The following is a 100658-nucleotide window of genomic DNA, read 5'->3' as shown; positions in this document are numbered from 1 at the left end:
TGGATAGAGCAACCGCCTCCTAAGCGGTAGGTCGCCGGTCCGACTCCGGCCGAGGACACTAAATTTAATTAAAAATTACAGTCTTAATTAAAAATTACAGTGCGCTTTCCAACGATAAAAATGCGATCTTCGGCGTAAAGTTTTACAGCTTTAGCTAGAACTCGTCTTTCAATATCTCTACCAAGTGCAATCAATTCTTCAGGTGTGGATGCATGTGTTACATGAGCTACATCCTGTTCAATTATTGGACCTTCATCCAAATCGGAGGTCACAAAGTGCGCTGTTGCGCCAATAATCTTTACGCCACGCTCATGGGCCTGGTGATAGGGCTTTGCACCTTTAAATCCTGGCAAAAATGAATGATGAATATTGATGATTTTGTTCTCGTAAAGTGAAATCAATTTAGGAGTTATGATTTGCATATAACGCGCCAAAACGATAAAAGTTATTTCATATTTCTGGAGTAATTCAATTTGTCGTTTCTCACCTTCTTCTTTATTGTCCCTTGTAAATGGAACATAGAAAAATGGAATACCAAAACGTTCCGCAATAGGCTTCAAATCCTCGTGATTGCTAATAATTAAAGGAATTTCCACATTCAATTCTCCAGCACTGTAGCGCCCCAAAATATCAAATAGACAGTGGTCATATTTCGATACAAATAATGCCATTTTTGGTTTTTGCTCTTTGGCATAAATCTCCCAAGACATATTAAAACTAGTTGCTATAGCTATTTGAAAGACATTTTTTATAGCAACCAAATTGCTGTTTTTATTAGTAAGTTCACATTCTAACCGCATAAAAAAAACATTTTGTTCTCTATCTACATGCTGATCAATATAAATAATATTACCTTCAATCTTAAGTATAAAATCAGTTACGGCGGCAATAATTCCCTTTTGATCTGCACAGTGAATAAGGATGGTAATTTGTTGCATACTATTTTTTTTGGACCTCTTTACTTCGTCTGTTCGCTTTGCTCGTGTCCTGCTGTACACTGTATCTACGCTAAAAAGCGTGTGATGCCGCTTCCATCAGGGCGATAATTTCCGAACTTACGGAAACGTTTGTCACTATTTTTTCTCAAAATTAATCTTATTTTTCAATAAAAAAGGAGGCGTATGAAATTTTTAGATTTACGCCAGTTTTTTTAAATTATTTTTTAAATATTCCGTAAATTGCACTCATAAATTATCATATTCATAAAATGGAAGTAGTAAAAACTTATGTTCCTATTAATAAAGTTCGAATTGTAACCGCCGCCTCCCTTTTTGACGGTCACGATGCCGCTATAAATATCATGCGAAGAATTATACAATCCACAGGTGTTGAAGTAATTCATCTTGGTCACGATAGAAGCGTCGAAGAGGTTGTAAATACAGCCATTCAAGAAGATGCCAATGCCATTGCACTTACCTCCTATCAAGGAGGACACAATGAATATTTTAAATATATGTATGATTTGCTCAAACAAAAAGGAGCAGAGCATATCAAAATTTTTGGTGGAGGTGGAGGTGTAATTTTGCCTTCTGAAATTGCCGAATTACAAGATTACGGAATCACGCGAATCTATTCTCCTGATGATGGACGAAAAATGGGTTTGCAAGGAATGATTAATGATTTGGTTCAAAAATCGGATTATGCAATCGGAAATATATTAGATGACGAGATCAATCATTTGGAAGAAAAAAATCCAAAAGCTATTGCGAGAATAATTTCATCAGCAGAGAATTTTCCGGAAATAGCCAAGCCAATATTAGAGAAAATCCAACAAAAAAATAAAACGTCTAACACTCCCGTTCTTGGAATTACAGGAACAGGTGGTTCTGGAAAATCATCTTTGGTTGACGAATTGGTTCGCCGCTTCTTAATCGATTTTCCTAAAAAAACCATCGGGTTAATATCTGTAGATCCATCAAAAAGAAAAACTGGGGGCGCATTATTAGGCGATAGAATCCGAATGAATGCCATCAATAATCCACGAGTTTATATGCGTTCATTGGCAACACGCCAATCCAATTTGGCACTTTCAAAATATGTTTCCGATGCTATTCAAGTATTAAAAGCAGCAAATTACGACATCATTATTTTAGAAACTTCTGGTATTGGTCAATCGGACACCGAAATTATGGATCATTCCGATGTTTCTTTATATGTAATGACACCTGAATTTGGAGCTGCAACTCAATTAGAAAAAATTGACATGCTTGATTTTGCAGATTTAGTAGCACTCAATAAATTTGATAAACGTGGTGCACTTGATGCCGTTCGTGATGTAAAAAAACAATACCAACGCAATCATAATCTTTGGGATTTAAATCCTGACGATATGCCTGTGTTTGGGACCATTGCTTCTCAATTCAATGATCCAGGAATGAATACGCTCTACAAAGCGATAATGGATAAAATCGTTGAAAAAACGGACAGTGATTTGAAATCAACGTTTAAAATAACTCGTGAAATGAGCGAGAAAATATTTGTTATTCCGCCTCATAGAACCCGTTATTTGTCTGAAATTGCAGAAAATAATCGTAAATATGACGCCATTTCATTGACACAACAAAAAGTAGCACAAAAATTATATGGTATTTTCAAAACCATTGAAAGTGTTTCTGGAAATGAGCCAATTCTGAATAAATCAGGTATTAAAATTTTGAATGCTGCTAATGAAAAACCAGAAGACAAAGTTTTTATTTCTCTTTTATTAAATCAATTTGAGGAAGTAAAAATGGATTTAGATCCTTATAATTGGGAAATAATCTTGACTTGGAATGAAAAAGCAGCTAAATATAAAAATCCATTTTATATTTTTAAGGTAAGAGGTAAAGAAATCAAAATTGCCACCCATTCCGAAAGTTTATCGCATACAAAAATTCCTAAAATTGCAATGCCAAAGTATGAAGCTTGGGGCGATATTTTACGTTGGAACTTACAAGAAAATGTACCTGGAGAATTTCCATTTACCGCTGGTTTATACCCATTTAAAAGAGAAGGTGAAGATCCATCCCGAATGTTTGCAGGCGAAGGTGGTCCAGAACGAACCAATAAAAGGTTTCATTATGTGAGCGCAGAATTACCAGCAAAACGACTTTCTACTGCTTTTGATAGCGTAACATTATATGGAAACGACCCACATATCCGACCAGATATTTACGGAAAAATCGGAAATGCTGGTGTTTCTATTTGCTGTTTAGATGATGCCAAAAAATTGTATTCTGGTTTTGATTTAGTGCACGCCCTAACATCGGTGAGTATGACCATAAACGGGCCTGCGCCAATGTTGCTGGGCTTTTTCATGAATACTGCCATCGACCAACAATGTGAATATTACATCAAAGAAAACGGATTAGAAAAGGAAGTTGAGACTAAAATTGCTGCAATTTACAAACAAAAAGGAACAGTAAAACCAAAATATCAAGGCGAATTACCTGAAGGAAATAATGGCTTGGGATTACTACTTTTAGGAGTAACCGGCGATTTAGTTTTACCATTATCGGTTTATAATGAAATAAAAATAAGAACCCTTTCGCAAGTTCGTGGAACTGTTCAAGCTGATATTTTAAAAGAAGATCAAGCACAAAACACCTGTATTTTTTCTACAGAATTTGCCCTTCGTTTGATGGGAGATGTGCAGGAATATTTTATAAAAAATAACATAAGAAACTTTTATTCGGTTTCCATTTCGGGTTATCACATTGCAGAAGCAGGGGCAAACCCCATTTCACAATTGGCATTTACACTTTCTAATGGTTTCACTTATGTGGAATATTATCTAAGTCGTGGAATGGATATTAACGATTTTGGACCTAATTTATCTTTCTTTTTCTCTAATGGAATTGATCCTGAATATGCGGTTATCGGTCGTGTGGCACGTAAAATTTGGGCGAAAGCTATGAAAAATAAATACGGTGCCAATGAAAGAGCGCAAATGTTGAAATACCACATTCAAACATCTGGACGTTCTTTGCACGCTCAAGAAATAGATTTCAATGATATTCGTACTACGTTGCAAGCTTTATATGCAATTTACGACAACTGTAACTCATTGCATACCAATGCTTACGATGAAGCAATTACAACGCCAACGGAAGAATCGGTTCGTCGTGCAATGGCAATTCAATTGATTATAAATAAAGAATTGGGGTTGACTAAAAACGAAAATCCCATTCAAGGTGCTTTTATTATAGAGGAATTAACCGATTTAGTGGAAGCTGCAGTTTTGCTTGAATTTGATCGAATCACCGAGCGTGGGGGAGTTCTAGGTGCCATGGAAACGATGTACCAAAGAAGTAAAATTCAAGAAGAAAGCTTGTATTATGAAACCTTAAAACATACGGGTGAATTCCCTATTATTGGGGTAAATACGTTTTTGAGCTCCAAGGGTTCACCAACAATAATTCCTGCCGAAGTTATTCGTGCTACAGAACAAGAAAAACAATATCAAATTACGATGTTGAGTCATCTTCATAAATCTAATTATGATCTTGTAAAAGAACATTTGGATACTTTACAAGAAGCAGCTATAAAAAACGAAAACTTGTTTGAACATTTAATGGAAGCTACAAAAGTATGTTCCTTAGGGCAAATCACAACTGCTCTTTTTGAAGTTGGCGGTCAGTATAGACGGAATATGTAAGCAGAGAAATGCTTTTGCAACGCAAAGCGTGTGAATCGCTTATTCCGCTTTTTAGCAGGATTTAATAGTATAATTCACTATCTTTAGTGTAGTCAAACTTCTATTTTTTAAAATGAAATTAAAATTATCCATAATTATTGTTTTTTTATCAATAACAACTTTTGGGCAACTTACAGGTAAAGTTAAGGGTTTGAATATTAGTAATCCAGCAGCTATTACCGACACAGCTATAAAAGTAGTTTATAATTATAAAAAAGTTTCAAAAAATCATCCAGCTGTTTTTTTTAATGGAAAATTAGTAAGCTACACCTTGTTATCAACATTAAATTCAGAAAGTATTGCTTCAATAAATGTTATTAAAAAAGATACAATTATTGATTCTGTAAAATATTATGGGCAACTTATAATTCAAGGTAAAACAACAGATAACCATAATTATATAAGTCTAAATGAATTTAAGTTAAAATATATAAGTCCAAGTGAAAATGTTACAGTTTTTCAAATTGATGGAAATATTATAGACGAAGAATATGATAGCTACTGGATTGATGAAATGTATATTCTTAAAGTTATAGTGTCTTCGATTGATAATTCAAAACAAAAAATTAAGCTTGACCTCGTCAATTTATTGACTAAGTCAGTAAAGAACATTGAAAATAGTAACCAGATTATACTTCGGTAAATTGCTACTTCATCCTATTTTTTCCAATTTCAAGTACCCAATACGCAATTCATCTTCAAAAGCATTATTAGTTTCAGAAATTTTCAAAGCGAATTTTTCTTTTAATTTAGGTGCAAGAACATCTGCAACGTTAAAAATATCATCCACGTCTATACCGTATTTGTCATCAATATGTGAAGTGGCTCCTTTAAATCCATAATGTTTATAGAAACTTGTAGCTTTTGCTTTTTTTGTGGCTTCCGCCAATGAAGTTCCAGTTGCCAAAATTTTGTAGTGGTACTCTTCAAATTCATTTTCTTTGTAACCACCAAGATTTATAAAAAAAAGTTGAGAAGCATTTGCAACAGCATCAACTTTGGAAATAATTTCTATTTTATGATTATCAACTACTGTAACCTCTCGCCAAGCATCAATATGGATTTTACCTTTTGCTTCAGGCCAAAAAGCTTTCATTTGTGGAACCAATTCTGATAAAGAATTTCCAATTCCAAAAAATATATCGTGTTGTTCTGTAAGTCTGCCTTCTGGTGTGCAGCCCAGCATGACCATATAAAGTTTTACTTTGTTTTTCATTTTTCAAAGCTACAAATTTTTCTTAAAATAACTTTGGCACAGTTCGTGAATAGAGTCTAAAGTATAAATCATTAAATTTAAAATCATGAAAAAAATAATTACCATTTTAGCCGTTGTAGGGATATTTAGTTTCCAAAGTTGTACCGTAACCGAGGATAGACCTATTGTTGATAATGATACGATAAGTGAAGTGTTTGAAGTTACTACTTCATTTAATTCGACTAATAATTACGCCAAATTAGTGTCTTTTAATCCTTCAATATATACCTCTGATGTAGTTTTGGTTTATCGATTATCGGGAGTAATTCAAGGTCAGGATTTATGGAAATTATTGCCGGAAACTCATTATTTTAGTAATGGAACGCTTGATTTTGGATATGATTTTGATTTTACCAAAAACGATGTGAATATTTATATGATTGGAAATGACTTGCAAACTGTTTCAACTGATTTTAGGGTAAACCAAGTTTTAAGAATTGTTATTGTTCCGGCAAGTTTTGCAAATTCATTTGACACTAACAATTATGCAGCGGTAATTTCGGCATTAAACATTAATGAGAGCCAAATTCAGAAGATTAATTTCTAAAAAAAAACATTCATAAGGTTAAAATTAAAGGAAATCGAAAGGTTTCCTTTTTTTATTTGTTTTTTTCTAGGACCTCATCCCAATACTCTTCTTTGTTCAATTTTAAAGATACTATAACTCCAATAAGTAATGAAAGTGCAATGAAAGCCAGCGAAATCCATTCGGGTATTTCATAATAATCATGAAGTAACATTTTAACACCTACGAAACTCAATATGGCGATTAAACTATATTGCAGATGGCTAAATCTCTCCAGCATATTAGCTAAAAAGAAATACATGGAACGCAATCCCAGGATGGCAAAAATATTGGAACTAAAAACTAAAAAAGGATCCGAAGTAATGGCCAAAATAGCAGGTACACTGTCCATCGCAAAAACGACATCCATCACTTCAATGACAATTAAAGCTACAAGCAAAGGTGTTGCCGCGGTGATATGTCTTCTTTTTACGAAGAAATGTTCTCCATCAATGTGACTGGTAACGGGAATTATTTTTCGTAATGCTTTGTATACAAAAGATTTTTTGGGTTCAAATTTTTCATCTTCTTTTGTAAACAACATTTTTACTGCTGTAAAAATCAAGAAAGCCCCAAAAACATACGTTGTCCAACTAAATTTATGGATGAGTAGTACTCCAAAATAAATCATTAAACCTCTGAAGACAATAGCTCCCATAATTCCCCAAAACAGAACGCGATGTTGGTATTTTTGAGGGATTCGAAAAGCCGAAAAAATAATGGCGATTACAAATATATTATCGACACTCAACGACAATTCGATCAAATATCCAATAATGTATTTTATAGATGCTGCAGCGGGCTTTAATCCATCAGGGTTTGAAATATAATTATTGCCATACAGCCAATAAATTACTCCCGAAAACAGAAAGGACATTGTCACCCAAATGGTAGTCCATTTTCCTGCTTCCTTGGTACTAATGATGTGTGGTGTTTTGTTAAAAATACCCAAGTCAAGTGCAAGAAATAATAGTATAGCTGCTAAAAAGAAAATCCAGACAATCATGTTTATTTAAGAATTTCAAATTATGTAATAAAAAGTAATGAGTTGCAAAGATACTTCGTTGGTCTTGATATAAAAGTTTAAAGCATAAAAAAAGTGCCTTCATTTCTGAAAACACTTTTTTGTCTTTAATGGCAAAGGTTTATAATACTGATTTTACAGTTTTGATAATTCTTGCCGCAATTTTATACGGGTCACCGTTAGAAGCTGGTCTTCTGTCTTCTAAATATCCTTTCCAACCATGTTGAACTGTATATAAAGGGATTCTGATTGAAGCACCTCTGTCAGAAATTCCATAAGAGAAATCGTGAATAGAAGCAGTTTCATGTTTACCAGTTAATCGTTGCTCGTTATAAGCACCGTAAACAGCAATATGTTCTTCAACAACTGGACGGAAAGCTTCACAAATTTTGTCGTAAGTTGCTTTATCTCCACATGTTCTTAAAACTTCATTCGAGAAGTTAGCGTGCATACCTGAACCATTCCAGTCAGTATCTCCTAAAGGTTTTGGGTGGTATTCGATATAGTAACCATATTTTTCAGTCAAGCGATCTAATAAATATCTAGCAACCCAGATTTCGTCACCTGCTTTTTTAGCTCCTTTGGCAAACAATTGAAATTCCCATTGTCCGCAAGCAACTTCTTGATTAATTCCTTCAAAATTAAGTCCAGCTGCAATACATAAATCGGCATGCTCTTCTACTAATTTTCTTCCATGTGTGTTTTTACCACCTACTGAACAGTAATACATACCTTGTGGAGCTGGATAACCACCTACAGGAAATCCTAAAGGTAATTGAGTTTTCGTGTCCATAATGAAATATTCTTGTTCGAAACCAAACCAGAAATCACCATCATCATCAATAGTAGATCTCCCATTTGAAGGGTGTGCCTTTCCATCGGCAAACATAACCTCTGTCATTACTAAGTATCCGTTTATACGCGTTGGATCAGGATAAATTGCTACGGGAACTAATAAACAATCAGACGAACCACCTTCTGCCTGTTTTGTTGAAGATCCATCAAAAGACCAATTTCCAATTTCGGACAAGGTTCCTTTGAAATCGTCATGCTCTTCTACTTTAGTCTTACTTCTAAGGTTTTGAGTTGGTTCGTATCCATCTAACCAAATGTACTCTAATTTTATTTTAGCCATAATAATTTAAATTTATTTAATATTGCAAATGTAATTTAAATGTTAGTATGTATAAAATAATGGGGGTTAAAATACATTCTTATATGTTGTTTTTGCGAATACCCCATTTTTACATGGGTAAAATTTTAAATACTATATATTTTGTATGCTAAAAATAATAATTATCTTTGATGAAAATTTATTTATTATGTCAACATTACGTTTTCAAGCTTTAAAAGAAGCTTCAACTAGAAAGCCTGTTCATTTTGAAGAAACAGACAGAAAATCAACTATTTTTGGTTCAAATGTGTTCAATGAAAAAGCAATGAAGCAATATTTAACTTCAGATGCTTTAAAAGGAGTACAAGGTGCAGTTCAACATGGAACTAAAATCGATAGAAAATTAGCCGATTATATCGCAATGGGTATGAAAGAGTGGGCTTTGTCTAAAGGAGTAACTCATTATACACACTGGTTTCAGCCACTCACGGGGAGCACTGCCGAAAAGCACGATGCTTTCTTTGAAACTTCGTATGATGGAAGCGATCCAGTAGAAAAATTTGGTGGAGGACAATTAGTGCAACAAGAACCAGACGCTTCTAGTTTTCCAAATGGAGGAATTAGAAATACTTTCGAAGCAAGAGGTTATACGGCTTGGGATCCTACATCGCCAGCCTTTATTTATGGAACGACTTTATGCATCCCGACGGTTTTTATTTCGTATACCGGAGAAGCTTTGGATAATAAAATTCCACTTTTAAGAGCTTTATCTGCCATGGATGATGCAGCTACAGAAGTGTGTAAATATTTCGATAAAAATGTAAAAAAAGTTACTGCAACCCTCGGTTGGGAACAAGAATATTTCTTGGTCGACAGTGCATTAGCAAACTCTCGTCCTGATCTTGTGATGACGGGCAGAACTTTGCTAGGTCATACTTCGGCAAAAGGACAGCAGCTAGATGATCATTATTTTGGTTCGATTCCAAGTCGTGCCCTAACTTATATGAGGGATTTAGAACAAGAATGTATGTTGCTCGGAATTCCCGTGAAAACGCGCCATAACGAAGTGGCACCCAATCAATTTGAGTTGGCACCAATTTTCGAAGAAACAAACTTAGCGGTTGACCATAACTGCTTGTTGATGGATGTGATGCAAAAAGTGGGAGAACGCCACGATTTAAAAGTGTTGTTACACGAAAAACCATTTAAAGGCGTAAACGGTTCCGGGAAACACAACAACTGGTCATTGGCGACTGACACAGGTGTAAACTTGTTGAGTCCTAGCAAAACGCCAATGAGTAATTTACAGTTTCTGACTTTCTTCATCAATACTATTAAAGCCGTAAATGATTATGAATCTTTATTGAGAGGGGCGATAGCAACTGCCGGTAACGACCATAGATTGGGAGCCAATGAAGCACCACCAGCAATTATTTCGGTATTTATTGGAGAACAATTGACGAAGGTTTTGGCTGAATTAGAAGGGGTTACAAAAGGTAAATTATCCCCCGAAGAAAAAACCGATTTAAAATTAAACGTGGTAGGTAAAATTCCAGATGTCCTTTTGGATAATACCGACAGAAATAGAACTTCACCATTTGCCTTCACGGGAAATAAATTTGAGTTCAGGGCCGTAGGTTCTTCTGCGAATTGTTCGAATGCCATGACAACTTTGAACACCATCGTTGCTAAACAATTGAAAGATTTTAAAATTGAGGTTGATGCTTTAATTGACACGAAAGATTTGAAAAAAGACGAAGCCATTTTCAATGTTTTGAGAGAGTACATCAAACTTTCCAAAAAAATCCTTTTCGAAGGCGACGGTTACAGTGAAGCTTGGGAAATTGAAGCCGCCAAAAGAGGGTTGAGCAATTTCAAAACAACTCCCGAAGCTTTGAAAGCTAGAGCTTCAAGACTAGCGTTGAATTTATTTTCAGAAATGGGAATTATGAACCACATAGAAGTGGAAGCACGTTATGAAATTGAATTAGAAGAATACACCAAAAAAATTCAGATAGAAGGTAGGGTTCTAGGCGATCTTTCTCAAAATCACGTTATTCCAACAGCGATTCGGTACCAAAACACTTTGATTGAAAACGTGAAAGGCTTGAAAGAAATTTTCGGAGAAGAATATAAAGTTCTTGCCAAAGAACAAATTCTCTTAATCCGAGAAATTTCTGGACATATCGAAGGAATTAATTCTAAAGTAGAGGCGATGACTAACGAAAGAAAGAAAGCAAACCATTTAACAGACGCTCAAGCTATGGCCGAAGCGTATTGCAACAACGTGAAACCGTATTTTGAAGAAATCAGGAATCACTGTGACAAATTAGAGTTATTAGTTGATGACGAAACTTGGACATTAGCTAAATACAGAGAATTGTTGCTTACCAAATAATTTTTAAGCAGGAGTTTATTGAAAATGCCTATCCGGTTTTGGATAGGCATTTTTAGTCTGATAATTTTTCAAAACACTTATCAAAACGGAATAGGCATACCCGAAAAAAATATTTATATTTGCGGCATCCTCCTTTGATGGACAACCAACAACACTACACAAAATAAAATGAGTTCAGATTCCAGCAAACGGTATGCACTTCGCGGTGTTTCGGCATCCAAAGAAGATGTGCATAACGCCATAAAAAACATAGACAAAGGATTGTTCCCCCAAGCTTTTTGCAAAATTATCCCTGATTACTTAACCAATGATGCCGATTATTGCCTCATTATGCACGCTGATGGTGCAGGAACAAAATCGTCTTTGGCGTATATGTATTGGAAAGAAACGGGTGACATTTCGGTTTGGAAAGGCATTGCGCAAGACGCTTTAATCATGAATATCGACGATTTATTGTGTGTGGGTGCTACCGATAATATTCTACTTTCCTCCACTATTGGAAGAAACAAAAACTTAATAACTGCCGACGTGATTTCGGCCATCATCAACGGAACCGAAGAATTGATCAAAGAATTAGATTCCTTTGGCGTAACTATTCATTCCACCGGTGGCGAAACTGCCGATGTGGGCGATATTGTTCGCACCATCATCGTAGATTCGACTGTTACAGCCCGAATGAAGCGTTCTAAAGTAATTGACAATGCCAATATTAAAGCGGGCGACGTAATTGTTGGATTGGCTTCTTTTGGTCAAGCCAGCTACGAAAAAAGCTATAATGGCGGAATGGGAAGCAACGGATTGACATCTGCGCGACACGATGTTTTTGGGAAGTATTTGGCAACCAAATACCCAGAAAGTTTCGATGCTGCTGTTCCATCAGCTTTGATTTATTCGGGTCAGGTAAAATTGACCGATGCTGTCGACAATTCACCAATCGATGCCGGACAATTAGTGCTTTCGCCAACGCGAACGTATGCGCCTATTATCAAGAAAATTTTAGACCAATATTCGTCTAGCGAAATCCACGGAATGGTGCATTGTAGCGGTGGAGCGCAAACTAAAATCTTGCATTTTATACAAAACCTGCATATAATAAAAGACAATTTATTTCCAGTTCCACCTTTGTTTCAATTAATTCAAGAGCAATCAAAAACGGATTGGAAGGAAATGTACCAAGTTTTTAATTGCGGTCACCGCATGGAAATTTATGTTCCCGAAGCCATTGCTCAGGAAATTATTGCTATTTCAAAATCATTCGATGTCGATGCACAAATTGTGGGTAGAGTGGAAGCAGCCGATGTTAAAAAATTGACTATTAGCAGCGAATACGGAACTTTCGAATATTAAAAATGGTTTAATTGTTTAAAAGTTTAATCGTTGATTGGTTATTTTTTTTAAACCTTAAACCCTTAAACCTTAAATTTTTATCCATGTACGAACTACTTTTTTGGCAATATCAAGACGGAATTTATTTAAATCATCATTTGGTATATGAAGCTTTGGCTGAACAACAAGAGGTCGAAGGTCTCGAAACGCTTCCGGTTCCAGTCATCCTGAATCGTATTTCTTCCGTTTTTTCGAACTGGGAAAAAGTAGATGAAAATAGTTGGAAAAACCCAAAAGGAAAAGGCGCTTTTCATGTAAAAACCACTGCACAAAGTATCAAAATTGATTGCTACGGAACCGAAGGAAAAACGATGAATTTGCTCGCAGATACTTTAGAAGAATTCAAATGTCCGTTGTATGACCCGCAAATTCCCGAACGTTACGACGAAATGAACGAATAGGGTTTTTATATCAGAGACTAAAAATACACCAAAACAATATTATTCTTGCCATAAGTAGGCTATTTTAATTGCACATTCACTATTTTATGGGAGCATTTGTTATCAGTAAACGATTTGAAGATCGCTACAAATTTGTATTCACGTCCAGAAAAGGAAAAACTATTTTTACAAGCACGACTTTTGAACTAAAGATGGATTGCGCAACCGTCATCGAAGAGATGAAATCTACCATAGACAATTATACTTACGTAAAATCAAGGGCTGCTAACGGGAAATATTTTTTTAAAATGATGATTGATGACACTCTTGTGGCTACAAGCCGAAAATACACCACGTCCTTGTTGCTTCAAAAAGGTATCGACGAAATCATTCGTACCGCTACGAAATCAGACGTTTTGGATTTTTCCGAAAATGAATTTGTTTTCCCAGATTAGACTCTGTAAAAATCATACTTAAAAAAAAGCACACAAAAACGGGAATATTAATTAATATTTTTACCCATATTTTTGTATAAAAAAGTAGTGGCTCAAAAGCATTATACTTTCAAGCCTTGTCATTGGCGTCTTACTCCAATCCATTCCGTTGTCTACTACCATTGGTGTGTTTGTTATACCTGGAGATAAAACACATACATCTACTCTCTTTGGTTTTAATTCACCATAAAGAGAAGCGAAAAATTTAGTACGTTTGCCTTTGATCCTGCATAATTTGAAAAATATACATTATACTTATTTCTGAATAAAACTTAAAACGGGGGTCAAACTTTCTTTTGGGCTTTCCTCCATAGGTACATGCCCGGAATTTTTTATAATTACTAAGGTGTCATTCGGTAAATCACGATGGAAATGATAAGCGCTTGCAATTGTAATTAGTGAATCTTTTTCTCCCCATAACAACAATGTTGGTTGTTGTATTTGGTTTATTTGGTCCAGGTAGTTTGAGCCATATTCCACCTTCATTCTATCTACCAATGCCTGCCGATTTCCTGAACGCAATGCTAAATCAAAGTATCGGTCAACAAGCTCTTCGGTTATTTTAGCATCTTCTGCATACACATTTTTAACGCTGGCTTTCGCTACGAATCGGGGGGTAATAAATGTTAGTATTTTATTCAATACGGGAATTTTAGCAATAGTAAAGGCAATGGGTTCACTTGTAGATTCTTTAGGATAACCTGCTGCGTCAATCAAAATTAATTTAGCAACTATTTCCGGTCTTTTGAGTGTAAGCCTCCATGCAATTTGTCCTCCTAAAGAATTTCCGCCAAGTATGCAACGATTAATTCCTTGCGAAGCTAAAAAATCTTCTATAAAACTTACATAATGATCTATGGAATAATTTTTGTCTGGGAATGGACCTGTTAATCCGAACGCAGGCAAATCCATACGGACTATCCGTCTATTTTTTTTTAAAATAACTGTCCATTCATCAAATGTGTGCAAGCTCGATCCTGTGCCGTGGAGCAACACAATAGGCAAGGAATCAAGTGTATTCCCTTCGTCACGGAAATGAACATTCATACCGTCTATTTTAACAAATTCGGAAGGAGCTTGTGCGTACTTTGATTTTAAACCAGCTACAGATTTGTCACTATATCCAAACAAAAGGCATACAAGTAGCACTAATCCTAGGAAACTGTATAATGAGATTCTTATTATTTTTTTCATCGAATTAATATTAAAAATTATTTTTCATATTCAAGACATTTCTGTTTTTTCTACGTTCGGCGAAGGCGGGGATTTTCAGCACTAAACTTCATTAGATGCACAAAGCTTGAATTTAGCACTTCACTTTCATAGAAGCACGAAACCCCTGCTTTTGCAAAACGGCTGTTAGCAACAGTTATTTTTAGTTCGTCCAAGTTTCTTTGTCTTTAGCATTCATAATTATTTTTCCATCATAAATACTTAATCCTTGCCAGCTTCCAAACCAAACTTGTCCTTTGTTATCTTCGAAAAGACTTTGTGTAACATTGGAGGTCAAGCCATCTTCAGTTGTGAATTGTTTGAAATTATTGCCATCATATCGGTAAACACCGTAACCTTCAGCCGTAAACCAAATATTCCCTAGGCTGTCTTCATAAAAATTATAAGTTTCTACACCTGCAATAATTCCATCCTTTGTGAAGTTGGTGTATGTTTTACCATCAAATTTGCTCACACCGCCATTAAAAGTTCCAATCCAAATATTTCCTTGTTTGTCTTCTAAAATATCTGCAACGTTATTATCGGTAAGTTCACTTTTTGCTGTTAAATGAATAAATTCTCCATTTTTATATTTAAAAATCCCATTCCCATCAGTAGCAAACCACATATTTCCATTCTTGTCTTCTATGATTTTAAAAACCAATTTGTCAGATAGCATTGGTTTTGCATTTTCGACTTTTGAAGCTGGCAAAGAAAAAGGTATAAACGTCTCACCATTAAATTGACTAACTCCTCCTGTCGCCCCAATCCAAATAAGTCCGTTATTGTCAATTGTTAAACCCCAAATTTCCGCATTCACACCTGGCAGTCCTTCTTTGAATGAAAATGTTTTAAATTTTACACCATCGTATTTTATGAGTCCTTCGGATGTTCCAAACCAAATATTACCTACTTTATCTTCTACAATCTCTAAAACCCTAAAATGTGGACTGATTCCAGCAATGGTGATTCTTTCAAGTATTTGTCCATTATAGCGTATAATTCCATCTCCATTTGTTCCAAACCAATAGTTCCTTTTTTTGTCTTGATACATTGTCCTTACAAACGCTCTTACCATACCATTTAAGTTGGTGTGAATTTGCGGAAAGGTCGTGCTTTGATTTAAAATGAGTGGTTGGGTGTTGACTTCATTTTCTATTGTATCATTAACAGATTTTTCTTTCACTTGTCCCGTGCAAGATGAGAATTGAAGTGTCAGAAGAACCAAAATTAGATTTCTTGCTATGAATACTTTCTTACTTTCAATGGTTGTCATATTGTTGGTTTTATAATTGTTGCTGACGGTCGGCGTTGGGCGTTTGGCCGCTTGGCGAGGTTGCGAACTTCGTAACCTTATATTTTCTGCTAAGGATAAAATTTATTGCGAAATGTAAACGTGAATTTACTACAAAAGTCGGAATCTTGCCAAACAGCTGTTATCCTCATTTTGTTACTGCCAGTTCCATTTTGCACTTAAAGTATTGTATTCATTGACTTTATAAAATTGTACTATATCTAAAATAAATATTTAATATAATTGGCACGATTTAAAGACAACTATTAAAACATCCAACAGAAAAACTTTTCAATGCTATTTTTTGTCGCAAATTTTTACTATTTTTGCGACAAATACTAAACAATATAACCATGCAAAGCACTGATGATAAAGTAATTGCTAAAATAAAAAAAGCCAAGAGGGGTTCGCTATTCTTCACGGAGGATTTTTTGGCTTTTGGCACTTCTAAAACAATAGCTGCTGTTATGGGCTGGTTAATTATCAATTTCAATATAATTTAGATATGCTTTATTATCATATAGGGTTCGTGTTACTTGTAATCTTTTATTTACAATTAATTCAAATGAGGTATTTTTTGGTAAAAAAAGTGGGAGATTTATATTTGCTACTCCATTGGAAGAATAAACAAGTAATCCAACTAGATTCTTTGAAATGTCACAATAATCAGTATTTTAATGTACTAAAGTAGCAAATTGTTTTTAAATTAAAAACTTTACCCACTTTGCGAAAAACTTTGCGAACTTTGCGGGAAACAAAACACTTATGAAAATAAACTTAAAAAACGGGATCGAAAAACTCCTTTTTGGAATGAAACAGAACGATGTTGCCGCTATTTATGGTAAACCAGACCGGAATTACAAGGACGAAGACGACAACATTATTTTTGCCTACAATGCTCTAAAAATGCGTTTGACGTTCTATCAGGAAGAAGAGTTTAAACTGGGTTACATCGTAGCTTCGAGTCCAGATTTAGAATTATTTGGTCATAAGGTCATTGGCAAAAAAATCAATGATGTCAAAAACGAATTGGTTACAAAAGGAATTACTAAGTTTACTCGGGAAGATTTTGATACTTTCGAAAACTATTTCAACGAGGACAATTGGTTCATCCTTCAAACGGAATATGATGAGGTTGTTAAATTCGAAATTGGCGCGATCATAAATGCTAAGGATGAATTTGACTGGAAATTTGGAAATAAATAGTATAAAAAAAGGGATTTACTTTGTTTGTAAATCCCTTTTTTTAGCTTGGTATGTTTTATTTTTCCTGCGTGGTTGTAGGTGGTATTTCAATCATCTCTAGTTCGAAAACCAAGTTTGTGTTTGGCGGAATCACTCCACCGGCACCACTTTCGCCATAAGCTAGATTAGAAGGGATGAAAATTACGGCTTTGTCTCCAAACGATAATAAGCTTAATCCTTCAAGAAAACCTGGAATCATTCCGTCTTTTTTTCCAGCTTGAAAAGGAAAAGCACGGTATCCGTTTTGGGCAGCTCTATTAGCATCGTGTTTCCCGTAAGTTTTACAAACGCCTTCATAACTGCTATCAAATAAGTTTCCATCTTCAAAATAACCGGCATAGTTAAAATTGAAAGTTGTGCCGTCAGCAGGTTTTATACCTGTTCCTTTTTCAGTGATTTTGTAGGCTAATCCAGATGGAGTTATAGTGGCTTCCGATTTTGCAGTGGCTAAATAAGCGGCCTTTTCAGCGATAACACTGGCATATTTTTCTTGATATACTCTTTTTGCTTCCGCGGCAATTTCATCTTGTTTTTTCTGGTTTTCTTCAGCAATTAATTTTTGTTTTATGGCGTCATCTGCTTTGTTTACAAAGTAATCTGAGAATACTTTTGGAGCATCAAAGGCTTTAGCCAAAGTCCCTTTTCGGGTAATGGTAACTTTTAATATGAGATCATCTTGTGCAATTAAGTTTACGATATCCATTCCTTGAGTTACGTGACCAAAAACGGTGTGTTTGTCGTTTAACCAAGCGGTTTCTTTATGGGTGATAAAAAATTGACTTCCATTCGTAGCAGGGCCAGAATTTGCCATTGCCAAAATTCCGGCTTTGTCACATTTTAAATCTGTAAATTCATCTTTAAAAGCATAACCTGGTCCGCCAGAACCGTTTCCTGATGGATCACCACCCTGTATCATGAAATCAGCAATTACTCTATGAAATTTGAGTCCATCGTAGAATGGTTTTCCTTTTAATTTTTCATTAGTTACATAAGTGTTTTTTCCTTCTGCTAATGCGATAAAGTTAGCAACAGTTATTGGCGTTTTCTGATATTCTAATTGAACAACGATAGTCCCTTTGTTAGTTAAAATAGTTGCAAAAATTCCTTCGACAACAGCTGGAGCTTTAGAAGTAGCTTTTGATGTCGTTACAGGTTTCTTTGTTGTTGCAACTGGTTTTTTGATTGTTTGAGCCTGAATGTTCAACATTCCCAAGAATAATAATAATAGGATTTTAGATTTCATTTTGAGTAATTTTAAGGTATGACTTTTTTTAATCTCTTTATGTTTAATTCCTCGAAGTTTTGCTTCGATTTTTTTGCCACAGATTCACAGATTAAAAAAGATTCTTTAAAATCTGTGAATCTGTGGCTGTTATTTTGTTAATGCCTCTTGGGCTCTGACCCGAGGTAGTTTACTGTTTAATAAATTATTGAGGCATTTTTTCCAATAATTCAATTTCAAAAATAATGTCGGCATTAGGCGGAATTACATTTCCAGCACCCGCTTCGCCGTAGCCAAGATTCGAAGGGATGAAGATAATGGCTTTGTCGCCAAAACATAATTTCTCGATTCCCTCGATAAAACCAGGAATCAATCCCACTTTTTGACCTCCTTTAAAAGAAATGGGTTGGTATCCTTTTTGTGCCGCCCTGTTAGGGTCGAATTTTCCAAAAGTCTTTGAAACTTCTTCAATACTTGAATCAAATAGGGTTCCGTTTTCTAGAAAACCGGCATAATGAATATAGATGTTAGCTCTGTTAGCGGGTTTTTTACCACCACTTTTTTTGGTTATCACGTACTGTAATCCAGTTGGGGTTTTTATTGCTTTTGATTTTAAAGAAGTTAAATAGTCCGCATTTTGATTGCATATATCTTTGTATTTTAAATTTAAAAGGGCTTCTTCCTCCAGTTTTTTCTTTTGATTATCCGATTCTACAATAAAATAATCATGAAATACTTTTACAGCATTAAACCTTTTTGCAGCCTTTCCGTTCCTGATAATAGTTACTTTAAGCATAGAATCGCCTTGCTCAATAATGTTGACTACTTCCATCCCTTTTTCAACGACATTGCCAAAAATGGTGTGTTTGCCTTCGAGCCATTGTGTTTGAACGTGAGTTATAAAAAACTGGCTGCTATTGGTTCCAGGACCGTTATTGGCCATAGCCAAAACGCCACCTTTGTCAAATTTTAAATTTGTAAACTCATCCTTAAATTTACAACCGGTATCACCTGAACCTGTTCCTAGTGGGTCGCCAGTTTGTATCATGAAATCTTTGATTACTCTGTGAAATTTCAATCCATCGTAAAAAGGTTTGTTTTTAAGGTTTTTATTGGTGATAAATTCATTTTTTCCTTCGGCCAAAGTGACAAAGTTTGCCACAGTAATAGGTGCTTTTTCATAATCCAATTGTACGATTATGTTTCCTTTGTTAGTTTCAATTTGAGCATATAATCCGTCAGGTAGATTGTTTTTTTCCTCTTTACAAGAATATAGTGAGGCGAAAAGGAGGAATGCAAATAAGATGCTTTTTTTCATTTCTAATTTTTTTTTATTGTTTTGTAGAATCGATTGATTTGATTTCTAGATTTGATTGTTGTTTTTGGGATGTTCCAGTTTTGAGTTGTATTTCTTTTTTAAATGCTTCTTCGGATATGAAATTATGAAGTCTAACTGTACAGATTAAGGGTTGATTGGTTCCTATTTTTTTTTCATCTCCATGATAGCCATAGGCAATATGCGACGGAAAAAGGAAAATTACTTTCTCATTTTTATGCATCAGTTTTATACCTTCTCGCAACCCTGTCATGATGTTTTGTTTCTCGACTAAATAGGTTTGTGGCCTTAATTCGAATTCGGAATAGATTACATTTCCTTTAATGTCTTTTATTTCATAGTCAAAAAAGGCAACGTCTCCTTTTTTTGGAGTCAGGCTGTCTAATGTATTTTGAATTATATAAGTGTACCAATATCCTTTTGTCGATGCAATATATTTTACTTTAGGATTGCTTTTTATAACCGAATCGATTTGCCCTTCCTCCCCAGCAATTAATTTCTTGTTTCTTTCGGCAGATTTTTTCATAAAATTCCCCGAGGTCTGTGAAATGGGTCTTCTGGCTTCTTGATGTTGTTTGCAACTTGAAATCAAAAAAAGGAAAGAAAGTACGACTATCAATAATTTATTATTTTTCATACTATTTTATATTTCTATTTTGCTTACCAGATCTTCGAATTTATTTACAGTTTCTTCCATCGATAATTCCGATTTTCCTCCGGCAGCATTGCGATGGCCACCTCCACTAAAATTATTTCTTGCAAATTGATTGACATCAAAATTGCCTTGGGAACGAAACGAAATCTTGATAATTTTTTCTTCTGCATTTTCTATAAAAATGGCTGTAAAAACAATGCCTTTTATACTTAATCCATAATTCACAATTCCTTCAGTGTCCCCTTTAATATGGTCAAAAGTGTTCAGTTCTTCTTGTGTAAGCTTAGTATAAGCTGTTTTATGAGCTGCCAAAACCTTCATATTTTGAAGCGCTCTTCCCAGTAATTGTAATCTTCCGTAGGAACTATTGTCATACACTAAGGTTGGAATTTCGGTATTTTCAACACCCAAATCAATCAAATCGGCTATAATTCTGTGCGTTGTTCCTGTTGTTTTTGGAAAACGAAATGAACCTGAATCGGTTAGAATTCCAGTATAAATACAGGTTGCTATTGTTTTGTCAATGTCGGATTTTTTTCCAAGAAAGCAAATAAAATTATACAACATTTCACAAGTAGAGCCAAAGGCAATATCCGAATAAGTATATGCAGCATAATCATCCGGCGATTGATGGTGGTCAATCATAATAAACGGAGCTTTTAGCTCGCTTAATATATTCTCCATTTCGCCCACACGGTGCAAAGCATTATAATCTAAGGTAAAAACGAGTTCGGCTTCTTCGAGGATTTTGGTGCAGTTTATTTTATCTTTTTCAAATATTTTAACGGTGTTCGAGCTAGGCATCCAAGCTAAAAAATCGGGAAATTCATTAGGAGAAACCACAACAGCTTGATGTCCATTTTTTAATAAAAAGTGATACAACCCAAGGGTAGAACCCATAGCATCTCCATCAGGATTTCGATGTGGGATAATGGCAATTTTTTTTGGAGTTGATAACAACTGCTGTATCGCTTTTATGTCTTGTTCTTTCATAGATTGCGAATTTACATTTTTTTAGTCTAATGTTGAAATCATTTAAAGATTTAACAAACTTTTACAATATTAGAAATCCATAGGATGTTTTAGTTTAAATCGCTGGTACAACTTGTGTTTCGCCCCTTTTACAATTTGAGAATGGTAAATCCCCGCAGAACCTGAAGAAAAGTAAGCTATTGCACAAGCAATCCCAATGAATAAGCCACTTTCTAACCCGAAAAGTTCTATTCCCATAATGGTGCAGGCAATAGGGGTGTGGGTTGCTCCTGAAAAAACGGCTACAAAGCCCATTCCTGCCAAAAGCGCAATGGGTAAAGGAACATAAACAGATAATGCACTTCCTAAAGTCGCTCCAACGAAGAAGAGTGGAGTTACTTCGCCACCTTTGAATCCCGCTCCAAGCGTGAATCCGGTAAAAAGTATTTTAAGTAGAAAATCATAACTAGCATTTGGTGTTGAAAAGGAATCTAAAATTATAGGAATTCCCAATCCCATATATTTTGTGGTGCCAATAAAATAAAAAACAATTGCCAAAATAATTCCTCCAACAAACGGTCGTAGTGGTGGATGTTTTATCATTTTTGAAAATAAGTTTCCCCAAAAATGAGTCGTTCTCGAAAACAACATTGATGCTATTCCAAATATAATACTGACTAAAATTACCCAAATTAAAATTTTCGAAGTTATTTCAGGTACAATAGGAATGTGGTAATGTGTGTGTTTTACGTGCCAAAATTCAACGGTGAAATAAGCAACATACGCTACTAAAAAAGACAACGCAATACTTTTAAAATTGATTTTACTGAAATATAAAACCTCCAATGCAAACAAGGCTCCAGCCAAAGGCGTTCCAAAAACAGATGCAAATCCGGCACTGATTCCCAGAATTATTAGCGTCCTTCTGTCGGAATTATTGAGTTTTAAAAAACCTGTAAATTGGTCGGCAATGGCACCGCCCATTTGTACTGCCGTTCCTTCTCGTCCGGCAGAACCACCAAAAAGATGTGTTATTATGGTTCCCAAAAACACCAAAGGCACCATTTTTAAGGGGATAGTTTTCTGAGGATTTTCATATTCTTCGAGCAATAAATTATTGCCTTTTACCACTTCATTTCCCCAATAATAATAACTTAAGCCTATAAGGAGTCCGCCTATTGGCAAAAGCCAAACAATCCAAATGTTGTGTTCTCTAATTTGAGCAACCCATTCTAGAGAAACTAGAAAAAGTGCTGAAGCTGAACCCGACAAAATGCCTACTAAAGCACAAATGAAAATCCATTTGAGAGTAAGAAGGCTTGTTTTTTTTAGGTTCATTTGTTTTTATTTTTGTCATTGCGAGGAACGAAGCTATCACATAACGATAGCAAAAAATAGGATAGCTTCGTTCCTCGCAATGACAAATTAATAGAGTTGCGTTTAAAAATTATTCCGAAACGATAGCTGTAAATTCGATTTCTACCAAATATTCTGGCGCTACTAATTTGCTAACCTCATAAAAACCAGTTGCCGGTTTTATGTCCTTAAAAAAAGCAGAATGTGCTCTAGCTACTTCTTCGAAACTTGTAATATCTGTGGTGAATATTCGGGTGCGAATTACATCTTTCATTTCTGCATTTAGATCTTCGAGTACTTTTTCGATTCTTTCAAGAACATTTAAGGTTTGTGCATAAGCGTCGTTAGCCTTAACTTTTTCTCCATCAACAATGGCTACTGTTCCAGAAACCTCAATGATATTGCCAATTCGAACTGCACGACAATAGCCCATTTTGTCTTCCCATGGTGATCCAGTCAAGATGTTTTCTCTTTTCATTTTAATTGTTTTTTATTTTGTTGATTTCTAATAAGTTGAAATCCAGCTCCAGAATTAATATTATGCTTGCAATTTATAAAAAATATGATAAGAAATTGAATAAAAATTTCATTGAAAGGATTAGATGTTTATGGCATAAATTTTGAGTAATCGCAGTTAAATATTGAACTTAAATAAGGTTCTTAATGTTTTTCCAATTGAACAAATAAGTTAAAGAAAATTAAATTGTGCTATTTTTGTGATTTTAATCTATTGTTTTTTTTATTTTTAAATTTTTCAACACATATTGATTTATCAATATCCAATTATATATGAGACAGATTCTATTTATTATTTTTTTAATTTGTATGGCTTCAAATAGCTTTGGACAAAGTGAATTTAGTACTAAATTTAAAGCAATTCCACCACTTAATACTGATTTTAAACCTAAAAAAATTAGTCCTCAAACGCCAGAAAATAAAGACATTAAAACTCCTAGTGTATTTACTAACATTAATATTTTAAATACAAAACCTAAAGTAGATAATTCGTTTCAAATAGGTGTGCCTGATAATAATTTTTCAATGACGCCAAAAAATGATTTTGTTAATCCTGGAGATTTAATTGTCGAGAAGTTGAATAAAAAACCAAGTAATGAAGAAGGAATTGTCTTTAGAAAAAATCAAAATTTGGGCAATTTCAAAACGAATTCGTTAACTGCAAAAGTGATGTATCGCGATTATGGGGAAGTAGATGGCGATGCCATTCGAGTGTTTCAAAATGATAGAATGATTGTTACTAGAATCTATATGACTGGGAATTTTCAAGTCCTTGATATTAATCTAGAAAAGGGTTTTAACAAAATAGATTTTGAAGCTCTCAATCAAGGGAGTGTTGGTCCAAATACTGCTGAATTTAGGGTGTTTGATGATAAAGGAGTTGTTATTTCGGCAAGTCAATGGAACCTCGCCACTGGATTTAAGGCTACTATTATTATTACCAAAGAATAGAAACGAATATTTTTCAAAATTCGATTTTTCAATCCCGATTATAAAAAGTATTTTTGCACATGCAACACAACGTACTTATTTTAGATTTCGGATCGCAATATACACAACTTATTGCCCGTAGAGTTCGCGAATTAAACATTTTCTGCGAAATTTTTCCTTACAATCATTTTCCTGATGATTTGTCAAGTTACAAAGCCGTAATTCTTGGCGGAAGTCCATTTTCTGTTCGCGGAGAAGACCCTCCACACCCTAATTTGTCTCAAATTAGAGGAAAATTACCAATACTCGCCGTATGTTACGGAGCCCAATATTTAGCCCATTTTAGCGGAGGAGAAGTTGCCGCTTCTAATACCAGAGAATATGGTAGAGCCAACTTATCCTATATAAAAGAAAATGAAGTTTTCTTTGAAGGTGTTTCTGAAAACAGCCAAGTTTGGATGAGTCATAGTGATAGTATCAAAGCATTACCAGCCGGAGGAATTAAACTAGCAAGCACTCACGATGTGGAGTTTGCCGCTTACAAAATTGAAGGGGAAACAACCTATGCGATTCAATATCATCCCGAAGTTTTTCACTCCACGGATGGATCCAAAATGTTAGAAAACTTTTTGGTAAAAATTGCCGAAGTTTCTCAAAACTTCACGCCAAATGCTTTTGTCGAAGAAATGGTCTCCGAATTAAAAGAGAAATTGCAAGACGATAAAGTAGTTCTTGGGCTTTCTGGCGGAGTAGATTCTACCGTTGCAGCTGTTTTATTGCATCAAGCCATTGGAAAAAATTTGTATTGCATTTTCGTGAATAACGGTTTGCTTCGAAAAAATGAATTTCAAAGTGTTTTAGACCAATACGAAGGAATGGGTTTGAACGTGAAAGGAGTCGATGCTTCTCAACGTTTTTATGCTGCCTTGGCCGGAGTTGAAGATCCAGAGTTAAAAAGAAAAGCCATTGGTAACGCTTTTATCGAAGTTTTCGATGTTGAATCACACCGAATTGAAGATGTAAAATGGTTGGCACAAGGAACAATTTATCCAGATGTTATCGAATCCGTTTCGGTAAAAGGACCATCGGCAACCATAAAATCGCACCACAATGTGGGAGGTTTACCGGATTATATGAAATTAAAAATTGTGGAGCCTTTGCGAATGCTTTTCAAAGATGAAGTGCGTCGAGTAGGAGCAACATTAGGAATAGATCCAGAATTACTAGGAAGACATCCTTTTCCCGGACCAGGATTATCGATTCGAATTCTTGGAGCAATTACAGAAGAGAAAGTTCAAATTTTACAAGATGTGGATAAAGTTTTTATCGACGGATTAAAATCTTGGGGATTGTACGATAAAGTATGGCAAGCCGGAGCCATTTTGCTTCCCGTAAATAGCGTTGGAGTAATGGGCGATGAGCGTACTTACGAAAAAGTAGTTGCACTTCGCGCAGTAGAATCTACTGATGGGATGACTGCTGACTGGGTTCATTTGCCTTATGAATTCTTGATGAAAGTGTCTAACGATATAATAAATAAAGTAAAAGGCGTTAATAGAGTAGTGTATGACATCAGTTCAAAACCACCTGCAACGATTGAATGGGAATAGATTTTCAATTTCAATAGTAATTAAGAAATTGATTTTTCACTATAGCCATTGCCATTGAAACTGAATTTTTAAAGTATTTGAATTATGATAAATAGAGTTATTTACATTTTTGTTTTTATAATTAGTTGTTCTGTTTTTGGGCAAAATTATGACAAACATAAAGTAGAAAAAGGGGAAACCATAACCCAGATTGCACAAAAATACAGTGTCACACCATTCGATATCTATCAGCTAAATCCTGATGCTCAGAGTGGTTTGGAGCCAAACAGCATTTTACTTATTCCAAAAAAAGGTCAGATTCAAAAACCCTCTTCAAAAACCATAACGCATGAAGTAGAACCCAAAGAGACTTTGTTTGGTATTGAAAAAAAATACAACGTTTCGGATGAAGACTTGAAAAAAGCCAATCCATTTCTTGAAAAAGATGGTTTGCAAATGGGGCAAACGCTAACCATTCCTTCGAATTCAGGTTTGAAAACGGTAGTGCAAACGTCAGGAAAAGTCATTTATCACGAAGTACTTCCAAAGGAAACAAAATATTCCATCGTAAAAAAATATGGCATTACTATTGCTGAATTGGAAAAACAAAACCCGGAAATCATTTCTAATTTGCCCATTGGATACAAATTGATAATTAAGGGAACTACGCCAAAAACTGATAAAATTGCAGGAGCCGAAACCCAAAAAGATATCACAAAATTAATTCCTTTAAAAATTAACCCATCAATAACTTATGTAGATTATGAGGTGAAACCAAAAGAAACCTTATATAGTTTGTCTAAAATGACTTGTTTAGAGCAAGGGGAATTAATAAGATTGAATCCGACTTTGTCAAATGGTGTTGAAATAGGTATGATTTTAAAAGTTCCCTCAATCAATTCGATTCCTCAAGAGAAGAAAAAAGAATATATTTCCCTGTCTAAAATAAGTAGTAATACGACTAGAAAAAAGATAGTATTGTTGTTGCCTTTTAATCTTTCTAAAATCGAAGACGACACTATAAATTCGACATCGATGCGATTAAAAAAAGACAAGTTTTTGAATATGACTTTGGATTTTTATTCAGGAGTCTTGATGGCAATAGATTCGGCTAGGAGTCTTGGAATTCCTATTGATGTGAAAATTTTTGACTCTCAAGAAACCAAAAACACTTCGAATGTTGCAATACTTTTCAAAGAAAATAATTTTGAATATGCCGATGCAATAATTGGTCCTTTTTATCAAAATAATGCAGAAACTGCTGCAGCGATTGGAGGAAAGAATCATATTCCCGTGATTTCACCTTTGTCAAAAGATATTGGAAATCCGTATTCAAACTTATATCAAACCATTCCCACTAATGAAATAGCAAAAAACACAATGTTTGATTATATGCGAACAAAAGAAGGGAATATTATTGCAGTTGTCGACAAGAAAAAGGAATCCATAATTCAGTATATAAATGAAAATCAAAAGGATGTTAAATTTGCTGGAATGAATGACAACGGAAGTTTATCTGCAGAAAGTTTGAATAGCTTATTAGTGAAAGATAGAACGAACTATGTAGTTATGGAAACTGCCAACACCATGATGATTAAACTGACGATAAAAACAATGGTAGATGCATTGGAATCTGGTTTTAAGGTGCAATTAGTTATTTTGGATTCTAATGACACATTGGAAACTGACGAAATTAATTTTGAAAATTTGGTGAAATTAAAATTAATGTATCCTTCTACAACCAGAGAAAATGAATCTCCAGAAGCATTGATTTTCGAAAATGAATATAGAAAGATAAATGATATTTACCCGTCGACATACGCCACCCGTGGTTTTGATGTTACATTTGACACAATGATGCGTTTGTCGCAAGACAAAAATTATCAAGAAGCGGCTGAGACTATTGCAACCATACAGGTGGATAACAAGTTCGAGTTTTACAAAAAAGAAGACGGCGGTTATGCCAATAGAGGGGTGTTTATTTTATATTATGATGCCGATTTAACAATAAAAGAAGCGAATTAAGGAAGTGTTCAGCCCAGAAGTTTTTGGGATAATTTTAGTATTCACTTTTAAAAAAAAAAATATGACTTCAAAAGTAACTTACTTAGGCGATTTAAGAACTTCGTCTATTCACTTACAATCAGGGACGCAAATCCTTTCGGATGCTCCAACGGATAACCAAGGAAAAGGAGAGGCATTTTCTCCAACTGATTTGGTTGCCAATGCACTTGGAAGTTGTATGGTGTCGATTATGGCAATAAAATCTAAGGATTTGGATCTTGATTTAGTAGGTTCAACAGTTTTTGTTACCAAGATTATGCAAGCTGAACCCAGAAAAATAGACAAAATCATAATTGTTTTGAATATGTCAGTTGCTACAACCGACAAAAACAAAACCATTCTGGAAAGGGTAGCTAAAAATTGTCCTGTTTTATTGAGTTTGAATGCCGATATTGAGAAGGAAATTACATTTAATTGGAAGTAAAAAAGTATTCAGCTTGCCGATTCAACCTTAACCTTTTTAAACTTGGACCAAAATCAAAAACAACTTATCAAACTCGCTCATGCCAAAATGCCTTTTGGCAAATACGAAGGCAAATACCTTATAGATTTGCCCGAATATTATGTGGTTTGGTACTCCAATAAAGGCTTTCCGAAAGGAGAATTAGGGACTCAATTACAGCTTATTTATGAACTAAAACTCAACGGTCTCGAAGAGTTAATTAGAAATATACGAAAAAAATATCCAAAACCAATCCGGTAAATACCAAACCTTCCCTCTTTTTAAAGGCTATAAAAATTAGTTTAAATATCCTTAATAAAGTCATCATATTCTAAAAAGAACATTTCTAAGGATTGCATTTTATCGTTAAAAAAATCGAATATTTCATCCCAATATTTTCTATTGCTGACGCCTCCACCTAGTTTTTCTACCCAAATCCGACTAATTGTTTTGCCGTTTTCGAGAGTGAAGTTTTTTTCGAAAACTAAATTTTTTACGAATTCTTCTTCTAATATGTTTTTCAGAGACTCCATTTTTTCGAAAAAATCATTTCGTTTTTCATCACTCCGATGCTCAATGTCTATTAAAACCTGCGCTTTTTTATTGTCAACATAAAATTTAAAAGAGAAATCTTTTATTTTAGTGTCGTATAGTACCCATTTTCTAGGGTATTTTTCTGCGAAAGCAACCCAAAATTCCCGTTTTAATCGTTGAGTTTCCTCTTTACTATACATTGTATTGATTTGAATTTAATTATGGTAAATTTGTGTAAACCTTTATATTGGCTTTTGATTTACAAAAATAGACTTTGATTATGAATTTTGAAGATTTTTTAAAATATGTTCCAAAATTTACAGAGGTAGCACTTCCTGCCAGTGATGCGCATTATAAGATGGCACCATTGGAGCGAATTCGCAATTTTGATATTACGGGAATTGAAAGCAAAAACACGAAAACGGCCGCAGTAATGATGTTGTTTTACCCAAAAAATGGAATGACACATTTGGTTCTTATTGTTCGAAATTCATATAAAGGGGTCCATTCTGCCCAAATAGCATTTCCAGGAGGGAAATACGAATCCAGCGATACAAACTTTGAAAACACGGCTTTACGTGAAACCCATGAAGAAATTGGAATTCATCCCAAGAGTGTTGAAATCATTATGCCTTTAACGCATTTATATATTCCGCCTAGTAATTTTATGGTGTATCCATTTTTAGGAATTTGTAGGGAAGAAATTATTTTTATTCCGGATTCTAACGAAGTGGCTAATATAATTGAATTGCCATTATCCGAATTTTTAAGCGACGAAATAATTGTAAATACCACAATGTCTACTTCTTATGCTAAAAATATTATTATTCCAGCCTTCAAAATTAATGAACATATCGTTTGGGGAGCTACAGCAATGATGTTGAGTGAGTTGAAAGAAGTATTGAAGAATGTGCTTTAAACTATAAGTTTTCGTATGTTTGCAATCCAAATTTAAAAAAACAAACAAACTTTTATGGGATTATTTAAAAGAAATCCTTTTGGTCACATCCTTTTTATCAAGAAATGGTTAATCCGAATTTTTGCAGTTTTAACTCATAAACGGTTTAGGGGATTTAATGATCTGCAGATCGAAGGTTCCGAAATCATCAAAAATTTACCGGATACAAATGTATTATTTATATCCAATCATCAAACCTATTTTGCTGATGTTGTTGCTATGTTTCACGTTTTTAATGCTAGTTTGAGCGGAAGAGAGGATTCTATAAAAAACTTGGGATATATCTGGCAACCCAAGATGAATCTTTATTATGTTGCTGCCAAAGAAACGATGCAAGCAGGGTTATTACCAAGAATTTTATCTTATGTTGGAGCCATTTCAGTCGAAAGAACTTGGCGTTCTTGTGGTAAAGATGTATCCGAAAAACGTGAAGTAAATCCCAGTGATACTGAAAACATCAAGATTGCTTTGGATGATGGTTGGGTAATCACATTTCCGCAAGGAACAACTAAATCATTCAAACCCGTTAGAAAAGGAACTGCACATATTATCAAACAACATAGGCCAATTGTAGTTCCAATAGTAATTGACGGCTTCCGTCGTTCGTTTGATAAAAAAGGGCTGCGCTTGAAAAAGAAAGATATTCTGCAGTCCTTCATCATTAAACCGCCATTAGCAATCGACTATGACAAGGATACCATTGATGAAATTGTTGAAAAAATTGAATATGCCATCGAGCAGCATCCCTCCTTTTTAAAAGTAATCCCAGCCGAAGAAATAAAAGTTGAAGAAGAACTTAATAAACTAAGAAAATGGGAATACTAATTTATAAAAAAAGAGGCTTTATAAAGCCTCTTTTTTTATAAATCTATTTTCTTTAATTCTTCATTATTTTGTTTTAATTTTTTAAGGAAACTACCATATAATATTTTGTAAAACAACCAGATTACCCCCATTATTAATAATGCCGTAACAATAATTGTAATGTAATTTACCTCGATAATTCCTTTAGTATTTTCTGGATTAACGCTACCTTCATTATAGCCTCTATTAAAACCTTCAATCCCTCCTATTGCTCCCGAAACACCTCCTATAAAAATATTCCAATAAATGTAATAGGTGACAATTTTTCTTGTTTTTAAAATATGTTCTATAAGCGTTTTTGAAGATTGTAACACTGATATGTCTTTGTAATTTCTATAAAACAAATAAATAAATACAATGACAGCTATATAATTAAACTTTTCTAAAAAGTTTATAAATGGGTGTATAGCCAAAAATTCAGCATAACCATTATCACCAATAAGATATCCAATACCATTTAAAACAACAAATTCCAAAATACTCACAATCAAAATCCACTTTACAACCGATAACGATTTTTTATGCAACATCTTGTAAATCTCTACTTCCGAAACTTGTTCAAAAGAATCTCCGCTCTTTTGCCAATCTTTTTTTAATAAATCCAGCTCTTTCATAATCATTTAAGGATTTAAAATTTTTTTTAATTTTCCTTTTATTCTATTCATTTTTACTCTTGCATTTACTTCACTAATCCCCAATGTCTCCGAAATTTCTTTATAATCCTTGTCTTCAAGATACATAAAAATCAAGGCTTTTTCAATATCGTTGAGCTGATAAACCGCTTTATACATCAACTTCAGCCGTTCTTCCTCCTCATAATTATAGTCCTCTTGGCTAATAAAAAACTGATGGTTTTCATAATCAACCGTTTTAACTGTGCGCGTGCTTTTTCGGTACAAAGTTATCGCCGTATTCAATGCCACGCGATACGCCCAAGTCGAAAATTTGCTATCACCACGAAATTTCGGAAATGCTTTCCACAACTGAATCGTAATCTCCTGAAATAAATCTTTGTGTGCATCCTCACCATTAGTATACAACCTACAAATTTTATGGATTATATTCTGATTGGTCTTCAATTGCTGTACAAATGACTGTTCTAAATCGTTGTTCATAATTCTATTGGTGGGCAAAAAGTACATTTCGTTACAAATAAAGTGTTTTTAATTGGTAGCACAAGTATTCTACATTTTAATCAGCAGTTGTCCCGCTTTTCGTTACAATCTGTTATTGCGATCAGGTCATTGCTAGGAACGAAATAATCGATGCATCGCAACAACAGGATTTCCACTGCAATCGGGGCTGTTTTACTTCGTTTATTTTCTAATAAACGCACCCCTAAAAAGAATTTATTTTTTTAAATCATTAAAAATCTGACTTTTTACTTTTAACTAAAATTCCTTTCCTTTATAATAATTAACCATCAAGTTCACAAACTTACTATAACTTTCCATTCCGTCTTTTTGCTTATTCATTTTAAGAAAGTTATCATAAAACACATGAAACCCTTTGTCTATAAAAGTGTCATATTGTTTCCAAAAATCTTCACTTTCCTTGTAGTTTTTTAAGATTCCAGGATGTACCGTTTTTAGTAATTCGTCAAAAACTTTCTCGTCACGAATTTGCCAATTACCCAAACAATAGCGCAATGCAAAACTATATCCCGAATATTGAAAATACAAATTATCGTTTTTTACGGAAGCCATAAAACCAATAAAATTGCATTCACTTTCGCTGGCAAAGCCCATTTGGTGAGCCATTTCGTGGCATGAGGTTGTTGGGGAATTGTACATTGGCATCAAGTAATTAACTTGCGCCTCATTCGTAAACGGATTCAAATAACCACCAAAACCCATATACGTCAACGGCAAACTAAATAGCGATTTCTTGATGCTGAGATTCGTATATTGAAAGAAGGGATGTTGATTTGAAAGCGTTTTATAACCATTTAAATTCATCTCAAAAACTTGTCTCTGCGAATAGGGAAACACTACTTTTAAACTATCGTTTTTGGTGATTTGGGCTTGAATTTCGTTGGTTTTTTCAATCAATTTTTTGGTAAAAGACAGCAAATCGGCATCAGAATAATCTCTTTCGATTTTCATTTTCTCGAAAAGTGGTTCACGGTAATAATTCATTGCCCATAAAAAATGAAACAAAAAATACGCAACCGAAAGAATACTTAACGCTTTTAAAACTAATTCTTTCCATTCGGTTTTTAATAATTTTCTGCTTTTCCATATGGATTTAAGAATATAAAAAATCACAATTCCGTAGATAATATCTCCAACAGATAATGGAATTTTCCCTAATATTTTGCGAGAAAATTTCGAAATAAAACCATACAATCCATTGCTGTAAAACCGTTCTATAAATTCTGGAAAATACGGCATGATTTGCAAAATCAGAATTTGAATTAGGAGGAATAAGGGAAGAATGTATTTGCGTTGCATTTGAAATGAATTTCGGTAAAATTAGTATAAAATTAAAGACTTTTAAAATACATTATTCTAACTTTGAACTTTCAAATTTTAAACAATAAATAATAATACCCTATATAATGAGTCAAGAAATTAGAAACCTGGAACCCAAAGCACTTTGGAACAAATTTGCCGATTTGAATGCCGTTCCTCGTCCATCCAAAAAAGAAGATCGTGTGATTGAATTTATGAAAAAATTTGGAAATTCATTGGGATTGGAAACTTTCGAAGATGAAATCCGAAATGTAATTATTCGCAAACCTGCCACTGCCGGAATGGAAAATAGGAAAACGGTTGTCCTTCAAGGGCATCTCGATATGGTGCATCAAAAAAATTCGGATACCATTTTTGATTTTGATACCCAAGGAATTGATATGTACGTCGATGGAGATTGGGTTCGTGCTCGTGGAACTACTCTTGGTGCTGATAATGGACTTGGAGTGGCGATGATTATGGCAATTTTAGAATCCAAAGAAATCAAACATCCTGCAATTGAAGCTTTGTTTACCATCGACGAAGAAACTGGAATGACAGGAGCTTTGAACCTAAAAGGCGGAATACTAAAAGGGGAAATCCTTTTGAATATGGATACCGAAGAAGATGACGAAATCGACATTGGTTGCGCTGGAGGAATCGATGTTACGGCGACCAGAAGTTACCAAGAAGAAGAAACTCCAAAAGATTCAGTGGGTTATTCCATTACTGTAAAAGGCTTAAATGGAGGACATTCCGGAATGGATATTCATAAAGGTTTGGGAAATGCTAACAAAATAATGAACCGTTTGTTGTTTGATGCTTTTGAAAATTTTGGACTTCAAGTTTCAGAAATCAATGGTGGAAGTTTGCGCAATGCCATTCCTAGAGAAAGCATTGCCAAAGTAATTGTTGCAGGAATGTATGACGAAGCCTATATTTTTGATATGCAGGAAGTCATCAACGACATCAAAACCGAATTCAAAACTACCGAACCCAATTTGACTATCGAAATCGTGAAATGCGATTTGCCTAAAATAGTAATGGATTTGGGCGTGCAAGAAGGAATTATCCGTTCGATTTATGCAGCACATAATGGCGTTTACCGAATGTCGGCCGATATGGAGGATTTAGTGGAAACTTCGAATAATGTTGCGCGAGTGATCATCAAAGAGGGTGAAATTTCTATTGGGTGTTTAACGCGTTCTTCGGTGGAAACTTCCAAATTTGATTTGGCCAACGCTTTGCGTTCTGCTTTTGAATTATGCGGTTGCGAAGTAAATTTGGGGGGTTCTTATCCAGGTTGGACACCAAACGTGAAATCCGAAATCTTAGATTTGTTAGTTAAAATTTATGAGAAACAAAACGGTGAAAAAGCTAGCGTGGTGGCTTGTCATGCTGGTTTAGAATGTGGAATTCTAGGAACTAATTATCCTGATATGGATATGATTTCTTTTGGACCTACAATTCATGGAGCACATTCACCAGATGAAAGGGCTTCAATAAAATCCTCTCAAAAATTCTGGAAATTTGTATTGGAAATTTTAGAAAATATTCCAGTAAAATAATTTCTATTTGATATAAAAAGAAACCCTCGTTTATTGCTTAACGAGGGTTTCTTGGTTAAGAGAATTAATCTCTTTTAGGACTGTTTTTCTTTTCTCTTTTTTCCTCTTTCTTTTCCTTGGCGGTTTTAAGAGGTTCTTTTTTTAGTGTTTTCTTTGCGTCTTGACTTTTTGCCATCGTATGTGTTTTTAAAGGTTAGTTTTTCTGTTTTTAATGGAGTAAATATAGAGAATATTTTTTATAAGAAAAATGTTTCAGGTATTTTCACTTCAGATGAATACCAATCAATCTGTGTCAATCTATGAAACCTGGATTTAACTTATTGTTTTTTATTCTTCTAAAATGTAAAAAAAAATCCCCAACTACTTTCGTAATCGAGGATTGAAATTAAAACTATGTTTTACTAGTGAACCAAAACCCAAGTTCCGTTGGCTATTAAACTTTCGGCTTTCTTGTACTTCATTTCTTGCGTTTGTCCATTGGCCACGTTTTGAATTGTTACGGTATCGTTACGATTAATTTTTGGTTGATCGCGAACGATAGTTTCTGTAACTTGACGTTGTTGTGTTTGACCTGCTTCGCGATTGGCGCTTTCGCTAGATACAATTTCGTCTTTAGATGTTTTGTAATTTTCTTTTATTTTAACTTGTTTAGCTTCTTGAATAGGAGCAGCGGCATGTTGAGGTAAATCACCTTTAAACAAGAATGAAATCACCTCTTTATTGACCCCATTTAACATTGAGCTAAACAAATTGTAAGCTTCGAATTTATAGATAAGCAAAGGATCTTTTTGCTCGTGAACCGCTAATTGAACTGATTGTTTCAACTCGTCCATTTTGCGCAAATGCTTTTTCCATGCTTCATCAACAATAGCTAAAGTGATGTTTTTCTCGAAATCGGCAACCAATTGATTTCCGTTTGATTCGTAGGCACGTTTCAAATCAGTAACCACATTCAAGGATTTTATTCCATCGGTAAACGGAACAATGATACGTTCGAATTGGTTATTTTTATCTTCATAAACATTTTTTATAATAGGGAATGCTTCTCTTGCGCTACGTTCGGTTTTTTCATAATAAAATGCTGAGGCGGCTTTATATAACTTCCCGGTCAATTCGATTTCGGTCAATTTATTGAAATCGCTTTCGGTAATTGGTGAAGTGATAGAGAAATAGCGAATCAATTCGAATTCGAAATTCTTGAAATCATTCGATAATTTATTGTCAGTTGCAATTAAATCGCAAGTGTCATACAGCATATTGGCAATATCCAGTTTCAATCGTTCTCCGTGCAAAGCGTGACGACGGCGTTTGTATACCACCTCGCGTTGTGCATTCATAACGTCATCATATTCCAATAAACGTTTACGAACGCCATAATTATTTTCTTCGACTTTTTTCTGTGCTCTTTCGATTGATTTGGTCATCATCGAATGTTGGATCACTTCACCTTCCTGCAATCCCATTCGGTCCATTACTTTTGCCACTCTTTCAGAACCAAATAAACGCATTAGGTTGTCTTCTAAAGAAACATAAAACTGGGAACTCCCAGGATCTCCTTGACGACCTGCACGACCACGTAATTGACGGTCAACACGACGTGAATCATGACGTTCCGTGCCAACAATTGCTAGACCTCCAGCGGCTTTCACTTCGGCAGATAATTTAATATCCGTTCCACGACCAGCCATATTAGTAGCAATGGTTACAACTCCTGACTTCCCTGCTTCTTCAACAATTTGTGCCTCTTGTTTGTGCATTTTTGCATTCAAAACGTTATGGGCAACACCACGCATTTTTAACATTCGACTTAATAATTCCGAAATTTCTACTGATGTTGTTCCAATCAAAACAGGTCTTCCTGCATTTGATAATTGAGTTACATCTTCGATTACGGCATTGAATTTTTCGCGAGTGGTTTTATAAATAAAATCTTCTTTGTCCTCACGCACCATTGGTCTGTTAGTAGGAATTTCTACAACATCCAATTTATATATTTGCCATAACTCACCAGCTTCAGTAACGGCAGTTCCAGTCATACCGGCTAATTTGCTGTACATTCTGAAATAATTCTGTAAGGTAACCGTTGCGAAAGTTTGGGTTGCGTCTTCAATTTTTACGTTTTCTTTGGCTTCAATTGCTTGGTGTAAACCATCAGAATAACGACGACCATCCATAATACGCCCTGTTTGCTCGTCAACAATCATAATCTTGTTGTCCATAATCACATATTCTACATCTTTTTCGAAAAGCGTATAGGCTTTCAGTAATTGTGTCAAAGTATGAATACGCTCGCTTTTAATTCCGAAATCCTGAAATAGTTTTTCTTTTTCTTCAGCCTCGGAGTCTTTGCTTAAATTTTTCTTTTCGATACGAGCAATTTCGGTTCCAATATCTGGAAGTACAAAAAACTGAGTATCGGTGTCTCCCGAAAGAAATTTAACACCATTATCAGTCAATTCCACCTGATTGTTTTTTTCTTCAATAACAAAATACAAAGCTTCATCCACTTTTGGCATTTCTTTATTGTTGTTTTCCATATAGGAGTTTTCGGTTTTTTGAAGCAATTGTTTAATTCCTTCTTCACTCAAAAACTTAATTAAGGCCTTATTTTTTGGTAAAGATCTATGCGCTCTCAATAAGATAAAACCGCCATCTTTTGTGTTGCCTTCTTTGATTAATTTTTTTGCTTCCGATAAAAAACCATTGGCTAATTGTCTTTGTAAACTCACTAAGTTTTCAATTTTTGGTTTCAACTCAGTGAATTCGTGACGATCACCTTCTGGTACTGGACCAGAAACAATCAACGGAGTTCTTGCATCATCAATCAAGACCGAATCGACCTCATCGACAATGGCATAATTGTGTTTCCGTTGCACTAAATCGTTTGGCGAATGTGCCATATTATCCCTCAAATAATCGAAGCCAAACTCATTGTTTGTTCCATAAGTAATGTCAGCGTTATAAGCTTTTCTTCTTTCGTCAGAATTGGGTTGATGATTGTCAATACAATCTACGGTCATACCGTGAAATTCGAATAAAGGAGCTTTCCAAGTACTATCACGTTTTGCTAAATAATCATTTACGGTTACCAAATGCACTCCGTTTCCAGTCAAAGCATTTAAATAAAGTGGCAAAGTTGCTACCAATGTTTTTCCTTCACCAGTTTGCATTTCTGCAATTTTACCTTCATGCAAAACCATTCCGCCTATTAACTGTACATCATAATGAATCATGTCCCAAGTAATTTGCTTTCCAGCAGCATTCCATGAATTTGACCAAATGCTATTTTCGCCATCAAGTGTAATATAGCTTTTTGTAGCCGAAAGTTCGCGATCTTTAGCAGTTGCAGTTACTTGTATCTGGTTGTTTTCTTTAAATCGTCTAGCAGTTTCTTTTACTACAGCAAAAGCTTCTGGAAGAATCTCCATTAAGGTTTTCTCAGAAATGTCGTAGGCTTCTTTTTCCAAGGCATCAATAGCCAAGTAAATATCTTCGCGTTGGTCAATATCTTCGATGCTCTCCGCTTCTAGTTTAAGTGAAGCAATTTTTGTGTCTTTTTCTTCTCGAGCCTGTTTTATTTTATCTTTGAAAAAAGTTGTTCTGGCTCGAAGTTCATCGTGAGATAATGAAGCCAAACCACTTTCGAAAGTTTTAATTTTGGTTAAATAAGGTTGTAATGCCTTGACGTCTTTTTGTGATTTATCTCCAACGAAGACTTTAAGTATACTATTTATGAAAGTCATTTTTATTTACGAATTACGAATTACGATTTACAAATTGAAACTATTTCAAATAATTAATTGTAATTATTATTTTTAATTGATTTTATATAAAATCCTCGATTTTAGAGTATGCAAATTTAAACAAAAAAAAAGCCTCTTTTGAGACTTTTTTCTTGAGATTTTTATTTAATATTCATCCTCATTCCAAAGATAATCTTCGTCAGTAGGATAATCTGGCCATATTTCTTCCATCGATTCATAGATCTCTCCTTCATCTTCTATTGACTGTAGGTTTTCCACCACTTCTAATGGAGCACCAGCTCTAATAGCATAGTCGATAAGTTCATCTTTGTTCGCAGGCCATGGTGCATCACTTAAATAGGATGCTAGTTCTAATGTCCAATACATCTTTTGTCTGTTTAGTTTGGTGCAAAAATAAATTTTTTACTGAAAAAGACAAGTAAAAAAGCAATTATTTTTTATTAAAGTTAAGAACGTTTTTTTATTTAGGGTTTTTTAATGCTAAATAGCACTCTAAATCTCTTATCTGTTGACTATGAATAAGCATCTAAAATGGAGCACTATTTTCTCGGAATCCATTTTATTTCTTCCGCTTTTAGGTCAAATGACAACTTTCGTGCCAATACAAAAAGGTAGTCAGAAAGTCGGTTTAGGTACATAATTACGATTTCGGCAACGGGTTCATTATGGTCTAAATGTACCGCCATCCTTTCTGCACGACGGCAAACACATCGGGCAATATGACAATATGACACGGTAGTGTGTCCTCCTGGTAGAACAAAATGAGTCATTGGCGGAAGCGCTTCTTCCATAATATCAATTTCATTTTCCAATAATTCAATATCGCTTTCTAAAACGCCAAGTTTTTCCAAACGCAATTCTCCATTTTTCTTCACTTCTTTTTCAGGCGGAGTGGCAAGAATGGCTCCAACAGTAAATAATCGATCTTGAATTTCTACCAGGATTTTTTTATAATGAGGATTTATTTCCTGATCTCGAATTAACCCAATATGCGAATTCAATTCGTCAACCGTTCCATAACTTTCTATGCGAATGTGGTCTTTTGGAACACGTGTTCCGCCAAAAAGTGCCGTTGTTCCTTTATCGCCGGTTTTTGTGTAGATTTTCATTTTTATTGTTTAATCGGTTATATTTTTAATCGGTTAAATGTTTAGCCGATTGACCAAATAAATTATTTCGTAATGTCGCTTTCGACCATTCCATCTCTCAAACGAATGATTCTCTTGGCGTGAGCCGCAATTTCTTCCTCGTGCGTTACCACAATTATAGTGTTTCCGTTTTTGTGAATTTCCTCCAGAAGTTTCATGATTTCCTCAGATGTTTTACTGTCCAAATTTCCTGTAGGTTCATCAGCAAGAATTATCGAAGGATTATTGACCAAAGCTCTTGCAATAGCTACTCTTTGTCGTTGTCCGCCAGAAAGTTGGTTGGGTTGGTGATCCATTCGGTCATCTAGTCCAACTTGAGTCAGCACTTTTGAAGCTCGAGCCCTTCTTTCTGACTTGGAATATCCTGCGTAAATCATTGGTAAAGCCACATTATCAAGTGCTGTTGTTCGTGGCAAAAGGTTAAATGTTTGAAAAACAAAACCTATTTCTTTATTGCGAATTTCAGCTAATTCATCATCGTGCATTTGACTCACATCTTTTCCGTTGAGGATATAAGTGCCAGATGTTGCTGTGTCCAAACAACCCAAAAGATTCATCAAGGTTGATTTTCCGGAACCCGAAGGCCCCATTAATGCTACATATTCGCCTTTGTTTATTTCTAAATCAATGCCTTTTAGAACATAAACGATTTCGTCTCCAAGAACAAAATCTCGCTTGATATTTGTTATTTTTATTAGTGGCTTCATTTAGATATACTATTTACGATTTTAAAAGTACGAAATGTAATTTCAAATATAAGTGTTTGGTTTTTATAAATTGTTACAATTTTAGTATCAATAAAAAAAACAAGGGATATTAATTTGAAATCTTTGTGAACCTTGCGAAAATCTTTGCGCTCTTTTCGGTTAAATCAAACCCGAATCACAAAATGCTCCTTTGGTTGTTCTTTTCTAAAAAATACAATTCCCCATTGAAAGGTGTCGATTGTAACGGTTACTTTTGGATGGGTTTTAATAATTTCCCAAGCGTCTTCCATTTCTGCAGACCAATGAACATCGTCAAAAATCCAAACAGTTTCATTGGAAATAGTTGGCAATAAAAGTTCAAAATAATCTAATGTAGCTTGTTTAGAATGATTGCCGTCAAAGTAAATTAGGTTGATGGTTGATGGTTGATGGTTGATGATTTTGAAGTATGTAGAAAATTTAGTGACCACTAATTCTACAGTGTTAAAATTGAATTTTTGCAATTGCAATTGACATTGACTCGCCGTTTCCTGACAACCTTCTAATGTTATAATTTTTGCTTTCGGATTTCCCAAGGCTAGGGCAGAAGTCGCTAATCCTAATGAAGTTCCTATTTCTAAAACGGTTTCCGGCTGATAATATGTTGTAATTCGAAATAAAAGTTCGGCACGTTTTTGGGTAATTCCAGCGGTTTTGGCAATCTTGCTTATTTGTCTAGTATTCGATTTAAGAACTTTTGAACCAGCATCAAAATCGGTTACGTTAATCGTGTTTTTGTTTTCTAAAAGCGAATTTCTATATTTTTCTAATACCTGATATTCGGGTTTTGGTTTGCGGTCATAAAAACATTTGGTAATCAAATTAAATACAAACGGCGAATGCACTGCGTGTTCGTTCTTGGAGTTCCAAAGGAATTTGAGATAGGCTTTTATTTGGAATAGCATAAAGATTATTACAGGTTGTTTGATAATGTAGTTGCGAAGATACAAAAGACAAAATTAAGACTTTAAAGACTATCTTTGCGACCTTGGTATTTTTAACCAAAAACAATATTTATTTTCATGATGATGACAGAAGGAATAGAGAATAAAAGCGCCATAACCTCGGAAGATATTGACCAATGTATTGCTATTTTAGCACAATTAAACGCAGATACAGACCAAATTTTTGACATCCCAAAAGAACAAAGAACCGAATTACTCAAAGCGGCTGGACAATTTTCGCGCCCTAATCGTGATGAATTAGCTAAAAGAAAAAAGGGCGGAAAAGCGGTCGCCAAACGCAAACAGGAAAAGAAAGACAGAACGGCTCGCAAAGAAACCGGAATTCGTTATGCCCGAGAAGCAAGCGTTTTTGTTGCTCCAAAATTATTAGGTTCGAATGATATAGAACACAAAGAACAATTAGAATTTGAATCTCCTAGAAAGTGTTATGTATGCAAAACGGAGTTTACTAAAATGCATCATTTTTATGACACCATGTGTTCCGATTGTGGCGATTTTAATTACGTCAAACGTTTTCAAACCGCCGATGTAAAGGGGCAAATTGCAATAATAACAGGTTCTCGATTAAAAATTGGACACCACATTTCTTTAATGCTTTTACGTGGCGGTGCAACCGTTATTGCAACGACTCGTTTTCCAGTAGATTCAGCTTTGCGATTTGCCAAAGAAGACGATTTTATGGATTGGGGACACCGCCTTAAAATTCACGGATTAGATTTAAGACATATTCCGAGTGTTGAAATTTTCTGCAATTTTATCGAACAAAAATACGACCGTTTGGATATTCTTATCAATAATGCGGCTCAAACTGTGCGACGACCAGCAGGATTTTATTCCCATTTAATGGAAAACGAAGAAAAACCAATAGCTGCTTTGCCAATAAACGCTCAAAATTTATTATTGGATCATACCAATTGTCTCGATGAATTAAAAGTTTTGACAACTGGGTTTTCATCCAATGAAAATATGCCGGTAACTTGGCACGGACCAGAACCAGGAATTGGTTTGCGGGCTTCCGCCAAATTATCTCAAATTCCATATTCATTCGATAAGGCATTGGTGGCAACCGAAGTTTTCCCTAAAGGAGAATTAGATGCCGATTTACAACAAGTCGATTTGCGAAAAACAAACAGCTGGCGATTGCGTTTGGGACAAATTGAAACCACAGAAATGATCGAAGTGCAATTGGTCAATTCGGTAGCGCCATTTGTTTTGTGCAACCGACTTTCGGAAGTAATGAAGAAAGACAATACAGGCAAAAAGCATATTATCAACGTATCGGCAATGGAAGGAAAATTTCACCGTTTTTTCAAGGAAGATCGCCATCCGCATACAAATATGGCAAAAGCCGCCTTAAATATGCTGACACACACTTCCTCTGGAACTTTGGCAAAAGCTGGAATTTTTATGAATGCCGTTGACACGGGCTGGGTAACCGACGAAGATCCTGCCGAATTAGCCAAAAGAAAACAGGAAGAGCAAGATTTTCAACCGCCATTGGATATTGTAGATGGCGCAGCGCGGGTAATGGATCCTTTGTTTGACGGAATCAATACGGGAAAACATTGGAGTGGGAAGTTTTTGAAAGACTACAATCCAATTCCTTGGTAAAAAACCACTTAACCCCCAAAAGAGGAATTAGCAACAAATAAAAAAACCACAACAGGATTAAATTATGTTGTAGTTTTTTTTTGTTAAGCTAGAGTTTGGTAATTGCTAATTTACTGAAATTAATTTTACCTCAAAAATAAGGACCGAGCCGCCAGGAATTGAGCTGTAATCATTATTCCCATAACCTAAATGAGCAGGCACTAAAAGAATACCGTTTCCGCCAGTTTTAAAAAGAGGAATGCCTTCTGTCCATCCTTTTATGACTCGGTTCAAACCAAATGAAATCCCTGCAGCACTACTTTGGTCGAACACGGTTCCATTTGTATAATAGCCTTTATAAGCTACGGTTACATTAGATGTTGCGTTGGGTTGTGTCCCGGTTCCAGTATTGGTAATCACATAATACAAACCAGAATTGCTTCGTTGTGCCGTTAAATTGTTTTTGGCTATATAGGCTATAATTTCTTGCTCGTTTTTAGCAACGTAATCAATATTTGTTCCTTTATCTTTCGAACAAGAAATAAAAAGAGTTAAGACTAATAGTGAAGATAAGAGGTGTTTCATAGGGAATGGAATTTTTTTTGAATGGCAAATATAGTACAATTTATTTAGGGTTAGATATTGTGATAATTAGCAACGTTGAAATCAGTCTTTTCGAAATAGTTATTTATCCCTCAATCTTGGCAGAAAGTTCAAACCATCGTTCTTCTCGATTTTCAATTTTAATGTTGATTTTTTCCAGTTCTTTCGCTTTGGCCGAAATATCCGCATCGGCTACTTTTCCGTCAGAAAAAAGTTGTTCGATTTTGGCTTTTTCGATTTCTAAATCTTTGATTTCTCTTTCTATCTTCTGAAATTCCTTTTGCTCATTGAACGTCAGGTTTCCTGTTGGATTGTTCTGTTTCCAGTCTTTCTTTTCGGACTTGTTGTCTTCTTTTTGAGCAACATCGGCACTGTCTTCATAAGCCCTGAAATCAGAGTAATTTCCTGGAAAATTTTCTATTTCTCCCTGTCCTCTAAAAACAAATAAATTATCAACAATTTTATCCATAAAGTAACGGTCATGCGAAACTACCAGCAAGCAACCCGGAAAATCCAAAAGAAAACTTTCCAAGACATTTAGGGTCACAATATCCAAATCATTCGTGGGTTCATCCAGAATCAAAAAGTTCGGATTTTGGATTAAAACGGTACACAAATACAAACGTTTTAACTCGCCACCGCTCAGTTTTTCGACAAAATCGTATTGTTTTTTCGAGTCAAAAAGAAAACGTTCCAGCAATTGTGAAGCCGAAATCAATCGGCCTTTCATCAACGGAATAAATTCCCCGTATTCCTTAATGACATCAATCACGCGCTGTCCCGGTTTTGGGTTAATTCCGCTTTGGGTATAATATCCTATTTTGATGGTGTCGCCAACGACTATTTTTCCAGAATCTAAAGGCAAAGTCCCTGTTAACAAATTCAAAAAAGTAGATTTTCCAGTTCCATTTTTCCCAATGATTCCAATGCGTTCGCCACGTTGAAAATCGAAATTGAAATTATCCAAAATCACGTGATCCTTAAATTTCTTAGAAATTTTGTGAAGCTCTATAATCTTGCTTCCCATGCGTTCCATATTAATTTCGAGTTCGATCACGTTCTCGCGACGGCGACTTTGCGCTTTTTCCTTTATATCATAAAAATCATCCTGACGCGATTTGCTCTTACAAGTTCTCGCTTTTGGTTGACGGCGCATCCATTCTAATTCTTTTACGAACAAGTTTTGGGCTTTGTCCACACTCGAATTTTCGGAGGCGATTCGTTCCTCTTTTTTCTCTAAATAATACGAATAATTTCCTTTGTATTGGTATATTTTTCCGTTGTCGAGTTCGATGATTTCATTGCAAACACGTTCCAAAAAGAAACGGTCGTGCGTCACCATAAACAAGGTGATGTTTTCTTTGGCAAAATAACTTTCCAACCATTCGATCATCTCCAAGTCCAAGTGATTCGTGGGTTCATCCAGAATCAACAAGTCGGGACGATTAATTAAAATGATGGCCAATGACAAACGTTTTTTCTGTCCACCGGAAAGGTTTTTCACCTTCAACTTAAAGTCTTCCAACTTCAATTTGAACAAAATTTGCTTGTATTGCGTTTCGAAATCCCAAGCATTATGTTGGTCCATTCCGTCGAAAGCTTTTTGGTAGGCTTCCTCATCTTCTGGATTTTCCAATGCTTTTTCGTAAGCTTCAATCACTTTCAAAGTTTCGTTATCCGATGCAAAAATGCTTTCTTCAATCGTCAATTCGTCTTGCAATTTACTGTCTTGGGACAAGAAAGCCATTCGGATGCTTTTTCGAAGTACGACTTGTCCTGTATCAGGTTCGTCAAAACCATTAATAATATTCATTATGGTGGTTTTTCCGGAACCATTTTTGGCTATAAAGGCAATTTTTTGGTCTTTATTAATCCCAAACGAAATGTTTTTGAAAAGGGTGCGTTCTCCAAAAGATTTCGAAATATTTTCTACTGATAAGTAATTCACAAGTGTAATTTTTTGCAAAAGTAAGGTTTTTGATTTTAAACTTTGCAACTTAAAATATACCTTTGGAAAATGCAACTATCCGTCATCATTCTCAATTATAACGTTCGCTATTTTCTGGAGCAATGTGTTTTAAGCGTCGAAAGCGCTTTAAATACTATTGATGGTGAGATTATTGTCGTCGATAATAATTCCTCTGATGACAGTTGCGCGATGATTAAAGAGCGTTTTCCAAACGTCAAACTAATCGAAAACAAGGAAAATTCAGGTTTTCCAAAAGGGAACAATATTGGCGTTTTGGTTGCCAAAGGCGAATATATTTGTATTCTAAATCCAGATACGGTGGTTGCCGAAGATACTTTTTTGAAAGTGTTGGCTTTCGCCAAAAAACAAAATAACTTAGGAATCGTAGGTGTTAAACTCATCGACGGAACTGGAAATTTCCTGCCAGAGAGCAAACGAGGAATTCCATCCCCTTGGGTTGCATTTACAAAAATTACGGGCGTGTACAAAATTTTCCCGGAAGCATTCGGAAAATATTATGCCCGTCATTTATCGGAAAATGAAACTGGAAAAGTTGAGATTCTTGTTGGTGCTTTTATGTTGATGAAACGGGATTTGTACAATGAAATAGGTGGTTTTGACGAGAATTGTTTTATGTATTCAGACGATATCGATTTGAGTTATATGGCATTGAAAAAAGGAAAGTCGAACTATTATTTTCACGAAACTTCTGTTATTCATTATAAAGGAGAAAGCACAATTAAGGACGGAACGTATATGAAACGTTTTCAGGAAGCGATGAGTTTTTTCTATAAAAAGCATTTCCGAGTATCCTTTTTCTTTTCTATTTTTATGAAAATGGGAATTGTGTTTTTTTTATTGGTAAAACTATTTCAAGGAAAACCAAAACCAAAATCATCGCCGGATAATTATGTTTTGATTTCTGAGGATGAAATTTGGAGAGAAAAATTAAAAAATAAATTCCAAACACCAGTTAGAATCCAAGACATATTTAAATCATTTTCAGAAAATAGTGTCTCAGAAATTATTTTTGACCAAAATTATCTTGATTACAAAACGATAATTCAAGCTTTCGAGATAAATAAAAACAAGGGTTTTACGTTTAAAATTCTTCATAAATCTTCTAATTTTCTTATTGGCAGCAACAGTAGTTTTGATAGGGGAGAGGTTGTTAAAATTTAAGATATTTGAATAGATGTATATTTGTGTAATTCGTGGTTAAAACTAAAAATAATCACTAATTTTGCAAGCAGAAACTTAAAACCACCTTCATAGGTAACAATATGGCAAGATTTGAATTAAAACTTCCAAAAATGGGGGAAAGCGTTGCGGAAGCGACCATCACAAATTGGTTGAAACAAGTTGGTGATAAAATTGAAGCCGATGAAGCGGTGCTTGAAATCGCCACCGACAAAGTCGATAGCGAAGTGCCAAGCGAAGTTTCGGGAATTTTAGTGGAGCAATTGTTTGGTAAAGACGATTTAGTTAAAGTAGGTCAAACCATTGCCATTATTGAAACGGAGGGCGATTCAGTTTCAGAAAATGCGAATCAAGAAGTTGTTATTCCGGCTGAAGTGACAGCAATTGAAAAAAAGATTGAAGTCACCAAAGAAACCATTTCTACTCCAACTAATTTCTTGGATTCCGAAAAATTCTTTTCTCCATTGGTAAAAAACATTGCCAAAGAAGAGGGGATTTTAGTCGCGGAATTAGAAAACATTTCTGGCTCCGGAAAAGACGGAAGAGTTACGAAAGAGGATATTTTGAAATTTGTCGCTGACAGAAAAACGGAACCAAAAGCCAAGAGTCAAGAGCCAGCTGTTTCTACACTAGCTCCTATCATACAACAAGCAACTCCAGTTTCTGTAAACGGAGGTGACGAAATCATCGAAATGGACAGAATGCGCAAGCTGATTGCGGGTTATATGGTGTCTTCGGTGCAAACTTCGGCTCATGTACAATCGTTTATCGAAGTCGATGTGACGAATATTGTAAAATGGAGAGATAAAGTTAAATCAGCTTTCGAAAAAAGAGAAGGTGAGAAGCTAACGTACACTCCAATTTTTATGGAGGCTGTTGCCAAAGCCTTGAAGGATTTTCCTATGATGAATATAGCTGTCGATGGGGATTTTATTATCAAAAAGAAAAATATAAACCTTGGAATGGCAGCTTCACTACCTAGTGGAAACCTAATTGTTCCGGTTATTAAAAATGCCGACCAGTTGAATCTTGTTGGAATGGCAAAAGCGGTTAACGATCTTGGAAACCGTGCTAAACAAGGAAAATTAAAACCAGACGATACACAAGGTGGAACGTATACTGTTACCAATGTTGGGACTTTTGGAAGTGTTTTCGGGACTCCAATTATTAACCAGCCACAAGTGGGGATTCTAGCCCTAGGGGCAATACGTAAAGTACCCGCTGTTATCGAAACTCCTGAAGGTGATTTTATAGGAATTCGTCAAAAAATGTTCCTTTCGCATAGTTATGATCACCGTGTTGTTGATGGTGCATTGGGTGGAAGCTTCGTGAAACGTGTTGCTGAATATCTCGAAGTATTTGATGTAGATAGAAATTTCTAGTTATTGATATACTCTAAAATTATAAAACCCCAATGTTTTTATATACTTTCGGATTTTAATTTTTTTGTCCAAAACTTTTTTAAATAATCGATGAACGGTAAGTTCAAAAAGATATATTTGTCATTCTAAAATTTATAGATGGAGCTCAAGCTTAATAAACCAATTTGTTTTTTCGACCTCGAAACCACTGGAATTGATGTTGCCAAAGATAGAATAGTTGAAATATCAATATTTAAAGTTTTTCCAAACGGAAACAAAGAAAGTAAAACGTGGTTAGTCAATCCGACAATCCCAATTCCGCCACAATCAACCGCTATTCACGGAATCAGTGATGAAAAAGTAGCTAGCGAACCCACTTTCAACGAGCTGGCTTCGCAGGTTTATAATATGATTAAAGATTCAGATTTGGCAGGATATAATTCAGATCGTTTTGACATTCCGTTATTGGCCGAAGAATTGCTTCGTGCTGGAGTAGATTTTGACATGAAAAACCGAGTTTCAGTCGATGTGCAAACCATTTTTCATAAAATGGAAGAAAGGACATTGAGCGCTGCTTTAAAATTTTATTGCAACAAAAAAATCGAAAACGCCCATTCTGCGGAAGCGGATACGATGGCGACTTACGAGATTATGAAAGCACAATTAGATCGTTACCCTGAATTGGTAAACGATATAAAATCACTTTCAGAATTTACAACCCGGAAAAAAATCGCCGATTTTGCAGGAATGATTGCTTTTGATGATGATGATGATGAGATTTTTGCCTTCGGGAAGCATAAAGGAGTGAAAGTAGATAAAGTTTTGGAAACGGAACCAGGTTATTTCAGTTGGATTCAAAATGCAGATTTCCCGCTTTATACCAAGAAAGTTTTGACCGCAATTAAACTTAGAAAATTAAATAATAAATTGAACTAACTTTTGAATCTAAGAAAATGAAAATCATCTGTATCGGTAGGAATTATGTCAATCATATAGAGGAGTTGAATAACGAACGACCAACGGAGCCTGTTATTTTTATGAAACCCGATTCGGCAGTTTTATTGAAGCAACATCCTTTTGTGATTCCTGAATTTTCGCAAGATATTCATCACGAAATCGAAATTATAGTACGAATAAACAAGGTTGGAAAACATATAGAAGCCAAGTTTGCCCATAAGTATTATGATGAAATCAGCGTGGGAATAGACTTTACAGCTCGTGACGTACAAGATCAATTAAAATCGAAGGGATTGCCATGGGAAAAAGCGAAGGCTTTTGACGGATCAGCAGTCATAGGTGAGTTTTTGCCAAAAAAACAATTTAATTCATTAGAAAATATTACTTTTGAATTGACCAACAATAATAAAACGGTCCAAAAAAGTAATGCCAGTCATATGTTGTGGAAAATAGATGAACTAATTTCATTTATTTCTCGATATTTCACATTAAAAATTGGGGATATAATTTTTACCGGAACTCCAGAAGGAGTAGCAGTTGTGAAACCGGATGATGTTTTAGAAGGATTTTTAGAGGGAAATAAACTATTTAGAATACAGATAAAATAATGGCACTACATTACAACCTAGCAAAAGCGTACGCACTTTCAGACAACGATCCAGAATTTGTTATGCAAATCGTAACGTTATTTGTCACCGAAATTCCAGATGATTTGTCTCAAATTAAGGAAGGAATCAAAAATAAAGATCATAAACATGCTTATGCTTTTGCGCATAAAGTAAAGCCAACGCTCGATTTGCTTGGTTTAAACGTGGCTTTCGAAGAAATTCTTCAAGTAGAAGCTTGGACAAAAAACCAAGGCGAAAAGAAAGAAATCAAAGAAACTTTTAAGAGTATTAAGAATCAAGTAAATGATGCCGTTAAGGAATTGAAAAAAGATTTCGATTTATAAGAAGCTAATCCTGCTGTACGTTTTAAGTTTTTTTGAAAATCACTTTTTTTTTCTAAAAATAAAAAAGGAGCTTCCGCTGGGCGCTCTTTTTTATTTAAAAAATAGCAATTTTCTGCAAAAAGCTTCCCGCTTCCATCAGGGCTAAAACACATTTTTAATTTGAGACAACAGCCAAGTTGTCACTACTTTTTTTAAGTTTAAATAAATCTTAAATCAGAATGAAAGCAACCATAATAACCATTGGAGATGAAATTTTAATCGGACAAATTGTCGATACAAACTCCGCTTTTATCGCCAAATCGCTAGATAAAATTGGAGTTGAAGTTCACGAAATTATTTCGATAAGTGATAACAAGCTACACATTCTAGACACATTTTCCAAGCTTCAAAACAAGGTTGATTTGGTGATTATTACAGGCGGACTTGGTCCGACAAAAGACGACATTACCAAGAAAACTTTTTGTGATTATTTTGAAGACGAATTAGTTGTAGATGTCAAAGTTCTACATCACGTAACTCAACTTATAGAGGGTTTTTATAAACGTCCAATAACTCAAATTAACAAAGATCAATCGCTCGTTCCTTCCAAATGTACCATTCTTCACAATCAAGTAGGGACGGCGCCTGGAATGTGGATGAAAAAAGAAAATACCGTATTTATTTCGCTTCCGGGAGTTCCTTTCGAGATGAAATGTTTAGTTGAAAACGAAATTATTCCTAAAGTGGTTCAAGAATACCAACGCCCCTACATTATCCATAAAACGATTTTGACATATGGTCAAGGCGAAAGCTTGGTGGCAGAACGCATTGAAAAGTGGGAAAATAATTTACCAGAATTCATCAAATTAGCTTATCTGCCAAATCCTGGTCGAGTTCGTTTGCGCCTTTCGGCGAGAGGAACCAACAAGGAATTATTGGAAAAATCTATCGAAGAAAATATAGTTTCCTTAACAAAAATTATTGGTGACATTATTGTGGGTTTTGATGATGACGAATCTCTTGAAACTGTTGTGGGACGCCTTTTAAAACAACAAAATAAAACCATTTCGACTGCTGAAAGTTGCACTGGTGGAAAAATTGCTCAGGTTTTTACTTCGATTTCAGGCGCTTCAAAATATTTTAAAGGAAGTGTGGTTTCCTATGCAACTGAAACTAAAATAAATGTTTTAGGGGTTTCTGAAAATTTGATAAAAGAACATTCTATCGTGAGTGCCGAAGTTGCAAAACAAATGGCAATCAATGTCAAAAACCTAATGAAAACGGATTATGCAATTGCCACCACGGGAAATGCCGGCCCAACGAAAGGAGATTTAAATATGGAGCTCGGAGCCGTTTTTATAGCATTGGCAACGCCAAATAATGTGATTGTCGAGGAGTTCAATTTTGGCCAACCACGTGAAAAAGTGATAGATAGAACCGTGATTAAGAGTATGGAAATGTTGCGGAAAGAAATTTTAAAAAATGTGCTTTAATTTTTTGCTTCATCCGTTTATTTTTCTTTTCTTTGCACCCTGATTTTGAATAACGATAAAAGATAAGAATAATGTCAAGAGTTTGTGAACTTACAGGTAAAAGAGCGATGGTAGGAAATAACGTTTCTCACGCTATGAATAAAACTAAGAGAAAATTTTCTGTAAACTTAGTTAAAAAGCGTTTTTATCTTCCAGAAGAAGACAGATGGATTACTCTAAGAGTAGCTGCATCTACGGTAAAAACAATTAACAAAAATGGAATCGCTGCAGTTTTGAAAAAAGCACAAGCAGGCGGATTTATTAAATAATCCCTTCCTAAATATACATCAAGATGGCAAAGAAAGCAAAAGGTAATAGAATACAAGTAATTTTAGAATGTACTGAACACAAAACAACAGGTGTTGCAGGAACTTCAAGATACATAACAACAAAGAACAAAAAAAACACTCCAGACAGGTTAGAGATTAAAAAATTTAATCCAATCTTGAAACGTGTAACTGTTCATAAAGAAATTAAATAATTATTAGTCATGGCAAAGAAAACCGTAGCATCCTTACAAACAGCTTCTAAGAGATTATCAAAAGCCATTAAAATGGTGAAATCTCCAAAAACGGGCGCATATACATTCGTAGAATCTATCATGGCTCCTGAAGCAGTTGATGAATTTTTGAAAAAGAAATAATTCACAATGGCATTTTATAGAAAAGCTACTTTCATTCGGAAGTAGCTTTTTTATTTTCTATATTTACCGTTAGAAAAACACATTAGTTTTTTGAGCTAATTTTTTTTTCTTAATACTATTTATAAAATGAGTTTTTTAAAAAAAATATTTTCTTTAGAAAAAAAGGAGACTTTAGACAAAGGTTTAGAGAAATCAAAAACAACTTTCTTTTCAAAGCTGACCAAGGCCGTTGCTGGAAAATCAAAGGTTGACGATGAAGTATTGGACAACTTGGAAGAAATTCTTGTTTCCTCGGATGTTGGCGTAAACACCACACTTAAAATAATTACTCGAATTGAAAAACGAGTTTCCGAAGATAAATTCCTTGGAACGGAAGAACTCAATCAAATTCTTCGGGAGGAAATTGCCGGTTTGCTTTCGGAAACTAATTCTGGCGAGGCCACCGAATTTATAATTCCTATTAGCACGAAACCCTATGTTTTGATGGTTGTTGGTGTAAACGGTGTTGGAAAAACCACCACCATTGGCAAACTGGCACACCAATTTAAAAATCAAGGATACAAAGTGGTACTTGGTGCAGCCGATACTTTTCGAGCTGCGGCGATTGACCAATTGCAAGTTTGGGCCGATAGAGTAGGCGTTCCATTGGTAAGACAAAATATGGGAAGTGATCCGGCCTCCGTGGCTTTTGATACCTTGCAATCTGCTGTTGCACAAAATGCCGATATCGTCATCATTGATACTGCCGGTCGTTTGCACAATAAAATCAACTTGATGAACGAATTGACAAAAGTAAAACGCGTGATGCAAAAAGTAGTTATCGATGCGCCTCATGATGTGTTATTAGTTCTTGACGGATCAACCGGGCAAAATGCTTTCGAGCAGGCCAAACAATTTACCGTTGCCACCGAAGTAACTTCGCTTGCGGTTACAAAACTTGACGGAACTGCCAAAGGTGGAGTTGTTATCGGGATTTCGGACCAATTTAAAATCCCTGTGAAATACATTGGAGTAGGAGAAGGAATAGAAGATTTACAGGTTTTTAATAAATATGAATTTGTAGATAGTTTTTTTAAATAATAGCCAATGAATTTTTTTTATTTTAAAAAAATTAATCCAATTTACCTCTATTTAGTGAGTATTATTTCGTTTGTTTTAGCGAATATTTTTCGAGATAACAATAATTCTCTATATATTTTTTTGCTGACAATTGGTGTTTCTTTCTTTATTTGGGGTTTTATTATTAGAATAAAAAATAGATAGTAGAATGAAAAATATAATTGGGCTTTTTTTTCTTTTTTTTCTTTTTATCTCTTGCCAGCAAAAGATAAAACCTTCGGATTTATCAAAAATCAATGGCTATTGGGAAATTGAAAAAGTGGTTTTTGACCAAGGAAATGACAAAGACTACACCATAAATCAGAGTTATGATTATTTCCAAGTTGACAAAAATAACACGGGTTTCAGGAAGAAAGTAATGCCACAACTGGACGGCACTTTTGTCGTAAATGACACCTATGAAAATGTAAATATACGTTTCGAAAATGACAAAGTGTTTTTTTATTATATAACTCCTTATGCAAAATGGAGTGAGGAATTAATTGCAATTTATAAGGATCAATTAGTCTTTAAAAATGCCGATAAAAAGGAATATCATTATAAGAAAGTAGCATCAATAAATATTCTAAACGATGGCAAAAAGACTCAATAATCAAAGCACTGTTGGGGATGTTTTGAAACAAATCATCCAAGTAAACAGACTGCAACCTGGGATGGATCAAATAGATGTTAAAGAAGCATGGAAAAATCTAATGGGAAACGGAGTGAATCATTATACTAAAAACGTTGTGTTGAAAGGCAGTACTTTATATGTCGAACTTTCTTCGGCAGTTTTGCGGGAGGAATTAAACCACGGCAAAACTAAAATTGTCACGATGATAAATGAGGAATTAAGACGTGATGTTGTAAAGGATGTTGTTTTGAGATAAAAATCGTAGACTTATGGGATTATAAATAAAAAAATCCCGTCCTGATTTTTATCGGAACGGGATTTTCTATTTTGTGCGATTTTCAAATCTAAAATCTAAAATCATAAATTAAAATTGCTCTCTTCCAGCAAAATGAAATGCGCCTTCGATAGCTGCATTTTCATCACTGTCAGAACCATGAACTGCGTTTTCTCCCATTGAGGTGGCATACGCTTTTCGTATAGTTCCTTCTGCGGCGTCAGCTGGATTTGTCGTGCCAATCAATGTTCTGAAATCTTCTACAGCGTTTTCTTTTTCTAGAATCGCGGCAACTATAGGGCCACGTGTCATAAATTCCACCAATTCCCCGTAGAAAGGTCTTGCTGAGTGAACGGCGTAAAAGGCGCGTGCATCTGCTAATGTCAATTGGGTTAATTTTAATGAAACGATTTTGAAACCAGCATTTGTTATCATTGCCAGTATATTTCCGACATGTCCATTTTCGACACCATCAGGTTTAATCATTGTAAAAGTTCTATTTGTAGCCATTTTTTATTTTTTAAATTGGGTGCAAAAATAGACTTTTTTACGGATATTTTTTAATAAATCAACAATAGTATTGTTTTTTTTGTTTTGTTTATAATACGGTTATTTTTAAATTTTAGACTTTAAAATAAGTTTATATGTGTATAATATCGAAATTCGTATTTAACGGCTTAAGTTGCTTTATTAAAAGAGGGATTAAATCCTCTCCGTTTTCTAAATAAAATTCCGAAAAATTAGCTTGTCGTTCTTGCAAACTTTTATTAGGGAACAATTCGTTTTGTAAGTCAATAATTTGTTTCAGCTCCTCGGAATACTTTCGCTTTTGTGCTTTTAGCAAACGTTTTTCAAGGTTTTTTAAGCCTTTTATTTGTTTGGCTTCCTGAGCTTTCACAGCACCTTCAAAGGATTTGTCGGTTTTTTTTGCCAATTCTAAAAGAACCTCAAATTGCTTTCCTAGAAATTCTTTTTGAGTTGAAAAATCGATGGGAAATTTCGATAATTGTGCTGTTTTTTTGTTTGTCAATTTACTTTGTTTCGAAAATAAATCGCTCCAATTTAATCCCAGTTTGTCTGCTTTTTTGGTTTGTTTTTCGGTTGTTAAAAGCGCCGAATTCCGAAGTAATAGTATTGGGAAAGTTACCTTCACGGCATCGAAAAAAGATTTCAGTTCCAACCAATAGGCAATTTCTCCTCCTCCGCCAATGTAGCACAAATTGGGTAAAATGATTTCTTGATACAAGGGACGCATAATCACGTTGGGGCTGAATTTTTCGGGATGATTTTCAAGCAATTCTAAAATTTCACTCTCCGAGAACTCCATTTTTGTATTGTTTACCGTGTATTTTTCTTTTTCACGAATAATACGTTCCCGTAAATTATTATCCAAGTAAAATAAATTGATTTCACGGGGATTGACTTGAATGGTGTAGTTTTTTAGTTTTTCGGTGGTTTCAAGGACTTTTTTACAGGAAGTTTGCTGAACCAATTCTTCCTTCATATAAGGAATAAAAGTCCGTTTTAATTCTTGATTGTCGGCATCGAGAATGACCAATCCGTATTCCCCAAAAAGTGCATTAGCCAAATGGAGAGTCGCTTCGGCCAAAGTGGAATGGTTTAGATACGATTCCTGAAAAAGTTTCTTGATTGCCTCGGCATTCGTTCCGGTACTCAGTTCACGGGCGTAAACTTCAAAAAAATCGGACAAACCTTCGGTTGATAATCTTCCAACTGGCCCCGTACTTTCTTTGTTCCAACGAAACTTTCGACCCTTGAAATTGAAATAATTGATTTCTTCAAAATCGTGGTCTTCGGTTGCCATCCAATAAACAGGAACGAAGTTATAAACAGAATATTTCGCTTTTAATTCCTTGGCTAAATTAATGGTCGAAATTATTTTGTACAAAAAATACAAAGGACCCGAAAGTAAATTCAGCTGATGACCGGTTGTAATTGTAAAGGTGTTTGAATCGTTTAAAAGTTTAATGTTGTTTAAGGTTGTGGTATAAGTATTTATTTTATCATATTGTTTTTCTAGTACCTTAACTAAAATTTTTCTTTTTTCATTGCCATTGTCATTGCCATTGAAATTTATTTTTTTTTCAATGATTTGTCCTTCAAAATTTTCAAGACTTGGAAACCTATTGTAAAGTGATTTTAAATTAGATTTTTGATCTAAATAATCATCCATCAAAGTAGAGAAATAACCTGAATTTTGATAGCTTATACAGTCGTTTGGCATAATGAATTTTATTTTGAGTAAAAATACCAAAAATTATTGGAACTAAATATTTGTTACTTTCGAATATTAATATCATTTTTATCCAAATATTATAATAATTCTATGAAAGAGAATCTCAATCCAAAAAAAAATAACTCATTAAAACACGTTCTTTTTGGCAGTTTAATTGGTACTACCATCGAGTTTTTTGATTTTTATATTTATGCAAATGCAGCGGTTTTGGTATTTCCGCAATTATTTTTTCCAGGATCTGATCCTACCACTTCCACCATTGAATCCTTGGCCACTTTTTCTATTGCCTTTTTCGCTAGACCAATTGGTTCGGCTGTTTTTGGGCATTTTGGAGACAAAATAGGTAGAAAAGCTACGCTTGTTGCGGCGTTATTGACGATGGGGATTTCTACAGTTTGTATTGGATTATTGCCTACTTATCATAGTATCGGAATAGCGGCACCATTATTATTGATGCTTTGCCGTTTTGGCCAAGGTCTTGGTTTGGGTGGCGAATGGGGTGGAGCCGTTTTATTGGCAATTGAAAACGCACCTCCCGGAAAACGAGCTTGGTACGGAATGTTTCCTCAGCTTGGAGCGCCAATAGGTTTGTTGCTTTCTGGAGGAACTTTCCTTTTGTTGAGCGATACATTGACCAACGAACAGTTTTTTGATTTTGGATGGAGAATTCCTTTTATTGCTAGTTCGTTATTGGTTGGTGTTGGTTTTTACATACGTATGAAAATTACAGAGACACCTTCTTTTGTGCAATCTTTAGAAGCTAAAAAGCAAGTTCAAATTCCCTTGCTTACTATTTTAAAATCCTATAAATGGGAATTGATTTTTGGAACTTTTACAGCAGTCGCAACCTTTGCCACTTTTTATTTAATGACCGTTTTTAGTTTGAGCTGGGCGACAACCCATTTAGGGTTCAGCCGTCGTGATTTTTTGATTATTGAACTATTTGCCATCTTGTTTTTTGTAATAGGAATTCCACTTTCGGCAGTATTTGCGGATCGTTTCGGAAGACGATTGGTCTTGTTGATCGTTTCATTGGCAATTGGACTGTTTGGTCTCAGTTTCTCTTATTTTATGGATTCCGGAAGTACTTTTTTAATTACCACTTTCATCTGTTTAGGAATGGGATTAATGGGGTTTACTTATGGGCCACTAGGAACTTTTTTATCGGAGTTGTTTCCAACTGAAGTTCGGTATTCTGGAGCGTCCTTAACCTTTAATTTGGCCGGAATATTGGGCGCTTCTTTTGCGCCATTGATTGCTATTTGGTTGGCGACAAAGTACGGAATTGGATATGTTGGGTATTATTTATCGGTTGCTGCGTTGATTTCTTTCTTGGCACTTTTGGCAATTAGAAAAAGGGAGCATCGGTTTTGATGCGATACTTTATTAATTAAAAATGTTCAAGTGAATAGTTTTTAATGATAAAAGCAATAAAGTTATTTTTTGCAGTTATTTTTGCACAAATCAATTTCCTTTGAAAACCAACGTATTTATAATCACGCCACCGTTTACCCAACTGAATACACCGTATCCGGCAACGGCTTATATCAAAGGTTTTCTGAACACCAAAAATATTCCAGCAACACAAGCAGATTTGGGTATAGAAGTGATTTTAAAATTATTTTCGAAGGAAGGACTTCAAAATTTGTTTAAAGTTAAAAGTTTAAAGTTTGAAGTTTCCGAAATTTCGGATAATTCCTCCCGTATTTTAGCTTTACAAGACGAATATATTAAAACGATTGATGGTGTTATTTCTTTTTTACAAGGTAAAAATCCAACATTGGCATTGCAAATTTGTCAGGAAGATTTCTTGCCGGAAGCATCTCGGTTTGCGCAACTCGAAGATACTGATTGGGCTTTCGGAACAATGGGAACGCAGGATAAAGCCAAACATTTGGCCACTCTATATCTCGAAGATATTTCGGATTTCATTGTGGATTGTGTCGATGCTAATTTTGGGTTCAGCCGGTATGCGGAACGTTTGGGCAGAAGCGCTAATTCTTTCGACGAAATATATTTGGCTTTACAAGAAGAACCTACTTATATTGACAATATTTTAATTTCGATTCTGGCAGCAAAAATAGAAACCATCCAACCCGAATTATTCTTGATTTCGGTTCCTTTCCCGGGGAATTTATATGCAGCTTTTCGTTCTGCTCAATATGTAAAAAAACACCATGCAAACATCAAAATTGCTATGGGTGGCGGATTTCCTAATACCGAATTGCGTTCGCTTTCGGATGCTCGCGTTTTCGAGTTCTTCGATTATATCACTTTGGATGATGGCGAATTACCAGTAGAACTATTATTCGAAGCCGTTTGTCAACCTAAGCTTGTCGAAGGGGAATTCAAGAGAACTTTCCTTCTTGAAAACGACAAAGTAGTTTATAAAAACAATTCCACAAGAAGTGACTATAAACAATCAGAAGTTGGTACACCCGATTATTCGGATTTGCTTTTGGATAAATACATTTCGGTAATTGAAATTGTGAATCCAATGCACCGAATGTGGAGTGACGGTCGATGGAACAAACTCACGATGGCTCACGGTTGTTATTGGGGGAAATGCACATTTTGCGATATTTCATTAGATTATATTAAAATTTACGAACCTATTGCAGCCAATTTACTGTGTGATCGAATGGAAGAAATGATAGCGCAAACAGGACAAAATGGGTTTCATTTTGTAGATGAAGCAGCTCCTCCAGCTTTGATGCGCGCTCTGGCACTCGAAATTCTTCGCAGGAAATTATCAGTCACTTGGTGGACGAACATTCGATTTGAGAAAAGTTTCACAAGAGATTTATGCTTACTACTTAAAGCTTCGGGATGTATCGCCGTTTCTGGTGGGCTAGAAGTCGCTTCGGACCGATTATTGGAACTAATTGACAAAGGCGTGACGGTGGAACAAGTAGCAAAAGTCACTAGAAATTTTACCGATGCCGGAATTATGGTTCACGCTTATTTGATGTATGGTTATCCAACGCAAACGGTTCAGGAAACGATAGACAGTCTAGAAATTGTGCGACAATTGTTTGAAATTGGCGTTTTGCAATCGGGTTTTTGGCATCAATTTGCGATGACGGCGCACAGTCCTGTGGGAATGCATCCGGAGAAATTTGGTGTTGTGAAAGAAACAGAAATTATTGGAACTTTCGCAAATAATGATATTAATTATGTTGATAAAACAGGAATTGATCACGACAAATTCAGTTTTGGATTAAAGAAATCCTTATTCAATTTTATGCACAGGATTTGCTTTGACTACGAATTGCAGGAATGGTTCGACTTTAAAATCCCGAAAACAAAAGTCCGTCCCGATTTTATTGCCAATGCTTTGGAAGAAGATCAAGAATTTAACACAAAACTAACTGCAAAAATTATTTGGCTAGGAGGGAAGCCAATTGTAGAATATTTCACAAAATCCAAAAAAGGAAATTCTTGGGAAATGATGACTTTGACTTTTCACGACAAGAAAGAAAGTTTTACCATTCAAACTGGCAAAAATGAAGGGGAATGGCTGGCAAAAATGCTCGAAAATATTTCGGTTTCCAATGCTAAAACCTATAGTTTTCAAGAAATTAAATCCGACTTTGAAACTCATTTAGAAGATTTCGAATTGTTTTGGTATTCGAAACCCGTGAATACTTTAATGGAATTTGGGTTATTGGTATTCTAAAAAAAAAGCATCATTCATTGCTCTTTTTTTAAATGGAATAAGTATTGAAGGCTAGATTCAAGTTATAAATAAAGGAAAATAAAAAAAGCTGTACAATAAATAAATGTTGTACAGCTTTTTTATTTTATGAGAAAAATAGTGTTTCTATTTCTTTTCCAACTGCATAGGGTTTTGTCCAGCTGATTGTCCTCTAGCCGGTTTAGCTCCATTACGTGCTTTAAACATTTGTAATTTCGATGGCTCAACTGTATCTGCTCCCCAAACATTATTATTTACATCTATATCAGCGGTTTCGAGCATTGGATCTAATTTTATAGAAGCCACCTCTTTGTCATGCACATAAAATTTTGATGTTTTTAATTCATTAAGCCTCCAAATTTGCGCAGGAATTTTATCAATTAATTGTGTTCCATCTTTAAATGTGAATTCAACGATAATTGGCATAACTAATCCTCCTTTGTTGGCAAAGTTAAGTTCATAAAAGAACATATTGCTATATTTTTCTTTTTCTTCGGCAGTAAATTCTTCGGCGGGTAAAATTTCAGGATCTGGCATTTTTTTCAGTATCAAAGTAGAATCTATTTCAACCAAACCACGTGCATACTTCCAATAGAAATCTCTAGCATCTAAATCAATATCAGTATAGAATTTCAAATCATTTGAAGTGCGATTTCTAATTTTTGAAATATCTTCAAAAGTATTAATCATTGGTTTATCGTTACGGTTCTTTCTATCTCTTTTATCTTCAACAGCAACGGGAGTGTAGTCTGCTTTTGCAAATTTCACACTTTCTAGAGCAATGTCACAAGGATCTGTACCATAAAACCATCCTCTCCAAAACCAATCTAAATCTTCTGCGCTAGCGTCTTCCATAGTTCGAAAAAAATCAGCAGGTGTAGGATGTTTAAACGCCCAACGTTTTGCGTATTCTTTAAAAGCATAATCAAATAATTCTCTTCCCATAATTGTTTCACGCAATATATTCAATCCAGTAGCTGGTTTAGAATAGGCATTAGGGCCGAAGTTTATAATATTTTCAGAGTTCGACATAATTGGCTCTAATTGATCTTTAGGCAATTTCATGTAATTTACAATTGTATAAGCGGGACCTTTTTTACTTGGGAATTTATTGTCCCAAAGTTCTTCTGTTAAATATTCTACAAATGAGTTCAATCCTTCATCCATCCAACTCCATTGGCGTTCGTCACTGTTTATTATCATGGGAAAAAAGTTGTGGCCTACTTCGTGTATTATTACTCCAAGCATTCCGTTTTTAGTACTTTCACTATAAGAGCCATCGGCACTTGTACGGCCATAGTTGAAACAAATCATTGGATATTCCATGCCGTTGGCTGCTTCTACACTTTGAGCTACAGGATATGGATATGGGATTGTAAAATCGGAATATGTTTTTATAGAATGTGCAACAGCATGAGTCGAAAATTTCCGATACAAGCCATAAGCTTCTTTGCCGTAAAAACTCATGCACATTACTTTTTTGTCTTTTATGCTTAGTGACATAGCATCCCAGACAAATTTTGGAGAAGAACCCCAAGCAAAATCTCGCACATTGTTGGCTTTATATATCCATGTTTTTTTAGCATTTGTATTGTTTTGTTCCGATAGTAGGGCTTCTTCCAATGTAACTACTTCTAAAGGTGTAGTTGCTGTTTGTGCTTTTTGGTAACGAGCTAATTGTAAGGGTGTTAATACAGTATTATAATTGGTACATTCCCCAGTTGAAGTAATGATATGATTGGCTGGAACGGTCATTTTTACATTAAAATTACCAAAAGTTAATGCAAATTCACCTCTTCCAGTAAATTGATGGTTTTGCCATCCTTGAAAATCGCTGTATACACACAAGCGAGGATACCATTGTGACATTGTAAAAATATAATTTTTTTCGTTTGGAAAAAACTCATAGCCTCCTCGGCCTCCATCTGCAATACGATTTGTAATTTTGTAATTCCAATCAACATTAAAAACAAATTGCTGTCCTGATTTTAATTCAGGAATTTCTATGCGCATCATTGTTTTGTTAATAGTATATTTTAATTTTTTCCCTGTAGCATCGGTTAAATTTACTATGTTAATTCCCGCACCGTTGTCGTTTGGATTTTTACTTTCTAAATTATTGTCTACCAAAGTGTTGTTGCTTTTTGTAGGCATAATACTTGCGCTTTGATAGTTGGCATTTTTTAAATTGTTGTGCTCATTCTCATCAAGTTGTAACCAAACGTAGGTCAATACATCAGGTGAATTATTAAAGTAAGTAATAGTTTCACTTCCGATTAAAGTCAAGTTTTTTTCGTCTAGTTCGCAGTTAATGTTATAATCCGCGCGTTGTTGCCAGTATTTAGCACCAGGAGCCCCGCTTGCAGTGCGCTGTTCATTGGGAGTTGTTAAAATACTTCCCAACTGTTCAAACTTATTTCCGTGATTACTTCCCGGATTATTTAAAATATTTTGTCCCATTGTTACCTGACTTATAAAAGTCATCAGCAACACTGTTTTTGTAAATTTGTTCATTATTATTATTATTATTATTATTAATTTAAAGGAATTCGTTTTATAGCCATTTGTAATGACAGACTAAATATGGCAACGGAAATAAATAATACCCAATTGGATTTTTTTACTTTAAAGTATTTCAGAGCTAATGTTGTAAAAAATAGAAGAAAGGCTACAAAAAATAATTGCCCAATTTCCAAACCTATATTAAAACCCAATAAACCCCATCCAATAATTTGATCTTTAGCCAAAATCATGCGTATGGTATTTGCAAAACCCATACCGTGGATTAATCCAAAACCCATTGCTAAAAAGTATTTAATAGTAGTTAAATTGGTTCTATATTTTATTTTTGTAATATTACTCAACGCTGTAATAACAATAGTACACGGGATTAAAAATTCAACCCAGTTGCTTTGCAAGCGAAAAACATCTATTACGCTTAAAACTAAAGTTATCGAATGACCGATGGTGAAGGCGGTAACTAGTATAATAATTTTTTTAATATCGGAAAGAGTGTATATGGCTATTAAACTCAGAATAAACAATTGATGATCGAGTGCATCAAAGCTCACCATGTGTGACCAGCCTATTTGAAAATAAAATAAAAAATCTTCTAATGGCATTTAAGTTCTGTTTTATTGGCTAGCATTTATTACTTTTGGACGATAAAAGTATTGTATTTTTATTCATTTAGCAAAAATATTATTTATCATGTATTTTTTATACTCAAAAACAGTATTATTCTTCATTTTATTATTTGGTTTCCATTCTTTTAACACTTTTGATATTCATCCATTACACGTAAGTACTGCAGAAATATCATTTAATAGCAAACAAAAAAGTATTGAGATTTTATGTAAATTATATGCCGATGATTTTGAAAATGCACTGCGCAAACAAAACAAAACCAAAATTGATTTTACTGCTCCTGATTTGCACAACCAAATGGATTTTATTATAAAGCAATACATGCAAAATCATTTGCAAATCGCAATAAACGATAAAAAACAATCCCAAAAGTATATAGGTTTCGAAATTGATCGAGAGGTTGTCAATGTATATTTAGAAATAGAACCTGCAAAACCTTTTGAAAAAATAAAAATAGAGGACAGTATTCTTTGTGACATCTTCGAAGATCAAATGAATATCGTTCATGTTGAACTTTTTGGCAAACGCAAAAGTGGAAGATTAAACAACCCTAATACTCAATTGGAGTTTAAATTTTAAAATTTATAGATTTCAAATACTAAAACTTCTCTTTTTCAGGAGTTTAAAACTCATTTCGAAAGTGATTTAAAGATTTTGAATTGTTTTGGTATTCGAAACCCGTGAATACTTTAATGGAGTTTGGGTTATTGGTTTTTTGAAATCGATAATTTGAATTTGAATTATTTTAAGCACTGCTATTTTAGTTTTTTTTAAAATTTTATAAGGAATAAACCCGTTGGGTGCAATTATTTAAAGTAAAATAAATTGATTAAATGTTGGTCAAGACACTGAAATTCAGTATCTTGAAGTCGCTAAACAACCAATATTTATGACAAATATAGTTAAAAATTATTTAAGAGTTTTAGAAGTTATAAGTTCTTTGAATTGTGAATTAGAATATAAATCTGGAGTTGGTCGAAAGAACAAAATGTCTGATTTAGAGATTATTGCATTGAGTTTGACAGCTGAATTTATGTCGATTGACAGTGAAAACTCATTGTTTAAATTGGTAGACATTAGTCAAATTCCAAATTTAATTGAGCGAAGTCAGTTCAATAAAAGAAGAAGAAAATTATTTTTATTTTCAGAAGAAGTTAGGTTAAAATTAGCATCTCGTTTTTTGGAGTTTGAAGATTACTTTATTGTTGATAGTATGCCCTTAGAGATTTGCAAATTTGCTCTTCATCGAAGAATTAAAATCTGTAAAAAAGAGTTTGAGGCAGCTCCATCAAAAGGATTTTGTGCTTCACAAAACACTTGGTTTTATGGTTATAAACTTCACGGAGTTTGTTCTGTATCAGGTATTTTTCATTCATTAGATATTACAAAAGCAGAAGTTCATGATGTACATTTTTTGAAGAATATAAAACAACAAATGTCTGATTGTGTGCTACTTGGAGATAGAGGTTATTTATCAAAAACTATTCAATTGGATTTGTTTCAAACGGTAAATATCAAATTAGAACCACCAAAAAGAAAAAATCAAATAGATTATAAACCACAGGCTTATATCTTTAGAAAATCAAGAAAAAGAATTGAAACATTATTTTCTCAATTATGTGACCAGTTCAAAATTAGAAACAATTACGCTAAATCTTTTGAAGGATTTAAAACAAGAATATTAGCAAAAATAACAGCATTAACATTGGTTCAATATGTAAATAAATTCATTTTTGATAGACCAATAAACAATATTAAAAATCAAATAATTTAATTACACCCAACGGGTAAGGAATAAGCAGTATTATAGTACAAATTCTTATTCTAATTTTGTATTTGAGTGCTTGAAAATTACTAACATTAAATTAACAAATGTTTATCATAAATAAATTTCAATATTAACTAATTTGGCTAATTAAATAGTAAATATGTCTAAAAAAAAGTGTCTACTAGTTTTGCTACTAGCTATTAATGTAGTTTTTTCCCAAAACAATAGTTGTTTTGATGTAGCTAGAAAAGGAAGTTTATCTGAAATAAAGTTGCTTTTTGATAAAGATAAAAGCATAGTCAATGCAGTTGATGATAATGGATCAAGTATGCTCATTTTGGCTTGTTATAGAGGAAATCAAGAAGTTGCTACATTTTTGATCAACAATCAAGCAGATTTGAATTATGTTTCTAAAAATGGAACGGCTTTAATGGCTTGTGTAATGAAAAATCAATTTCAACTGGTTGACGAACTATTTAATAAAAGTGTAAATCTCGATTTAACAGATGCCAATGGAATAACAGCTTTAATGCTTGCCGTTCAATTTAAAAATGTTGAAATGGTCAAAAAATTAGTAAAAACGGGAGCCAGCAAAGAAATTAAATGCAAACAGAACAAAACAGCTTTTGAATATGCTGTTTTTTCTAATAATGAAGAAATTATAAACCTATTAAAATAAATTACTATGAAAAAAATTACTAGCCTATTATTTTGTTTTTTGGTTTTATCTGCATTTTCGCAATCAAAGTCGACGGGAGATATCAGTCTTGGTTCTAATTTTACGGCTAATTTTACTTTGAATAATGATACTTCCAAAGTAACTTTGGTTTTAAGTGGTCCTTCGGATAGATGGTTTGGATTGGGCTTAGGTGTTCAATCGGGTTTTGGAATGCAAGACGGCGATGTTCTTGTTTATACTACTGCATTGTCTGATAGAAATTATGTTGGGTATGCGGCTCCAGCCACTGATTCTAGTCAAAATTGGTCAACAGTAAGCAATACTGTTGCAACCGGTGTTAGAACCTTAACTCTAGAAAGAGATTTAACAAATTCTGATTCTAATGATTTTCAATTGCCCTACGCTTCTACCAATTCTATTGATTTAGCTTGGGCGCGCTCCGGTTCGATAAGTACATCGCTAGCTAATCACGGTGGTAATAGAGGGTTTGCATCAGGAACCTTTAGCACTCTTGGAGTTGAAGATTTTTCTTTAAACGCAACATCAATTTATCCAAATCCTGCGTCGGGAGCATTTTATATTAAAACCAGAACTAATTTATCAAAAGTAAAACTCTACAATCAAACAGGTTCTTTGGTTAAAACAATTGACGTGATGGATGATGCCAGAGAAGTTACAGTTGATGTGAATGGTATGCAGTCAGGGGTGTATCTCTTAGAATTGCAAAACGATTCTGAAAAATCTTGGAAAAAAGTTATTGTGAATTAGAAAAATATAAATCAATAATTTATAGAGTTTATTTTATTGTAAACTCTATTTTTTTTAAAATTATGGATAAAAAACTTAAAATTATCTTGTTATTTGCAGTTATACTTATTGTGGGATTTCTTTCTTATAGTTATATAATGACTGGCGGTGCAAGAGATTTAGAAAAAGAAACATCTGAGTTTAGTGTATCGGCAAGCGATGTTTTTGCAGAGTTTTCTGCCAATACTGAAATGGCAACAAAAAAATATTTGAACAAAGCGGTTGAGGTTACTGGAAAAGTTACCAGTGTGACTGATAATGTCATTACATTAGACGGCAAAGTTTCTTGTCAATTGCAAGTATCGGAACAGATAGTACTTAATAGTCAAGTAAAAATAAAAGGAAGAGTTACGGGTTATGATGACCTATTAGAAGAGTTAAAATTAGATCAATGTTTAATAGTAAAATTGAATTAAAAATGAATTTATCTAAAATTGCGTTCTCATTATTTTTTATTTTTTATTTTAGTATTGTTAATGCACAAGATGATTTGTTCAAAGAGTTGGATACAGATACAATTTCTAAAAAAGAAATTGAAACAGCTGCTTTCAAAGGATTGCAAGTTTGTACAATGCAATCAACGAAACTGGCTTCGAAAGGAGAATGGTATTTTATAGTAGCACATCGTTTTGGAGATTTAACAGAAGGTTTTGATAACTTCTTTGGGTTCGATAATGCTAATAGTAAAATTGGCGGTCTTTACGGTGCGACAGAATGGTTAACCGTTGGGTTTTCTCGCCACACCTTAAATAAAAATTACGAGTTCACTGCAAAATATAAATTTGCGAATCAAGAAGTGAATGGTTTTCCGGTAACTATTGTGGGTTATAATACGATGGATATTAATTCCCAGTTAAGTGAGGATGAATTTCCGCTATTGAAAACATCTAATCGGTTTGCTTTTAGTACGCAATTGCCAATTTCTAGAAAATTTTCGAATTCTTTGTCTATGGAATTGAATCCAATTTATATTCATAAAAATTTGTATGAACCCATGTTTGAAGAATCGGATGACTTTCTTTTAGCACTTGGTGGAAGATATAAATTATCAAAAAGGATTAGTCTTAATATGGAATACACTTTTAGGCTGAACGCGAGGGAAACAAGTTTGTATCACAATCCAGCTACAATTGGTTTAGACATAGAAACTGGAGGTCATGTATTTCAATTGGTTTTTTCGAATAGCCAAGCGATGAACGACATTACTTATTTTACAAACGCCACCGGAATTACGGATGGTAAAGGAATTTATTTTGGGTTTAACTTATATAGAGTATTTTAAATATGAAAACTTTAAAAATTATTTTTATTCTGATGATTACTTTTTATGTTGGGTTTTCATGTGATTCATCAACTTATGATGAAATTTCAGGAGAAGTTGCTAATCCGACATACACTTCGAATGTTAAACCTATTATTGGGAATAACTGTCTTTCCTGTCATAGTGCAGCAGGAAAGCAATATCCTATAATGGAAACTTATGTCCAACTAAGGGATGCTACTGAAAATGGCGCTGTAATTTGCAGAATTGATGATCAATCCTGTGGTGCAGTTATGCCACAAAGCGGAAGAATGCCTCAGACCAATATAAATATCATCAAGAAATGGGCAGCAAACGGATATCCTAATTAAAATTCAATAGCTATGATAAAGAATAAAACTTTACTTTTATGTTTGATTTTATCGACTGTTTCGTTTTCTCAAAAGATGATAACTCGTTCTGGAGAAATTAAATTTGAAGCTTCAATGCCTTCCTTTGAAGAAATTGCAGCTAAGCATAATACTGCTTCTTGTCTTTTTGATGCTGCAACAGGCGAAATTGCTGTTTTAGTATTAGTGAAAGGTTTTAGGTTTAAAATTCCTTTGATGGAAGAGCATTTTAATGAAAACTATGTCGAAAGTGATCAATTTCCAAAAGCAACTTTCAAAGGGGAAATTATAGATTTTGAGGTCTCAAAGTTATCATCAATTAAAACGGTCTTTGATTTAGAGGGAGAATTAACTATGCATGGAGTAACGAAAAGAATTAAAACTAAAATTAGTCTTGCTCAAAATGCTGGAAAAATTAATGTAGTGAGCGTTATTCTAGTAAAACTACAAGATTACGCTATTGAAATCCCTAGTTTAGTAAAAAGTAAAATTGCCGATAATGCTAAGATCTCAATTAATTTTATTTTTGAAGCTAAATAATTTTAGGTTAAAACGTTTACAAAGATTGTTTTTTATAAGTTTTAAAAAAAACTCCAAATCTAGTTTAAACTACCCCAAAAAGTGTGACACTATTTGAGGTATTTTTATGGAATTAAATTTCATTATACCACATATTCATCAGCAATGCTTAATGCTTGCGAGATAATTGCTAAGCCTTCGTCTATTTGCTTTTCGTTGATGCACAAAGGAGGAGCGATAAAAATATAACCCCAACGCACAAAAGTATACAATCCTAATTCTCTAACTTTCGCAGCAATTAGATTCGTTACTTTCAAATCATCACCGCTGGCATTATAAGGAGCAATAAGTTCTCCTGTGGTTTTATTTTTCAAGATATCTAAACAGCCCAGAAGTCCTGTATTTCTGAAAGCTCCCATACTTGGGTGCTTACTTCTCATTTCCTCAATTTTAGTTTCTAGATACGCACTCATTTTTCGAGTGTTTTCTATTAATTTGTCACTTTCGTATATGTTTATTACAGCTAATGCTGCCGCCAAAGAGACCGGATGGCCATTGTAAGTCAATCCAATCATCATTGGTGAGTTTTCAAATTTAGCTGCAATTTTATCGGAAACCATTAAACATCCAAGTGGCAAGTATGAAGAAGTCAATCCTTTAGCCATACAAACCATATCCGGAATGATATCGTGGTTTTCAAATCCGAACCATTTTCCAGTTCTACCAAAACCGCTCATAACTTCATCAGCAATAAACAGGATTCCGTATTTTTCGCAAAGGGCTTTGATGCCTTTTAAATAGCCGCTTGGATAATGTAAACAACCTGAAGAACCGCTTTCGCCTTCAAAAATAAAGGCAGCAATATTGGCTTTACCTTCAAAGTGAATGACTCTTTCAACATATTCTAAACTTAAATTTAATTTTGTTGCATCGTCTAAATGATTCATTCCAAAGTAATAATAGGGATCATCCAGAAGAACTGCATTTGGCATTTGTTGTGAATCGTTGGCCAGTTTTCTTGGATCACCACCTACGGACATTCCGCCAATAGAACCACCGTGAAAGGCTCTGTATCTTCCAATGATTTTGTGTCTTCCAGAATAAAGTCGGGCTAATTTAATGGCATTATCGACAGAAGAAGTTCCGCACAAAGTATAAAAAGCTTTGTTCAAATCACCCGGACAGATTTCGGCTAGTTTTCTGGATAATTTAGCACGAATTTCTGTAGTGCAAGTTGGTGTCACGAAACTTACTTTTTGCATTTGCTCGACAACAGCCGCAGTCACACGCTGGTCACCGTGACCGATATTTACCGACATTAATCCGCTCGAAAAATCGATGATTCGTTTCCCCCCAATTTCGTATAAATACACGCCTTCGGCTCTTTCGATAGCAATTGGATTTACACTTGCTTGTGCTGACCAGGAAAATAAACTGAATTCTTTACTGTCGGAAATTATTTGTTCTTTTGTCATAATTTGTTTTTTTTTCGGGCATCAATAAAAACCATTTTAAGCTGGTTTTATTTTTATACTATTAAAAATCTGTGATTATCAGCTTTTGCTTAGATTCTGTTTTATTTATGTCTTAAATTTTATAATACTATTGCCATCATTTGTTCGTCAATAAATTCATTTTTACTTTTTAAATAGGTAAATTTTTTCAAAACCCCTTCTTTTTCAAAACCTACACTTTCATATAATCGAATGGCTTTTTCATTTGAAGTGGCAACACTCAATTCAATTCTCAATACTGAATTATTTTTGCAAAAAGCGATAATTTCAAGCATCATTTTTCTTCCAAATCCTTTTCCAAAATTATTTGGATGAATTGCTACGCCTCCTAAATAAAAGATATGCTCGTTTCTGTGTTTTAGTCTAATGAGTTTGCACATCCCTACTGTTTTTGTGTTTTCTTTATATAGGTATAAAACTTCTTCTTTAAGTAAATCTTCAAATATGGGTTGGAATGTTTCCTGATCCATCATTTCATATAACAAAAACGGATTTACTTCGGGATTCATATACAATTGATAAATATATGAAAAATCAACTTTGGAAACTTTTTCTAACATAATATATTACTAATTATTTAAGGTTTGCCAACCGATAACTGATAACTGAAAACTTTTCTTTTAGCTCATCCAATTCGTTCCTGCTTCAGGATTCCATTTGGTAGTTGTTTTCTTTTCTTTGGTAAAAAATCCAATAGAACTTTTTCCAGTAATATCACCAGAACCAAAACGGGACTCATTCCATCCTCCAAAACCAAAAGGTTCTCTTGGAACTGGAACCCCTATGTTTACTCCACACATTCCTGCCGAAGCATTTTCAGTAACATAATTCGCCATACCGCCACTTTGTGTAAATACCGAACAGGCATTTCCATAAGGGTTTGCATTTTCAATAGCTAAAGCTTCGTCTACAGTTTTCACACGAACAATCGCTAGAACAGGTCCGAAAACTTCTTCCCTTGCAATTTTCATATCTGCAGTTGCATAGTCTATAATAGTTGGTCCAACATAAAATCCGTTTTCTTTTCCGGGAACAACGGTGTTTCTTCCGTCCAATATAATTTTGGCACCTTGCTGTTCCGCTTCGGTAATATATCCTTCAATTCTATCTTTGGCAGCTTTCGAAATAACCGCACCTAAAGTGGTTCCACATTTAATTTTATTGGCATCACCAATTAATTTATCAAGAATGGCATCACAATCCCCAACGACAATTAAGGTTGCAGCAGCCATACATCTTTGACCGGCACAACCGCTCATTGAGGCAACAATATTGGACGAAGCCATATCTGGATGTGCATCTGGTAATAAAAGAATATGATTTTTTGCTCCGCCAAGAGCCAATACTTGTTTTAAATTGTTGCTAGCTCTTTGATAAACGATTTTCGCCACTTTGGTAGAACCTACAAAAGTGATTGCTTTGATTTCTGGATGATCGCAAAGATTCTCAACTGTAGATTGTGTTCCGTTAATAATGTTGAATAAGCCATCAGGAAGTCCAGCTTCTTTCAATAATTTTGCAATATATTGACTGCTAATTGGCACAGCTTCTGAAGGTTTTAAAATCATTGCATTTCCAAGAGCAATTGCATTTACTACTGTCCAATGCGGAACCATACTTGGAAAATTAAAAGGGACTATCGAAGCTACAACGCCTAAAGGATTTCGAGTCGATGAGCAATAGACCCCTTTGCTTACTTCCATATTTTCACCATTTACAAATTGAGGAATGGCACAAGCAAATTCTGTAAGTTCGATTGCTTTGTCGATTTCGGCTTTTGCTTCAGAGTGAATTTTTCCGTTTTCCTGATATATTATTTCAGTGAGTTCGGGGCTATTATTCTCCAATAACTGTTTGTATTTATATAAAACCTGTACCCTTTCTTTTAAGGTAACTTTTTGCCATGCTTTTTGTGCTTTTTTTGCAAAATCAACAATTTCATTCAAATCTTCCATTGTAGATTCTTTGAATGTGGTTAGTTCACTTCCGTCTAAAGGTGATATAACAGAATGAATTTTGTTTGAACTTCCGGATTTAAAGTCCCCATTTATAAAGTTTTTTACTTCGTTGAATATCATAATTAAGTTATTTATATATTTTTCAAATATACAATTTTTAATAAAAAAAACAATAATTTTTGTCAGTATCAAAAATATTGTTAGATTTACAACAAAATCATATATAAATTAACTTATTTACAATTATAACGATTGCGTAATTTAATGTCAATATGGTTTTAAAAATTAACCAATATCTATTAATTATTTATTAACCAAAAACAAAATTAGAATGAAATCAATGAAATCAGTTTCGACGATTATTGGAGTTGCCCTACTATTATTGGCAGTTCTTTGTTATTTTATCAATTGGCATGCGCTAGTTCCTGCATTTACTGTTTTAGGAATAGCAATCATTACCAGAAAGGCATTGGAACCTCTTATTATAGGTTGCGCAATTGGATTTGTGCTTTTAGCACAACAAGGTGGATCCGCAGAATGGTTTCCAGAAGGAGAAGGAATGATTTTTCCTTTAAATATGTTTGACGGATTATTTTCGTCAATAGCAAGAGATGCTCATGATGGAGGATTAATATGGGTAATATTAGTATGTATATTGTATGGCGCTTTTGTTCAAATGGTTGTTGCTTCTGGCGGAATTAAAGCAGTGGGTAAATATTCTGAAAAACATGTAAAAACTAAAAAACAATCTTTATTGATGACCTATTGGTTAAGTTTTTTCTTTTTCTTGGATGATTATTTTAGTGCTTTATCTGTAGGAAATACGATGAGACCTATAACTGATAAATTCGGAGTTTCTAGAGATAAACTTGCTTTGGTATTAAGTTTTGTTTGTGTGCCGTTAACAATTATTTTCCCAATTTCAACTTGGACAATTTTTTACGGAACTCAATTGACTTCAATTGAAGGAGGAGTTCTTGATAGTGCTGGACAAGTAATATCAAGTCCTATTGAAGCATTTTTACATACTATTCCGTATAACTTTTCGGCTTGGATTTCCTTGATTCTTGGAGCTTTGGTAGTTTATGAGCTTCTTCCAGATTTTAAAGGAATAAAAGACGCAGAAGCTGCTGTTGTTATCGAAGAGAAAAAAGTAAAAACTAATAAAAAGGATAAAAAAGAAGGTAAAGTTATCTATTTTTTACTTCCTTTAATAGTACTTATTTGGTGTACTGTTTTTCCTTATCCTTTTGATTTTGATTATTGGGGACCTTCTTTTGAGTTCGATATAAATTATATTTTTGGAAATATTGATGCATTAAGAGGTATCGCAACAGCATGTGTATTTGTTTATTTGTATTTCTTGATATTTAAAATCGTTGATTTCCATAAAATCTCAGACAATTTTGTAAAAGGTCTTGAAACTATAACTTTTGTATTAGCGGTTTTAGGCTTTACTTATTTATTAAAAGATGTTCAAAATGGGTTAGGATTCAATGAGTTTGTTGCATCACACCTAGAAGGAATTGGTTGGTTAAACGGTTCTACATTGCCATTTGTGGTTTTTGCATTGGTGGCTTGGATTTGCTGGGCAACGGGTTCAAATTGGGGAATTTATGCAATTCTTGTTCCTACAACGGCTATTTTATCAGCTCAATTTCATGCTGACTTTTGGCTAACACAAGGAGCTTTGGCTTCTGGAACAGTTTGGGGAGCAGCTGCTTGCTTCTTCTCTGATAATAGAGTGCTTACAGCCCAATCTTGTAAAGTAGATATGATGAAACATGGAATTTCTCAATTCCCTTATCAAATAATAATTTTTGTAGCTTCATCTGTAGTTTACCTTATAGCTGGGTTTATATTATAATTTAAGGAATGATTTTTAAAAGTATTTTAGAAAATAGATTCATAGTGAGAACCGCTACTCCAGCTGATGCAATTCAGATGGAGTACGTTCAATCTAGGTGTTATCCTACTTTAGATGAGTCTGAAATAATGACTAGAGATCATTTTTCTAATCATATCAAGGTCTTTTTTGAAGGACAAATAGTTGTGGAAGAAGACGGAAAAATTGTTGCTGCTGCTAGCACTTTCAGATGTAACTTTCCAGAACACGATAGTACTTTTTTAGAAGAAACGGACAATTTATGGATTACCAATGCTCAAGTAGATGGCGGTGATTGGATGTACGGAATTGACATGGGTGTTTTACCAGAATACAGAGGACTGGGGCTTTCTACAGAAATGTATAATGCAAGAAATGAAGTTTGTAAGCAATTGAAATTGAAAGGGCAGATTATAGCCGGAATGACAATTGGTTACGGAAGATTTAAAGATAAAATGACCATTGAGGAATATTGTTACGCTTTGGAAATAAACAAGTTTACAGATCCTACAATAACTCCGCAAAGAAAATCTGGTTTCCGATGGATTAGACCTTTATACAATTATATCAATGATCTTGAATCTGGATATGGTAGTATATTAATGTATCGTCCAGTAGATCCTAATTTTAAATTATAAAAATTCCAAAATCAAAACCAAATTACACCCATAAATTATTAAAAAACTGTAGATAAATAAGAAATGAAACATATTAAAAAAGTATCAGAAATCCCTGGTCCAAAAAGTGCTTTAATATTAGCAAGAAGAATGGCAGCATTGCCTGCAGGTTTAGGTAAATCTACAGAAGTAGTTGTGGAAAAAGCCGAAGGTGCATTAGTATGGGATGTCGATGGAAATCAATTAATTGATTTTGCAGGTGGAATCGGGATGGTAAATTTAGGACATAGACCTGAAGGTGTTGTTAATGCCATCAAAGATCAAATGGACAAATACATCCATACAGGTGCATTGGTAACTACTTTTGAACCATACATTGAATTTGCCGAAATGTTAAACGCTATTACTCCAGGAGATTTTCCTAAGAAAACTTTATTGGCTTGTTCTGGTTCAGAAGCAGTAGAAAATGCAATTTCAACAGCTAAATATTTTACCAAACGACCAGCCGTAATCTGTTTCGAAGGGGCGTATCACGGACGTACAATGCTTACTTTGAGTTTGACCAGTAAATATGGTTTGTTCAAAAGAGGTTTCGGAAATTTCGCTCCGGATATTTACCGTTTTCATTCGCCAAATGTGTACAGAAAACCAGATAGTATGACCGAAGAAGAATACATCGATTTTTGTATTGAGCGTTTTGACCAAAATCTAATTTCACACGTTGATCCTTCTGCAGTAGCAGCAATCATAATCGAGCCAGTTCAAGGAGAAGGTGGATTTATTCCAGTTCCAAAACGGTTTCTTGAAAAAATAAGAAAAGTGTGTGATGAACACGGTATTGTTTTTATTGCTGATGAGGTTCAAGCAGGAGCAGGACGAACAGGAAAATTTCTCTCTATCGAACATTCTGGAGTAATTCCAGACATTGTAACGATGGCTAAATCTATCGGTTCAGGAATGCCAATTAGTGCAACCACTGGAAGAGTAGATATTATGGATGCACCACATTTAGGTGGAGTTGGAGGAACGTATTCTGGAAGTCCACTAGCTGTAGTTGCGGCTTTAGAAACTGTAAAACAAATCAACACTCCAGAATTTTTAGCAAAAGCCACTCACGTTGGTAGTATTATTACAAGTCGTTTGACTACAATGAAAGATAAATTTTCAATCATTGGAGACATTCGTGGAATAGGAGCGATGCTTGTTGTTGAATTTGTAAAAGATCGAAAAACCAAAGAACCAGACATGGACTTTGCTATGGCAGTAATCAAAAAATGTGTTTCCAATGGTTTGATACTAATTCGTGCCGGTTTATATACAAATTGTATCCGTTTCTTGCCTCCAATTGTAATCACTGACGAACAATTAAATGAAGGAATGGATGTGATTGAACAAGCAATTACAGACGTTTTAGCGGAAAGAGTGTAATTTAATTGTTTATTGAAACTTTGGTAATTTGCCTTTTTGCGAAAAAAAATAGTATAAATGACTTTCAAATTAATCCATAATGCCAATATTATTACTATGGAATCTGCTTTCTCTAAAGCAGATTCCATAGTAATTAATAATTCTGGAAAAATTGAATCCATAGGAACTGAATCCGATTTGAGAAATCAATTTGATTCCTTTTCGGAAGAAATCAATTTTCAAGGAAAAACAATCGTTCCAGGTTTGAATGACGCTCATATTCATGTATGGAAAATTGGGCATTTACGAACATATATGCTCGATGTTCGAGGCGTAAAATCTATAATTGAATTCAAAGAAAAATTAAAAGATTTCGCTCAAAAAAACCCAAAATCGAATTGGATAATGGCGCGTGGTGTCAATGAAATGGTACTCGAAGAAAAACGATTGCCATCCAAAGAAGATATTGACGAAGTGATTTCCGACAGACCTGTATTTGTGATAAGAACCTGTGCTCACATAGGAATTGCCAATTCAAAAGCCATCGAAATTTCAAAAGTTGATGAAACTACCGAAGTTCCTTTTGGAGGAGAAATACGCAAAAATAAAGACGGTAGTTTACAGGGAATTTTCACCGAAAGAGCTTTGGGATTGATAATGAACAATATTCCCGCTTTTACTTTCTACGAATACAAAAATATGATTCTCGAAGCACATAATTATTTGTTGAGTATGGGAATTACCAGCGCAACTGACCCTGCTGCAAACGAAGAATTATTAGCTGCTTACATCAAGCTAGATCAAGAAGGATTATTAAAAGTAAGAATGAATGTTTTTCCGCTTCGAATTCCTGATGGAAGCGACGAAATTCAAGTTTTACCAGAACGATATGAATCGGATTTTTTGCAAATTAAAACCGTTAAGTTTTTTTCGGACGGAGGCTTGAGTTCGGCCACTGCCGCAATCAATGTTTCTTACAAAAACACGGAGGGTTACAAAGGCGTTTTGCGTTTGGATTACGACAAGTTTTACAAAACGGCCAAAGAAGCGGTGGACAAAGGATTTTCGGTGGCGACTCACGCCATTGGCCATCAGGCAATCGATTTGACATTGAGAGTCTATCGCGATTTATTTAAAATTGACAACACTTTAAAACACAGAATAGAACACGTTGGGTTTTTATCCAATGAAAATATAAAAGATTTTCAGACGATGAATATGACTGCCGCAATGCAGCCGATTTTCATTTATGAATTGGCAAACAATTTCAAAAGTACTTTGCCGGACGAATTATTAGATGTGGTTTATCCTTGCAAAACCGTTTTGGATAACGGAATAAATTTGGCATTATCAACCGATGGTCCCGTGGTGAAAGAAATTAATCCCTGGGTGAATATCGAAACGGCGGTAACGCGGAAAGCTGCCGATGGTTTTGTCATTGGTGAAAGCCAAAAAATTAGTTTCCAGCAAGCCTTAAAAGCATACACACTTGGAAGTGCCATTGCCGATAATTTAGAACATATAAAAGGAAGTCTTTCTAAAGGAAAAGTAGCTGATTTTATTGTTTTGAACACGAATCCGTTAGAAATAGAAGATGTTTCTAAAGTTTTAGTATTGGAAACTTGGATAAACGGAGAATTAAAATATAAAATTTAACTCAACCCTGAAGGGATTAAGAAAAAAATAGATGAGCGCACTAGATGACGAATTAGATTATCAAATATTAAAATTGCTTCAAAAAGACGGTAGAATGTCTTTTACTGAAATTTCGAAAGAAATTAATGTGGCCGTGAGTACGATTCGTCACCGTTATATTAATTTAGTCGAAGACGGAACGTTACAAATTATAGGAAGGGTTGATCCAAACAAAATTGGGTTCAATGCCTATGCGAGTATATTGATTTCGGTTAGACCAAAATCACGTATGAACTCCATTTTAGAAGATTTAGAAAAATTACCTGAAATAAGTTTCTTGGCTTTAGTTTCAGGAGATTTTGACATCGAAGCCAATGTAATGTGCCGCGATATGGAACATTTAAACGAATTATTGGTAGATAAAATTCATACTATGGATGGGATTTTTGATACCAAAACTAATATGTACATGAAAATTTACAAATTTGCCCAGCCAGATTTAGAACTAGCAAAATTATCAAGCAAATAATGATGAAAAATACCGATACACTTTACGAAAGAAGAAAAAATAGCGTTCCAAACGCTTTGGGAATTTTCAATTCATCAAGTATTCAATCTGCCAAAGGTTCTATAATCATTGATGCTGACGGCAATGAATTGATTGATTTCGCAGGCGGAATTGGCGTAAATAATGCCGGTCACGGTGTGCCTGAAATTATTGAAGCCATAAAAAGTCAAGCGGATAAATTTATCCACGCTTCATTTAACGTTTCCGTATATGAGCAATATTTAGACTTGACCGAAAAGTTGTGTGAACTATTACCACACGGCGATTCGACAAAAGCAATGCTGACTTTATCTGGTGCAGAATCGGTAGAAAATGCTGTCAAAATTGCTCGTGCCGTAACGGGAAAAGCCGGAATTATTTGTTATGACGGATCTTTTCATGGTAGAACAATGATGGCAATGACTTTGACATCTAACGTGAAATACAAGGAAGGAGCAGGCCCTTATGCTCCCGAAGTATATCGTTTGGAATACCCATATTACAAACCGTCGATGAACAAAAGAATGTCTCAGGATGAATTCGACGATTTGATGATTATGAAGTTGCACAAGACTTTTTCTTCAACTGTTTCGGCTACCCAAACGGCTGCAATTATCTTGGAATTAGTACAAGGTGAAGGCGGATTTACAACTGCTTCAAAAAAATACGTGCAGTATTTGCGTAAATTCTGTACCGAAAATAACATTTTCTTGATTTTTGATGAGGTGCAATCTGGTTTCGGTCGTACCGGTAAATGGGCGGCTTATGAGCATCATGGGGTGACTCCAGATCTGTCCACCTGGGCAAAATCCATGGGTGGCGGAATGCCGATTGGTGCCGTTATTGGAAAACAGGAAATTATGGATGCCATAAAACCAGGACTTATTGGTGGAACCTATCTTGGTGGACCTTTGAGTTGTGTAGCTTCGTTAGCAAGCATCAATTATATGCAAAAAAACAACATTAATGCCGCTGGTGAAAAAGTGGGTAAAGTGGTTAGAGAAAAATTCAATCAATGGCAGGCTTTGTATCCAAAAAACATCACTGATGTTCGAGGTTTGGGAGCAATGTTGGCCATCGAATTTTCGATTCCAGAAACAGGAATGCCCGATGGTGTTTCAACAAAAGCAATTGTCGATAAATGTCTTGCAAAAGGATTGATTGTCATCACTTCAGGAACCTATGGGAATTGTATTCGAATATTGAGCCCTTTGTTTATCGAAGATGAACTCTTGGAAAAAGGCTTGACTATTTTAGAAGAAACTATAAAGGAAGTGATATAATAAATACAGCTTTGTCAAAGTTTTAAAATTTGGCAAAAGTAATTAACTAATAAAATGAGAAAACAATATATAAACGGAGAATGGTGCGACGCAATTAATGGTGCGACATGGGATTTGCAAAGTCCTTCTACCGAAGAAATTTTAGATAAAGTTCCTTTTGGGAATGCAACCGATTGCAAAAATGCGATTACTGCAGCCGATGCTTCTTTTAAAGATTGGAAGACAACAACGCCCTATTTCAGAGCCGAAATTCTAAAAAAAGCAGCCGATTATATGCGTGCTAATACTGAGGCTTTCGCCAAAGAAACATCGTTAGAAACAGGAAAACCAATGCTCGAATCTCGTGGCGAATGGCAGGTTTCCGCCAATCTTTTTGAATGGTTTGCCGAAGAAGGAAAACGCAGTTATGGAAGAGTTATTCCATCAAGTAGAATCGACAAACGTTCGATGGTTATTTACCAACCTTTAGGAGTTGTGGGAGTAATTACAGCTTGGAATTTCCCGGCTTATAATCCTGCAAGAGCCGTTGCGGCTGCTTTGGCTGCAGGTTGTAGCGTGGTGATGAGAGGTTCTGAATTTACACCTTTGTCCAGTTTTAATATGGCAAAAGCATTGCACGAAGCTGGAATACCAAAAGGAGTTTTCAACTTAATCAACACGGAACCTATATCCACAGGAACGGAGATGATTGAAAATCCATTATTAAAAAAAATAAGTTTTACGGGAAGTACCCGTGTTGGAAAAATATTGATGGATGGCGCATCCAAAACATCGACCAAATTGTCACTTGAACTGGGTGGCAACGCTCCGGTAATTATCGAAAAAGACGTAGATGTTGAAGCAATTGCGCATCAAGCAATTGTTGCTAAACTAAGAAATTGTGGCCAGGTTTGTGTGTCGCCACAACGTTTTTATGTGCAGACTGACATTTTTAATCAATTTGTCTCTATTGTAAAAGAGGATATTTCGAAATTGAAAACTGGAATTAATGGTGGAAATATTGATTTTGTTGGGCCGCTAATAAATAAAACGCAGCAAAAACATTCCTTGGCAATGCTCGAAAAAGCAAAAAGCGAAGGAGCAACAATTCTTATTGGAGGAGAAGCCTCTGAAAAAGGATTTTTCGTTCATCCGGCTTTGATTGAAGCCAGACAAAATCAGGCTTTTATCAAAACCGAAATATTCGGTCCTTTGATGATCGTGATTCCTTTCGAAACCAAAGAACAAGTCCTCGAATGGGCAAATGATACTGAATATGGTTTGGCTTCTTACGTATTTACGAATCATATTAAAACGGCTAATTTCTATGCTGAAAATCTGGAGTTTGGAATGGTAGGAATCAATGAATGGGCAGCTCACGGAACTGAATTACCTTTCGTAGGAATAAAAAGTAGCGGAATAGGTCACGAATCTGGTTCCGAAGGATTGAAAGAATACTTGGAATTAAAATTAATCAGTTACGGAGGAATGTAATAATAATTAACCTGACCGTTTTTTAAAACCTATCAGGTATAAATACTTCTAATTATGAAAAAAGAAATTTTAGGTAAATACATTTTGCAAACCGCCAGGCCAGAATACGCAAAACAAGAGGCCGAACTTCAAAAAATTGTTTTTCCGACCTTATCAGAAGAAGAGTTGATGACGGAAGAGCAATATAAAAGGCATATGGAGATTTTTCCTGAAGGACAAATGATTGTATTAGATGGCGATAGAGTTATTGCGGCCACAACAACTTTGATGCAAAATTACCATAAAGGACATCATACTTTTCTGGAGATTTCAGATAATTTATGGTTGGGAACGCACGATCCAAAAGCGGATTGGCTTTACGGATTAGACGTTTCAGTTCATCCTGATTATCAAGGAAAAGGAATTGGAAGACAAATTTACAATGCACGTCAGGAGGTGGCAAAACAATTGGAAAAAAAAGGTCAAATGACAGCTGGAATGCCAATTGGATTTGACAAAGTGAAAGACCAAATGACTATTGCCGAATATTGCGAGAAATTAATAAAAGGCGAAATCATTGATCCAACCGTTACGGCTCAAACCAAATGTGGATTTATTTTAGTGGAACCATTATTCGATTATTTGGACGACCCACGAAGCGGAAATTGTTCTGTATTAATGTATTGGCCTTTGGATCCAAATACTAAATTAAGTGAAAATCACTAATTATTTCGTCAATGAATTCATTGTTCTAAGATGGTAAAACAACAATTATTTGCTGATTTAAAAGTAGTAGAACTGGCAGGAGTTTTGGCTGGCCCAGCTGTTGGAATGTTCTTTGCTGAACTTGGAGCATCTGTTTTAAAAGTTGAAAACCCTTCGAATAATGGGGATGTAACACGGAGTTGGCGTTTGGAAAAGGAAAAAGAGAACACACAATCGGCCTATTATAGTAGCGTGAATTACAACAAAACTATTGTTTGGGCCGATTTAAAAGAGGCAGAAGATTTTGAAATTGTCATGAATCACATTGCGTCGGCTGATGTCGTGATTTCCAATTTCAAACCGTCATCAGCAAAAAAATTAGGATTGGATGCGATTGCTTTGCGCAAAAAATTTCCAAAACTGATTTATGCACAAATTAGTGGTTATGGTATCGATGACGAAACGCCAGCCTTTGATGTAGTGCTTCAAGCCGAAGCCGGTTTTATGTTCATCAACGGAGAAGCTGGCGGTGTTCCATTGAAAATGCCGATTGCGTTGATAGATATTCTCGCCGCACATCAATTGAAGGAAGCAATATTAATAGCTTTATTGAAACGTTCCAAAACAGGTTTGGGTTCGATAGTTCATATTTCGCTTTATAATGCTGCACTTTCGTCTTTGGCTAACCAGGCGACAAACTATTTAATGGGTGGGGAAATTCCGCAGCGAATGGGAAGTTTACATCCTAATATTGCTCCTTATGGAGAAACGTTTTATGCCAATGATGGAAAAGCAATTGTGCTCGCGGTTGGAAACGATAAACAATTTGAATCGCTTTGTAAATGTCTGTATTTTGAAAAAAGTGAAGCTTTAAATTTGTTTAAAACCAATGCCTTGCGAGTTCAAAATCGAGTAAAATTAAACGAGATATTAAAGAAAGTATTTTCTAAATTAGATAGTAAAATGCTATTGAATCAGTTAAAAAGTAATAATGTACCCTGTGGTAATATTCGTTCGATGGATGAGGTTTTAAACAACGAAACGGCACAAAAATTAATTTTATCAGAAGCTCTTAAGGATGGCCAAATCACGAAAAGAATGGCAACAGCAGTTTTTGATATTTATTAAAATGCATAAAGAGTAACAATAAAAAGAGAAAGAATGATAATCAAATCTATAAATCCATATACTCAAGCAGTAATTGCCGAGCACGAAGTTTTGACCAATGCACAATTGAATCAAAAAATAGAACTTTCCGAAAAAGCTTTTAAAAATTGGCGTAACACCACATTTCAGGAACGAGCTGACAAAATGCAAAAATTAGCTAATATTCTTCGTGCAAAAAAAGAAGAACTGGGTTTGTTGATTACCAATGAAATGGGTAAAATTTTATCCGAAGGAATTGCTGAAGTCGAAAAATCGGCTGGAAATTGTGATTTCTATGCCGAGAATGCCGAGAAAATGTTGCAAGATGTTTATTATGATACCCCTTTCAAAAGCTTGTCAGTATTTGATCCATCGGGAGCTGTTTTTGCCGTGATGCCATGGAATTATCCTTTTTGGCAAGTTTTGCGTTACGCTGCACCGGCAGTTATGGCGGGAAACGTAACGATATTGAAACACGCTTCAAATGTGCAGGGATGTGCCAAAGCTATTGAAAATGCTTTTTTGGAGGCAGGCTTCCCAGAAGGTGTTTTTCAACAAGTAACGATCAGCATCAGTCAAGTGGAAGCCATTATTGCCTCTGACATTGTGAGTGGAGTAACACTTACAGGAAGTGAAATGGCAGGTTCTTCGGTGGCGTCTTTGGCGGGTAAACACATAAAAAAAACGGTTATGGAACTTGGAGGTTCCGATGCTTTTATAGTGTTAGACGATGCGGATATTGAAAAAGCAGCTACTGTAGCTACTCAATCTCGAATGCTCAATGCTGGTCAAGCTTGTATTTGTGCCAAAAGATTTATTGTTTCTAAAAAAATTGGTGATGAATTTGCTCATTTATTTGCCCAAAAAATTAATGCTTTAAATCAAGGGAATCCATTGCAAAACGGAATCAATATGGGGCCTTTGGCTAAACTGGAATTTGCAAATACATTGAGTTCTCAATTGGAAAAATCATTGCAACAAGGCGCTAAAATTTTAGTAGGAGGAGCGCAGGATAATTGTAATTTCCAACCCACATTAATTGATTTTGTAGATTCAAATAATATTGCTTTTCAGGAAGAAACTTTTGGACCATTGGCAACAATAATTAGAGCAAAAGACGAAAATGATGCAGTTGCGATAGCAAATAATCATCGGTATGGATTGGCTTCAGCCATTTGGACAGAAGACAGAGAAAAGGCATATAAATTAGCCAGAAGGATTGAAGCAGGTAATGTTTTTGTCAATTCATTAGTGCGTTCTGATTCTCGAATTCCTTTTGGAGGAATAAAAAAATCGGGTTATGGAAGAGAATTATCTGATATTGGGATGAAGGAATTTATGAATATGAAATCGATAATTATTGAGTAGAATAAAATAAAAAAGTAAAATAAGTATTAATCTAAAAATAAATATATGATAAAGAAAACAAAAATAATTAATTAACCAAAACTCAAATTAACAATGAAATCCAAATTAACAATGAAAACCAATTTAATAACAAAAACCAATTTAAACATGAAAAAAGTAGTAATTATTTTAGCATTAGTGCTAACCAGTACAATGACATTTGCACAAGATGCACCAGCAACAACAACCGAAGCGGAAGAAGCAGAACCAAAATTCACTGCGGCCGTAGATGTTGTCTATCCTTATTTGTGGAGGGGTGTAAAATATTATGGAGATTTAGTGGCTTTCCAGCCCTACATGAATTATGCTTTTACAGATAAATTATCGGTAGGAGTATGGGCAACAACGAATTTTTCTAATGCTGCAGATGCTTACAATGAATTCGATTGGAATATTTCCTATCAAATAAGTCCAGTTGTAGGGATCATGTTAAGCGATTATTATTGGCCAGCTACTAAAAATAATTTGGATTGGGAAAAAAGTAGCTATTTTGATTATTCAGAAGGTTCAGCTCAGACTTTGGAATTTTCTGTTTTATTTGACTTTTCTGAAAAAGGAGTGCCATTGGATTTTCAATGGAATACGATTATTGGAGGGAATGATTTTAAATATGATGATCCAACAAAAAGAGCTTATTCTAGTTATGCCGAAGTTGGATATACGTATTCTTTAGAAAATGCAGGGATTGATTTCAGACCTTTTGTTGGCGCAGTAGTTGTTAATGGAGGTTATTATGGTGTTGATGCTAATGATGTTGCAGGTTTCACATTTACAAATGTAGGATTGAATATTGCTAAAGAATTTAAAGTTTCTGAGAATTACGCTTTGCCAGTTTTTGTTAGATACACTAATAATGATTATGGAGTAGTTGAAGATACCAAAACCGTTAGAAATTTCTTTTCTTGTGGTGTTACTTTTAATATCAAATAGAATATCTATGAAATAAGTTTAAGTGTTCAAAACTTATATTTTAAAATCGAAAAAGTCGCCAATTTTGGCGACTTTTTTATGGCTATTCTTTTTCAAAACTATAAAATGGAAATAAATGAGTTATGAGAACAACAAATTTTTTGTTTTAACTATTAATAAAAAGTAACCTCACCATTTGTAATAGTATGCATTCCACCAATGATTCTAATTTCACCATTTTGAATCATTTCTTTTAGAATAGGGCTTCTTTCCATAATGGCATTCACGGTTCGTTTAACATTTATTGATGATACTTTTTCAACAAACTCGGAATTAGATGAATTCCGATTTTCGGTTTCGGTTTTTTCATCAAAAACAGCAGGTTGAATTTTACTTAGTAAAGCTGTAAGATTTCCCATTTCGACATGGTCACATGCGCCTTTTACTGCGCCACATTTAGTATGTCCTAATACTACAATAACTTTTGATCCTGCCACTTTACAGGCAAATTCCATACTGCCTAGAATGTCTTCATTTATAATATTCCCTGCAATTCTAACGCTAAAAATATCGCCTAAACCTTGGTCAAAAATTAATTCAGCCGAAGTTCTTGAATCAATACAACTTAAGATTACCGCAAATGGATGTTGACTATCAGAAGTTTCGTTAGCTTGTTCTAAAAGATTTCTATTCGCTTTTAAATTATTCATAAATCTTTTATTGCCTTCTTTTAAAAATTTTATAGCCATTGAAGGAGTAATGGCTTCTTGCATTTCTTTATTTAATGTTTTCATATTTTTATTTTTTTATTTTTTTATTTTTTAAAATGGTAAATTGTTAAAAATTATTATTTGAAATTGATTTCTATTAGAGTTTTCTTTTGTTTGCGCCATAAAACCTACTTCTACTTTAAAATCTTTATTGATAACATATCCTAAAGCACCATAAAGACGATTTTGGTCAAATAATGGGCTTTCGGCATTGATAAAAATTTCATTGTATGAAGAAATATAAACAGCGCCTTCATCTAACTTTTTTTTATTTATAGAAATATTAATTCCTAAAAAATATCTAAAACGCAATTGAAAATCATCCGATATAAATCGTTCTTCGATTCTATATCGGTGTTGAATAAAAACACTTCCAATAGTTTGTCTAGTAATGAATTGTTGGTATATCCTATGTTCATTTGAATCTACTTTTTGATCCGAATTGGGCACATATTTTTGTGTATTTATAAATCCGTATCCTAATAATAAATTGTTGTTATTCTCAGTAAGATTATAACCAATACCTGTTCGCAAAAGCAATTGATTGGTATCGCCTATAAAATTGTAATTTCGATATTGGACTTCATTATGCCAATTCCATTTTTGATTAATTTTTTGATTTCCAAAATAGATTAACCAATTACCGGTATCCGATTTTTGTGAAAAGGAAAGGTTATAAAAGCAAATTATTGGAAGTAGAATCTTAATTAGTCTCATAGGTTCTTTTTATTAACTTTTATGCTCAACAAAAACATGTTTTTCTTCTTCGCCAGTTTCTAACAACCCATAAGCCTTTTTGAATCCAATTAATTTAACTTTAATATTCTCTTCTTTGGATTTAATCTTTTTGAATTCATTTATCAAATCCAAAACATCATGAGCGATATAAACGGTGTCAGAAGCATTTATTTCTACTTTAGAATTTTCTGGAATAGAAGCTAAAGTTGATTTAATAGCAGCTTTATTCAAAAACGAAACTTCTTGTGCTAAATCAATATGAATAACATCGCCATTGTGGTATTCTTGTTTTCTAAATATATATGCTCTTTGCATATTACCCTTCAAAATAAAAATGATACTGATTATCATTCCTAAGGCTACACCTTTTAATAAATCGGTTAAAACAACTGCTAACAAAGTAGCAATAAAGGGAATGAATTGGTATTTTCCTTTTTCCCAAAAGTGCTTAATGGTTTTAGGATTTGCCAGCTTATATCCAATTAATAATAAAACAGCGGCTAAAGTAGCTAACGGAATTTTATTCAAAATAGTTGGAATAGCCACAACACTAATCAGTAATAAAACACCATGAATTACAGCCGACATTTTTGATTTGGCTCCAGCCGAATTATTAGCAGTAGTTCTCACTACAACAGAAGTCATTGGTAAACCTCCTAATAAAGCACTTACTATATTACCAATTCCTTGAGCTTTTAATTCAACATTAGTGTCTGTATATCTTTTTTTTGCATCCATTCTATCCGCTGCCTCAATGCATAACAAAGTTTCAATAGAGGCAACAACTGCAATGGTGATAGCAACAATCCAAACTTTTGAATTGGTAATGGCGGCAAAATCGGGAAACAAAAAAATACTTTTAAATTCTTCAATAGAATTTGGAACCGGTAAAGTGACTAAATGCTCACTTTTTATGGATAAACTGCTTCCTGACACTATGAAGAACTCATTTACAAGTACACTAACAATTACAGCAATTAGTGCTGCTGGAACTAATTTTAATTTTTTTAGAAAGTCAACTTTAGTCCAAGCAATTAATATTATAAGAGAAATTACTGTAATAATTACTGATCCTAATTGAATATGTCCTAAAGTTTGAAATAATTCTGAGAAAGTATTTCCACCATCTGATTCTAAAAAAGCCAAATTACCCAAATAATCTTTATCATAACCAAATGCATGTGGAATTTGTTTCAAAAAAATGATGACACCAATTCCTGCTAACATTCCTTCAATAACATTAGTTGGAAAATAATTTGAGATAGAACCCGCTTTTATAAAACCTAGAATAAGTTGTATAATTCCGGCTAATAAAACGGCTAATAAAAAAGCATTGAAAGCACCTAAATCAGTAATTGCAGTTAACACAATTGCCGTTAAGCCTGCTGCAGGACCAGAAACGCTTATATGAGATTTACTTAAAACCCCGACCACAATTCCTCCAACAACCCCCGCAATAATTCCTGAAAATAATGGAGCTCCACTCGCAAGTGCAATTCCTAAACATAATGGCAGTGCCACTAAAAAAACCACTAAACCTGAAGCAAAATCAGATTTAAGGTTGGCAAAAAGATTTATTTTTTTTGTCATAATACCTTACTAAAAATTGAATACATAGATTTTTGTCCCATTTTTTATAAAATGGGAACTTTAGATTTTAAAAATTAAAATCGGCGATGTATTAAACTAGTTCAGGTGGGGGAATAAATATTTTTGTAAAAATTTTATCGTGCTTGGATAAATTCTCGAAGTGTATTAAACTTGAATTTAACTGCGATAAATTGTTAGAAACGTTCACAAAATCAGAATTAAATATTGCTTTAATTTCTTTTTCCGCTTTTTCCTCTTCTGAAAAACTATAAAATATGGATATGTCTGCATTTTCCTCGACTACACTAATGATAATTGGTGTAATAAGAAAACTAATAAAAAATAATAATAGTATTTGAGCAGTTAATTTCATTTCGTGCAAAATTAATATTTATGTAATGGAATCAAAGAGATTGTATTAAATTTAAATTTAAATTAACATTTAATTTTTTGAGAGAAAAATATCTTCCCGATTGGTCCTTTTTTTAATCTTTTAATGGAAATAAATTTGCTATTCCTAACTTTAAATTTATTTTATTTATGGCTTGCTAAACTTGTTTTTTTTCTTACCTTAAAAAAAACATTTTTTTTATAATTAGCTTTCAGTTTTTTAGATAATTATTTATTGGCATATATTTTACAAATTTTTTTAATGTTATATTAATTGGGGGTATAAGTATTTTTAAGATAAAAAAATCTATTTTTTATAGATTTTTTTATCTTAAAAATAAAAATATATAAAAAATAAGGGGGTGTATGTAAATATATAAATAAATATCTGATAAAATAATTTAATATAAATATTGATTATGTATTTTTCGTCAACCATTTTTTGCTTATCAATAATTCTTTCCAAAATAATTCAAAAAAGCTTTTTTTTTATAGTTAGACAGAATAAAAGTTGATAGATTTGCCACAGTAGAAAAGGTTTTACCTGCAGGAAATTTTTACTTTATAAATGATATTTTTCGATTATTTGAAAACACATTGTAAGTTTAAATTTTTTAAATAAGCCAAACTAATATTAATAATTAAACCTAATTAAACATGAAAAAAGTAATTACTATTTTAGCCTTGGCGCTAACGAGTTCAATGACATTTGCTCAAGAAGCTGCGGAAACTACACCAACATCAACTCCATTAGAGATTTCGGGATCGGGTGATTTGTATTATAAGTATGATTTTTCAAAAACCGGGAATATTCCAACAAGCTTTGCAACTGATCAAAATTCTATCTCTTTAGGAATGCTTGATATTGCTTTAAAGAAAACTACTGGTAAAGCATCTTTTGTAGGAGAACTATCTTTTGGGCCCAGAGGTCAATATCAATCCATTCCTAATGGAGACGGAACGGATATAAATTCATTTCATATTCAAAATTTATATGCTACTTATTCATTTACGGATAAGTTTAATATGACTGCCGGGTATATGGGAACTTTTATTGGTTATGAAGTGATTTCTCCTTTGGCTAATTTTCACTATTCCACATCTTATTTGTTTACTAATGGGCCATTCCAAAATGCGGGCGTTAAGGCTAATTATGCTATATCTGATAAATTTGGTGTAATGTTGGGTTTGTTTAATGATTCTTGGAATTCCTATAAATCATCGGATTCAGTTGATGGTTTAAATGCTGTTGGTGGTCAATTTTCTTATGCATCTGACGGAATTAGTGCCTACCTTAACTTCATGGATGGTTCAGTTAGTGGAACTATTTTTGATTTAACAGCATCATTTCAGCTTTCGGATAAATTTAAATTGGGTTTAAACGCTGCAGATTTTTCAAATGAAGGAGAAGTTGGTTTTACAGGTTTAGCACTTTATCCATCTTACGCCGTTAGTGACAACTTTGGTTTAGGATTGCGTGGTGAGTATTTCTCTTATAAAATGGGTTCTGGAGATACATCAGTAACTGCTTTGACTTTATCTGCTAACTTAAAGGCAGGTGGGTTAACGTTTATTCCTGAGTTCAGATTAGATAGTGGTAAAGATGAAATATTCGTTGATTCTAATTTTGCTTCAACAAAATCTGCCTCTCAATTAGTCTTAGCCGTAGTTTATGGATTTTAATTTGAGTTTTCTATAATATTAAAACATATTTTTACAGAAAAGCGGCTTCTTAATTCTTTCAAAAAGCCGCTTTTCTTATTTTGTTTTACCAAATTATTGTTTCTTGTAAATATTATAAATGGTGTTTATGGTTTTTTCATCTAAAACAGCATCGACTTCTTTTTGAATATAATGAAGTTTGAAAGCGGAAATAGCCGCTGGAAGATTTTTAGTATTGTATCCTATAATTCGTAAGGCTTGTTCGATGTTAAAATCACAAGGAACGCTTTCAAGAGATTCGTCTGGCCATATGCCAAAACCCATTTCTGCTAATTTTTTCCAAGGGAAAAAAGCACTTGGATCTTGTTTTCTGGTTGGCGCAATATCCGAATGGCCTATAATATTTTGAGTAGGAATATTATAATCTTTTTTTAATTTGGTTAAAAGAGCCAGCAGGCTATTGATTTGTAATTCTGAAAAAGACTGCGTTCCATTATTGTCTAATTCGATTCCTATTGATGCCGAATTAATGTCAGTATTTTTACCCCAAGAAGCATTTCCGGCATGCCAAGCACGAAGGTAATCGTTTAGCATATGAACAACTCTACCATCTTGTGCAATTATATAATGCGAACTTACTTGAGTTGCTGTCAATGTGAATGTTTTTAAGGTTTGTTTCAAAGAATCCTGAGCAGTGTGGTGAATAATGATAAAATTTGGTTTTCTCAAATTGAAGTTTACCGTTCCAATCCATTCTGTAGTGATGCCGTTTTGCAAAGGAAACACTCCCATTTTTGAAATAGTATCTTTAAATGTGAGTAATTGTTTTAGATATAAAGCATCTACATTTTTTTCTGGAACAACTACATTTTGCAAAGGAACCGCTTCCTTTTTTGAAATGGTTTCTTTTAATTTATTTAGATTGTTATTATATAGTTTTTCGCTTTTTTTATATGGATTTGTAGAACACGAAGTTATTATAATAGCGAAAATCAAATAATAAAAATGTTTTTGTATTAAATGTTTCATACTACTTTTTCTCTTTTTTCTCTTTTCTTTTTGATTTAGATTTAGAGGGATTTTTTCGATTCTCTTTATATATTAGGTATTTTTCTATTTGCTCTTTGTTTAAAAAATTTTTAATTTTTCTATCTGTAGTTTCAGACAGCGCTTGAAATTCTTTTATCTGATCTTCTTGGTTAGTGACTTGTTTTAACAATATTCCTTGTGTTCTTATACTTTCTATTAAAACATTCGAAATGGCAATAGTCTGAAGTTCATCAAGATTTAGTCCAGGTTTCATTTCCTCCATTACTTTGGCAGCTATTTTTTCTGCTGGGATTTCTATTGGTTTTTCTGGTTGGCTTCCTTGATTCATTTGGCTCATTCCTCCATTTCTTCCATTGCCATTTCCACCGTATCCGTTATTCCCATATCCATTATTTCCATATTGGGCCGAAATTGTACTAACAGAAAATATCATCAATATACTTGCTAAAAATGTTTGAATTGCTTTCATATTTAGTGTTTTAAAATTTAAACAGGTTCTGCATATAAATCAAATTCGGTTGCATCGGTAATTTTTACCATAACAAATTCTCCGGTTTTTACATAATGTTTCGAAGCATCTATAAGTACTTCATTGTCAACATCAGGACTGTCAAATTCAGTCCTTCCCACAAAATGCTCTCCTTCTTTTCTATCAATAATACAACGGAAGATTTTGCCAATTTTTTCTTGGTTTAAATCCCAAGAAATTTGCGATTGAAGTTCCATAATTTCATTAGCTCGCTCTTTTTTTACGTCTTCGGGAACGTCATCTACTAAGGTAAAAGCACCTGTATTTTCTTCGTGAGAATAGGTAAAGCAGCCCAAACGTTCGAACTTCATTTCTTGTACCCAATCTCTCAAAATTTCAAAATCTTCTTGTGTTTCACCGGGATAACCCACAATCAGAGTTGTTCTTATTGTCATTCCAGGAACAGCTTTACGAAATTCTTGTAATAATTTGGTTGTTTTTTCTTTTGTTGTTCCACGTTTCATCGATTTTAAAATGGAGTCCGAAATGTGTTGTAACGGAATGTCTAAATAATTACAAATCTTCGGTTCCCGCTTCATTATTTCCAAAACATCCATCGGAAAACCGGTAGGGAAGGCGTAGTGTAAACGAATCCATTCGATTCCTTCGACTTTCACCAAGGCTTCGAGCAATTCACCAAGATTTCGTTTTTTGTAAATATCTAATCCATAATAAGTCAGGTCTTGCGCAATTAAAATCAATTCTTTTACGCCATTTTTTGCCAACCCTTCTGTTTCTTTTACCAGTTTTTCAATGGTTTGCGAAACGTGTTTGCCACGCATTAACGGAATGGCACAAAAACTGCACGGACGGTCACAGCCTTCAGCAATTTTTAAATAAGCATAATTTTTTGGTGTTGTAGTCAAGCGTTCGCCTAGCAATTCGTGTTTATAATCTGCGCCCAAAGCTTTTAATAAAGCCGGTAATTCCGTGGTTCCAAAAAATTGGTCCACATTGGGGATTTCTTTTTCTAAATCGGGACGATATCTTTCTGATAAACAGCCAGTAACGAATACTTTGTCGACTAATCCGCGCTCTTTTTTGTCGGCATACTCAAGGATCATGTTTATTGATTCGGCTTTGGCATTATCAATAAATCCACAGGTATTGATGACTACGATGTTTCCTTCTTGCTCGTGTACGACCTCTTTTCCACTGGCTTTTAGTTGACCCATTAGCACTTCGCTATCGTACACATTTTTTGAACACCCAAGAGTGATCACGTTGATTTTATTTTTTTTTAAGGACTTGGTTCTCATATATTTATAATCCCGATAATTTGGGTAGTTTGCAAAATTACAATTTTTATTTTTAGAAGTACAACCCTTTGTTTGTTTATGAGTCTTTGACCCTGCTTTTCGCTAAAATCTGTTATTGTGATTACATCATTGCGAGGAACTAAGCTATCTGTGTGTCAAAATAATAAGATTTCTCCTGCTATCGGGGCTAATTGATAAACTTTTAGAATTTTGATATAATTTCGAAAATAAAGAAAGCCACTTCAATTACGAAACGGCTTTCTTTTAAAGTTTATTTTAATGTATTACAACTCAAACAGCAAAGTAAAGCAAATATTATTATTAATAGTATTGATATTAGCTCCATCTGTAAATCCTTGGTTTAAGAAACCTTGGTGCAAATTTCTTTGGGCATTGGAATAAGCCAAATCTAACTTGGTTGAACCAAAATTATAACCAACGCCTCCTGAATATCCGGTTAAATCGCCTATAGTATTGGAGTTTTTGTATGGGCTTTGTTCGAAGCGATAACCTCCGCGTAAACTCCATTTATTGATTTTGTATTCGGTACCAATTCTTATTTCACCAGTATTATTAAGAACTGTATTCATATAGCTATTTAAGTTTCTAAAATAGGAATCCTTTTCAGGTCTAAACTTTGTATTACCATAATTTTTCATGATGTAGTCAATACTTATTAACCCAGATTTACCAAATATGTAGGCAAAACTTCCCGTAAACTTACTTGGAGTTTGCAAAGTATAGGGAGCGTAATAATTGATAATCCTAGGATCTACCTCATCTTGTGGTAATTGACCATCAATATTGCCGCTTACGGATGTCAGTTTTTGGGATAATTCATCACTTAAACGATACCAAGTAGGTGATTCATAAGCCAATCCCAATCGAATTTCATTGGTGACTTTTGCAATAGCTCCCAATTGAAATGAAAACCCAGTTCCAGTAGTATGCAAATCATTGTCAAACTGCAATCTATTTACTCTGTCATTACTGTCTAAAGTGTTATTGTTGTCTTCATAAATACTTGAAGTCTGGGTGAAATCAGTGAAATGGGAGTTTAAGTTTATTCCTAAATATAATTTATCTTTATAGGATGTAGCAGTGTTAAAAGATAAATTTCCGTTATAACCATTACTATGAATACTATTTTCCTGATAATAATTTCCGCCAGAACGAACACTTGAAGTATATAAAGTATTGTTTGGATCATTTTCGTCGATAGGATTTATAATATAACCTTGGTAACCAAGAAAAGCTTGTTGACCACCGTGATCTAGTTCTTGATAAGTTGAGTTATTCAAGACATCCAGCGGCACACCATTAGCATAACTTAAAAAATAATTAGCTACAGAATTTATTGTATTTGTTCCAGCAGAGAATAGATAATTATTAAAATTATTTCTGTTTTCATAGTTAACAGCCACAGAAAACTTTTTCCAATCTTTATTTGGATCTTTAAAAACAAAAACACCGCCAGCTTGGTTCAAATCGAATGAGCTGTTTTCTGTAGTAGTTTCGGTTCCAAAATAATTGGAGTTATTCTTCGTGTAGAAATTACTCAGAGTAACCGCAATTTGATTATTAGAAAATATCGCTGAACCTGCCGGGTTTGCATTTATAGATGACAAATCTCCGCCAAGAGCCCCAAAAGCCCCACTCATAGCTCTATAACGAGCTGATCCAGTCAAATTTTCTTGCGAATAGCGTAAAGCATCTGTGATTTCTTGTGATTGGGCGATACTAAAAGCGAAGCTAACAAATAGAAGGAATATATATTTTTTCATTTTTATTCGTATAAATTATATTTTTTATAAAAGGATCATTGAATTCTTTATCTTCCACCTCTTCCACCTCCAGAAGATCTTCCTCCACTACTACTTGACCCTGAACTATTTGAGTTGCTTGAGCTTGGGGGTGTATAACTCTGGTTTCGGGAATTGCTAGTGTTTTGCTGAGAGTTAGTATTTGTTCTTGTACGATTGGAATTAGTGGAAGAATTGTTTTGTGTTTGTGTATTACTTCTTCGGTTGAGTAAAGTACTGTTTTGGGTAGCGTTGTTAATAGTGCTACTTCGATTATTGCTAGAATTTGTTTCTCTATAAGAACTGGATCTGTTTTGAGAATATTTATTGCTGTTTATGATATTGGAATAAGAAGAACCCCTTCTGCTTGGATTATACGAATAATGACTGTTATTATTACCGTAATTATAATGATCTCCGCCATAATTATAGGGATATCCATATCCATAACTAGGAAAACCCCAGTCATTATAAGGATAGTTATAACCAAAATAAGAATATCCATAATAGGGATAGCCATAATAGGGATAGCCATATCCATAATAAGAATATCCATAATAAGGATAACCATAACCAAATCCATAATAAGGAGAACCAAATCCATATCCTATCGAAAAGTTCCAAGGACTTGTATATATATTTACCGAAGTTGTTCTGGGATTATTTCCCCAATCGGGATAATCTGTATTTTGTATTGTGTCGTTCGAAGTGTCGTAATTACTATAATTATTGACATCAGTAAAAATTTCTGTTTGAAAATTATCATTTTGTAAGGAACTAAAATAATCCTTGTAACGATTACTTGAGTTTTCGGGAGTTACTTTTTTAGTATTTCCGTATATTCCATCAGAATCATAGTAAGAGCTATTTTGATAAGAACCACAAGATGTTAATACAACACTCGAAAGAATAATTAGAGAATATATTAATGTATTTCGGGAGGAAAAAATATTTGTTTTCATATCAATAGGATTTTTTATTGTTGCACAATACAAAAATAGTTAGTTTTGCGTAACTATTTAGTTAAAATAATTAAAACAAAATTTGTGCCAAACTATTCAATATGAGCAAGAACCTCACTACACGAGCAGACGATTATTCAAAATGGTATAACGAGTTGGTTGTAAAAGCCGATTTAGCCGAAAATTCAGGAGTTAGAGGATGTATGGTTATCAAGCCATACGGTTATGCAATTTGGGAAAAAATGCAAGCTGAACTTGATAGAATGTTTAAGGAAACAGGACATCAAAACGCCTATTTTCCTTTGTTTGTTCCAAAAAGCATGTTTGAAGCCGAAGAAAAAAATGCAGAAGGTTTTGCCAAAGAATGTGCTATCGTTACCCATTATCGATTAAAAAATGACCCTGATAATCCAGGTAAATTAATGGTAGATCCCAATGCAAAACTCGAAGAAGAACTTATTGTTCGCCCTACGAGTGAAGCCATAATTTGGTCCACTTATAAAGGATGGGTTCAATCGTATAGAGATTTGCCTCTGCTGATAAATCAATGGGCAAATGTGGTGCGATGGGAAATGAGAACCCGATTATTCTTGCGAACCGCCGAATTTTTGTGGCAGGAAGGGCATACTGCTCACGCAACAAGAAGTGAAGCTGTTGAGGAATCTGAAAAGATGATGAATGTTTATGCCGATTTTGCCGAAAATTTTATGGCAATTCCAGTTATAAAAGGAATCAAAACTGAAACCGAACGATTTGCAGGCGCAGAGGAAACGTATTGCATCGAAGCATTGATGCAAGACGGAAAAGCTTTGCAGGCTGGAACTTCGCATTTCTTAGGGCAAAATTTTGCCAAAGCTTTTGACGTGAAGTTTGCTAACGCCGAAGGAAAACAGGAACACGTTTGGGGAACTTCTTGGGGAGTTTCTACTCGTTTGATGGGCGCTTTGGTTATGACTCATTCCGATGATAAAGGATTGGTTTTACCTCCAAGTTTGGCTCCGATTCAAGTGGTTATTGTTCCTATTTATAAAAACGATGAGCAATTAGAAGAGATTACTACAACGGTAGCTATTTTAGTTTTGCAATTGAAGGAATTGAAAATTGTTGTGAAATATGATGACAGAAATACACAAAAACCAGGATTTAAATTTGCCGAATGGGAATTAAAAGGAGTTCCTGTTCGAATTGCAGTTGGTCCAAAAGATTTAGAAAATGGAACTTTCGAGATTGCTAGACGCGATAATTTGTCGAAAGAGACGATAAGTAAGGACGGAATTGCAATTTATATCCAAAAACTTTTGGAACAAATTCAAATCGATTTATTCAATAAAGCCATGGCTTATCGCGATACTCATATCACGGAAGTGAATAGTTTTGAGGAGTTTGTGGCGGTTTTAGAAGGTAAGGGAGGCTTTGTATCTGCTCATTGGGATGGAACTGCCGATACCGAAGAGAAAATCAAGAATTTGACAAAAGCGACTATTAGATGCATACCTTTAGATGGGAAAGAACAGTCTGGAAGCTGTATTCTCACTGGAAAAACTTCGATTAGAAGAGTTTTATTTGCGAAGGCATATTAAAAAAAAATATTTTTTTTTGCGCCTACTATTGCACGTCTAAAAAATAGTTGTATTTTTGCATCCGCATTAGAGAAGTATGGTCCCTTCGTCTATCGGTTAGGACGCCAGGTTTTCATCCTGGTAAGAGGGGTTCGATTCCCCTAGGGACTACAAAAAAAAATTAATAAAGAAAAAATCATTTAAGAAAATGGCAAATCACAAGTCAGCTTTAAAGAGAATTAGAAGTAACGAAAAAAGAAGAGTTCTAAACAGATACCAACATAAAACTACTCGTAATGCTATTAAAGCATTAAGAATAGCGACTGATAAAGTTGATGCTACGTCTAAATTATCAAGTGTAATTTCTATGATTGATAAATTAGCCAAAAAGAATATTATTCATGATAACAAAGCATCAAATTTGAAATCAAAATTAACGAAACATGTTGCTAAATTGTAATAATTTCAATTTACATTTATATAAAAAAAGCTCTCAATTTGAGAGCTTTTTTTATGGAGTATTGTTCGGTTTTGTTTTTAAATATTTCAGCATTTCTTAGAAATAGGTTTTACAAGAAATCAATTACCATTGAATATTTTTTTTAGATTTTTCTAAATTTTCAGGGTCAATGGTCGAGGAAAGGATGATAGTTTTTATGGGATTATAGTCCGAATAATCCGGAGAGCTTATTATAACGGAATTATTTAACATCGTTCAAAACTTATTTTTATTATGCATGTTTTTTCACCTATTTAGTTAACAAAATGTAAACTATTATAGAATTAATTTTTATATCAAAATAAAGTGTACCTTTGCAACCTCAAAAAAATACAGATGGAAGCTATTAGAAACATTGCAATTATTGCCCACGTCGATCACGGTAAAACTACCTTGGTTGATAAAATTATGTACCATTGTCATTTATTTCGTGACAACCAGAATGCTGGAGATTTAATTCTTGATAATAATGACTTGGAGCGCGAAAGAGGTATTACAATTACATCTAAAAATGTTTCTGTAGTTTATAAAGGAACAAAAATTAACATTATTGATACTCCTGGTCACGCCGATTTTGGTGGTGAAGTTGAGCGAGTACTAAATATGGCGGATGGAGTTTGTCTTCTTGTTGATGCTTTTGAAGGGCCAATGCCACAAACTCGTTTTGTTTTGCAAAAAGCAATCGACTTAGGATTAAAACCTTGCGTGGTTATTAATAAAGTGGATAAAGAAAACTGTACCCCTGAAGAAGTTCACGAAAAAGTTTTCGATTTAATGTACGAATTAGGCGCTGAAGAATGGCAATTGGATTTCCCAACTGTTTATGGTTCTGCTAAAAATAACTGGATGTCAGATGATTTTAACGTCATCACAGAAAATATCGAACCTTTATTGGATATGGTATTAGCTCACGTTCCAGCTCCTAAAGTTTCTGAAGGAACTCCACAAATGTTGATTACATCTTTAGATTTCTCTGCATTTACAGGTCGTATCGCAATTGGTCGTCTTGAAAGAGGTGTTTTGAAAGAAGGAATGCCAATTTCTTTGGTAAAAAGAGATGGTTCAATTTCGAAATCAAAAATTAAAGAATTGCATACTTTTGAAGGACTTGGTCGTAAAAAAGTGCAAGAAGTAATAGCTGGAGATATTTGTGCAATTATTGGCGTAGAAGGTTTTGAAATTGGTGATACTATTGCTTGTTTTGATAATCCAGAAGCTTTACAAACCATTGCCATTGATGAGCCTACAATGAGTATGTTGTTCACCATAAATGACTCTCCTTTCTTTGGTAAAGAAGGTAAATTTGTTACTTCTCGACATATTAGAGACAGATTGACAAAAGAATTGGAAAAAAACTTGGCAATGAAATTGGGTGAAACTGATTCAGCAGATAAGTTTATGGTTTTTGGTCGTGGAGTACTTCACTTGTCAGTTCTTATTGAAACAATGAGAAGAGAAGGATATGAAATGCAAATTGGCCAACCTCAAGTTATCATCAAAGAAATTGATGGTAAAAAATGTGAGCCAATTGAGGAATTGACTATCGACTTACCGGAAACTCTTTCTGGAAGAGCTGTAGAGTTTGTTTCTTTGCGTAAAGGAGAAATGTTGAGTATGGAAACTAAGGGGGAACGTATGATCATAAAATTTAATATTCCATCACGTGGAATTATTGGATTGCGTAACCAATTGCTTACTGCTACTGCAGGTGAGGCTATTATGGCACATCGTTTTATAGGATATGAGCCTTTCAAAGGCGAAATTTCTGGACGTAACAAAGGTTCATTAATTTCTATGGAAAAAGGAAAAGCTATTCCTTATTCTATCGATAAATTACAAGATCGTGGTAAGTTTTTTGTTGAACCAAATGTCGAAATTTACGAAGGTCAAGTAATTGGAGAAAACTCTCGTGGTGATGATATGTGTGTAAACGTTACTAAAGAGAAAAAACAATCTAACGTTCGTTCATCAGGTAATGATGAGAAAGCAAGGATTATTCCGCCAATTATTTTCTCATTGGAAGAAGCTTTAGAATACATTCAAAAAGATGAATATGTTGAGGTAACTCCAAAATCGATTCGTTTGAGAAAAATTTATTTGACTGAAACAGATAGAAAAAGATTTAAAATCTAATTCTATTTTTTATACAGAAAAGCCATTCGAAAGAATGGCTTTTTTTATGTGTTATAATTAAGATTCAATTAACGCTTTAAACTAAAATGCCCTTTTGCTTCTCTTCCATCTTCTAATTTTATGGTGTACCAATAGTCATCTGAGGGTAATGATATTCCATTAAAGGTTCCGTCCCAACCCTCATTTAAAGCTGGAATCCATTGTTTAAGCAATTTCCCATATCGATCAAAAATATAAATGATAGAATTGGTGTTGAAAGTAGCATTAACCCCTTTTACACTCCAATAATCATTGTATCCGTCATTGTTTGGTGTAAAGAATTTTGGTAAACCTACAACTGCTATGGTTTTAGAAACTAAACCGCAACCATTTTTGTCATTGATATAAACATCATGAATACCTGCTGGAACATTGGTAAAAAAATTAGAATCTTGAAAATATCCTGAAGGCTCGTCTAAACTGAATTCGTAATCACCCAATCCCGAAACATTTACAGTTACTGTGTTTATATCGGTCATATCTGCAATCAGAATAGAATCGATATGAGCGAGATCAGAAGCGGTAACTTGTATGGTTCGAATTCTACTGCATCCAGAAGCATTTATAACTTCTACAGTATATAATCCTTCAGCGTTTACATCTAAAGTAAAGGTGTTTCCACCAGTAATTGCTCCGTCTTTGGACCAAATATAAGTGTAATTATTTATAGGTGATCCGTCTTGAATTCCTGCATCGAGTTGTACAAAAAAGGTGGGCAGATTGGAACACACCAATTCATTTTCGCCGCCATTTGTATTCAAGTTAATTTTT

Annotated in this window: 94 protein-coding genes and 1 tRNA gene; 56 read left to right on the top strand and 39 right to left on the bottom strand. The window is 34.3% G+C overall.

What is annotated here, in order from left to right; translation table 11 throughout:
- Positions 1-83: 83 nt before the first annotated feature.
- Complete coding sequence (gene purU / locus AABM59_RS06495) at positions 84-938, bottom strand: formyltetrahydrofolate deformylase (protein WP_338408166.1); 855 nt, start codon at positions 936-938, stop codon at positions 84-86.
- Positions 939-1207: 269 nt separating this feature from the next.
- On the opposite strand from purU, the gene AABM59_RS06490 reads away from it, so the two are divergent.
- Together AABM59_RS06490 and AABM59_RS06485 are read left to right on the top strand one after the other, a co-directional pair.
- Positions 1208-4636: a methylmalonyl-CoA mutase family protein gene (locus AABM59_RS06490; protein WP_338408165.1), complete on the top strand. Its 3429-nt coding sequence runs from the start codon at positions 1208-1210 to the stop codon at positions 4634-4636.
- Positions 4637-4748: 112 nt separating this feature from the next.
- Complete coding sequence (locus tag AABM59_RS06485) at positions 4749-5318, top strand: hypothetical protein (protein WP_338408164.1); 570 nt, start codon at positions 4749-4751, stop codon at positions 5316-5318.
- A 9-nt stretch (positions 5319-5327) separates the two neighbouring features.
- Here the strand turns inward: AABM59_RS06485 and AABM59_RS06480 are convergent, their stop codons facing one another.
- The gene (locus AABM59_RS06480) at positions 5328-5891 is read right to left on the bottom strand and encodes a DUF1543 domain-containing protein (protein ID WP_338408163.1); all 564 of its coding nucleotides are present in this window, start codon (positions 5889-5891) and stop codon (positions 5328-5330) included.
- An 85-nt stretch (positions 5892-5976) separates the two neighbouring features.
- Here AABM59_RS06480 and AABM59_RS06475 point away from each other — a divergent pair, with 85 nt between their 5' ends.
- Entirely contained in the window at positions 5977-6477 is a 501-nt protein-coding gene (locus AABM59_RS06475) for a hypothetical protein (RefSeq protein WP_338408162.1), read from the top strand.
- A 52-nt stretch (positions 6478-6529) separates the two neighbouring features.
- Here the strand turns inward: AABM59_RS06475 and AABM59_RS06470 are convergent, their stop codons facing one another.
- Positions 6530-7501, bottom strand: a complete 972-nt coding sequence (locus AABM59_RS06470; protein WP_338408161.1) for a TerC family protein — start codon at positions 7499-7501, stop codon at positions 6530-6532.
- A gap of 139 nt (positions 7502-7640) precedes the next feature.
- On the bottom strand, positions 7641-8654 hold the full coding sequence (locus AABM59_RS06465) for a glutamine synthetase beta-grasp domain-containing protein (protein WP_338408160.1): 1014 nt from the start codon (positions 8652-8654) through the stop codon (positions 7641-7643).
- Between the two features lie 187 nt (positions 8655-8841).
- On the opposite strand from AABM59_RS06465, the gene AABM59_RS06460 reads away from it, so the two are divergent.
- The 4 genes from AABM59_RS06460 (at position 8842) to AABM59_RS06445 (ending at position 13252) form a co-directional block, all read left to right on the top strand.
- Entirely contained in the window at positions 8842-11031 is a 2190-nt protein-coding gene (locus AABM59_RS06460; RefSeq protein ID WP_338408159.1) for a glutamine synthetase III, read from the top strand.
- Positions 11032-11199: 168 nt separating this feature from the next.
- Positions 11200-12378, top strand: coding sequence for an AIR synthase related protein (locus AABM59_RS06455; protein WP_338408158.1), 1179 nt, complete (start codon positions 11200-11202; stop codon positions 12376-12378).
- Positions 12379-12461: 83 nt separating this feature from the next.
- The gene (locus tag AABM59_RS06450; protein WP_338408157.1) at positions 12462-12818 is read left to right on the top strand and encodes a hypothetical protein; all 357 of its coding nucleotides are present in this window, start codon (positions 12462-12464) and stop codon (positions 12816-12818) included.
- An 86-nt stretch (positions 12819-12904) separates the two neighbouring features.
- A complete protein-coding gene (locus AABM59_RS06445; protein ID WP_338408156.1) occupies positions 12905-13252 on the top strand; it encodes a DUF1508 domain-containing protein in 348 nt (115 codons plus the stop codon).
- 294 nt (positions 13253-13546) lie between these two features.
- On the opposite strand, the gene AABM59_RS06440 is transcribed toward AABM59_RS06445, so the two are convergent.
- Together AABM59_RS06440 and AABM59_RS06435 are read right to left on the bottom strand one after the other, a co-directional pair.
- Positions 13547-14338, bottom strand: a complete 792-nt coding sequence (locus AABM59_RS06440) for an alpha/beta hydrolase (protein WP_338408155.1) — start codon at positions 14336-14338, stop codon at positions 13547-13549.
- Positions 14339-14666: 328 nt separating this feature from the next.
- The gene (locus tag AABM59_RS06435; protein WP_338408154.1) at positions 14667-15779 is read right to left on the bottom strand and encodes a two-component regulator propeller domain-containing protein; all 1113 of its coding nucleotides are present in this window, start codon (positions 15777-15779) and stop codon (positions 14667-14669) included.
- Positions 15780-16150: 371 nt separating this feature from the next.
- Here AABM59_RS06435 and AABM59_RS06430 point away from each other — a divergent pair, with 371 nt between their 5' ends.
- Both AABM59_RS06430 and AABM59_RS06425 read left to right on the top strand, forming a co-directional pair.
- Positions 16151-16300, top strand: a complete 150-nt coding sequence (locus AABM59_RS06430) for a hypothetical protein (RefSeq protein ID WP_338408153.1) — start codon at positions 16151-16153, stop codon at positions 16298-16300.
- A 262-nt stretch (positions 16301-16562) separates the two neighbouring features.
- Positions 16563-17003 (top strand): hypothetical protein, encoded by a 441-nt coding sequence (locus tag AABM59_RS06425; RefSeq protein WP_338408152.1) that lies wholly within the window; start codon positions 16563-16565, stop codon positions 17001-17003.
- Between the two features lie 55 nt (positions 17004-17058).
- On the opposite strand, the gene AABM59_RS06420 is transcribed toward AABM59_RS06425, so the two are convergent.
- The 6 genes from AABM59_RS06420 to AABM59_RS06395 all read right to left on the bottom strand — a co-directional run bounded on the left by AABM59_RS06420 (position 17059) and on the right by AABM59_RS06395 (position 23061).
- Positions 17059-18285: a peptidylprolyl isomerase gene (locus AABM59_RS06420; RefSeq protein ID WP_338408151.1), complete on the bottom strand. Its 1227-nt coding sequence runs from the start codon at positions 18283-18285 to the stop codon at positions 17059-17061.
- A 184-nt stretch (positions 18286-18469) separates the two neighbouring features.
- Complete coding sequence (locus AABM59_RS06415) at positions 18470-19582, bottom strand: peptidylprolyl isomerase (RefSeq protein WP_338408150.1); 1113 nt, start codon at positions 19580-19582, stop codon at positions 18470-18472.
- A gap of 13 nt (positions 19583-19595) precedes the next feature.
- Complete coding sequence (gene gldI, locus AABM59_RS06410; protein WP_338408149.1) at positions 19596-20237, bottom strand: gliding motility-associated peptidyl-prolyl isomerase GldI; 642 nt, start codon at positions 20235-20237, stop codon at positions 19596-19598.
- Positions 20238-20243: 6 nt separating this feature from the next.
- Positions 20244-21248, bottom strand: coding sequence for a bifunctional oligoribonuclease/PAP phosphatase NrnA (locus tag AABM59_RS06405; RefSeq protein WP_338408148.1), 1005 nt, complete (start codon positions 21246-21248; stop codon positions 20244-20246).
- A gap of 69 nt (positions 21249-21317) precedes the next feature.
- Positions 21318-22565: a voltage-gated chloride channel family protein gene (locus AABM59_RS06400; RefSeq protein WP_338408147.1), complete on the bottom strand. Its 1248-nt coding sequence runs from the start codon at positions 22563-22565 to the stop codon at positions 21318-21320.
- A gap of 109 nt (positions 22566-22674) precedes the next feature.
- Positions 22675-23061: a RidA family protein gene (locus AABM59_RS06395; protein ID WP_338408146.1), complete on the bottom strand. Its 387-nt coding sequence runs from the start codon at positions 23059-23061 to the stop codon at positions 22675-22677.
- A 347-nt stretch (positions 23062-23408) separates the two neighbouring features.
- Here AABM59_RS06395 and AABM59_RS06390 point away from each other — a divergent pair, with 347 nt between their 5' ends.
- From AABM59_RS06390 to AABM59_RS06370, 5 genes are all read left to right on the top strand, one after another.
- A complete protein-coding gene (locus AABM59_RS06390) occupies positions 23409-24050 on the top strand; it encodes a hypothetical protein (RefSeq protein WP_338408145.1) in 642 nt (213 codons plus the stop codon).
- A 59-nt stretch (positions 24051-24109) separates the two neighbouring features.
- A complete protein-coding gene (guaA, locus tag AABM59_RS06385; protein WP_338408144.1) occupies positions 24110-25639 on the top strand; it encodes a glutamine-hydrolyzing GMP synthase in 1530 nt (509 codons plus the stop codon).
- A gap of 84 nt (positions 25640-25723) precedes the next feature.
- Complete coding sequence (locus AABM59_RS06380) at positions 25724-27643, top strand: LysM peptidoglycan-binding domain-containing protein (RefSeq protein WP_338408143.1); 1920 nt, start codon at positions 25724-25726, stop codon at positions 27641-27643.
- A gap of 61 nt (positions 27644-27704) precedes the next feature.
- On the top strand, positions 27705-28106 hold the full coding sequence (locus tag AABM59_RS06375) for an OsmC family protein (protein ID WP_338408142.1): 402 nt from the start codon (positions 27705-27707) through the stop codon (positions 28104-28106).
- Positions 28107-28148: 42 nt separating this feature from the next.
- Positions 28149-28385 (top strand): DUF3820 family protein, encoded by a 237-nt coding sequence (locus AABM59_RS06370; RefSeq protein ID WP_338408141.1) that lies wholly within the window; start codon positions 28149-28151, stop codon positions 28383-28385.
- A gap of 41 nt (positions 28386-28426) precedes the next feature.
- On the opposite strand, the gene AABM59_RS06365 is transcribed toward AABM59_RS06370, so the two are convergent.
- Positions 28427-28858, bottom strand: coding sequence for a DUF4268 domain-containing protein (locus AABM59_RS06365; protein ID WP_338408140.1), 432 nt, complete (start codon positions 28856-28858; stop codon positions 28427-28429).
- 80 nt (positions 28859-28938) lie between these two features.
- On the opposite strand from AABM59_RS06365, the gene AABM59_RS06360 reads away from it, so the two are divergent.
- Together AABM59_RS06360 and AABM59_RS06355 are read left to right on the top strand one after the other, a co-directional pair.
- Positions 28939-29577 carry a CoA pyrophosphatase gene (locus AABM59_RS06360; protein ID WP_338408139.1) on the top strand — a complete coding sequence of 213 codons (639 nt, stop codon included), beginning with the start codon at positions 28939-28941 and terminating at the stop codon, positions 29575-29577.
- A 54-nt stretch (positions 29578-29631) separates the two neighbouring features.
- On the top strand, positions 29632-30441 hold the full coding sequence (locus AABM59_RS06355) for a lysophospholipid acyltransferase family protein (RefSeq protein ID WP_338408138.1): 810 nt from the start codon (positions 29632-29634) through the stop codon (positions 30439-30441).
- Positions 30442-30476: 35 nt separating this feature from the next.
- Here the strand turns inward: AABM59_RS06355 and AABM59_RS06350 are convergent, their stop codons facing one another.
- From AABM59_RS06350 to AABM59_RS06340, 3 genes are all read right to left on the bottom strand, one after another.
- Positions 30477-31094 carry a hypothetical protein gene (locus AABM59_RS06350; RefSeq protein ID WP_338408137.1) on the bottom strand — a complete coding sequence of 206 codons (618 nt, stop codon included), beginning with the start codon at positions 31092-31094 and terminating at the stop codon, positions 30477-30479.
- A 6-nt stretch (positions 31095-31100) separates the two neighbouring features.
- Complete coding sequence (locus AABM59_RS06345) at positions 31101-31595, bottom strand: sigma-70 family RNA polymerase sigma factor (RefSeq protein ID WP_338408136.1); 495 nt, start codon at positions 31593-31595, stop codon at positions 31101-31103.
- A 276-nt stretch (positions 31596-31871) separates the two neighbouring features.
- Positions 31872-32933 (bottom strand): DUF3810 domain-containing protein, encoded by a 1062-nt coding sequence (locus AABM59_RS06340; protein WP_338408135.1) that lies wholly within the window; start codon positions 32931-32933, stop codon positions 31872-31874.
- A gap of 107 nt (positions 32934-33040) precedes the next feature.
- On the opposite strand from AABM59_RS06340, the gene AABM59_RS06335 reads away from it, so the two are divergent.
- Positions 33041-34501: an aminoacyl-histidine dipeptidase gene (locus AABM59_RS06335; protein WP_338408134.1), complete on the top strand. Its 1461-nt coding sequence runs from the start codon at positions 33041-33043 to the stop codon at positions 34499-34501.
- A 401-nt stretch (positions 34502-34902) separates the two neighbouring features.
- Here the strand turns inward: AABM59_RS06335 and secA are convergent, their stop codons facing one another.
- The 5 genes from secA to AABM59_RS06310 all read right to left on the bottom strand — a co-directional run bounded on the left by secA (position 34903) and on the right by AABM59_RS06310 (position 41064).
- The gene (gene secA, locus AABM59_RS06330; RefSeq protein ID WP_338408133.1) at positions 34903-38244 is read right to left on the bottom strand and encodes a preprotein translocase subunit SecA; all 3342 of its coding nucleotides are present in this window, start codon (positions 38242-38244) and stop codon (positions 34903-34905) included.
- Between the two features lie 165 nt (positions 38245-38409).
- The gene (locus AABM59_RS06325; RefSeq protein ID WP_007138072.1) at positions 38410-38631 is read right to left on the bottom strand and encodes a DUF2795 domain-containing protein; all 222 of its coding nucleotides are present in this window, start codon (positions 38629-38631) and stop codon (positions 38410-38412) included.
- Between the two features lie 173 nt (positions 38632-38804).
- A complete protein-coding gene (locus AABM59_RS06320; protein WP_338408132.1) occupies positions 38805-39374 on the bottom strand; it encodes a cob(I)yrinic acid a,c-diamide adenosyltransferase in 570 nt (189 codons plus the stop codon).
- A gap of 62 nt (positions 39375-39436) precedes the next feature.
- A complete protein-coding gene (locus AABM59_RS06315; RefSeq protein ID WP_338408131.1) occupies positions 39437-40120 on the bottom strand; it encodes an ABC transporter ATP-binding protein in 684 nt (227 codons plus the stop codon).
- Between the two features lie 164 nt (positions 40121-40284).
- On the bottom strand, positions 40285-41064 hold the full coding sequence (locus AABM59_RS06310; RefSeq protein ID WP_338408130.1) for a class I SAM-dependent methyltransferase: 780 nt from the start codon (positions 41062-41064) through the stop codon (positions 40285-40287).
- Between the two features lie 117 nt (positions 41065-41181).
- Between AABM59_RS06310 and AABM59_RS06305 the strand changes: the two genes are divergently transcribed.
- On the top strand, positions 41182-42735 hold the full coding sequence (locus AABM59_RS06305; RefSeq protein ID WP_338408129.1) for an SDR family NAD(P)-dependent oxidoreductase: 1554 nt from the start codon (positions 41182-41184) through the stop codon (positions 42733-42735).
- A gap of 105 nt (positions 42736-42840) precedes the next feature.
- Here AABM59_RS06305 and AABM59_RS06300 read toward each other — a convergent pair whose 3' ends face one another.
- Entirely contained in the window at positions 42841-43299 is a 459-nt protein-coding gene (locus AABM59_RS06300; protein ID WP_338408128.1) for an FKBP-type peptidyl-prolyl cis-trans isomerase, read from the bottom strand.
- 103 nt (positions 43300-43402) lie between these two features.
- Positions 43403-45265, bottom strand: coding sequence for an ABC-F family ATP-binding cassette domain-containing protein (locus AABM59_RS06295; RefSeq protein WP_338408168.1), 1863 nt, complete (start codon positions 45263-45265; stop codon positions 43403-43405).
- Positions 45266-45334: 69 nt separating this feature from the next.
- On the opposite strand from AABM59_RS06295, the gene AABM59_RS06290 reads away from it, so the two are divergent.
- The 12 genes from AABM59_RS06290 to AABM59_RS06235 all read left to right on the top strand — a co-directional run bounded on the left by AABM59_RS06290 (position 45335) and on the right by AABM59_RS06235 (position 53898).
- Positions 45335-46468, top strand: coding sequence for a glycosyltransferase family 2 protein (locus AABM59_RS06290; RefSeq protein WP_338408127.1), 1134 nt, complete (start codon positions 45335-45337; stop codon positions 46466-46468).
- A 101-nt stretch (positions 46469-46569) separates the two neighbouring features.
- Positions 46570-47868 (top strand): dihydrolipoamide acetyltransferase family protein, encoded by a 1299-nt coding sequence (locus AABM59_RS06285; RefSeq protein ID WP_338408126.1) that lies wholly within the window; start codon positions 46570-46572, stop codon positions 47866-47868.
- Between the two features lie 138 nt (positions 47869-48006).
- Positions 48007-48783: a 3'-5' exonuclease gene (locus AABM59_RS06280; protein WP_338408125.1), complete on the top strand. Its 777-nt coding sequence runs from the start codon at positions 48007-48009 to the stop codon at positions 48781-48783.
- A 17-nt stretch (positions 48784-48800) separates the two neighbouring features.
- A complete protein-coding gene (locus AABM59_RS06275) occupies positions 48801-49412 on the top strand; it encodes a fumarylacetoacetate hydrolase family protein (RefSeq protein ID WP_338408124.1) in 612 nt (203 codons plus the stop codon).
- On the top strand, positions 49412-49756 hold the full coding sequence (locus AABM59_RS06270) for a histidine kinase (RefSeq protein ID WP_338408123.1): 345 nt from the start codon (positions 49412-49414) through the stop codon (positions 49754-49756). The genes AABM59_RS06275 and AABM59_RS06270 overlap by 1 nt, the downstream gene beginning before the upstream one ends.
- 218 nt (positions 49757-49974) lie before the next feature.
- Complete coding sequence (locus AABM59_RS06265; protein ID WP_338408122.1) at positions 49975-51228, top strand: competence/damage-inducible protein A; 1254 nt, start codon at positions 49975-49977, stop codon at positions 51226-51228.
- Between the two features lie 71 nt (positions 51229-51299).
- Positions 51300-51536, top strand: a complete 237-nt coding sequence (gene rpmB / locus AABM59_RS06260; protein ID WP_338408121.1) for a 50S ribosomal protein L28 — start codon at positions 51300-51302, stop codon at positions 51534-51536.
- A 23-nt stretch (positions 51537-51559) separates the two neighbouring features.
- Positions 51560-51748 carry a 50S ribosomal protein L33 gene (rpmG, locus tag AABM59_RS06255; protein WP_103806173.1) on the top strand — a complete coding sequence of 63 codons (189 nt, stop codon included), beginning with the start codon at positions 51560-51562 and terminating at the stop codon, positions 51746-51748.
- Between the two features lie 9 nt (positions 51749-51757).
- Positions 51758-51910 (top strand): DUF4295 domain-containing protein, encoded by a 153-nt coding sequence (locus tag AABM59_RS06250; protein ID WP_066310049.1) that lies wholly within the window; start codon positions 51758-51760, stop codon positions 51908-51910.
- 126 nt (positions 51911-52036) lie between these two features.
- The gene (ftsY, locus tag AABM59_RS06245; RefSeq protein ID WP_338408120.1) at positions 52037-52990 is read left to right on the top strand and encodes a signal recognition particle-docking protein FtsY; all 954 of its coding nucleotides are present in this window, start codon (positions 52037-52039) and stop codon (positions 52988-52990) included.
- 187 nt (positions 52991-53177) lie between these two features.
- Positions 53178-53621, top strand: coding sequence for a hypothetical protein (locus AABM59_RS06240; protein ID WP_338408119.1), 444 nt, complete (start codon positions 53178-53180; stop codon positions 53619-53621).
- Complete coding sequence (locus AABM59_RS06235; RefSeq protein WP_338408118.1) at positions 53602-53898, top strand: DUF721 domain-containing protein; 297 nt, start codon at positions 53602-53604, stop codon at positions 53896-53898. The genes AABM59_RS06240 and AABM59_RS06235 overlap by 20 nt, the downstream gene beginning before the upstream one ends.
- Before the next feature lie 108 nt (positions 53899-54006).
- Here AABM59_RS06235 and AABM59_RS06230 read toward each other — a convergent pair whose 3' ends face one another.
- On the bottom strand, positions 54007-54426 hold the full coding sequence (locus tag AABM59_RS06230) for a nucleoside-diphosphate kinase (RefSeq protein WP_338408117.1): 420 nt from the start codon (positions 54424-54426) through the stop codon (positions 54007-54009).
- A 130-nt stretch (positions 54427-54556) separates the two neighbouring features.
- On the bottom strand, positions 54557-56161 hold the full coding sequence (bshC, locus tag AABM59_RS06225; protein WP_338408116.1) for a bacillithiol biosynthesis cysteine-adding enzyme BshC: 1605 nt from the start codon (positions 56159-56161) through the stop codon (positions 54557-54559).
- A 102-nt stretch (positions 56162-56263) separates the two neighbouring features.
- On the opposite strand from bshC, the gene AABM59_RS06220 reads away from it, so the two are divergent.
- Together AABM59_RS06220 and AABM59_RS06215 are read left to right on the top strand one after the other, a co-directional pair.
- Positions 56264-57547: an MFS transporter gene (locus AABM59_RS06220; protein WP_338408115.1), complete on the top strand. Its 1284-nt coding sequence runs from the start codon at positions 56264-56266 to the stop codon at positions 57545-57547.
- A gap of 100 nt (positions 57548-57647) precedes the next feature.
- Positions 57648-59852, top strand: a complete 2205-nt coding sequence (locus tag AABM59_RS06215) for a B12-binding domain-containing radical SAM protein (RefSeq protein ID WP_338408114.1) — start codon at positions 57648-57650, stop codon at positions 59850-59852.
- A 144-nt stretch (positions 59853-59996) separates the two neighbouring features.
- On the opposite strand, the gene AABM59_RS06210 is transcribed toward AABM59_RS06215, so the two are convergent.
- Both AABM59_RS06210 and AABM59_RS06205 read right to left on the bottom strand, forming a co-directional pair.
- Complete coding sequence (locus tag AABM59_RS06210; RefSeq protein ID WP_338408113.1) at positions 59997-62384, bottom strand: M1 family metallopeptidase; 2388 nt, start codon at positions 62382-62384, stop codon at positions 59997-59999.
- A gap of 20 nt (positions 62385-62404) precedes the next feature.
- Positions 62405-62992, bottom strand: a complete 588-nt coding sequence (locus tag AABM59_RS06205) for a HupE/UreJ family protein (protein ID WP_338408112.1) — start codon at positions 62990-62992, stop codon at positions 62405-62407.
- An 88-nt stretch (positions 62993-63080) separates the two neighbouring features.
- Here AABM59_RS06205 and AABM59_RS06200 point away from each other — a divergent pair, with 88 nt between their 5' ends.
- The 8 genes from AABM59_RS06200 (at position 63081) to AABM59_RS06165 (ending at position 68461) form a co-directional block, all read left to right on the top strand.
- The gene (locus AABM59_RS06200; protein WP_338408111.1) at positions 63081-63596 is read left to right on the top strand and encodes a DUF6702 family protein; all 516 of its coding nucleotides are present in this window, start codon (positions 63081-63083) and stop codon (positions 63594-63596) included.
- Positions 63597-63957: 361 nt separating this feature from the next.
- Positions 63958-64791, top strand: coding sequence for an IS982 family transposase (locus tag AABM59_RS06195; RefSeq protein WP_338408167.1), 834 nt, complete (start codon positions 63958-63960; stop codon positions 64789-64791).
- Between the two features lie 154 nt (positions 64792-64945).
- The gene (locus AABM59_RS06190) at positions 64946-65464 is read left to right on the top strand and encodes an ankyrin repeat domain-containing protein (RefSeq protein WP_338408110.1); all 519 of its coding nucleotides are present in this window, start codon (positions 64946-64948) and stop codon (positions 65462-65464) included.
- A 6-nt stretch (positions 65465-65470) separates the two neighbouring features.
- A complete protein-coding gene (locus AABM59_RS06185; RefSeq protein WP_338408109.1) occupies positions 65471-66232 on the top strand; it encodes a T9SS type A sorting domain-containing protein in 762 nt (253 codons plus the stop codon).
- Between the two features lie 62 nt (positions 66233-66294).
- Positions 66295-66687, top strand: a complete 393-nt coding sequence (locus tag AABM59_RS06180; protein ID WP_338408108.1) for a hypothetical protein — start codon at positions 66295-66297, stop codon at positions 66685-66687.
- Between the two features lie 2 nt (positions 66688-66689).
- A complete protein-coding gene (locus tag AABM59_RS06175; RefSeq protein ID WP_338408107.1) occupies positions 66690-67553 on the top strand; it encodes a DUF5777 family beta-barrel protein in 864 nt (287 codons plus the stop codon).
- Between the two features lie 2 nt (positions 67554-67555).
- Positions 67556-67903, top strand: a complete 348-nt coding sequence (locus AABM59_RS06170) for a hypothetical protein (RefSeq protein ID WP_338408106.1) — start codon at positions 67556-67558, stop codon at positions 67901-67903.
- 12 nt (positions 67904-67915) lie between these two features.
- Positions 67916-68461 carry a YceI family protein gene (locus AABM59_RS06165; RefSeq protein ID WP_338408105.1) on the top strand — a complete coding sequence of 182 codons (546 nt, stop codon included), beginning with the start codon at positions 67916-67918 and terminating at the stop codon, positions 68459-68461.
- A gap of 122 nt (positions 68462-68583) precedes the next feature.
- Here the strand turns inward: AABM59_RS06165 and AABM59_RS06160 are convergent, their stop codons facing one another.
- The 3 genes from AABM59_RS06160 to AABM59_RS06150 all read right to left on the bottom strand — a co-directional run bounded on the left by AABM59_RS06160 (position 68584) and on the right by AABM59_RS06150 (position 72032).
- Positions 68584-69915, bottom strand: coding sequence for an aminotransferase class III-fold pyridoxal phosphate-dependent enzyme (locus AABM59_RS06160; RefSeq protein ID WP_338408104.1), 1332 nt, complete (start codon positions 69913-69915; stop codon positions 68584-68586).
- A gap of 119 nt (positions 69916-70034) precedes the next feature.
- Positions 70035-70514 carry a GNAT family protein gene (locus AABM59_RS06155; protein ID WP_338408103.1) on the bottom strand — a complete coding sequence of 160 codons (480 nt, stop codon included), beginning with the start codon at positions 70512-70514 and terminating at the stop codon, positions 70035-70037.
- A gap of 60 nt (positions 70515-70574) precedes the next feature.
- Complete coding sequence (locus tag AABM59_RS06150) at positions 70575-72032, bottom strand: CoA-acylating methylmalonate-semialdehyde dehydrogenase (protein ID WP_338408102.1); 1458 nt, start codon at positions 72030-72032, stop codon at positions 70575-70577.
- Between the two features lie 211 nt (positions 72033-72243).
- On the opposite strand from AABM59_RS06150, the gene AABM59_RS06145 reads away from it, so the two are divergent.
- From AABM59_RS06145 to AABM59_RS06095, 11 genes are all read left to right on the top strand, one after another.
- Positions 72244-73779: a Na+/H+ antiporter NhaC family protein gene (locus AABM59_RS06145; protein ID WP_338408101.1), complete on the top strand. Its 1536-nt coding sequence runs from the start codon at positions 72244-72246 to the stop codon at positions 73777-73779.
- 8 nt (positions 73780-73787) lie between these two features.
- The gene (locus AABM59_RS06140) at positions 73788-74435 is read left to right on the top strand and encodes a GNAT family N-acetyltransferase (RefSeq protein WP_338408100.1); all 648 of its coding nucleotides are present in this window, start codon (positions 73788-73790) and stop codon (positions 74433-74435) included.
- A gap of 63 nt (positions 74436-74498) precedes the next feature.
- A complete protein-coding gene (locus AABM59_RS06135; protein WP_338408099.1) occupies positions 74499-75842 on the top strand; it encodes an aspartate aminotransferase family protein in 1344 nt (447 codons plus the stop codon).
- Positions 75843-75899: 57 nt separating this feature from the next.
- Entirely contained in the window at positions 75900-77477 is a 1578-nt protein-coding gene (locus AABM59_RS06130; RefSeq protein WP_338408098.1) for an amidohydrolase, read from the top strand.
- Between the two features lie 31 nt (positions 77478-77508).
- Complete coding sequence (locus AABM59_RS06125; protein WP_338408097.1) at positions 77509-77985, top strand: Lrp/AsnC family transcriptional regulator; 477 nt, start codon at positions 77509-77511, stop codon at positions 77983-77985.
- Positions 77985-79286, top strand: coding sequence for an aminotransferase class III-fold pyridoxal phosphate-dependent enzyme (locus AABM59_RS06120; RefSeq protein WP_338408096.1), 1302 nt, complete (start codon positions 77985-77987; stop codon positions 79284-79286). Before AABM59_RS06125 ends, AABM59_RS06120 begins: the two co-directional genes overlap by 1 nt.
- A 54-nt stretch (positions 79287-79340) precedes the next feature.
- Complete coding sequence (locus AABM59_RS06115) at positions 79341-80759, top strand: aldehyde dehydrogenase family protein (protein ID WP_338408095.1); 1419 nt, start codon at positions 79341-79343, stop codon at positions 80757-80759.
- Between the two features lie 54 nt (positions 80760-80813).
- Positions 80814-81464, top strand: coding sequence for a GNAT family N-acetyltransferase (locus tag AABM59_RS06110; protein ID WP_338408094.1), 651 nt, complete (start codon positions 80814-80816; stop codon positions 81462-81464).
- A 30-nt stretch (positions 81465-81494) separates the two neighbouring features.
- The gene (locus tag AABM59_RS06105) at positions 81495-82571 is read left to right on the top strand and encodes a CoA transferase (protein ID WP_338408093.1); all 1077 of its coding nucleotides are present in this window, start codon (positions 81495-81497) and stop codon (positions 82569-82571) included.
- A gap of 33 nt (positions 82572-82604) precedes the next feature.
- Positions 82605-83957 carry an NAD-dependent succinate-semialdehyde dehydrogenase gene (locus AABM59_RS06100; RefSeq protein WP_338408092.1) on the top strand — a complete coding sequence of 451 codons (1353 nt, stop codon included), beginning with the start codon at positions 82605-82607 and terminating at the stop codon, positions 83955-83957.
- Between the two features lie 147 nt (positions 83958-84104).
- A complete protein-coding gene (locus tag AABM59_RS06095; protein ID WP_338408091.1) occupies positions 84105-84926 on the top strand; it encodes a TorF family putative porin in 822 nt (273 codons plus the stop codon).
- A 152-nt stretch (positions 84927-85078) separates the two neighbouring features.
- On the opposite strand, the gene AABM59_RS06090 is transcribed toward AABM59_RS06095, so the two are convergent.
- Genes AABM59_RS06090 through AABM59_RS06080 form a run of 3 tightly spaced genes read right to left on the bottom strand, consistent with a single transcriptional unit; the run spans position 85079 to position 88003 of the window.
- On the bottom strand, positions 85079-85699 hold the full coding sequence (locus tag AABM59_RS06090) for a carbonic anhydrase family protein (RefSeq protein WP_338408090.1): 621 nt from the start codon (positions 85697-85699) through the stop codon (positions 85079-85081).
- 27 nt (positions 85700-85726) lie between these two features.
- A complete protein-coding gene (locus AABM59_RS06085; RefSeq protein WP_338408089.1) occupies positions 85727-86392 on the bottom strand; it encodes a DUF2490 domain-containing protein in 666 nt (221 codons plus the stop codon).
- A 12-nt stretch (positions 86393-86404) separates the two neighbouring features.
- Entirely contained in the window at positions 86405-88003 is a 1599-nt protein-coding gene (locus tag AABM59_RS06080) for a SulP family inorganic anion transporter (protein WP_338408088.1), read from the bottom strand.
- Between the two features lie 1047 nt (positions 88004-89050).
- Here AABM59_RS06080 and AABM59_RS06075 point away from each other — a divergent pair.
- Positions 89051-90076 carry an outer membrane beta-barrel protein gene (locus tag AABM59_RS06075; RefSeq protein ID WP_338408087.1) on the top strand — a complete coding sequence of 342 codons (1026 nt, stop codon included), beginning with the start codon at positions 89051-89053 and terminating at the stop codon, positions 90074-90076.
- A 93-nt stretch (positions 90077-90169) separates the two neighbouring features.
- On the opposite strand, the gene AABM59_RS06070 is transcribed toward AABM59_RS06075, so the two are convergent.
- The 5 genes from AABM59_RS06070 to AABM59_RS06050 form a co-directional block, all read right to left on the bottom strand.
- A complete protein-coding gene (locus AABM59_RS06070; RefSeq protein ID WP_338408086.1) occupies positions 90170-91084 on the bottom strand; it encodes an N-acetylmuramoyl-L-alanine amidase in 915 nt (304 codons plus the stop codon).
- Position 91085: 1 nt separating this feature from the next.
- Positions 91086-91574 (bottom strand): hypothetical protein, encoded by a 489-nt coding sequence (locus tag AABM59_RS06065; RefSeq protein ID WP_338408085.1) that lies wholly within the window; start codon positions 91572-91574, stop codon positions 91086-91088.
- A 17-nt stretch (positions 91575-91591) separates the two neighbouring features.
- On the bottom strand, positions 91592-92893 hold the full coding sequence (gene rimO, locus AABM59_RS06060) for a 30S ribosomal protein S12 methylthiotransferase RimO (RefSeq protein WP_338408084.1): 1302 nt from the start codon (positions 92891-92893) through the stop codon (positions 91592-91594).
- A 284-nt stretch (positions 92894-93177) separates the two neighbouring features.
- Entirely contained in the window at positions 93178-94677 is a 1500-nt protein-coding gene (locus AABM59_RS06055) for an outer membrane protein transport protein (RefSeq protein WP_338408083.1), read from the bottom strand.
- A 47-nt stretch (positions 94678-94724) separates the two neighbouring features.
- Entirely contained in the window at positions 94725-95657 is a 933-nt protein-coding gene (locus AABM59_RS06050; protein WP_338408082.1) for a hypothetical protein, read from the bottom strand.
- 101 nt (positions 95658-95758) lie between these two features.
- Between AABM59_RS06050 and proS the strand changes: the two genes are divergently transcribed.
- The 4 genes from proS (at position 95759) to typA (ending at position 99848) form a co-directional block, all read left to right on the top strand.
- Positions 95759-97237: a proline--tRNA ligase gene (gene proS / locus AABM59_RS06045; protein WP_338408081.1), complete on the top strand. Its 1479-nt coding sequence runs from the start codon at positions 95759-95761 to the stop codon at positions 97235-97237.
- A gap of 78 nt (positions 97238-97315) precedes the next feature.
- Positions 97316-97387 (top strand) — tRNA-Glu (locus AABM59_RS06040).
- Between the two features lie 37 nt (positions 97388-97424).
- Entirely contained in the window at positions 97425-97676 is a 252-nt protein-coding gene (gene rpsT, locus AABM59_RS06035; protein ID WP_039109573.1) for a 30S ribosomal protein S20, read from the top strand.
- 375 nt (positions 97677-98051) lie between these two features.
- On the top strand, positions 98052-99848 hold the full coding sequence (typA, locus tag AABM59_RS06030) for a translational GTPase TypA (protein WP_338408080.1): 1797 nt from the start codon (positions 98052-98054) through the stop codon (positions 99846-99848).
- Between the two features lie 68 nt (positions 99849-99916).
- On the opposite strand, the gene AABM59_RS06025 is transcribed toward typA, so the two are convergent.
- Positions 99917-100658, bottom strand: a 742-nt coding sequence (locus AABM59_RS06025) for a T9SS type B sorting domain-containing protein (RefSeq protein WP_338408079.1), incomplete at its 5' end; no start/stop codon positions are given.

Origin of the sequence: uncultured Flavobacterium sp. (assembly GCF_963925185.1) — a bacterium.
GTDB lineage: Bacteria > Bacteroidota > Bacteroidia > Flavobacteriales > Flavobacteriaceae > Flavobacterium.
Note: the sequence above shows the minus strand (reverse complement) of the source record. Positions and strands in the feature narration are given on the sequence as shown.

What these genes read in the sequence shown, in the direction of transcription:
- purU (WP_338408166.1), bottom strand. Translation starts at nt 938, where the DNA reads ATGCAACAAATTACCATCCTTATTCACTGTGCAGATCAAAAGGGAATT.
- AABM59_RS06490 (WP_338408165.1), top strand. Translation starts at nt 1,208, where the DNA reads ATGGAAGTAGTAAAAACTTATGTTCCTATTAATAAAGTTCGAATTGTA.
- AABM59_RS06485 (WP_338408164.1), top strand. Translation starts at nt 4,749, where the DNA reads ATGAAATTAAAATTATCCATAATTATTGTTTTTTTATCAATAACAACT.
- AABM59_RS06480 (WP_338408163.1), bottom strand. Translation starts at nt 5,891, where the DNA reads ATGAAAAACAAAGTAAAACTTTATATGGTCATGCTGGGCTGCACACCA.
- AABM59_RS06475 (WP_338408162.1), top strand. Translation starts at nt 5,977, where the DNA reads ATGAAAAAAATAATTACCATTTTAGCCGTTGTAGGGATATTTAGTTTC.
- AABM59_RS06470 (WP_338408161.1), bottom strand. Translation starts at nt 7,501, where the DNA reads ATGATTGTCTGGATTTTCTTTTTAGCAGCTATACTATTATTTCTTGCA.
- AABM59_RS06465 (WP_338408160.1), bottom strand. Translation starts at nt 8,654, where the DNA reads ATGGCTAAAATAAAATTAGAGTACATTTGGTTAGATGGATACGAACCA.
- AABM59_RS06460 (WP_338408159.1), top strand. Translation starts at nt 8,842, where the DNA reads ATGTCAACATTACGTTTTCAAGCTTTAAAAGAAGCTTCAACTAGAAAG.
- AABM59_RS06455 (WP_338408158.1), top strand. Translation starts at nt 11,200, where the DNA reads ATGAGTTCAGATTCCAGCAAACGGTATGCACTTCGCGGTGTTTCGGCA.
- AABM59_RS06450 (WP_338408157.1), top strand. Translation starts at nt 12,462, where the DNA reads ATGTACGAACTACTTTTTTGGCAATATCAAGACGGAATTTATTTAAAT.
- AABM59_RS06445 (WP_338408156.1), top strand. Translation starts at nt 12,905, where the DNA reads ATGGGAGCATTTGTTATCAGTAAACGATTTGAAGATCGCTACAAATTT.
- AABM59_RS06440 (WP_338408155.1), bottom strand. Translation starts at nt 14,338, where the DNA reads ATGAATGTTCATTTCCGTGACGAAGGGAATACACTTGATTCCTTGCCT.
- AABM59_RS06435 (WP_338408154.1), bottom strand. Translation starts at nt 15,779, where the DNA reads ATGACAACCATTGAAAGTAAGAAAGTATTCATAGCAAGAAATCTAATT.
- AABM59_RS06430 (WP_338408153.1), top strand. Translation starts at nt 16,151, where the DNA reads ATGCAAAGCACTGATGATAAAGTAATTGCTAAAATAAAAAAAGCCAAG.
- AABM59_RS06425 (WP_338408152.1), top strand. Translation starts at nt 16,563, where the DNA reads ATGAAAATAAACTTAAAAAACGGGATCGAAAAACTCCTTTTTGGAATG.
- AABM59_RS06420 (WP_338408151.1), bottom strand. Translation starts at nt 18,285, where the DNA reads ATGAAATCTAAAATCCTATTATTATTATTCTTGGGAATGTTGAACATT.
- AABM59_RS06415 (WP_338408150.1), bottom strand. Translation starts at nt 19,582, where the DNA reads ATGAAAAAAAGCATCTTATTTGCATTCCTCCTTTTCGCCTCACTATAT.
- gldI (WP_338408149.1), bottom strand. Translation starts at nt 20,237, where the DNA reads ATGAAAAATAATAAATTATTGATAGTCGTACTTTCTTTCCTTTTTTTG.
- AABM59_RS06405 (WP_338408148.1), bottom strand. Translation starts at nt 21,248, where the DNA reads ATGAAAGAACAAGACATAAAAGCGATACAGCAGTTGTTATCAACTCCA.
- AABM59_RS06400 (WP_338408147.1), bottom strand. Translation starts at nt 22,565, where the DNA reads ATGAACCTAAAAAAAACAAGCCTTCTTACTCTCAAATGGATTTTCATT.
- AABM59_RS06395 (WP_338408146.1), bottom strand. Translation starts at nt 23,061, where the DNA reads ATGAAAAGAGAAAACATCTTGACTGGATCACCATGGGAAGACAAAATG.
- AABM59_RS06390 (WP_338408145.1), top strand. Translation starts at nt 23,409, where the DNA reads ATGGCTTCAAATAGCTTTGGACAAAGTGAATTTAGTACTAAATTTAAA.
- guaA (WP_338408144.1), top strand. Translation starts at nt 24,110, where the DNA reads ATGCAACACAACGTACTTATTTTAGATTTCGGATCGCAATATACACAA.
- AABM59_RS06380 (WP_338408143.1), top strand. Translation starts at nt 25,724, where the DNA reads ATGATAAATAGAGTTATTTACATTTTTGTTTTTATAATTAGTTGTTCT.
- AABM59_RS06375 (WP_338408142.1), top strand. Translation starts at nt 27,705, where the DNA reads ATGACTTCAAAAGTAACTTACTTAGGCGATTTAAGAACTTCGTCTATT.
- AABM59_RS06365 (WP_338408140.1), bottom strand. Translation starts at nt 28,858, where the DNA reads ATGTATAGTAAAGAGGAAACTCAACGATTAAAACGGGAATTTTGGGTT.
- AABM59_RS06360 (WP_338408139.1), top strand. Translation starts at nt 28,939, where the DNA reads ATGAATTTTGAAGATTTTTTAAAATATGTTCCAAAATTTACAGAGGTA.
- AABM59_RS06355 (WP_338408138.1), top strand. Translation starts at nt 29,632, where the DNA reads ATGGGATTATTTAAAAGAAATCCTTTTGGTCACATCCTTTTTATCAAG.
- AABM59_RS06350 (WP_338408137.1), bottom strand. Translation starts at nt 31,094, where the DNA reads ATGAAAGAGCTGGATTTATTAAAAAAAGATTGGCAAAAGAGCGGAGAT.
- AABM59_RS06345 (WP_338408136.1), bottom strand. Translation starts at nt 31,595, where the DNA reads ATGAACAACGATTTAGAACAGTCATTTGTACAGCAATTGAAGACCAAT.
- AABM59_RS06340 (WP_338408135.1), bottom strand. Translation starts at nt 32,933, where the DNA reads ATGCAACGCAAATACATTCTTCCCTTATTCCTCCTAATTCAAATTCTG.
- AABM59_RS06335 (WP_338408134.1), top strand. Translation starts at nt 33,041, where the DNA reads ATGAGTCAAGAAATTAGAAACCTGGAACCCAAAGCACTTTGGAACAAA.
- secA (WP_338408133.1), bottom strand. Translation starts at nt 38,244, where the DNA reads ATGACTTTCATAAATAGTATACTTAAAGTCTTCGTTGGAGATAAATCA.
- AABM59_RS06325 (WP_007138072.1), bottom strand. Translation starts at nt 38,631, where the DNA reads ATGTATTGGACATTAGAACTAGCATCCTATTTAAGTGATGCACCATGG.
- AABM59_RS06320 (WP_338408132.1), bottom strand. Translation starts at nt 39,374, where the DNA reads ATGAAAATCTACACAAAAACCGGCGATAAAGGAACAACGGCACTTTTT.
- AABM59_RS06315 (WP_338408131.1), bottom strand. Translation starts at nt 40,120, where the DNA reads ATGAAGCCACTAATAAAAATAACAAATATCAAGCGAGATTTTGTTCTT.
- AABM59_RS06310 (WP_338408130.1), bottom strand. Translation starts at nt 41,064, where the DNA reads ATGCTATTCCAAATAAAAGCCTATCTCAAATTCCTTTGGAACTCCAAG.
- AABM59_RS06305 (WP_338408129.1), top strand. Translation starts at nt 41,182, where the DNA reads ATGATGATGACAGAAGGAATAGAGAATAAAAGCGCCATAACCTCGGAA.
- AABM59_RS06300 (WP_338408128.1), bottom strand. Translation starts at nt 43,299, where the DNA reads ATGAAACACCTCTTATCTTCACTATTAGTCTTAACTCTTTTTATTTCT.
- AABM59_RS06290 (WP_338408127.1), top strand. Translation starts at nt 45,335, where the DNA reads ATGCAACTATCCGTCATCATTCTCAATTATAACGTTCGCTATTTTCTG.
- AABM59_RS06285 (WP_338408126.1), top strand. Translation starts at nt 46,570, where the DNA reads ATGGCAAGATTTGAATTAAAACTTCCAAAAATGGGGGAAAGCGTTGCG.
- AABM59_RS06280 (WP_338408125.1), top strand. Translation starts at nt 48,007, where the DNA reads ATGGAGCTCAAGCTTAATAAACCAATTTGTTTTTTCGACCTCGAAACC.
- AABM59_RS06275 (WP_338408124.1), top strand. Translation starts at nt 48,801, where the DNA reads ATGAAAATCATCTGTATCGGTAGGAATTATGTCAATCATATAGAGGAG.
- AABM59_RS06270 (WP_338408123.1), top strand. Translation starts at nt 49,412, where the DNA reads ATGGCACTACATTACAACCTAGCAAAAGCGTACGCACTTTCAGACAAC.
- AABM59_RS06265 (WP_338408122.1), top strand. Translation starts at nt 49,975, where the DNA reads ATGAAAGCAACCATAATAACCATTGGAGATGAAATTTTAATCGGACAA.
- rpmB (WP_338408121.1), top strand. Translation starts at nt 51,300, where the DNA reads ATGTCAAGAGTTTGTGAACTTACAGGTAAAAGAGCGATGGTAGGAAAT.
- rpmG (WP_103806173.1), top strand. Translation starts at nt 51,560, where the DNA reads ATGGCAAAGAAAGCAAAAGGTAATAGAATACAAGTAATTTTAGAATGT.
- AABM59_RS06250 (WP_066310049.1), top strand. Translation starts at nt 51,758, where the DNA reads ATGGCAAAGAAAACCGTAGCATCCTTACAAACAGCTTCTAAGAGATTA.
- ftsY (WP_338408120.1), top strand. Translation starts at nt 52,037, where the DNA reads ATGAGTTTTTTAAAAAAAATATTTTCTTTAGAAAAAAAGGAGACTTTA.
- AABM59_RS06240 (WP_338408119.1), top strand. Translation starts at nt 53,178, where the DNA reads ATGAAAAATATAATTGGGCTTTTTTTTCTTTTTTTTCTTTTTATCTCT.
- AABM59_RS06235 (WP_338408118.1), top strand. Translation starts at nt 53,602, where the DNA reads ATGGCAAAAAGACTCAATAATCAAAGCACTGTTGGGGATGTTTTGAAA.
- AABM59_RS06230 (WP_338408117.1), bottom strand. Translation starts at nt 54,426, where the DNA reads ATGGCTACAAATAGAACTTTTACAATGATTAAACCTGATGGTGTCGAA.
- bshC (WP_338408116.1), bottom strand. Translation starts at nt 56,161, where the DNA reads ATGCCAAACGACTGTATAAGCTATCAAAATTCAGGTTATTTCTCTACT.
- AABM59_RS06220 (WP_338408115.1), top strand. Translation starts at nt 56,264, where the DNA reads ATGAAAGAGAATCTCAATCCAAAAAAAAATAACTCATTAAAACACGTT.
- AABM59_RS06210 (WP_338408113.1), bottom strand. Translation starts at nt 62,384, where the DNA reads ATGAACAAATTTACAAAAACAGTGTTGCTGATGACTTTTATAAGTCAG.
- AABM59_RS06205 (WP_338408112.1), bottom strand. Translation starts at nt 62,992, where the DNA reads ATGCCATTAGAAGATTTTTTATTTTATTTTCAAATAGGCTGGTCACAC.
- AABM59_RS06200 (WP_338408111.1), top strand. Translation starts at nt 63,081, where the DNA reads ATGTATTTTTTATACTCAAAAACAGTATTATTCTTCATTTTATTATTT.
- AABM59_RS06190 (WP_338408110.1), top strand. Translation starts at nt 64,946, where the DNA reads ATGTCTAAAAAAAAGTGTCTACTAGTTTTGCTACTAGCTATTAATGTA.
- AABM59_RS06185 (WP_338408109.1), top strand. Translation starts at nt 65,471, where the DNA reads ATGAAAAAAATTACTAGCCTATTATTTTGTTTTTTGGTTTTATCTGCA.
- AABM59_RS06180 (WP_338408108.1), top strand. Translation starts at nt 66,295, where the DNA reads ATGGATAAAAAACTTAAAATTATCTTGTTATTTGCAGTTATACTTATT.
- AABM59_RS06175 (WP_338408107.1), top strand. Translation starts at nt 66,690, where the DNA reads ATGAATTTATCTAAAATTGCGTTCTCATTATTTTTTATTTTTTATTTT.
- AABM59_RS06170 (WP_338408106.1), top strand. Translation starts at nt 67,556, where the DNA reads ATGAAAACTTTAAAAATTATTTTTATTCTGATGATTACTTTTTATGTT.
- AABM59_RS06165 (WP_338408105.1), top strand. Translation starts at nt 67,916, where the DNA reads ATGATAAAGAATAAAACTTTACTTTTATGTTTGATTTTATCGACTGTT.
- AABM59_RS06160 (WP_338408104.1), bottom strand. Translation starts at nt 69,915, where the DNA reads ATGACAAAAGAACAAATAATTTCCGACAGTAAAGAATTCAGTTTATTT.
- AABM59_RS06155 (WP_338408103.1), bottom strand. Translation starts at nt 70,514, where the DNA reads ATGTTAGAAAAAGTTTCCAAAGTTGATTTTTCATATATTTATCAATTG.
- AABM59_RS06150 (WP_338408102.1), bottom strand. Translation starts at nt 72,032, where the DNA reads ATGATATTCAACGAAGTAAAAAACTTTATAAATGGGGACTTTAAATCC.
- AABM59_RS06145 (WP_338408101.1), top strand. Translation starts at nt 72,244, where the DNA reads ATGAAATCAATGAAATCAGTTTCGACGATTATTGGAGTTGCCCTACTA.
- AABM59_RS06140 (WP_338408100.1), top strand. Translation starts at nt 73,788, where the DNA reads ATGATTTTTAAAAGTATTTTAGAAAATAGATTCATAGTGAGAACCGCT.
- AABM59_RS06135 (WP_338408099.1), top strand. Translation starts at nt 74,499, where the DNA reads ATGAAACATATTAAAAAAGTATCAGAAATCCCTGGTCCAAAAAGTGCT.
- AABM59_RS06130 (WP_338408098.1), top strand. Translation starts at nt 75,900, where the DNA reads ATGACTTTCAAATTAATCCATAATGCCAATATTATTACTATGGAATCT.
- AABM59_RS06125 (WP_338408097.1), top strand. Translation starts at nt 77,509, where the DNA reads ATGAGCGCACTAGATGACGAATTAGATTATCAAATATTAAAATTGCTT.
- AABM59_RS06120 (WP_338408096.1), top strand. Translation starts at nt 77,985, where the DNA reads ATGATGAAAAATACCGATACACTTTACGAAAGAAGAAAAAATAGCGTT.
- AABM59_RS06115 (WP_338408095.1), top strand. Translation starts at nt 79,341, where the DNA reads ATGAGAAAACAATATATAAACGGAGAATGGTGCGACGCAATTAATGGT.
- AABM59_RS06110 (WP_338408094.1), top strand. Translation starts at nt 80,814, where the DNA reads ATGAAAAAAGAAATTTTAGGTAAATACATTTTGCAAACCGCCAGGCCA.
- AABM59_RS06105 (WP_338408093.1), top strand. Translation starts at nt 81,495, where the DNA reads ATGGTAAAACAACAATTATTTGCTGATTTAAAAGTAGTAGAACTGGCA.
- AABM59_RS06100 (WP_338408092.1), top strand. Translation starts at nt 82,605, where the DNA reads ATGATAATCAAATCTATAAATCCATATACTCAAGCAGTAATTGCCGAG.
- AABM59_RS06095 (WP_338408091.1), top strand. Translation starts at nt 84,105, where the DNA reads ATGAAAAAAGTAGTAATTATTTTAGCATTAGTGCTAACCAGTACAATG.
- AABM59_RS06090 (WP_338408090.1), bottom strand. Translation starts at nt 85,699, where the DNA reads ATGAAAACATTAAATAAAGAAATGCAAGAAGCCATTACTCCTTCAATG.
- AABM59_RS06085 (WP_338408089.1), bottom strand. Translation starts at nt 86,392, where the DNA reads ATGAGACTAATTAAGATTCTACTTCCAATAATTTGCTTTTATAACCTT.
- AABM59_RS06080 (WP_338408088.1), bottom strand. Translation starts at nt 88,003, where the DNA reads ATGACAAAAAAAATAAATCTTTTTGCCAACCTTAAATCTGATTTTGCT.
- AABM59_RS06075 (WP_338408087.1), top strand. Translation starts at nt 89,051, where the DNA reads ATGAAAAAAGTAATTACTATTTTAGCCTTGGCGCTAACGAGTTCAATG.
- AABM59_RS06070 (WP_338408086.1), bottom strand. Translation starts at nt 91,084, where the DNA reads ATGAAACATTTAATACAAAAACATTTTTATTATTTGATTTTCGCTATT.
- AABM59_RS06065 (WP_338408085.1), bottom strand. Translation starts at nt 91,574, where the DNA reads ATGAAAGCAATTCAAACATTTTTAGCAAGTATATTGATGATATTTTCT.
- rimO (WP_338408084.1), bottom strand. Translation starts at nt 92,893, where the DNA reads ATGAGAACCAAGTCCTTAAAAAAAAATAAAATCAACGTGATCACTCTT.
- AABM59_RS06055 (WP_338408083.1), bottom strand. Translation starts at nt 94,677, where the DNA reads ATGAAAAAATATATATTCCTTCTATTTGTTAGCTTCGCTTTTAGTATC.
- AABM59_RS06050 (WP_338408082.1), bottom strand. Translation starts at nt 95,657, where the DNA reads ATGAAAACAAATATTTTTTCCTCCCGAAATACATTAATATATTCTCTA.
- proS (WP_338408081.1), top strand. Translation starts at nt 95,759, where the DNA reads ATGAGCAAGAACCTCACTACACGAGCAGACGATTATTCAAAATGGTAT.
- rpsT (WP_039109573.1), top strand. Translation starts at nt 97,425, where the DNA reads ATGGCAAATCACAAGTCAGCTTTAAAGAGAATTAGAAGTAACGAAAAA.
- typA (WP_338408080.1), top strand. Translation starts at nt 98,052, where the DNA reads ATGGAAGCTATTAGAAACATTGCAATTATTGCCCACGTCGATCACGGT.